82 protein-coding genes and 1 tRNA gene are annotated in these 87,680 nt (G+C 62.7%); 42 read left to right on the top strand and 41 right to left on the bottom strand.

Going from position 1 to position 87,680, the window contains the following annotated elements; translation table 11 throughout:
- Nucleotides 1-852: A/G-specific adenine glycosylase (locus DRF71_RS16105; RefSeq protein ID WP_157971169.1), on the bottom strand; the 852-nt coding region annotated here is incomplete at its 3' end.
- A gap of 272 nt (nt 853-1,124) precedes the next feature.
- On the opposite strand from DRF71_RS16105, the gene DRF71_RS16100 reads away from it, so the two are divergent.
- The 3 genes from DRF71_RS16100 to DRF71_RS16090 are packed head-to-tail and all read left to right on the top strand — an operon-like array spanning nt 1,125 to nt 3,479.
- Nucleotides 1,125-1,679: a DUF721 domain-containing protein gene (locus tag DRF71_RS16100; RefSeq protein ID WP_112312114.1), complete on the top strand. Its 555-nt coding sequence runs from the start codon at nt 1,125-1,127 to the stop codon at nt 1,677-1,679.
- Between the two features lie 10 nt (nt 1,680-1,689).
- Entirely contained in the window at nt 1,690-2,346 is a 657-nt protein-coding gene (locus tag DRF71_RS16095; RefSeq protein WP_112311574.1) for a DsbA family protein, read from the top strand.
- 5 nt (nt 2,347-2,351) lie between these two features.
- The gene (locus DRF71_RS16090; protein WP_112311573.1) at nt 2,352-3,479 is read left to right on the top strand and encodes a CaiB/BaiF CoA transferase family protein; all 1,128 of its coding nucleotides are present in this window, start codon (nt 2,352-2,354) and stop codon (nt 3,477-3,479) included.
- A gap of 95 nt (nt 3,480-3,574) precedes the next feature.
- Here the strand turns inward: DRF71_RS16090 and DRF71_RS16085 are convergent, their stop codons facing one another.
- On the bottom strand, nt 3,575-3,979 hold the full coding sequence (locus DRF71_RS16085) for a hypothetical protein (protein ID WP_112311572.1): 405 nt from the start codon (nt 3,977-3,979) through the stop codon (nt 3,575-3,577).
- A 123-nt stretch (nt 3,980-4,102) separates the two neighbouring features.
- Between DRF71_RS16085 and hemF the strand changes: the two genes are divergently transcribed.
- The 3 genes from hemF (at nt 4,103) to DRF71_RS16065 (ending at nt 6,268) form a co-directional block, all read left to right on the top strand.
- Nucleotides 4,103-4,969, top strand: a complete 867-nt coding sequence (hemF, locus tag DRF71_RS16080; protein ID WP_112311571.1) for an oxygen-dependent coproporphyrinogen oxidase — start codon at nt 4,103-4,105, stop codon at nt 4,967-4,969.
- A gap of 3 nt (nt 4,970-4,972) precedes the next feature.
- On the top strand, nt 4,973-5,326 hold the full coding sequence (locus DRF71_RS16075; protein WP_112311570.1) for a hypothetical protein: 354 nt from the start codon (nt 4,973-4,975) through the stop codon (nt 5,324-5,326).
- 865 nt (nt 5,327-6,191) lie between these two features.
- Nucleotides 6,192-6,268, top strand: a tRNA-Arg gene (locus DRF71_RS16065).
- A gap of 185 nt (nt 6,269-6,453) precedes the next feature.
- On the opposite strand, the gene DRF71_RS16060 is transcribed toward DRF71_RS16065, so the two are convergent.
- Nucleotides 6,454-8,442 (bottom strand): TniQ family protein, encoded by a 1,989-nt coding sequence (locus DRF71_RS16060; protein ID WP_157971121.1) that lies wholly within the window; start codon nt 8,440-8,442, stop codon nt 6,454-6,456.
- Nucleotides 8,443-8,786: 344 nt separating this feature from the next.
- On the opposite strand from DRF71_RS16060, the gene DRF71_RS16055 reads away from it, so the two are divergent.
- From DRF71_RS16055 to DRF71_RS16035, 4 genes are all read left to right on the top strand, one after another.
- Nucleotides 8,787-9,845 (top strand): AAA family ATPase, encoded by a 1,059-nt coding sequence (locus DRF71_RS16055; protein ID WP_157971120.1) that lies wholly within the window; start codon nt 8,787-8,789, stop codon nt 9,843-9,845.
- A gap of 276 nt (nt 9,846-10,121) precedes the next feature.
- Entirely contained in the window at nt 10,122-10,553 is a 432-nt protein-coding gene (locus tag DRF71_RS16050; RefSeq protein WP_112311566.1) for a DUF6634 family protein, read from the top strand.
- 600 nt (nt 10,554-11,153) lie between these two features.
- Nucleotides 11,154-11,504 carry an McrC family protein gene (locus DRF71_RS16040; protein ID WP_157971119.1) on the top strand — a complete coding sequence of 117 codons (351 nt, stop codon included), beginning with the start codon at nt 11,154-11,156 and terminating at the stop codon, nt 11,502-11,504.
- Between the two features lie 195 nt (nt 11,505-11,699).
- Nucleotides 11,700-13,994 (top strand): AAA family ATPase, encoded by a 2,295-nt coding sequence (locus tag DRF71_RS16035; RefSeq protein WP_112312113.1) that lies wholly within the window; start codon nt 11,700-11,702, stop codon nt 13,992-13,994.
- A gap of 429 nt (nt 13,995-14,423) precedes the next feature.
- On the opposite strand, the gene DRF71_RS16025 is transcribed toward DRF71_RS16035, so the two are convergent.
- From DRF71_RS16025 to DRF71_RS16000, 7 genes are all read right to left on the bottom strand, one after another.
- On the bottom strand, nt 14,424-14,585 hold the full coding sequence (locus DRF71_RS16025) for a hypothetical protein (RefSeq protein WP_157971118.1): 162 nt from the start codon (nt 14,583-14,585) through the stop codon (nt 14,424-14,426).
- Between the two features lie 14 nt (nt 14,586-14,599).
- Nucleotides 14,600-15,433: a DUF429 domain-containing protein gene (locus DRF71_RS16020; protein WP_112311561.1), complete on the bottom strand. Its 834-nt coding sequence runs from the start codon at nt 15,431-15,433 to the stop codon at nt 14,600-14,602.
- Nucleotides 15,434-15,472: 39 nt separating this feature from the next.
- The gene (locus DRF71_RS16015; protein WP_112311560.1) at nt 15,473-17,434 is read right to left on the bottom strand and encodes a DUF7017 domain-containing protein; all 1,962 of its coding nucleotides are present in this window, start codon (nt 17,432-17,434) and stop codon (nt 15,473-15,475) included.
- Nucleotides 17,431-20,154: an ATP-dependent DNA helicase gene (locus DRF71_RS16010; protein ID WP_112311559.1), complete on the bottom strand. Its 2,724-nt coding sequence runs from the start codon at nt 20,152-20,154 to the stop codon at nt 17,431-17,433. Before DRF71_RS16010 ends, DRF71_RS16015 begins: the two co-directional genes overlap by 4 nt.
- A 140-nt stretch (nt 20,155-20,294) precedes the next feature.
- The gene (locus DRF71_RS16005; protein ID WP_232831551.1) at nt 20,295-21,296 is read right to left on the bottom strand and encodes a 3'-5' exonuclease; all 1,002 of its coding nucleotides are present in this window, start codon (nt 21,294-21,296) and stop codon (nt 20,295-20,297) included.
- Entirely contained in the window at nt 21,275-21,805 is a 531-nt protein-coding gene (locus DRF71_RS28690; protein WP_232831550.1) for a hypothetical protein, read from the bottom strand. Before DRF71_RS28690 ends, DRF71_RS16005 begins: the two co-directional genes overlap by 22 nt.
- A complete protein-coding gene (locus tag DRF71_RS16000; RefSeq protein ID WP_112311557.1) occupies nt 21,802-24,861 on the bottom strand; it encodes a BPTD_3080 family restriction endonuclease in 3,060 nt (1,019 codons plus the stop codon). Before DRF71_RS16000 ends, DRF71_RS28690 begins: the two co-directional genes overlap by 4 nt.
- Nucleotides 24,862-25,117: 256 nt before the next feature.
- Here DRF71_RS16000 and DRF71_RS15995 point away from each other — a divergent pair, with 256 nt between their 5' ends.
- The 4 genes from DRF71_RS15995 (at nt 25,118) to DRF71_RS15980 (ending at nt 30,219) form a co-directional block, all read left to right on the top strand.
- Entirely contained in the window at nt 25,118-25,672 is a 555-nt protein-coding gene (locus tag DRF71_RS15995; RefSeq protein ID WP_157971117.1) for a transposase, read from the top strand.
- 487 nt (nt 25,673-26,159) lie between these two features.
- Nucleotides 26,160-26,909, top strand: a complete 750-nt coding sequence (locus DRF71_RS15990) for a hypothetical protein (protein WP_112311555.1) — start codon at nt 26,160-26,162, stop codon at nt 26,907-26,909.
- Nucleotides 26,906-29,245, top strand: a complete 2,340-nt coding sequence (locus tag DRF71_RS15985) for a DDE-type integrase/transposase/recombinase (RefSeq protein ID WP_112311554.1) — start codon at nt 26,906-26,908, stop codon at nt 29,243-29,245. Before DRF71_RS15990 ends, DRF71_RS15985 begins: the two co-directional genes overlap by 4 nt.
- Nucleotides 29,242-30,219 (top strand): ATP-binding protein, encoded by a 978-nt coding sequence (locus DRF71_RS15980; RefSeq protein WP_112311553.1) that lies wholly within the window; start codon nt 29,242-29,244, stop codon nt 30,217-30,219. Before DRF71_RS15985 ends, DRF71_RS15980 begins: the two co-directional genes overlap by 4 nt.
- A 592-nt stretch (nt 30,220-30,811) precedes the next feature.
- On the opposite strand, the gene DRF71_RS15975 is transcribed toward DRF71_RS15980, so the two are convergent.
- From DRF71_RS15975 to DRF71_RS15890, 18 genes are all read right to left on the bottom strand, one after another.
- A complete protein-coding gene (locus tag DRF71_RS15975; protein WP_112311552.1) occupies nt 30,812-31,759 on the bottom strand; it encodes a 5'-nucleotidase in 948 nt (315 codons plus the stop codon).
- A gap of 251 nt (nt 31,760-32,010) precedes the next feature.
- Nucleotides 32,011-32,748 carry a hypothetical protein gene (locus DRF71_RS15970; RefSeq protein WP_198672241.1) on the bottom strand — a complete coding sequence of 246 codons (738 nt, stop codon included), beginning with the start codon at nt 32,746-32,748 and terminating at the stop codon, nt 32,011-32,013.
- A gap of 342 nt (nt 32,749-33,090) precedes the next feature.
- Nucleotides 33,091-34,101: a phosphotransferase enzyme family protein gene (locus DRF71_RS15965; protein ID WP_198672240.1), complete on the bottom strand. Its 1,011-nt coding sequence runs from the start codon at nt 34,099-34,101 to the stop codon at nt 33,091-33,093.
- Nucleotides 34,102-34,210: 109 nt separating this feature from the next.
- A complete protein-coding gene (locus tag DRF71_RS15960; protein WP_112312112.1) occupies nt 34,211-35,944 on the bottom strand; it encodes a SulP family inorganic anion transporter in 1,734 nt (577 codons plus the stop codon).
- A gap of 17 nt (nt 35,945-35,961) precedes the next feature.
- A complete protein-coding gene (locus DRF71_RS15955) occupies nt 35,962-36,375 on the bottom strand; it encodes a DUF6691 family protein (RefSeq protein WP_112311550.1) in 414 nt (137 codons plus the stop codon).
- Between the two features lies 1 nt (nt 36,376).
- Nucleotides 36,377-36,796, bottom strand: a complete 420-nt coding sequence (locus tag DRF71_RS15950; RefSeq protein WP_112311549.1) for a YeeE/YedE family protein — start codon at nt 36,794-36,796, stop codon at nt 36,377-36,379.
- Nucleotides 36,793-36,999, bottom strand: coding sequence for a YgaP family membrane protein (locus DRF71_RS15945; RefSeq protein WP_112311548.1), 207 nt, complete (start codon nt 36,997-36,999; stop codon nt 36,793-36,795). Before DRF71_RS15945 ends, DRF71_RS15950 begins: the two co-directional genes overlap by 4 nt.
- Before the next feature lie 5 nt (nt 37,000-37,004).
- Nucleotides 37,005-37,880, bottom strand: coding sequence for an MBL fold metallo-hydrolase (locus DRF71_RS15940; protein ID WP_112311547.1), 876 nt, complete (start codon nt 37,878-37,880; stop codon nt 37,005-37,007).
- Nucleotides 37,881-38,033: 153 nt separating this feature from the next.
- Complete coding sequence (locus tag DRF71_RS29060; protein WP_112311546.1) at nt 38,034-39,980, bottom strand: SDR family oxidoreductase; 1,947 nt, start codon at nt 39,978-39,980, stop codon at nt 38,034-38,036.
- Between the two features lie 105 nt (nt 39,981-40,085).
- A complete protein-coding gene (lsrF, locus tag DRF71_RS15930) occupies nt 40,086-40,973 on the bottom strand; it encodes a 3-hydroxy-5-phosphonooxypentane-2,4-dione thiolase (RefSeq protein ID WP_112311545.1) in 888 nt (295 codons plus the stop codon).
- Nucleotides 40,974-40,994: 21 nt separating this feature from the next.
- Complete coding sequence (dhaL, locus tag DRF71_RS15925) at nt 40,995-41,612, bottom strand: dihydroxyacetone kinase subunit DhaL (RefSeq protein ID WP_112311544.1); 618 nt, start codon at nt 41,610-41,612, stop codon at nt 40,995-40,997.
- Nucleotides 41,612-42,625 (bottom strand): dihydroxyacetone kinase subunit DhaK, encoded by a 1,014-nt coding sequence (locus DRF71_RS15920; protein WP_112311543.1) that lies wholly within the window; start codon nt 42,623-42,625, stop codon nt 41,612-41,614. The genes dhaL and DRF71_RS15920 overlap by 1 nt, the downstream gene beginning before the upstream one ends.
- The gene (locus DRF71_RS15915; RefSeq protein ID WP_112311542.1) at nt 42,618-42,800 is read right to left on the bottom strand and encodes a hypothetical protein; all 183 of its coding nucleotides are present in this window, start codon (nt 42,798-42,800) and stop codon (nt 42,618-42,620) included. Before DRF71_RS15915 ends, DRF71_RS15920 begins: the two co-directional genes overlap by 8 nt.
- The gene (locus tag DRF71_RS15910; protein WP_112311541.1) at nt 42,797-43,879 is read right to left on the bottom strand and encodes an ABC transporter ATP-binding protein; all 1,083 of its coding nucleotides are present in this window, start codon (nt 43,877-43,879) and stop codon (nt 42,797-42,799) included. Before DRF71_RS15910 ends, DRF71_RS15915 begins: the two co-directional genes overlap by 4 nt.
- Nucleotides 43,876-44,940, bottom strand: coding sequence for an ABC transporter ATP-binding protein (locus tag DRF71_RS15905; protein ID WP_112311540.1), 1,065 nt, complete (start codon nt 44,938-44,940; stop codon nt 43,876-43,878). The genes DRF71_RS15910 and DRF71_RS15905 overlap by 4 nt, the downstream gene beginning before the upstream one ends.
- Complete coding sequence (locus DRF71_RS15900) at nt 44,940-45,833, bottom strand: carbohydrate ABC transporter permease (protein ID WP_157971116.1); 894 nt, start codon at nt 45,831-45,833, stop codon at nt 44,940-44,942. The genes DRF71_RS15905 and DRF71_RS15900 overlap by 1 nt, the downstream gene beginning before the upstream one ends.
- Complete coding sequence (locus DRF71_RS15895) at nt 45,833-46,702, bottom strand: carbohydrate ABC transporter permease (protein WP_112311538.1); 870 nt, start codon at nt 46,700-46,702, stop codon at nt 45,833-45,835. Before DRF71_RS15895 ends, DRF71_RS15900 begins: the two co-directional genes overlap by 1 nt.
- A 54-nt stretch (nt 46,703-46,756) precedes the next feature.
- Nucleotides 46,757-48,163, bottom strand: a complete 1,407-nt coding sequence (locus DRF71_RS15890; RefSeq protein ID WP_112311537.1) for an ABC transporter substrate-binding protein — start codon at nt 48,161-48,163, stop codon at nt 46,757-46,759.
- A 328-nt stretch (nt 48,164-48,491) separates the two neighbouring features.
- Here DRF71_RS15890 and DRF71_RS15885 point away from each other — a divergent pair, with 328 nt between their 5' ends.
- Together DRF71_RS15885 and DRF71_RS15880 are read left to right on the top strand one after the other, a co-directional pair.
- Nucleotides 48,492-49,286 (top strand): DeoR/GlpR family DNA-binding transcription regulator, encoded by a 795-nt coding sequence (locus DRF71_RS15885; RefSeq protein ID WP_198672239.1) that lies wholly within the window; start codon nt 48,492-48,494, stop codon nt 49,284-49,286.
- A gap of 78 nt (nt 49,287-49,364) precedes the next feature.
- Nucleotides 49,365-50,828 (top strand): hypothetical protein, encoded by a 1,464-nt coding sequence (locus DRF71_RS15880; RefSeq protein WP_112311535.1) that lies wholly within the window; start codon nt 49,365-49,367, stop codon nt 50,826-50,828.
- Between the two features lie 66 nt (nt 50,829-50,894).
- On the opposite strand, the gene DRF71_RS15875 is transcribed toward DRF71_RS15880, so the two are convergent.
- Nucleotides 50,895-51,410, bottom strand: coding sequence for a hypothetical protein (locus tag DRF71_RS15875; protein ID WP_112311534.1), 516 nt, complete (start codon nt 51,408-51,410; stop codon nt 50,895-50,897).
- Nucleotides 51,411-51,574: 164 nt separating this feature from the next.
- Between DRF71_RS15875 and mtgA the strand changes: the two genes are divergently transcribed.
- The 7 genes from mtgA to DRF71_RS15840 all read left to right on the top strand — a co-directional run bounded on the left by mtgA (nt 51,575) and on the right by DRF71_RS15840 (nt 56,127).
- Nucleotides 51,575-52,381, top strand: coding sequence for a monofunctional biosynthetic peptidoglycan transglycosylase (gene mtgA / locus DRF71_RS15870; protein ID WP_112311533.1), 807 nt, complete (start codon nt 51,575-51,577; stop codon nt 52,379-52,381).
- A gap of 99 nt (nt 52,382-52,480) precedes the next feature.
- Entirely contained in the window at nt 52,481-53,146 is a 666-nt protein-coding gene (gene fzlA / locus DRF71_RS15865; RefSeq protein WP_112311532.1) for an FtsZ-binding protein FzlA, read from the top strand.
- A 56-nt stretch (nt 53,147-53,202) separates the two neighbouring features.
- Nucleotides 53,203-54,258, top strand: coding sequence for a tRNA epoxyqueuosine(34) reductase QueG (queG, locus tag DRF71_RS15860; RefSeq protein ID WP_112312111.1), 1,056 nt, complete (start codon nt 53,203-53,205; stop codon nt 54,256-54,258).
- A 122-nt stretch (nt 54,259-54,380) separates the two neighbouring features.
- Nucleotides 54,381-54,560: a hypothetical protein gene (locus DRF71_RS15855; RefSeq protein WP_112311531.1), complete on the top strand. Its 180-nt coding sequence runs from the start codon at nt 54,381-54,383 to the stop codon at nt 54,558-54,560.
- A 69-nt stretch (nt 54,561-54,629) separates the two neighbouring features.
- A complete protein-coding gene (locus DRF71_RS15850; RefSeq protein WP_112311530.1) occupies nt 54,630-55,058 on the top strand; it encodes an organic hydroperoxide resistance protein in 429 nt (142 codons plus the stop codon).
- Between the two features lie 201 nt (nt 55,059-55,259).
- Nucleotides 55,260-55,700, top strand: coding sequence for a glyoxalase superfamily protein (locus tag DRF71_RS15845; protein WP_112312110.1), 441 nt, complete (start codon nt 55,260-55,262; stop codon nt 55,698-55,700).
- Nucleotides 55,701-55,857: 157 nt separating this feature from the next.
- Nucleotides 55,858-56,127 (top strand): hypothetical protein, encoded by a 270-nt coding sequence (locus DRF71_RS15840; protein WP_157971115.1) that lies wholly within the window; start codon nt 55,858-55,860, stop codon nt 56,125-56,127.
- An 83-nt stretch (nt 56,128-56,210) separates the two neighbouring features.
- On the opposite strand, the gene DRF71_RS15835 is transcribed toward DRF71_RS15840, so the two are convergent.
- Nucleotides 56,211-57,077: a branched-chain amino acid aminotransferase gene (locus DRF71_RS15835; protein ID WP_112312109.1), complete on the bottom strand. Its 867-nt coding sequence runs from the start codon at nt 57,075-57,077 to the stop codon at nt 56,211-56,213.
- A 144-nt stretch (nt 57,078-57,221) separates the two neighbouring features.
- On the opposite strand from DRF71_RS15835, the gene DRF71_RS15830 reads away from it, so the two are divergent.
- The 6 genes from DRF71_RS15830 to dxs all read left to right on the top strand — a co-directional run bounded on the left by DRF71_RS15830 (nt 57,222) and on the right by dxs (nt 62,518).
- Nucleotides 57,222-57,734: a MarR family winged helix-turn-helix transcriptional regulator gene (locus DRF71_RS15830; protein WP_112311528.1), complete on the top strand. Its 513-nt coding sequence runs from the start codon at nt 57,222-57,224 to the stop codon at nt 57,732-57,734.
- A 24-nt stretch (nt 57,735-57,758) separates the two neighbouring features.
- Nucleotides 57,759-58,472: a response regulator gene (locus DRF71_RS15825; RefSeq protein ID WP_112311527.1), complete on the top strand. Its 714-nt coding sequence runs from the start codon at nt 57,759-57,761 to the stop codon at nt 58,470-58,472.
- 69 nt (nt 58,473-58,541) lie between these two features.
- Nucleotides 58,542-59,456 (top strand): histone deacetylase family protein, encoded by a 915-nt coding sequence (locus DRF71_RS15820; protein WP_112311526.1) that lies wholly within the window; start codon nt 58,542-58,544, stop codon nt 59,454-59,456.
- Nucleotides 59,453-59,692: an exodeoxyribonuclease VII small subunit gene (locus DRF71_RS15815; protein WP_112311525.1), complete on the top strand. Its 240-nt coding sequence runs from the start codon at nt 59,453-59,455 to the stop codon at nt 59,690-59,692. Before DRF71_RS15820 ends, DRF71_RS15815 begins: the two co-directional genes overlap by 4 nt.
- The gene (locus DRF71_RS15810; protein ID WP_408634542.1) at nt 59,689-60,558 is read left to right on the top strand and encodes a polyprenyl synthetase family protein; all 870 of its coding nucleotides are present in this window, start codon (nt 59,689-59,691) and stop codon (nt 60,556-60,558) included. The genes DRF71_RS15815 and DRF71_RS15810 overlap by 4 nt, the downstream gene beginning before the upstream one ends.
- Nucleotides 60,559-60,610: 52 nt before the next feature.
- Nucleotides 60,611-62,518, top strand: a complete 1,908-nt coding sequence (dxs, locus tag DRF71_RS15805; RefSeq protein ID WP_112311524.1) for a 1-deoxy-D-xylulose-5-phosphate synthase — start codon at nt 60,611-60,613, stop codon at nt 62,516-62,518.
- A gap of 84 nt (nt 62,519-62,602) precedes the next feature.
- On the opposite strand, the gene lpxK is transcribed toward dxs, so the two are convergent.
- The 3 genes from lpxK to DRF71_RS15790 are packed head-to-tail and all read right to left on the bottom strand — an operon-like array spanning nt 62,603 to nt 65,049.
- Nucleotides 62,603-63,598, bottom strand: coding sequence for a tetraacyldisaccharide 4'-kinase (lpxK, locus tag DRF71_RS15800; RefSeq protein WP_112311523.1), 996 nt, complete (start codon nt 63,596-63,598; stop codon nt 62,603-62,605).
- Nucleotides 63,598-64,803, bottom strand: coding sequence for a 3-deoxy-D-manno-octulosonic acid transferase (locus tag DRF71_RS15795; RefSeq protein WP_112311522.1), 1,206 nt, complete (start codon nt 64,801-64,803; stop codon nt 63,598-63,600). The genes lpxK and DRF71_RS15795 overlap by 1 nt, the downstream gene beginning before the upstream one ends.
- A gap of 3 nt (nt 64,804-64,806) precedes the next feature.
- Nucleotides 64,807-65,049 carry a DUF4170 domain-containing protein gene (locus DRF71_RS15790; RefSeq protein WP_112311521.1) on the bottom strand — a complete coding sequence of 81 codons (243 nt, stop codon included), beginning with the start codon at nt 65,047-65,049 and terminating at the stop codon, nt 64,807-64,809.
- 189 nt (nt 65,050-65,238) lie between these two features.
- Here DRF71_RS15790 and DRF71_RS15785 point away from each other — a divergent pair, with 189 nt between their 5' ends.
- Genes DRF71_RS15785 through DRF71_RS15775 form a run of 3 tightly spaced genes read left to right on the top strand, consistent with a single transcriptional unit; the run spans nt 65,239 to nt 66,866 of the window.
- Nucleotides 65,239-66,117 (top strand): SPFH domain-containing protein, encoded by an 879-nt coding sequence (locus tag DRF71_RS15785; RefSeq protein ID WP_112311520.1) that lies wholly within the window; start codon nt 65,239-65,241, stop codon nt 66,115-66,117.
- Complete coding sequence (locus DRF71_RS15780; protein ID WP_112311519.1) at nt 66,117-66,395, top strand: NfeD family protein; 279 nt, start codon at nt 66,117-66,119, stop codon at nt 66,393-66,395. The genes DRF71_RS15785 and DRF71_RS15780 overlap by 1 nt, the downstream gene beginning before the upstream one ends.
- 18 nt (nt 66,396-66,413) lie before the next feature.
- The gene (locus DRF71_RS15775; protein ID WP_112311518.1) at nt 66,414-66,866 is read left to right on the top strand and encodes an NUDIX hydrolase; all 453 of its coding nucleotides are present in this window, start codon (nt 66,414-66,416) and stop codon (nt 66,864-66,866) included.
- Nucleotides 66,867-67,278: 412 nt separating this feature from the next.
- Here DRF71_RS15775 and DRF71_RS15770 read toward each other — a convergent pair whose 3' ends face one another.
- The 4 genes from DRF71_RS15770 to DRF71_RS15755 form a co-directional block, all read right to left on the bottom strand.
- Complete coding sequence (locus tag DRF71_RS15770) at nt 67,279-68,085, bottom strand: 3'(2'),5'-bisphosphate nucleotidase CysQ (RefSeq protein ID WP_232831549.1); 807 nt, start codon at nt 68,083-68,085, stop codon at nt 67,279-67,281.
- On the bottom strand, nt 68,072-69,418 hold the full coding sequence (locus DRF71_RS15765) for a TldD/PmbA family protein (RefSeq protein WP_112311516.1): 1,347 nt from the start codon (nt 69,416-69,418) through the stop codon (nt 68,072-68,074). Before DRF71_RS15765 ends, DRF71_RS15770 begins: the two co-directional genes overlap by 14 nt.
- 137 nt (nt 69,419-69,555) lie before the next feature.
- Nucleotides 69,556-71,157 (bottom strand): DUF2125 domain-containing protein, encoded by a 1,602-nt coding sequence (locus DRF71_RS15760; protein WP_112311515.1) that lies wholly within the window; start codon nt 71,155-71,157, stop codon nt 69,556-69,558.
- Nucleotides 71,158-71,216: 59 nt separating this feature from the next.
- A complete protein-coding gene (locus tag DRF71_RS15755; protein WP_112311514.1) occupies nt 71,217-72,737 on the bottom strand; it encodes a DUF2125 domain-containing protein in 1,521 nt (506 codons plus the stop codon).
- A 140-nt stretch (nt 72,738-72,877) separates the two neighbouring features.
- On the opposite strand from DRF71_RS15755, the gene DRF71_RS15750 reads away from it, so the two are divergent.
- Nucleotides 72,878-73,492: an enoyl-CoA hydratase/isomerase family protein gene (locus tag DRF71_RS15750; RefSeq protein ID WP_112311513.1), complete on the top strand. Its 615-nt coding sequence runs from the start codon at nt 72,878-72,880 to the stop codon at nt 73,490-73,492.
- A gap of 21 nt (nt 73,493-73,513) precedes the next feature.
- Here the strand turns inward: DRF71_RS15750 and DRF71_RS15745 are convergent, their stop codons facing one another.
- A complete protein-coding gene (locus DRF71_RS15745) occupies nt 73,514-74,140 on the bottom strand; it encodes a TetR/AcrR family transcriptional regulator (protein ID WP_112311512.1) in 627 nt (208 codons plus the stop codon).
- A gap of 201 nt (nt 74,141-74,341) precedes the next feature.
- Here DRF71_RS15745 and DRF71_RS15740 point away from each other — a divergent pair, with 201 nt between their 5' ends.
- The 8 genes from DRF71_RS15740 to DRF71_RS15705 all read left to right on the top strand — a co-directional run bounded on the left by DRF71_RS15740 (nt 74,342) and on the right by DRF71_RS15705 (nt 83,175).
- The gene (locus DRF71_RS15740) at nt 74,342-76,582 is read left to right on the top strand and encodes a TonB-dependent receptor (protein ID WP_232831548.1); all 2,241 of its coding nucleotides are present in this window, start codon (nt 74,342-74,344) and stop codon (nt 76,580-76,582) included.
- 88 nt (nt 76,583-76,670) lie between these two features.
- Complete coding sequence (locus DRF71_RS15735) at nt 76,671-77,615, top strand: ABC transporter permease (protein WP_112311511.1); 945 nt, start codon at nt 76,671-76,673, stop codon at nt 77,613-77,615.
- Complete coding sequence (locus DRF71_RS15730) at nt 77,612-78,598, top strand: iron chelate uptake ABC transporter family permease subunit (RefSeq protein WP_112311510.1); 987 nt, start codon at nt 77,612-77,614, stop codon at nt 78,596-78,598. The genes DRF71_RS15735 and DRF71_RS15730 overlap by 4 nt, the downstream gene beginning before the upstream one ends.
- Nucleotides 78,599-78,611: 13 nt before the next feature.
- Complete coding sequence (locus DRF71_RS15725) at nt 78,612-79,388, top strand: iron ABC transporter ATP-binding protein (RefSeq protein WP_112311509.1); 777 nt, start codon at nt 78,612-78,614, stop codon at nt 79,386-79,388.
- On the top strand, nt 79,385-80,320 hold the full coding sequence (locus tag DRF71_RS15720; protein ID WP_112311508.1) for a siderophore ABC transporter substrate-binding protein: 936 nt from the start codon (nt 79,385-79,387) through the stop codon (nt 80,318-80,320). The genes DRF71_RS15725 and DRF71_RS15720 overlap by 4 nt, the downstream gene beginning before the upstream one ends.
- 83 nt (nt 80,321-80,403) lie before the next feature.
- Complete coding sequence (locus tag DRF71_RS15715; RefSeq protein ID WP_112311507.1) at nt 80,404-81,447, top strand: YncE family protein; 1,044 nt, start codon at nt 80,404-80,406, stop codon at nt 81,445-81,447.
- Between the two features lie 97 nt (nt 81,448-81,544).
- Nucleotides 81,545-82,702 (top strand): TIGR03862 family flavoprotein, encoded by a 1,158-nt coding sequence (locus tag DRF71_RS15710; protein ID WP_112311506.1) that lies wholly within the window; start codon nt 81,545-81,547, stop codon nt 82,700-82,702.
- A 77-nt stretch (nt 82,703-82,779) separates the two neighbouring features.
- The gene (locus DRF71_RS15705; RefSeq protein WP_157971114.1) at nt 82,780-83,175 is read left to right on the top strand and encodes a hypothetical protein; all 396 of its coding nucleotides are present in this window, start codon (nt 82,780-82,782) and stop codon (nt 83,173-83,175) included.
- Here DRF71_RS15705 and DRF71_RS15700 read toward each other — a convergent pair whose 3' ends face one another.
- Nucleotides 83,176-83,535: a cupin domain-containing protein gene (locus tag DRF71_RS15700; RefSeq protein WP_232831547.1), complete on the bottom strand. Its 360-nt coding sequence runs from the start codon at nt 83,533-83,535 to the stop codon at nt 83,176-83,178.
- Nucleotides 83,532-84,611, bottom strand: coding sequence for a phenylalanine--tRNA ligase subunit alpha (gene pheS, locus DRF71_RS15695; RefSeq protein ID WP_408634541.1), 1,080 nt, complete (start codon nt 84,609-84,611; stop codon nt 83,532-83,534). The genes DRF71_RS15700 and pheS overlap by 4 nt, the downstream gene beginning before the upstream one ends.
- A gap of 199 nt (nt 84,612-84,810) precedes the next feature.
- On the opposite strand from pheS, the gene DRF71_RS15690 reads away from it, so the two are divergent.
- Complete coding sequence (locus tag DRF71_RS15690; protein ID WP_198672238.1) at nt 84,811-85,353, top strand: AAA family ATPase; 543 nt, start codon at nt 84,811-84,813, stop codon at nt 85,351-85,353.
- Between the two features lie 1,949 nt (nt 85,354-87,302).
- On the opposite strand, the gene rplT is transcribed toward DRF71_RS15690, so the two are convergent.
- Entirely contained in the window at nt 87,303-87,668 is a 366-nt protein-coding gene (rplT, locus tag DRF71_RS15680; RefSeq protein WP_112311503.1) for a 50S ribosomal protein L20, read from the bottom strand.
- Nucleotides 87,669-87,680 lie beyond the last annotated feature (12 nt).

Raw genomic sequence — 87,680 nt, 5'->3', positions numbered from 1 at the left:
GCCCCCCCTGCCCCCCCCGGGACCGGGCGCGCCGGACTTTGTCCGGCGCGCCCGGCCTTCGACCGGATTGTCGTCTTGTGAGAGGGTCCCGCTGCGCTGATCCCAGCCATCCCCTATCAAGCCAATCATGCCTCCGAGGAGGCCGGTTGCCGGGCGACGCTCAAGCAGCCAGCCCTGGGGGCTGCGCAGGAGCCAGACAGTTCCCTCCCGGGTGGGCTTTCTCGCCTTCGCAATCTTGCGGGGGAGTTCTGCCTGAACGCCGGCCGCGCGGGCCATGCAAGCGGATGTCAGCGGACAAATCGCGCAGGCCGGGGCCCGCGGCGTGCAGATCGTGGCACCAAGATCCATCACCGCCTGGGCATAATCCCCCGGCCTCCGCCCGGGTGTGAGCGCAGCCGCCAGGGTGGTCAGTTCGGGTTTTGCCGCCGGCAACGGTGTCTCCACCCGAAAGAATCGCGCCATTACCCTTTCGACATTGCCATCGACCACCACGGCAGGCTCGTCCCAGGCGATGGCCGCCACCGCCGCCGCCGTATAGCGACCGATGCCCGGCAGGGTCAGGAGCCCCTCGCAGCTGTCGGGAAATCCACCGCGCGCCGCAACCTCGCGCGCGCATTTCAACAGGTTCCGCGCCCTTGCGTAATAGCCAAGCCCTGCCCATTCCGCCATCACTGCCTCATCCGGTGCCGCCGCCAGCGCAGCCACATCCGGCCAGCGCGCCACGAAGCGCTGGAAATAACCCCGCACCGCCGCCACGGTCGTCTGCTGCAGCATCACCTCTGACAGCCAGACGCGATAGGGATCCGGACGCTCTCCGCGCGCCCGCGCCGCCGGCCCGACCCGCCAGGGCATTTCACGCGCGTGGCGGTCATACCAGGCGAGCAGTGCATCGCTGATCCCGGTGGTCTCAACGGCACCGCCCTGCCCCCGGCTTCTTTCAGCGCTGTCACTCAAGATTTATGGCCTCCGCTGCCGGATGGGCTTTCCGCTGCGCCCGCTTTCATTAAGATAGGCGGTGAGCCCGGCCGGGGAAACTCTAATCCCGGTCTGAGGGCTGCGTTTTCAGGGCCGGTTCTCCGGCCGGTTTTCAGGCCCCCGCGCGGGTCGGCCAGTTCAGGATGCCCATGGCGCGCAAGCCCGCCCCTGCCCCCTCGACAGAACACCGCCGCCGCGGGTTCGAGCCGGCATTCTCGCTGGTCTCGACCCAGGTGCGCGGCGCGGGCGAGGCGCGGGGGTTCGCAGTGGCCCGGCTTGTCACCCATTGGGCCGAGACGGTCGGCGAGGATCTGGCAAAGATCACGAGGCCGGTGAAGATCGGCTATGCCGGCACGGCAGCGGGGGGCGGCGGCGCCATGGGCGCGACGCTGACCCTGCTGGTCCAGGGCGCCCAGGCGCCGGCGGTGGGGATGCAGCTTGATCGCATCCGCGAGCGCGTCAACGCGGTCTATGGCTATAACGCCATCTCGCGTATCCATCTGACCCAAACCGCCGGCACTGGCTTTGCCGAAGGCCAGGCGCAGTTCACCCATGCCCCCAAAGCCCCGCCGCAAGACCCCGGGACCGAGGCCAGGCTGACCGCCGCCGCCGCGAGACAAACCGAAGGCGTTGGGGATCCCGGCCTTCGCGCCGCGCTTGAACGGCTGGCGCAAAACATATTATCCCGCCCAGACAGAAAATGAGGACGAGAGAATGACCATGATCAACCGCCGGCTGCTGCTTTCCATGGCCGCCACGCTCGCCGCCGCACCGGCCTGGGCTCAGGAAACCACGACCGAAGCGCCGGAAGGCGAAGCCGCTGCCACCACGCCGGACGCCGCTCTCGCACCGCGCGATTTCACCCTGGGTGACCCCGAGGCCAAAGTGAAGATCGTCGAATATGCCAGCTTTACCTGCCCGCATTGCGCGAATTTCCACGAGACAGTCTTCAAGAAGCTGAAGGCCGAATATATCGACACCGGCAAGGTGCATTTCACCCTGCGCGAGGTCTATTTCGACCGCTACGGCTTCTGGGCCGGGATGATCGCGCGCTGCGATGACAACAAGCGCTATGAGGGGATCTCGGATATCGTCCTCTCGACCCAGCAAACCTGGCTGAACTCGTCCGATCCGACCGTGATCATGGACAACTTGCGCACCATCGGTCTGACCGCCGGGCTGACCGGCGAGCAGCTGGATTCCTGCACCTCGAACGAAGCCTTTGGCGAAGAGATGCTGAAACAGTTCGAGGCCAATATGGCCGCCGATAATGTCACCGGCACGCCGACCGTCATTCTTGACGGTGAAAAGGTCGAAAACTGGGCCTGGGAGAATATCAAGTCTCTGATCGACGCGAAACTGGCGGGCTGACCCTGATGTCCGCGCCGCTGCAAGGCATCCGCGTCATCGAGCTGGCGCGGATTCTCGCGGGCCCCTGGGCGGGCCAGATCCTCGCCGATCTCGGCGCGGAGGTGATCAAGGTCGAGGCTCCGGAGGGCGATGACACCCGCCGCTGGGGCCCCCCCTTCATCACCCATGAGGGCGAGACCTCGGCCGCCTATTTCCATTGCTGCAATCGCGGCAAGAAAAGCGTGACCGCCGATTTCCGCGATCCGGCCGATCAGGCGCGGGTGCGCGAGCTGATCAGAACCGCCGATGTGGTGATCGAGAATTTCAAACTTGGCGGTCTGAAGAAATACGGGCTGGATTTCGACAGTCTGAAAGAGATCAATCCGGGGCTGATCTACTGCTCGATCACCGGGTTTGGCCAGACCGGACCCTATGCGCATCGGGCGGGCTATGATTTCATCATCCAGGGCATGGCCGGGCTGATGTCGGTGACCGGCCCCGCCGATGGCCAGCCGCAAAAGGTGGGCGTGGCGGTGACCGATGTGTTCACCGGCATTTATGCCTCGAACGCGATCATGGCGGCGCTGATCCAGCGCGGGCGTACGGGAAAAGGCCAGCATATCGATATGGCCTTGATGGATGTGGCGGCGGCGATCATGGCCAATCAGGCGATGAATTACCTCGCGACCGGTGTGGCGCCGGTCAAGATGGGCAATGCGCATCCGAACCTCGCGCCCTATGCGGTGTTTGATTGCTCAGACGGCTGGCTGATTCTGGCGATCGGCAATGACGGCCAGTTCCGCAAACTCTGCGGCCTCCTGGGGATGGCGAGCATGGCGGATGATGCGGCCTTCCTGACCAATGCCGACCGGGTGACCAACCGCGCCGTGATGACCGAAAAACTGTCCGAGGCGACGCGGGGCATGACCAAAGCCGAACTGCTGGCGGCCTGCGAGGCCAATGGCGTTCCTGCCGGCCCGATCAACGATATGGCAGAGGTCTTTGCCGATCCGCAGATCATCGCGCGAGCCATGCAGATCGCTCCGGGCGGTGTGCCGGGGGTGCGCAGCCCGATGACCTTCTCGGGGGCCGCGCTGTCACTGGACACGCCCTCGCCGCGTCTCGGTCAGCACCAGGCCGAGATTTTCGGCTGAACAAAGCAGGCTGAGCAAAGGAGCCGGGGGCCAGCCCCCCGGCGCCCTTTCAGGGCGCTCCCCCCGGGTATTTTCGGACAGATGAAGGGGGCAGCCTATTCGGGATAGGCTGCCTTGCATTGCGCGATCACCGATTGCGCCTGGCGCGACAGCTCGCGTTGTTTGACCTGCAGCTGCGACAGTTTCCTCGCCTCGGCCGCCAGATCAATCGAGCGCGGGCGGGTGCGGGTCTCGGTATCCCAGCTGCGGCAGGTCGTGGTTACCGGGCGCGGCGTCGGGTCTTCTTTGGTGCCCGGGATATAACGGATGCAGGGCTGCCAGTCGGGGACCGTGACCTCATAACGCTCGATGGCATAACCGCGGTCAAGATTGCCCTGCGTCTCCTGGATCAGCTTTTCGACCGTGCGCAGATCACGGGTGTTGCGGCTGATACATTGCTCCTGCGGCGTGCCGCAGGCGGCGAGGGTGGAGAGGATAAGGAAGGCGGCGGTTTTCTTCATGATGGGGGGACTCGCAGGGTCTTGCTGACGGACAGCATGGCACAGGTATTGCCAGGGGCCAAACGGGTTGGAGACTTTGGCTTGCGGTGATAGGCAAAGGCTGGCCGAAGGATGGGTAAGACAATGGGCAGCGATCTGACAGAATACAAGACAAGAGCCTCGGACTGGTTCCGCATTTTGCGCGACCGGATCGTGGCCGCTTTCGAGGATCTGGAGGCCCGGAGCCCCGGGGAGGTTGCGCCCGGGCGGTTCGAGGTCACCCCCACCAGCCGCGAGAATAACGGTGGCGGCGGGCTGATGAGCGTGATGCGCGGCGGAAGGGCGTTCGAGAAGGTCGGCGTCAACTGGTCGGCGGTGCATGGCTCTCTGGGGGCAAAGGCGCAAAAGGCGATGGCGGCGCGCGGCGTGCCGGGGATGGCGGCGGATCCGCGTTTCTGGGCAAGCGGCGTCAGCCTGGTGGCGCATATGCAGAACCCGCATTGCCCGGCGGTGCATATGAATACCCGGATGTTCTGGACGCCACATGCCTGGTGGTTTGGCGGTGGCGCCGATCTGAACCCCTGCCTCGAAGATCCTGAAGATACCGCGCATTTTCACAGTGTGTTGCAGGCCGCCTGCGACGCCCATGATCCAGGCTATTACGCAAAGTTCAAACCCTGGGCGGATGAGTATTTCTACATCCCCCATCGTGGCCGCGCCCGCGGCGTCGGCGGCATCTTTTACGACGATCTGAACACGGGTGACTGGGAGGCCGATTTCGCTTTTACCCGCGCAGTGGGCGAGGCCTTCCTGCCCGCTTTCCTGCCCGTGACCGGACGCCATATCGGCGAGGCTTATGGCGAGGCGGAGCGCGAGGCCCAGCTTATCCATCGCGGCCTCTACGCCGAATATAACCTCGTCTATGACCGGGGCACCAAATTCGGGCTTGAGACCGGCCATGACGCCAATGCTGTGCTTATGTCCCTGCCCCCTCTGGCAAAATGGATCTGAACCATGTCTGACATCACCGTCAAAGCACTTTATGCCTCGATCGTTGAGGATGAGGGCCAGCTGTTCATCGGCTTTGTCGAAGGCGAGGACGAGGATGAGCCCTATGTCATGTTTCGCCGCGATGCTTTCGGCGGCCCGGTCTGGTTCGAGGTCTCGGATGAAAGCCTCGGCGCCGAAGAGGCGGTGGAAAGCGTCACCCGCACCGAGCGCGGGCTGTCGATCCTGATCGAGCCGTCAAAAGCCGCCCGCTTCGGCATGGCCCGCGAAATCGCGGTGAGGATCACCCCGGCCACCGAGAATGGCGAAGAGGCAATCGAAGCGCTCAGAGATTTGATGGGGGCGCGGTTTCGGGGGTAACAGCCAGAACATCCGCGTGATGCGCTCGCTCACGCCAGTTGTCACCCGGTATATAACGCATGCCCGGCAGGTGCGGGATTGCAATGAAACCGTCTGGTTCCTCGACGGCTGGACTGGTCGGACCATCGGGATCCACCAGAGGCTGACCGGCAAAGAAAGCGACGAGAATACCCAATGCCCGCCGGGCATCGGGAAGGATGGCGACACAGATAGTCGTGACCGCAGAAAGCAGCGTCGGAAATCTTTCATCAGCCGGGACCACGGTTGAAACAAGGTCCGATACGGCCGGGCGACCGCTTCGGCGCTGACCTCGGGTCTCAGCGGACACGCGGCGCGAGCGTCAGAAATCAGACCCGAGAACTGTTGCCCCAATCGTGGCGGAGACCATTCCGCCCGACCTGGGCAGGATCATATTTTTAATATTAAAATCAATATATTAAAATTAAACCCAGACAATACCACCACCTTCGGAGCGGCAGTTCTGCGCCGAACCAGGGGAGTGGAAACAACAGCCCAGGGAGGCGGCAAGCCGTTGCGAACCGTTTTCCGAACCGCTATCAGAAGAAACACGGTCCCGTAGCTCAACTGGATAGAGCACAAGTAACCCCCTGCGACCTACTGCTTCGTCCCAAGTAGCTGTTTAAGAACAGATAAGGATGTGGTAGGCTACCTACATCGCCATCAGATTGACGCCGCTCAAGAAGTGTGCGGTTGTTGTCAGGCAGATGTGCTCCCATGGCCCAATGGATAAGGCAACGGTCTTCTAAGTCCCCGCTCTGGGCCAGAAAACGGGTTGGGGAACAACACACTAGGCGGAGCGGGCGGCGTTGCGAACCGTTTTCCGAACCGCTATCAGAAGAAGCACGGCCCCGTAGCTCAACTGGATAGAGCACGGACCTTCTAAGTCTGGGGCTGGGGGTTCAAGTCCTCCCGGGGTCGCCACTTCTTCTTCACAAGCTGCCAACGAGGCATAAGAATGCACGTTTTGGCGTTTCTATGCACACCCCCTGTCAAGAGAAATCGTCAAGGCCTATCACGGAGTCCACTTAGCATTTTGTTTTTAGAGAAAACTTTTCAACCTGTGCGGCGACGGTCATAGGGTTGACGCGGTTTGGGCCAACATATCGCTACCGGGTTTTGAAGTGATGCTGCACCTCATCCCGGAACCAGACCGACCCGATTGACATACCATCCAGGGTGAAGGGCCGGGCACCGGCGGCGTTCAGAAGCGCAAGAATCCTGTTCCGATGTAGCCCGAACTCGGCCTCGATCGTCGAAGTTGTCAGGAACTTTCGGTGGAAGGCTGCGACATCGGCAGGCGTCATCCGCCATTGCAACGTGTGGGTCTTTGGGTGCTTCACCTTTTGGGCCAGCACATAACCCGCCTCGATCAGTCTTTGGAAATGGCCGCCATCGCGCAGTCCCACACTCCGTCCGAAGGCCGCAGCAGAGATGGTTTGGGTGAGACCTTCTGGTCCGGTGGCCGTGTCGGCCATCTCCTCAGCCAGAGCATCAATATCGCCTGTGCAGACACGAAACCCGTTGTATCCGTCGATCCCGACAACCCGGCCAAGCGCGATCTTGCCTGAAAGGGCCAGTGAGATAAGCTGCCCAACCGGAACGCCCTTCCGCTTTTTCGCGTGCTGGATGCTCTCCCAGCCGCTCTCATCTACCGAGAACTCGTGCGAGACCGCTCTCATCTGGTCGAGCAGCGCCTGACCATCCGACTGGCGCCAGCGCCCGATGACCTTGGGGGCTTTGGTGCGTGGAGTGAGCACGCCGTCCTCCTCCAGACTGGCAAATGCCCGCTTTGTGATCCCCATCGACGCCATCATTACGCCCGGGCCCACCCATGTCGGGATCTCTTCAAGCAACTCCGCATAACTATTCGCGGAGAAGATCTTCCGGTTGGGCGCACGCGCATCGTCCGAGGCGAAAGCACCCGCCGCGGTCAAAATCGCGTCGACAGCCGGCGTCATCATTCCAAGGGTTTGAGCGGCAGAGACAACCGAATGCAGCCTTCGGGCCGCAACCGGCTCTCCAAGCAGAACTTCGCCAGATGCATAGGGCCAATTGGACAGAATTGTCTCCCGGACCTCTGCTCTGAAGGGCGCGATGTCCGCATCATCGACAAGGTCACGCGCCAGTTTGGCGTAAAGTTGGCCAAACGCCTTCTGCGGTAGCGCAAGTGGCCCATCAGCACGGGCAACAAGAGCATCAAGCGTTTCACGGAACGCTGTGACGCCTGGGCTCAGCGCGGAAAATCCCGTCGCGAGCGTCATGGCGCGCAAGTCCGGATCCGCCTTCAGGGATGCAGGCTGTAGCTCCTTCATGGCGGCTCCGAGCAGGCCGCATGTTGTCGTGACAGCCTGGAGCGCATGTCCCGCCAACCAGGTCGGATCCGTGCCGGATGTCAGTCGCTCTGCAAGCCACAAGTCGTAATCGGACGGTTCATGTTCGCGGTGGCACTGCAAGTCGCCTTGCAGGCCAGACGCGATCTCTGAAAGTCTTTCCCCGATATCAAAGCGCCTGGCGGGTGTCGGTTCTGTCCACAGGTCCGTCAAAAGCAATCGATGTTCCAGGCAGATGGTCACGTCGCGAAACAGCCAATCGCCGCGGATCGCCATTTCCTTGAGAGGCGTGCCCGGATTGCGTTGCGCATCCTCCGCAAGGCACTTCCGACAGCCACGCATCACCGGGTTCCGCAGCGACCGCGACCCGAAGGTTTCACCCCTGAATCTCATTCGGATCTCGCCCGCCGGCACACCTGTCCAGGAAAGCAGTTCCTCCATTTCCACCGGGCTGAGGTTGCCCCATTTGGTGACGGCGGCGACGGCCTCCTGGTCCATAATTGCCATGCGTCTCAGAGACACGCCCATATCGAGGCAGAAGTCATAGCCGGAAACGCGCCTGGAGGCCGCCAGGCGAGATACGAACGAGTGGAATGTCTCGCGCGGCACAGGTCGAGGAGTTGAAAGGAATGCCAAGGCGTTGGATCTGCTATTTTGAGAGCGGTTTGTCTGGAACGGTAGCGCGGAGCGGCGAAGGGGACAATCCAAGGGGGCCGAGGACTGGGCATAGAAGATTCGCGCATAGGAACAGACCGCGATTTCCAATATTTATATATGATTTCAGAATATTACGCTGTTACCAAAAGAGCCCCCTTGACGCAGCACGGACCCAGCCACTAACACTCTCCCACCATGAAACAGATTATTCGGCATATTCAGCGCGCAATACGCGCCATCTGAACCCCGCTCCCGGGGGCCGATCTCTTCTGCCATTTCCATGCAGCATTGATACCATGACGGTCGGGCATTCTGCCTGCGGCTCTTCGGCTTGTTCCCTCCAAGGAGACCCGAAATGTCCCGCATCCAATCCAACATCGCCCTGTTCATCAAACCGTCGACAGCACGCCCGGCATGCCCCGCCGCGTGGCATTATCGGGGGCGGCATCGACATGACTAAGCTCCCCAACACACGTTTCGCGGTGCTGCCGCCGCGGCTGGCTGTTCCCAGTCAGGCTGAACTTGAGGCCCGCTTTCGCGCGTTCTTTATCAAGATGCGGTCCAACCGCTATTCCGGTCATCGTTTGATCAAGCTGGGATATGATCAGGAACGAAAGATCAAGTTCCTCGCGGAGCAGGCCTGGGTCCGGCGGATGCGCGAGGCCGGGATCAGCACAATCAAGAAGGCAGAACTCCCCGCCTTGGATGCTCTCGCCCGTGAAGGTGCCCGCTTGGTCGGCCCGAGCACCGAGGACGAGGTCTACCGCTTTGCGGCTGCGCTCCATGCCGAAAGCGGCTGGATGCGCGAGGTCTCAACATGGATCATGAACGAGATGCTGCGCCATCTCGCGGCTGGCGGCCGTGGTTTTGCGATGCCGCCCGTCATCCTCGCCGGACCGCCCGGGATCGGTAAGTCGCATTTTGCCCGCACCATCGCGCGGATCCTGGGTAGCCCCGTGCGCATGATTGATGTTGGCGGCGGTAGCGCGGGGTTCCGGATCTCGGGCACCGAAAAGGGTTGGGGAAGCGAGCAGCCGGGCATTCCCGTCGAGACGATCCTCGCCACCCATGTCGCCAACCCGATCATGGTCGTGGATGAGGTCGACAAGGCGGGGACGCTCTACGGCATCAAAGGCGGCTCGACCAGCATCACGACCTCGCTTTTGCAGATGCTGGAGCCGGGGACGGCGCGGTCATTTGAATGTCCGTTCTACCGGGTGCCCTTCGATATGTCGCGGGTGGTCTGGATCATGACGGCGAACGACGCCAACACCATCCCCGCGCCACTGCGCGATCGCTCGCGCCTCTTCGTCCTGCCAAAACTGACGGCGGCCGATGCGGCAGCGCATTTTGACCGATTGATCGATGGGGATCAGACGCAGGTGTCGGATCTCGCTCGGTGTCGCGATTTCATCATGAAGCTGGCGGATCGACCGGAGGGCATCAGCCTGCGACGGATCACCCAGTTGGCCAATGCTGCCAGGGCGCCGATGCCGAGGATGCTGCACTGATTGCGCTCACCGGGTTTTCGCAGGTGACCATGCCATGGCCTGCGGACAGCGGTTCTATTCCACAGCTCCGGGCTGCGAGTCCTTCCGTGGAACAGCTGGTTGCCGCAGGCTTGTAGAACGGCGGCATTAGCGTGCAGGTTCAGGGCGCCACAGCTCGGTGCGGGGCTCTGATCGTGCATGGCCATCTCGAACTCGACAGCCCGGGTCCACCGGCTTCGAGCCGAGATTCATTCATCGGGCTATTTCGCAGAGCCAGATCACCAAAGGGACGAAGCCATGAGCGCAAACGACAAATACGGCGAACATAGTAAAGCGGCCCAGGCTGTGCTTGACGGCACAGCTATCGATCCAACCGAGGGAGAGCTTTCAGAAGCGCCGTTCCTCAATCGGTGGGAGGTGGTGCGGGATGCCTTCGGCTACACGATCCTTTACGGCCATGTCGCAGGACATCCGACCCTAGAAGGACCGGCGATCAGGACATCGCCATTGCTCAGGCTGAACGTCTCGGCAGGCTGGGCGCGGACCTGTTCAAGGTTCTATCGCCTCGGCGCTCCATTGGGTCAAGCAGGATCCGTTGCCCGAAATGCCTTCCTGGTCGCCGCGCCAGCCAAGCGCTATCACGGGATGACTTCGGATGAGGTGGGGTCTGGAATCCAGCGCAACCGCGAATTGATCCTGAAATCGCCACAGCATTTCAGGTGGCGATGACCACGTTGATCTCGTGAGCACAGTGCCGGCTACTGTCGTTCCGACTCCGCTGGCCAGGTCACGGCGCCATGGCTTCCGATCGATCCGATGGAGTCCCGGTAGCATTCTGTCTCTGGCGCAACTACAACTTAAAGCATCGAGGTCATCATGACACAGTATCTACCCGGCGACAAATCAACGGCGATATGCTGGAACTGCGAGATGCTTGTCGCCACGACATTCGTGCGGTGCGACATACCTTTGAGCGACATGTCCTGCACCGTGCGTGGCGTGGTGGCTGCGGTTTGCGATACGTGCGGTAAGGTCGTCGCAGTGCCGGCGCAGAGCGGCGGTCAGATAACTCAGGCCATTTCCGGCCCGAACCCTGTGAAGTCGGCAGAGGAAGTCCTCACGGCTGGTAAGCAATAGAGCACCGCGACTAGGCAGAGCAATATTAGAAGGGTGGTCCAAGGCCACGCACATGTCATGGCCACCGCGACGCCGTTGGCCGACCGTGTTGCCCATGGCCTTCAATCTGAATGCTGCCATTCTCGTCCCGGCTGAAAAACGAGAGCAGGCATCATGGGGCTATCCTGGCCGTTTCAAGAAGCCTCCAAAGGCATGGCTGCGATCTTGCCGGGCATGCAGACCGATATCGAACTCAACCAGCCAGCAACCGGGCGGCGGGTGGTGATCGACACCAAGTTCACGGAAATCTTCACGGCCTCAACCTACCGTGACCAGATCCTGAAAAGCGGATATCTGTATCAGCTATACGCCTATCTGCAGAGCCAAGAGAGGCTCGACGATCCGGGTAGCATGACAGCTGAGGGCATGCTTTTGCATCCACAGACAGGCGGGACGGTTGATGAAAGCATGACTATTCAGGGACACAGGCTGCGCTTCAAGACGATCGATCTGATGGATGTCCCATCGAGGTTCGAGATGAACCTGAGGGAACTGGTTTTGTAATAATCAGCTAAAGGGTGGAATGCGAAGGGGCCGGAAATGGCGAGCAGACCGTGGCGCCGGCTAAGTTAGGCTTGAAACGCTGGGGAGCATAAGTGACAGTCCGATGCTACGGCGTTCAGCCCGCGGTTGAGGACCGGTTCGGACCACTTGGGAATGTGACATTCCTGTATAATGCCGAAGGACATAATCGAGAATATGACGATCGAACGTATTTCGTTGCTTCGGAATGTCGGACAATTTGACAATGTATCGTCTGGCGCACTGGTCCCACTTACCCCTTTCTCGGTGATCTACGCTGAGAACGGTCGCGGTAAGACGACGCTATCCGCCATCCTGCGATCTCTCGCATCGGGAGATCCATCCCTGATCCAGAGCCGAAAGCGCCTGAGGGCCCAGCACGAACCCCACGTGGTAATTCAGTTGTCGGGCGCACCAGCGATCTTTAAGGGCGGCACATGGTCAGCGACGGAGTCTGAGATTCATGTTTTCGATGATGCATTTGTTGCCGAAAACGTATGTTCCGGGATCGAAATCGAAACCAGCCATCGTCAGAACCTGCACGAGTTGATCCTCGGCGCGAAGGGTGTGGCTCTGAGCAAAGCACTTCAGGGCCACGTCGAACGGATCGAGCTGCACAATAAGGATCTGCGCGCAAAACAGGATGCGATCCCGGTGGCGGCCCGCGGCCCGTTTAGCGTCGACGCCTTCTGCGGCCTCAGCCCAAACAAGGACATCGATAAGGAGATCGAGGACGCCGAGCGCCGGCTGGCGGCGGCCAAGGCCGCAGGCGCAATCCACCAGCGCGCGGCGTTTCAGACCCTGACCCTGCCTGACTTCGACCTCGATCGAATTCGCGGCGTGCTGGCCCGGAGCCTTCCGGACTTGGAGGCCGCAGCGGCTGCTCTCGTAAGGGACCACCTGCGGAAGCTCGGTCGAGGCGGTGAGAGTTGGGTCGCTGAGGGCATGCCTCGGATAGGGGCGGCATCAGCGGGGCTTGATCACCAAGCGTGCCCATTCTGCGCCCAGGACCTCGCAGGTTCCACTCTGATCCCGCACTACCAGGCCTATTTCAGCGATGCTTACAGTCAGCTGAAGGCCGACATTCGAACCATCGGCCAAGAGATCGCCGCCGATCATGGCGGCGAGGTGATGGCCGGGTTTGAGCGATCAGTTCGGGATGCCTCGGAGACCCGGGATTTCTGGAAGTCCTTCACCCCGATCCCTGATATCCACGTCGACACCGCCGCGGTCGTCCGAGCATGGACAGCCGCCCGGGAGAGTGTTCTCGAGATCCTGCGGGCCAAGGCAGCGTCGCCGCTGGAGTCCCTGCAGCTGTCCGACCAGGCTGTTGAGGCGGTCGGCGCATTCGATGAACAGCGGAGGTCAGTCGCCGAGGCGTTCGATAAGTTTCTAGCCTCCAATGAGGCGATCAAAACGGTGAAGGAGCAAGCCGCCTCGGCGGACGTGTCGGCTCTGGAAAGCGACCTCGTGCGCCTCAGGTCGATCAAGGCTCGCTTTGAGCCGGACGTAGCGACGAAGTGCGACGAATACGTGAAAGAGAAGGCCGAGAAGGCAAAGACGGAAACGGCCAGGACGAAGGCCAGGGAAGCCCTCGACAAATACCGCGAGACGATTTTTCCGGCTTATGAGGTCGCCATCAATGCCTACCTCGCGAAATTTAATGCGGGGTTCCGGCTAGGATCGGTGACCTCAGTCAACAACCGGGGCGGCTCAGCCGCCAACTACCACGTCGTGGTCAACAACGAGAATGTGCCGCTGACGGCTGACGCTGGCCCATCGTTCAGAACGACGCTGAGCGCGGGCGACCGAAACACGCTCGCCCTCGCCTTTTTCTTCTCATCGCTGGTGCAGTCAGGCAACCTAGCCGACAAGATCCTCGTGATCGATGACCCGATGACCAGCCTGGATGAACACCGATCGCTCACGACCATGGAGGTCATGCGGGAACTGTATGACCAGGTCCGGCAGATCATTGTGCTGTCGCACTCGAAAGCCTTCCTTTGCGACCTGTGGGCGTCGGCTGACAAGAATGGCCGGTCCTCGGCCCGGATCGCTCGGTCGAACCCGGGCTCTACGATCATGCCATGGGACGTCTCAGCCGACGCGGTGACCGAGCATGACCGGCGGCACAAGCTCGTCCGGAACTATCTGCAGGCCGCCGATCACACTAAGGAGCGCGAGGTTGCCGCCGCCATACGGCACATCCTCGAAAGCTACATGCGGGTCGCTTGTCCCGCGCACTGCCCGCCCGAGCGCCTCCTCGGGAACTTCCTGATTGAGTGCGAACAGAAGGTCGGCGGACAGGACGAGATACTGTCGGACGCGAACGTGAAGGAACTGAAACAGGTCCTAGCCTATGCGAATCGTTTCCATCACGACACGAACCCGGCCTGGCAGACCGTTTTGATCAACGACGCCGAGCTCGTGGGATATGCCGAGCGCACGCTGAGATTCTGTTCGAGAACTTGATCATCCCAATACTCGATTGGGGTTTCTTAAGCGTCATCACGTCGCGTGGCCGTCGCATCGACAGTCGTCCCACTGACTTATCGGCCTCTCACCTAATTGGCCGACGTGGCCAAAGCACAGATGCAGAGATTGGTGTATTGAGGTCTTGCGGACCCGAACTTTCGGATGGCAACGTTCACAAGCTGATCGATTGATTGCCTGTGGCATTATGCGGGACTCACCGGCTCATCCGGCGCATGTGGCCCCGGGACAAGACCGGACGGAACCATCGACGATGCCTTGTCAATATGGTCTATCTGGTCGTCGAAGAAGATATGAGCGGGTTGATTTTCACCCACAATAGAGCCCGATAGGCGCATAACTTTCACTGAGAACTGAGCCATGTGAACCTTCCACCAAAGCGGTGAGCGCCGGGGGCAACGGCGTGATCTACATTGCACTTTTGAACATCATCCGACGCATGCACTTGCGGCAGAAGCTGTCGATCTGTGAGATTGCCCGGCTCATGGCCGTGTAGCGCAACACCGTGAGCGAGCATCTGGCGGCGAACACGATCAAGTCAAAGTTCGCGATGCCGGTGCGGTCGAGCAAGATTTCTGCTCGGATCACAGAGCCGCTTTGCACGAGTTGCGCACCACCGGATCTGCGATCCAACCCTCCAGCGGGTCCAGATCGGGCGGAGCGCCATAACCCGATGCGCGGTGCGTCCATGCCCATGCGGCCTGCACCGCACACAGGAAAGCGTCCAGCCGGTCGCCTGTCGGGTCATCGGCCAGTGTTTCAATCCCTGATGCCACCAGGCCGTAGGGATTTGATGAAACGCTCAACCGCTCAATAATCTGTTGGCGCGTGGCCATATGCGTGGTGCTCTGTTTTGCGCGCGTGTCGTTTTTGTAGCTGGCGCCTTTTCGCTCCAGCAGATTGCGGGTGAGAATTCCCGGATAGGCCTCAACGATCACCCGTTCGGGATCGCCATCTTTCAGATGGGGGATCATGGCGGGGCTGTCGAGCAGCCGTGGCGCCCCTTCGAAATACATCAGACCGACCGGAACACCGTAGAGCTTCTGAGGGCTGATGGCGCCAGTTACCACATCCACGGCGCGACGATGTTCTTTGTCGCCCACAGGACGCGGCGCCCGATAGGCATCCAGTGCGGCCCGATACCCCGGTCGCCCCAGGCCAGCGGCGTAGCGGGTGTAACCTGCCCAGTCGTCTGGCCAGCCAATGGTTTCGATGAAGCGGCGAGACTGGCCGAATGGAAAGTCGATGCCCGCGATCCAGCACCCCTCTCTATGCAGAAATGCCTCGAACGGGGCAAATGAGGTCCAGCGCTCTTCGGCCAGTAGATGCAGGACCGTCCCGTCAAGGCGACAACGCGCCAGGGTCAGTGGTTTTGACCGACCGGGGCTGCTGGTGAAATCAATACCGTAAATATCCATTACGAATCCGGTCTTACGCCTGCGTTCAGGTCAATGCGGTCACAACGCCCTTGCGATAGGCGGTGCAGTGAAATCACGCTTCAAGCGAAGCACGTCTATCGCCTTCATACCCCATTTGCCTTGCTTGTTCTGGTTTAGGATCGCCTTACCTTGGACGTAATCTCCGGTCTCCAGGTTTTGGCCGGATATCAGCCCGGGCGGGATAAAAATGTCGCCCCCTGTAAAGCCAAAGCCTCTGTCGGTCACTTCGATGTAATCAAGGAAGTCTTCGCACAATCCGGGGGGGAGCGGCTGGTTGCTCGGTTGGATCGAGAGAATGCGTTTTCGGGTTCCCTTGGGTCCATGATGCACGGCAAGGCGGAGTGCAACTGGCATGCCAACCTCCGGGCGTCCCGGGAATTCGGCAAGTGGCGCCGTGCCATCGACCTCGCGCGAGGCAATCGCGTGGAGGACGGATTTCGCGAGGTTCACGTTGTCGATCACACCGATCACCTCGGGCGCGGCGTCCATTGGCGCTCCTTCCGGGCGTGGCCTGATGCGATGGATTGTCAGTCGATCCTGTCCGGGCTGAGCATGCTCATGCTGCACGGAAACCGGAGCACCGTCTTTTAGACTGCGTAAATCGGGATGAGCGGCAGAAAGGCTGGTTTCCAGCGCGACCTTCCCTTGGCGAATATAGATGCGTCGGCGTTTGCGCGGTTTTTGTCCATCCTTTGCCGGGATCTCGAATATATCACCGACAGAAGCAATCACCCACGGCAGATGCGAAAATAGCAGCGCTTCGGCAGGTTCGGTGAAACGCTGATAAAAGGCGCGATCCGCAGCCTTGGCCGTGGCGCCACAATACCAGTTGGTATTTTGCAGGGCCTCGGCTTCGGGCAGGGATTTGTATCCCTTGGTGGTGCGATGGGCCTGAACGCGATCCACCTCGGCGCGGGCCTCACTGGGGTGATGCGCGCCAATGATGCTTGCAAATTTGATCCGCAGCTTGCCGACAAAGTCATCATCTTGCGAGCAGCAAAGCGCCCTAGCGTAGCACGCCGTCTGCAGATCCGGGTTTTCGGTTTCCAGATCCCCGAGCAAATCCCATGCCCAATATTCGCTGGCCTTGGCGCGGGTGGTTTTTATTGCATGTTCGCGCGCCTCGGCCAGTCTTCCCAGGCCACGCAGCAGTTTCACATAGCTGTGTTCAAGCCAGATGTTTTCGGTGAAACGCCTGCGTGCGTCTTCAAGCAATGGCAGGACGAATTGCATATCCGCCTTCTGACCGGCTTTAGTCGCTTCGGAAGCGGCCGCGAGAACTGTGGTTTCAAACAGGGCTGGCCAAGGTTTGCCTGTTTGGTCAGGCCGCACCTCGAAATCCTCCGGCGCGAACTGGTCAAGGCCCCAGAGCCGCAGGAAAGGCAGTATTTTCAGGCTATCCGCTTTCGCCAAGCGCAACGCCTGTTGAAGTATCGCGCTATGCAGACGGTTCGGGCCTTTCAAACCAAGATCGAGGTAGTTTTTCAATCGGCGCTTTGTGCGCTGCACGGCGGAGGGGGAGGGTTTTTCCTCGCCCTCAATGCGCAGATCCGCAAGGATCAGGCGGAAGATGTCCCAGCCCCAGGATTGACGGTCGGCCAAGGCTAGGTTCTGATGCCGTGCAAGCCCTTCGTAGACGGCAACGGCATCGGCGTGCCGGCCCTGTTTGCTGAGGTCTTTCGCCCGACGCAAATCCTGAGCCCCGGGTTGCGACAGAGCCAGCGCCTTCTCGCGGTGCTCGGCCAGAAGGGCGTTTTCCTGCGGCACTTCAAAGGCGCGCAGTTCGGCCAGACAGTTGGTCAATTCCTGCGTGTCACCTGTCCCGGCCGCCCGCTTCGCCAGCGCGATGACGCACCAAGCCCACGCCGCGCGGTCCCAGTCATCTGCTTCTGGGGCCGAGATGAGTTCCGCAGCCATCCGGTAGGCAAGATCCAGATTGCCCGCCTTACGGATGGCATTGACCTCTTTCGCGGTGGTCATAGCTGAACCTCGCTGGCCAAAATCTCCTCGACATCCTGTTGCAATGCAATCAGGCTGGTCGAGGGATTGCGGTCCGGCCGCACCGGCGTGAAGCGCTTAATACGGTCTCTGCCGTCAAACCAGATATCGATGGTGACCGGGTCCTCTCCACGCGCCAACTCGTAACGCAGGTTCCAATCATATTCGGTCAAGCCGCTCACACAGATGCCCCGCTTTGCGAGGGCGTCAGTGAAACTGTCGTGGAGGCTTCGCAGGAAAGGCCGGCCCGGGGGCTGAATCCGGCTCGGCTCGGACACAACAGCAGGCTTCTTGCCGGTGATGGGGGCAAGCAAAGGTTGGAGCATTTCCCAAAGGCGCCCGGGGTGCGTGGGCGTGAAGGCCGAGACCGTGAAATTTCCCTTCCAGGAAATATCGACGCGCTCTTCGACTGCACCGTGCTTGAAATAAAACGCCGCCCGATAGGGATAATAGGCGATGTCTTCGATTGTGATGTCGCTTTCCTGAAGGCAGGTCGTTACGCGATCGTGCAGCGCCTCCTTGAAGAGGCTTTCGGGTGAGCGCTGGGGTGCGCTGACATCACGGGTCGGACTTGCGGCGCTTCCATCCGGGATAACGGTTTCTGTGGGCGGGGCATCGGGGCGCTCTTTGGTCCAGCCGGGGCCAAGGACGCCCACTATCGGTTCCGGCGGGTCGACCATGTAAAGTTTGCCACTGGCCCGCGTCATGGCAGTATAGAGCCAACGAAAATTGTCACGGTTGCGCGGATCGCCTCTCCACGGGGCTTTTACAAAGACATGGGACCACTCGCCGCCCTGGGCCTTGTGGCAAGTCACGGCGTAGCCGAATTTCAGCCGCAGGGCATTGAAGTAGGGGTCCGACTTCAGAACCTGGAGGAACTCATCCGGATATCGCCGCCGGTCCAGATCCTTGTGGCGCGTGGCAAAATCGACGTAGAGTGCGCGCAATAGGTCCGGGTCTGGCGAACCATCCGGCCCGTGCAGAAAGCCATCCAAGATCTTGACGCCGAAAGCCATGTCATCCTCAGCGGGATTTACCGGCGAAAGGCTGACATCGCGGAAGCTGAGCGCGACATCGATAGTCTCGACCTCACCACTCTCGATGTTCCTGCGCTTCAGGGGAACCGATCTCCGTTCGATCACCGGCTCTGCTGATTTGATGCGGAAAAATTCGCCATTCGCCAACATCCGACCGTTGCTGAACGTGTTCGATGCGGCGATGACCTGATCGCCAGCGCAGACGGTTTCCCTTCCGGGGAAAAGGCGTGCGCGGATGGTCCGGTTGAACAGGGCCGCCTCCGCGTTCGTCCAGGTGACGATCATTGGCGCGTCAACCCCACGATGCTCGCGGATCTTTAGATAAAGTCCCGCCACCTGATCGGTTCCAAGAAGCAGAACATCATCATCATAATCGAACGACAGCCGGCTGAACTGGTCGCTCTCAAGGCTCTCACGCAGCGGCAGTATGTTCTTCAGGATGCTGCTGTCAGCCTTTTGTCGAACAACCTCGGTAAGGGTGTAGCCGGTAACCTCGGCCTGGAAATGCTCACGTAGATAGGACATATCCAGGGCGGGCGAGGTATCCATACCGACAGGCGGCAACTGTGCTGGATCGCCAAGGAAGATCAGCTTTCGACCTGTTCCCGCGGCGTTCAACCCCATAAACCGCACCAGATCGCGCAACAGAAAACCGCTACCGGAGCGGAAAAATTCGCTTTCGGTATAGACGTCCGCGATCAGCGAGGCTTCATCAACCAGAGTCACTGAATTGATGGCCGTCGCGTTCACGGCCACTTTGGCGATGATCTTGTAGGTTTGGTCTGCTTCACCGTCTTCATATGCGATGTCCTTGTAGTCATAGATAAGGCGGTGAAGCGTGCCTGCCGCCTGTCCGGTCTTGCCCGCAATGATCTGCGCGGCACGCCCGGTCGGGGCCGCAAGGCTGAATTGCCGTCCCTGCGCCAGAAAATACTGGGTCAGCCCAGATGCCAGGAAAGTCTTCCCGGTTCCCGCATAGCCGCAAAGCAAAAAGACATTGGCGTTGTCGTCTCGCAGGAACGCGTCAAGTGCGGCAATTGCACGGGTCTGATCTTCGTTCAGCGGCCGATCGAAAGCATCTGCCAGCGCAAGCTTGCTGCGCATTGGGGGAATATGGGGATCGATTTCTTCGGAAAGCCTTGCCGCCTGATCCGAGACGCGCAGCACTCGCTCTGCCGGGAACGCAACGATATTCTCGCCATGGGGGCCGGAGCGAAGCCCTGCCGTGGCGCGCACAAGCATATTCAGGGGTTTTGACCAGTCGAGATCGGGGAGCAGGAGGCGGCACAGCCAAGGGCAGATCGTTGCTGCATCTTCCAGCAGATCCAAGGCCTGCTGCACGGACACCGCCCCGTTATGTGCGGCCTTGTTGCCTAACAGCCTGATCGCGTGGAATCGCGTCAGGATGGCAGGTGGAGCATAACCGTCCTCTTTCAGCACCTGCAGCCGTTCGAATTGTGTTGCGGTTTCGGTCAGGGACAGGCCGATATAGGCATATAGTTCTTCAACTATCCCCTCGCACAGGCCGCGCAGGCGCATGGATGCGAGATCTGGCTCGGATGTCGCAAGTCGCTCGGCATCAATGGCCGACTTGAAAAGGCGTTCATTGATCAACAACAGGCCAGCGAAGCGGCTGTCGAGAGCCTCGTCCGTCAGATCGCGCATATGAGTTTCCCTCGGACGCCCAGCACGCGCGCCGTTATTCCAAAAGTGATGTCAGGAAGAGCCAAGCTTGGGTCAAAATTTAGACTTCATTGCGGTATTCTGGCCAAAGCGGGTGTATCGGCGCGCAAACTTGGGTCGCGCTAATCGGCACGCAGATCGTCAACAAACTCGGACATCGGTGCGATACCGGTGAGCAGTAAGCAATCCCGTGCTCTAGTGCAGGCGACATAAAGCAAGTGACGTTCGGTCTCATAAATCGCTTCAAGATCAGCCTCATCTGCGACAGCCGCGATGCGTTCAGCTTGGGGGATTACGTCATCATCGCATGCGATGACTGCCACGGCGCGAAACTCCAACCCCTTGGCAAGGTGCATCACACAGATCGACACCGTCCCGTCGGACACTTCTGCAGTATCGCCAAGCTCGAGATGTTTCAGCCCCGCCGCTTTCACTGCAGCCCGTGCGCGAGGGAGTTCAGCCTCTGACCGGACGAAAACCGCAATTTCCTCGGGCTGAAGTCCGTCACAGATACGGGCCTGCAGCCATGCCGCGACCTTCGTCGTCTCTTCACCTGCGTCTTTGCACTGCTGGATCAGCGGCGACGGGCCATCAAAAATCGAAACTGTGCCACGCCGCGTTTCGCTATTCCCATCCACATCCCAGATAGTGGCCGGCAGTAACTTGTCGGCTGCCGCTCGGATCTGATGCGACGTGCGATAGTTGATCCGCAATGTCGAAGACCGGCCGCGCACATCAATGCCCAGCATCTTCCATGAGAACGGCTGCTGGAAAATACGCTGGCCGATGTCGCCGGCAAAAAAAAGTCCATCCTGCCTGTCACCGGCAAGCGCCGACAGAAACCGCGCCTCGGCAACGCTGAGATCCTGTGCCTCATCGAGCACCGCGAAGTCGTAGGGGCGCGTTTGCCCTGAAGCAATCGCCTCCGTCACGCGGCCAAATACATCCGACCATGTGACCGCTTTTCGCTCCGCAAGACCGGCACGCACCTTCTCGAAGATCGCCCACAGAACTTCACGCTGCTTGCCGCCGATCCGGGTTCTGCGGCCAAGGCGCGCGACATCACGGTAGTCCTCCCAAGTGCGGACCTGCCAGGCATCAACTACATCCTCCCACTCGCCCAACAGAAACTGGGGGGTAAACCGGGCGCCTTCGGTGTCAGACGCGGCCTTTGAAAGAAGCGAACGCAGCAGCGAGGCATTGGCAATGTTCGGTTGCCCTTCTGTTCGGTGCCGGTTACCCGGCGAAATGTGTTGCCATCCTGGACCAGCCAGGGCGCGATATGTTCGTGTCCCTTCGGCGTCAGCACGAATGCCGTGCCATCTACCGCAATCACCTCGTCCGCATGCAGCGAACGCATGATGGCCCGGTCGGGATAGACCCAGCCCTCATGCACGCCGAGGCCCTTCATCGATAGCCGGGGGCCGAAGACCTCTAGGTAGGCAACTAGATAGGCGAGATTGCGGGTCGTCGCGCTGTCATGGGTGGTGTCTGCCTCATACCACCAGCCGATATGAGCGGCGTCATGATTGGGCAGCTTGTTGTGGGTCTTGTTTGTCGAGGGATCCTTGCCGTCGATGAGAAGGCACCATTCCTTGAGCGTTTTGCGGAAGCTGAAGAACCGAGGTCTCATTCGATCAACATTCCTTGACGTGCGGGGCCTGCACCCAGGGTTTCCAGCAGGCGGTCGAATTCTTCCTCCATCTGGTAGACGGCAGTGAATTCGGCGAAAGCCCAGCGGCCAAAGCGTCCGAGATTGTTCACGCCAGGCACCCAGTAGGTGCGCATGGTGTTGGCCTTGTCCTTTGCGTCCTCGCCCCGATAGCCCTTGACCTCTACGATCAGGTTCAGCGGTTCCGACTGGCCATCATCCACCTGCACGATGAAATCCGGGATGTAGCGGCGCGGGGTGGAGCCATAGAGATATGGCACTTCCAACCCGAGGTTCTGGTTCTTGACGTAGGAGATGACCTTGGGATGCGCCTCGACCACGCGGGCGAGCTCTGCCTCCCAGTCGCTGTCGCAGATCACCCAGTTGACGTGGGATCGCGCGGCGTCTGTCTGCCAGCGCAGCTTCTTCGAGGTGGTGAAGTTGACGTAGGAGGTTGATCCGGTCGGGTTGTAGGCGTCGAGGATCGCCTTGACCGGACGGTTTCCTTCCAGCGTTTCGGTGATTGCCGCCTTGATCCGCTCGCAGGCCATGTCGGCGATCTCGCGATAGAGCACCTGGGCCGGGAATGTGCCGGCCTGGCATTTAAGGCAGGTGTCGATCCATTGCCGCGTGACCCGCTTGAGATCACCGAAGAGGTGCATCTTGGGCTCATCACCCGGATCGCGGTATTTGGTGTAGAGCAGCCGCTCCGTCAGCCTGAACATGACGGTCGAGGCGCGCATCTCGCCCAGGTGTTCCAGCGTGAGATCGACACCCTCTCCGATGATGCCCTGATTCTTGGTGACCGACGGACCGACGAGATCCGGGGTCAGTTCCAGCACATGATCAGGGCCGAACTTGGCGTCGAGCCGTTCGTTCTCGAGTTCGACCCGATACCCTTCGACGCGGGGGAAAGTGATTTCCAGCGCATCGCGTTCAGGTTTGACGGCATGGACACGGATCGTGTCAGCAGGTGGTTGCGGCGGAGAGACAGTCGGCTTGGCTGCGAAGTCGAATGGGATTCCGAGGACGTCGGCGTATTCGACGTTGAACCGACCCTGCTCGTTCAATTCATAGGACTGGCGGCGCAGAGCCCGGCCCATGACCTGTTCGCACAGAAGCTGTGTTCCGAAAGCGCGCACGCCTAGAACATGGGTGACGGTATTCGCATCCCAGCCTTCGGTCAGCATCGAGACCGAGACGACGCAGCGGATCTGCTCGCCCAGTTTACCCTTGCGACCGACCGTGTTCATCACCTCGCGCAACAGGGTGGATTCGTCGATGTTGTCGCCGGCGGTCATGTCGCCTGTCCGTTCGACCAGTTCGCGTTTGAATCGTTCGATCTCGTCCGCGGCCATCGCGCGGAAATCCTTGTCGAGAGCATCGCCGGATTCCAGCTGCGCGCTGTCGATCAGGATCGAGTTCGGCCGGGCAAGCCGGTTGCCGAAGTCATCATAGTTGCGGAATAGCGCCAGGCGGCCGTTTTCCAGCGTGGTCGAGCCATCGTCATTCTCGCGGTCAAAGCCCGAGATGTATTTGTAGACCAACTCGGACGTGGCCGTATTGTTGCAGACCACGATGAAGACCGGCGGGACGCCGATCTTCGCGTCTTCCCAAAGCTCGAAGGTCTTCTCGTAATGGCCGTAAAGCGCATCGAGCGCCGAAAGGAGTTCCGGCGGCAAGCTGAGGGGGTCCAGCGCTTTGCCCCCCGACCGGCCCTTCTTCGGCAGCTTTTTCCCGATATGGTCCCAAAGATTGCGGAACTTTGGCGTATCGCCGCCGGGCACGTTATCCGCCACTGGCACGCGCGGCAGCTTTACAATGCCGCATTCAATCGCGTCCATCAGGGAGAAATCGCTCATCGTCCAGGGGAAGAGCGTCCCTTCTACATAGCCTGAACCGCGCAGGAAGAAGGGCGTGGCCGAGAGGTCGTAAACCAGCGACACGCCCAACTTGCGTTTCAGCGCCTCAAGCCCCGAAATCCACATGCGCGCAGCTTCGTTCTGCTCTTTGGCCTCGGCCTTCTCGTCGCCTTTCAGATCCGCCTCGGTCTCGCCATCGGCATCCTGGACCCGCTCGCGATAGCAGTGATGCGCTTCGTCGTTCAGCACGACGATGTTCTTCATGCCCATGAGCTCGGGCATCACGCGCTGCAGCATCTGGCCGTCGGATTCCAGGGTCTGGATTTCTTCACCCCGCCAGCCAGCCAGTGCCGTGCGCGTGCCCCTGTTCAGGTTCATCCGCTCACGCAGTTTGAAGGCGTGATAGTTGGTGATGACGATCTTCGCCTTGTCGATATCGCCCAGCATGTCGGCGGGGACGATCTCTCGGTTGCGATAATAGCTTTCGGGGTCATTGGGCAACAAAACACGCAGCCGGTCACGGATGGTGATGCCCGGCGCCACCAATAGAAACCCGCGTGAGAAGGTCTTGCTGTTCGGATGCCGCACTGCGTTGACCGTCTGCCAGGCAATGATCATCGCCATCACCGTAGTCTTCCCCGCGCCGGTCGCAAGCTTCAGCGCCAACCGCAAGAGCTCGGGGTTGGCTTGCGCGTTGGCACCTTTCAGATGTGTCCAGAACTTGGCCGCGCGCGGCCCGAGTTTCGGCGCGACCTCGGTCAGCCAGATCGCGGTCTCGACGGCTTCGACCTGGCAGAAGAACGGGCGCACCCCCTGGAACTGATGGTGACGCCAATGCTGGAGGAGCCGGGCCGTCTCAGGCGTGACCATCCACTGGTCGGGGTTCGGCAGATTGCGCCAATCCTCAACGAAACGCCGCACCTCGTTGATGATCGGCGTCGGATTATACTCCTGGATGTCCGACGAGATCCCGTCACCAGCGTGCAGGCCGAGGCTACCCTGCGTAGCCGGCGCCTTGCGCTTCTTGGGCTTCGGCACCGGGGTGATGAGGTCGGAGCGCCGACGGCTCTCGAGAACCTTGCTGGTCGGCTGGCCGTCGTCGTCCAGTTCCCAATGTCGCCCGGGATAGTCGTATGGGGAGTTCAGGATCGGCTGCTGAAAGAAAAGGTCGGTCATCTGAATCCCAATAGTATCTGAAGGACAGTGCCCCCTCCCAGAGAGAAACTATCTGGGAGGCATAGGCACCCCAGCACTTTTGCCCTTGTTTGCGAAGGGAAATCAACAACAGAGCGAACTGGGGGCAACGATGTCGTGCCCTTCTCCATCCACGCAACAGATGTCTCGCCGGTAAGGGAGTAGAGATTTTTCTGGTTTTCGTTGCGGGCGGCTCATGAAATTGTTTTTCCGGACATGCGCGGCGGGAACAGATCCATTGGCCGACCTCGGCGAGAACGACCTCGACTTCATCCATTGGGATGATCTGGCGCGACGGCTGCCGCCGGAAGGCGTGTTGCGCCGTTTTCCGACTGAGGAAGCAAGGCTCGAGCGTCTCGTTGCGGTCCGTTGGCCGGAGGAGATCAGTTGTCCGCGTTGCAGCGCGCCAAACCCTTCCAGAATACTGACACGCGGCACATACCAATGCCGGAAATGCCGCAACCAGTTCTCTGCGACGTCTGGCACCTACCTTCATGGAAGCCGGCTGAGCCTCGCAATGTGGTTTCAAACTGCAGAATCAATGATCAATTATCGCGCGCAGGTTCCACGCCACAACATTCCCGCACATGCTCTTTCGGACATTTTGGGGTGCGCATACGTCACCGCTCGTCGGGTCATAAAGCTGGTAGACGGTGATATCCGGCGAGCCGGAACAAAAATTTTGAGCACCGCAATATGCGAAAAAACAGCTGATGCACCCCGTCCAGCTGATGAACTCCGTGATTATCGCCCCTTGATGGAAGGTCAGGCTACCGCGCAGCACGACAGCTGAGCCAAGTATACAGCGTGTCCACCTGTATGTCAGGCGAGGCTATAGAGCCACAACCCATTGCGGTCTAATATGAACTGAAGCGGACGGTCAGAGAGAACTGTTCGAGCACATACCGGGAAAACGAGTTCAGGAGGGGAAGAGAAAAATTTTCTTGGGCTGTCAAAATTTCAAAACGCCAGTTGATGGCGGCTTCGAAAAAAAAGCCATTCGCGCGAGAGGAATTTCGGTAAGTCAATGAAAATAAACGGAATATTGACTCTTGGTGGTTGGCGTGACAATTCGCCGTCATCGCAGCACCGGAGATAAACGTCGACAGAGATACGCTGAAAAGAAAAGCGCGCACCAAGAGGCGCGCGCTGAAAGGTGGGGCTGAGATCGCCCTGTATCGCTTGTCATCATAGAGTTTCACAAGAAGCCAGACAAGCCAGATCTCCGCTCCTTAACAAAATTCAAGCCCGCCGGTCCTCCGGCTGGGGACGGAGAAGTCATGTCTGAATTCACTATCGAGCATGATCGCTGGAATACTTCGCTTGCAAAGCTGCCGAAAGCACCGCCGATCAAACTGGGTGACATCTACGGCGTCTTGCCATTTGACGGTGTTCGCAATCCCAGCTCCCGCAGCTCTGTTTCGCACAAAGTCTTCATGACTTACAAAACAGAGGCAAATGATTGGAAACCCAAGGTCGGAATGATGGAAAGTGCGGCTGAGGCCGCAGTTGGATTGCAGGCCCTTATCTCTCCGGAACTGTATGATCTTAGTTTTCAACCCGAGACAGTGCGCTATATCGATGAGGATGGCGCTAGAAGAAGTTATACGCACGATATTCTTTTGACATTCCGAAATGGTTTCAGGCGACTTGTCTTTGTGCGCAATGAAACAAGTCTTGCGAAGCCCAAAACCAAAAGGCAAATCGAAGCCGTCGCAAAGGTTACGCCTGGGCGCTCCGCCGACGATATGGTCGTGGTAAATGCGCGGGATTACAGCCGCCAGCGCCGTGAAAACCTGTTCCGTATGCATCTGACGGTGTTCAATCCGGATCCTGAGGCGGATGAGATCACGCTTGAGGTCGCGCGCCGGCTGAAGACGCTTTATCTGATGAAAGACCTGTTTCCGCGTGTGCCTATCAAACAGCATCGAGTCTTCAGCGCCTGCTACCGGCTTGTTGCCCGTGGGGAAATGCTCGCGAACCTTGATCACCTTCTCTGGGAGCACTCGAGGATTGAGGTCGCCAAATGACGGTTGTCCCGAAATTTGATCTGGCCGCGGGAAGCAAGCTCACGATCCTTCACCGTGATGTTGTTCTCGTCTCTGACAGTGAAGAGGGCTATGAATTCTGCGCTGTCGACACGGGCGAAAGCCTTTTCGTGCCTTTTCTTGATTTCGTGAACTACATCAAACTGCCAGGCGTAAGGATTGACGCACAACTCCCTGTAACCGGTAACAGGTTGCAAGTTCGTCTTGGTGGCGTTCGCACCTCACAGAACTTGCCCGAAAACCAGCGGGAACATGCTTCGTTTCATCTTGCCATTTGCCAAGCGATCAAATTGCTTCGCGACAAATTGAGGCGAGAAACTGGAGATCCCAAGCTCGAACTTTCGATCAGGACGCTCGATCAGTCTAAAAAACGAAAGTTTATCGGAGATGTCGCCCAACAAATTTTTGGAAAGAAGATCTATCTGCAATCTAAGCGCGGCGGTAAAGGCACCACATGGACCTTGTATAAGGGGAGAACACTCGCCCGTTACATGGCAATTTATGACGGCCTTCACCCTGATGAGGACCCGCTGGACGCGCTTATTCCGCTGGATCATCTCAAAGGCAACTGGCTTGCGCGCATCAACGACCGCGTGAAAGTGCTGATGACGCAGGCTTGGGATAAGTTTGGTCTCGACACAAAGTCTCCTGCAATTTCAGACGTAATGCGCTTCGCGAAGGTGCTAATCAGAGAAGATAATGCCTTGCGTGCCCGAAACGATCTTCCGCTGTTGCAGGAGCCGAGCGAATCCACGCTTCGGGCGCATCGTGACTACCTGCTCAGCCCTACCGAATACATGCTCGCGACCAAGGGCGAGCGATTTGCAAGGAACAAGCGCGGCCGTGGCAGCACTGATATTCGGGCATTGTTTGTCGGTGAATATGTTGAGGTTGACGAATGCCACGCCTCTCTCGTCCTTTCAGCTAAAATCTACGGGCATTGGGAGGGCCTCGCCCCCGACTTCAGGGGGAAGCTCGAGGAAATTGACAAGGTCATCCGGGAGAGGCTGACGATCCTTGTGATGATCGATGTCGCCACCCGTATGCCGCTGGCGTGGGTCATTTCCGATAGGCCGAAGGCGGAAGCCACGCTTGAGCTCTTCAGGATGGCGACGCGCGACAAAACTAGGGAGAAGCTCAAGTATGGCTGTTCCGGCGAGCCGGTCGCTGCAATCGGCCTTGGCCATGTCAAGAATGACAACGGCCCCGGCCTGAGGAACTCAACCTGTGTGTCCGCGCTGATGGGCGTCGGGGCCATGAACACCGTCGCGAGGGCCTACAACTCAACCGACAAACCCTATGTCGAGCGGATGTTTGGCATCGAGGAATCCGTTCTTCTCAGGATCTTGCATGGCTACACAGGCCGCAAGCCCAATGATTTGCCGGGATATGACGCTACCGCAGCCGGGGTGCTCGATATTGATGAGCTTTACGGGATTCTGACGCGGTTCATGATCGATGCATACCCGTCGATGCGGAACATGGGCGTTGGGATGGGAGGCCGTCGCCCCTATGAGGTTTACAAAGAGACTGCCGAAACGCGCGGTTGTGTTCGCCCTATCGACCCGAACATGCGCCGTATCCACTTAGGTTGGGAGGAGGAGGTCACGCCCACCGACGAGGGGGTGCGCGTTTTTTCCGGCATCTGGTTCAACTCGGATGAGTTGCAACTCGCTATCGACAACATGCGCCGCAAAGACAGGAAGGTCAGGGTTTTCATCGACCCTGATGACATGTCACGGGCCACGGTTCTGGTCCCGGGCGAACTCGAACCCATCGAGGTCCATCTCCAGATGACGGCCTTCGCCTCTTTGACCCTGGTCGAGATCCTCGACCTGATAGCGGCATGGCGTCGGGAAAACCCCAGGCTCACCGAAGTGCATGATGATCGGGTGACGCGGTTCTTCAGGGATACCTATCAGATGATGAAGACCATCGGCGTGGAGAGGAAGCTCCCCCGCAGTTACAGCACCATCGGTGAATGTAGGGCAAAGGCAAAGGCGGTGTTCGCCGGCGCGCGGGTCCTTCCCGGGCGCGTGCTCCAGGGCACCACCGCGCCGGAAGACATCACCCGGATCGATGCCACGGAGAATGTGTTCCAGATCGGCGATGCCGACAGCCTGATCGAAGGCGAGCTCGCTGATCCGGATGCCGCCGAAACCCAGCTCTCAGTCGATTCGGATCTGGTTGCCAACTCTCTGCCGGACCTCGCTTCCGAACCCAAACCCAAACCCAAACCCAAACGGCAACGTCAGTCCAAGTCCAAATCGGCAGCGCCGACTCTTGGCCGCCCCGTCAACATGAAGGAGCTCGAATGACTACGTTCGTCGACATGGAAGTGGTCTCGGTCCGCGCGCCGTTGCAATCCGGACATTACCCCTTTCCCAGGGCAAAATTCCTGCGGGAATCTCTGATCCGCTGTGTGACCGACTATTACACCAAGGCGGCCTCGTGCAGGGAGTTTGAAGCACGCGGGCTTCTCGTCACTGGAAAGTCTCGGGTCGGAAAGACCCGCGAGCTTCAGCGACTGGTGGAGCAACTGAACACCTCCAACACTCTCATGCCGGATGATCGCCCGGCCCGTTTCGTCAGCTGCACGCTCGTCGGCAAAGCCAACTGGCGAGAGGGAGGGAACACGGTGCTCGAGGCACTCGGGTATCCTGCCGATGGTCGGAGGGACGCTGGTTACATTTGGCGGATGGTCCGTCGTCAGGCAAAGGAGGCCGGCGTCGTTGGTCTCCATATCGATGAGGCCCAGCATATGTTCACCGATACAGGTGAGGCGGCGAACCGCGCGATGCTCGACAACTTCAAGTCCCTGATGAAGGATACGACTTGGCCGATGATGCTGGTCCTTTCCGGCGTCCCTGATCTCGCTCGTCACATAGAGAAGGACCGCCCGACCGAGGATCGCCGGCAACTCCGCTTCCTTATGACACCGGTTCATTTCGAGATGATCAACCCGGACGAAGATATCGAAGAGATCAACACCTTGGCATACAGTTATGCCGACAAGGCTGGGGTCAATTTCGATGGCCTTTCTGAGCCTGACTTTTTAGAAAGGTTGATCCACGGATGCGCGTATCGCTGGGGCCTCGTGATTGAGATGTTGATCGAGGCGTTCACGATCAGCGCTATGGCAGGCGGCAAGGTCGCCACGCGGGAGCATTTTGTGAAAGCGTTCGCTCAGATTTATGGCCTGCCAGAGGGCTACTCGCCTTTCACCTTGCCCGACTTCCGCGAGAGCGTAGATCCTGAAAAGCTCATGGAAATGCTCGACCGCGACCGCTGACCAAGATCAGATATCCGGACGAAAAGTGGCTCGCCCTGTGCGGGCCTTTTTCATGGCCGAGTGCTGGTTGAGGCGTGCATACTTATGCCGTGGGTGTGCATACTTATGCTGCAGAGTCGAATTGACAGGCAGATAACATACTGAAAACAATTAACAAAACAAGATTTAAAACTGAGCGAAATGATTCGCTGTGCATCCTTATGCTGGATTGGCACAAGCGTCAACGTAGCATAAGTATGCACGTTTGAGGCATAAGCACGCACACCCCCGTCAAGAAGAATCGACCTATTTCTCCGAAGACCCCGCTTAACATACAGTAATCACTTATAAATTATGTGATCTAATGAGGCTTGGAGCCGAACGTCGTATCCGCAGGGCGTGCCTCCGCATGCGATCTAAGGATCCCTTCCACATCACGGCGCAGCCAGATTGGGCCTACCGGTTGTCCGTCCAATGTGAACTGTTGTGCTCCGGCGGTCGAATGTCGGGGGCGTATTTCAAGAGATCAAAACTTTTCGGCTATCGCGGCAGATCGACCGATTTCGCGCGCGGGGCGCAAGCCCGTGACAGTGCGGGCGAAACATCGTTTACTTCAGGCAGGGATCACGGGGGCGTCTGGCGCATGAGGCCCTGGAACGAGGCCGGACGGAACCACTGAGGAGGCCTTGTCGACATGTGCCGCCTGGTCATCGAAGAAGATATGGGCACCCATAGCTTTCAGAATGGGAGCCTTGCTGTTCCGGCCCACGAAATGCGCCTCATCGGCGTCTGCGCCCCAAGACCGTAAAGTATGGATGGCCCGCGCATGGGCTGGAGCGTTACGGGCAGTGACAACGGCAATCCGCACTTTGCTCACGCGGCTCGGGTTCATATGTATCGCCCTGAGCATGCTGAGCTTTCTGAAGAACCCTGCGAGCGGACCAGGCTGCATCGGCACCTGGGCGTTGTCAGCTTCATGGGTAAGGAACTGTTCCAACCCGGACCTTGCATAAATCGCATCGGACTCCGGGCCGAAAATGACAGCATCTCCGTCGAAGGCGACCCGCAATTCGCCGTCGTCTAGGGCATCACCCAGGTCAGGCGGGCGTTTCCGCAGAAGTGCCGACGCGGCGCCACTTGCGGCCGCGGACCTCACATCTGTTTCATCGTTGGAAAGAAAGAGGTCGATCCCCCAAGCCGGCAGGTAAGGGGCGAGGGATCTGCCGCTGGTAAAGCTGCCATGCCGGATCGGGAGACCGTAAGCCTTCGCGGAAGTGAATGCCCGGAGCGACAGGTCTGGCGAGTTCTTCGACATCAAGACGACTTCGACATAGGGGCTGGCAGGATCTTCGTTCAGCGCCAGAATCCGCTTTATGGTCTGGAATGCGGCACCTTCTCCGAGGATATCCTCCTCGTGCTCGCGTTGATACTTCACATAGGCATCAACGCCCTCGTCGCTGAATATCCTGTCCTCCGCATCCAGTTCGAACAGAGAGCGGGTAGACACGCCAATCCGCAAGGGATGCGCTTGCAGGTAGGCTCGAGCTTCAACCGGATCCATCCGCCCTCCCAGGCTGCTTCTTTGCTATTCATGGGTATATCTGCCGCGTAGATCTGCGTTTGCAACCCTCGTGTGGCTTGCCGCCAGACCTTTGACGGTCGCGTTCATGATGACTGCGTGTTGATTTCCACCCAGAAGTGACCCGGGGGGATGCGGACAAAACCTTGGACTGGTTTCACGGCATGAGGCCGAGGCTTTTACGGTATTCGATTGGGCTTCGATCACCAAGGGACATCTTGATGCGTGTTTCGTTAGCCTGCGATATCACCGTCGTCTGTCTCGATCGGTGTGTCATCGATGTTTCTAGCGAGGAACCGAAGCCCTTCAGCATCTTCGGATTTGGTGACGACATGGACCTCGTGTCCGCAATCGCGGCAGAACCTGGTTGGATACAGGCGATTTCCTGGAGCATCCGGATCCTCGAGTTGCCCCTCGAACATGACAGTTCGAGGAGCCTCAGTCAGCGTGGTGTGAATCTCCCCCGCGCCAGAAATGAACCGATGAAGCTTGAATGCAAGGAACGCGCCTGATGCTGCCCCGCCACGGTCAGCCTCGGGGAGGCTCACCCGTGTCAGGAATGTCGAAAACACATCCCGACAAACCTCCGGCAAAACACCGCTGGCCTCTGACAATCTGGCCACCGCAGCGCCAAACGGTGTCGGTTTCTTTCGGGTAAGTTCCTGGCCATCTTCCAGTCCGATTTCGAGCTCGGCCCAAACGGCGAGGGGATTCGACCGTAGATCGTTATCTGTCATCACGTCTGGTAGCGGTGCGGTCAAAACTGATGCGAGGCGTGGCCGCACCAAATCGAGGGTCAGCCCATCATCTGTTGCCCTCTGCAATGTTTCATCTATGACGGCGTCCGGACCGATCGTCGCGCCGAACAGCCGTGTCGCAACTGCCGCTACGGCTTGAGCGCGGCTTTCGCCCGAGCCTTCGCTCGCCATTGTCGCCGAAGTGCCTATACAAATCGGTGCTTTAAGAGGCACGCAGCGGCTCCGTAGGCGTCGAACAAGAATCGCCACATCCGCCCCTTGCCTTCCTCGGTAGGTGTGAAGTTCGTCTAGGACGATAAGGACTCCATCCACTGCAGGATTGGCAAGCGCGCCCTTCTGCCGGCAGCTGAAATCCGCATCGGCAGACAAAAGCGTGATCTGGACCGGGAGGACAGTCAGATCGAATTGCCTCGCGGGCGGGCCGTCATCACGAGAGGCCGAAGGCAGGCCCGTGACCGCATCGCTGACGGTCGTTCGGGCTTCGAGGTCCAGCTTGCTCGAGGCGGCGAGAGACCGGAGGCGTTCCGGCTAACAAGGGCCGCGCCGATTGCGCGCTCACTCCGAGGCGAGACGGTCGAGCCAGGCCTGCCCGAGCCGCGCGGTGCCTGCGGCGAAATGCGGGGCCATGGCGCGGGGCTCGGGTGCCTCGATATGGCTGCCGATCCAGGCGAGCAGGGCCAGCCGCCGCAGCATCACGAACGTGTCGATCTCCTGCTCTTCTTCCGGCGACAGCGGCGCGACCGAGCGGTATCCCTCGACCCAGGCGGCACGCAATGCGGGCACCTGGGGGTGATCCTCCATAAAGCTCACCGCCGCCGCGAAATCGTAGAGATACCAGCCCATCCCGGAATCGTCGAAATCAATCAACACGGTCCGCGTGCCGTCGATCAGCAGGTTGGTCAGGCGCATATCGCCATGGATCAGCCCATAGCGTGCCTGCCCCTTGCCCCAGGCGGCGAGGCGGCGGTGGACCATCTGTTCGACCTCTTCCAGCACCGCGCGGATTCCGGGTGTCACATTGGGGCCGTCGCGCCAGTCGCCCCAGGTCGGCTCTGGCCCGAAAACCGCCGCCGCATCCCAGACGAGGCGCTCCAGCGGCTCCGTCGGGTGCCAGCCGCGCGCGTGGATATGCGTGCGCGCCGCAATCGCGCCGAGGCTGCGGAAGGGCGCCACCAGGTCGTCATCCGGCCCTGGCTGCCGGCCCGGCGCGAAATCGAACATCACCATGTAGCGACCGGACTCAAGGCTGCCGGGCAACCGCGCCTCCTGCACCAGCGCCCCATTCACCCCGGCGATCACCGCCGGCGTGTCGATGCCCGCATCACGCGCCAGCGCCTGGCTCCAGGCCAGTTCCTGGCCGATGCCGGTGCGCGTGTGATAGCCCGGACGATGCACCCGCAGGACCGAGCGGAAATCACCGGCCTCGACCAGCCAGGTCAGGTTCTCGGCGATGTTCAGCAGGCTGGTTTTCGCACCCGGTGGCAGTGGCCAGAGGGGCAGCGCGCCCTCGACCATCTGCCCGACCAGCCGCAACTCTTCTTCCAGTGCCATTTCCGCTGTCGTCAAACCCGGCCTCCTGAATGCGCGCGCCGTCTTATGCGGCATTGCGGCGCACAGGTTTCGCCGCCAGCGCGGCCGGCTTCAAGCGAAATCCGGCGGGGCCTTCGTTTTTCGTTCACCCAGCCGCCCTTCCCTCTGCCCCCCCGGTCTCGCGGCATTCGGGCATCTGCCCGAGCCGGCACATCGCCTCATGCTGGCTGAGGAAAACCTCGCCGCTGAGGCCGGCGAGGAAATCGCTGCGCCTGAGCCGGTCCATCACCGGCCCCTTGACCTCGGAGAGGTGGAACCGGATGCCGGCATCCACCAGGCGGCTGTTGATATCGGCAAGGCTCTCCAGCGCGCTGGCGTCGATATCATTCACCGCCGGGCACATCAGGACGATATGCTTCAGCCCGGGACTGCAGGCGGCCAACGCCTCGATCTTTTCCTCAAGAAACCGCGCATTGCCGAACCAGAGGCTTTCATCGACGCGCAGGGACAGCACCGCCGGATGGGTGATCACCTGATGGCGGCTGATATTGCGGTAATGTTCCGTTCCCGGCACCTGGCCTACCACGGCGGAATGCGGATGGCTTGCACGCCACAGGACCAGGAGGATCGACAGCGCGACACCGACCGAGATCCCGGCCTCGACGCCAAAGCCCAGCGTCACGATGATCGTTGCCAGCATCGCCGCGAAATCATGGCGCGACCAGGCCCAGACCCGCGCCAGTGCCGGCAGATCGACCAGCGACAGCACCGCCACGATGATCGTCGCGGCCAGTGTCGCCTGCGGCAGCGCGGCAAGCAATGGCGCGAGGAACAAGGCCGCCAGCGCGATGCCAATGGCGGTAAAGGCGCCCGCCGCCGGCGTCTGCGCGCCCGCGTCGAAATTCACCACCGACCGCGCGAAGCCCCCTGTCACCGGAAAGGCGCCGCTGATCCCCGCCGCAAGATTGGCGGCGCCAAGGCCCATAAGCTCCTGATCCGGGCCGATCCGCTCACGCCGTCTCGCGGCGAGGGTGCGGGCGACGGAAACCGATTCCACGAAGCCGACGATCGAGATCAGGAAAGCCGCCGGCGCCAGGGCAAGGATCAGCGCCATATCCACCTGCGGCAATCCAAGGACCGGCAGTCCGGCCGGCACCTGGCCAACCAGCGCCACGCCCCGGGCGCCAAGGTCAAACCCCTTTGACAGCGCTATGGTCGCGAAAACCGCCATAACCGGCGCGGCGCGGGTGATCACGCTGGCCGCACCCGCGCCCATGCCCAGCCCGGTCAGAAGCGGCTTCAGCCGGCTGCGGGCGAACCACAGGAACACCAGCGCCCCAAACCCGATGGCACAGGTGGCGGGGTTGATGCCCCCGGCATCGGTCAGACGCGAAATCACCGCCGGCAGGGTCGAGCCACCACCGCCAGCTCCAAACAGATAGCCCAGCTGCCCCGCCGCGATCAGCAGACCCGAGGCGGTGATAAAGCCGGAAATCACCGGATGGCTGAGGAAATTCGCCAGAAACCCCAGCCGGAGCAACCCCATCGCCACCAGCATCGCGCCCGACATCAGCGCCAGCACCATCGCGGCCGTCATCGCGTCGGTCAGCCCCGCCAGCACCACCGGCGCCACCGCCGAGGCGGTCATCAGCGAGACCACCGCCACCGGCCCCACCGCCAGCACGCGGCTGGTGCCGAACAGCGCATAGGCCACCAAGGGTAGGATCGAGGCGTAAAGCCCGGCCTCGGGCGGCATCCCCGCCAGCATCGCATAGGCAAGGCTTTGCGGGATCAGCATGATCGTCACGATCACTGCCGCCAGCAGATCGGCACTGAACGTGGCGCGATCATAGCGCCGCCCCCAGTCAAGGATCGGCATCCAGTGGCCGAGGCGCTTCACCGCGCGCCCCTTATCCGGCGGGCGATCAGGATGCCCGCGCTCATGGCGGCAAGGAAGAGCAGCGGCTCGGGGCGCAAGAGACCCAGCCCCGGAATCGCGCCGCCCGGGCAAAAGCCGGCAATACCCCAGCCGATCCCGAACAGGATCGAGCCCCCGATGAGGCTTGTATCGATGGTGCTTTTGGCCGGCAGGTGGAACCGCGTGTCAAAGACCGGGCGCGGGCGCCTCAGGACCAGACGGTAGCCGATAAAACCCACCGCCAGCGCGCCGCCCATGACAAAGAGCAAAGACGGATCCCAGTTGCCGGCGACATCAAAGAAATTCAGCACCTTGGCCGGGTTCGCCATACCCCCCAGCAGGATGCCGCTGCCAAAGATCATCCCGATCAGAGCCGCCGCGATCACTGGCATGTCACAGACCTCCGATCAGGTGGCGGATCCCATAGACCGTCACGCCCGCGCTCAGCATGAAGCAGATCGTCGCCAGGATCGAGCGTTTCGACAACCGCGCATTGCCGCAGATGCCGTGACCCGAGGTGCAGCCGCCACCAAAGGTGACCCCGATCCCCACCAAGAGCCCGCTGACAAGGATCCAGGGCCAGCCGGCCGGGCTGGCGAACGGCACTTCCGCGCCAAGGACCCGGGTGATCAGCAAAGGCGCCAGCACCGCGCCGGCCAGGAAAGCCAGCCGCCAGCCACGCTCTCCGGTCAATACCCCCGTCAGAACTCCGGTCATGCCGGCAATCCTCCCATGAAGCGCCATCAGCAGCACCACGGCCAGCCCGATCAGCGCGCCGCCGGCAAGGCTGGCCCAGGGGGTGAATTCCGTCACCGCTGCAGCCCGCAGGTATTGATCCCCAAAAGGGTGTAAAGCGGGCAGTAACGGAAAGCCGCGGTTGCCAGCGCCACCAGCCCCACCGCGCCGATCAGCCAGGGCCAGATGCCGCCGGGGCCGGCAAAGATCGCAACCGCCAGCAGGATGACGCCGGCAACCAGGCCGATAAGGCGGTCGGTCGCACCGATATTGAGAGGCATGACGGTCACTCCCAGGCGGTTTTGAACAGATCGAGCGGGATCTTCAGATAGCGGGTGCCATTCGATTCCGGCTCGGGCAGGCGCCCGGCATTGGTGTTCACCTGCAAAGCATGCAGGATCAGCTTTGGCATCGGCAAAGTCGCATCGCGCGCCTCGCGGACAGCCACGAATTCGGCCTCGGTCTTGTATTTCGAGAGGTGGATATTGCTGGCCTTCTGTTCGGCGACTGAGGATTCCCAGGCCTCCTTGCGCCCGCCCTGGCGGTAATCATGGCCGGTGAAAAGCCGTGTCGCATCGGGCAGCGCCAGGATCGCCTGGATCGAGTGCCACAGCAGTTTCGCGCTGCCGCCGGGGAAATCCGCCCGCGCCGTGCCGGTATCGGGCATGAAGATCGTATCATGGATAAAGGCCGCATCACCAATCACACAGGTGATCGAGGCCATGGTATGGCCGGGCGAGAACATCACCCTGGCCGGGATATCCCCGACCAGGAAAGTATCCCCCCCGGCGTAAAGCCGGTCCCATTGCGAGCCATCCGCCGCAAGGTCCCGGTTGTAAAAGCCGTTCCACAGCGCCTGAACCTTTGTGACATTCGCCCCGATCGCAGTGGGCGCGCCGGTCTTGCGGCTCAGGTAATCGGCGGCCGAGAAATGGTCGGCATGGGGATGGGTGTCGAGGATCTGGTCAAGCCGGTAGCCACGTTCCGCGATGAAGGCGAGGATGCGGTCTGCCTCGATGGTGGCGGTGGCGCCGGATTTCTCGTCATAATCCAGCACCGGGTCGATGATGACGCAGACCTTCCGGGCCGGATCCGCCACCACATATTGCACCGAACCGGTGCGCGCCTCGTAAAAACCGGTCACTTCGGGACGCGACGCCATATCTGCCTCATCTCTGCATATACCGCCGGCATGCCGGGCGGCTCAGGCTTGTATATTCATCTCTTCGCATATACGCAACAACAGAAGAGAACAATATTCTACCCGATCCGCAGAAGCCGGACCCTCTTCCTTTCAGATACAGGAAAACCGGGATCAGATCACGCGATCATTGCCGCCATCGACAGGAATCTGCGCACCGGTGGTGCGGGGGAAACTGCCATCGACCAGAGCCAGCACCGCGCGGGCCACGTCATTCGAGCGCACTTCGGCCCGCATCAGATTGCGTGATTTATACTCTGCCACCGTCAGCCCATAGCGGCGGGCCGAGGTCTCCAGCGCCTCCGGCGTCCAGAGTTTTGTGTCGAACACCGCATCCGGATGGATCGCATTCACGCGGATCCCCTCGGGCGCCAGCTCCAGCGCCGCGACCCGCATCAGCTGCGTCAACCCGGCTTTCGAGACCGAATAGGCCGCCGCCCCCGGCCCCGGCGCCGCCACATTGCGCGAGCCGATGAAGACCACCGACGGGTCAAACCCATGGCGCAGAAACGGGATCGCCTGTTTCAACAGCTTGCGATGCGAGGTCAGATTGACCGCCAGCGTATCGTCCCAGACCTGATCGCCCAGGGTCTCGACCGGCGCACCGGCGCGGAAGATGCCCACATTCGAGACGAGGATATCCAGCCCGCCCCAGGCCGAGACCACCTGTTCCAGCGCGGCGGCCACGGCGATCTCATCGGTCAGATCGGCGGTGATGCTGTCATACCCCTCGCGGTTCATATGGTCGCGCACGCCGGGATCGACATCCAGCCCCACCACCACAGCACCCGCCGCCGCCAGTGCCTCGGCGGTGGCGCGACCGATCCCCGCCGCGGCGCCGCTGACCACCGCGATGCGTCCGGCCAGTGCCGGCGCTGCGGGCAGACGTTTCAGTTTTGCCTGTTCCAGCTCCCAATATTCCAGATCGCGCAGCTGGGCTTCCGTCAGACCCTGCCAGGCGCCGATCTGCCCGGCGCGGCGCAGCGCTGCTATATTGGCGCGGGCGACATCCGCCACCACCCTGGCGCGTGCGGCGGTCGGGCCAAAGCTGCGCGCCGCGCCATCCGGGGTCAGCGCCCAATGCGGGTAATCGGGCAGCGGGATCAGATCCGGGTTCGAAGCCCGGGCAACATAGGCGCGATACTCTGCGGCAAACTGTGTGAGGCTTTCGGCCGCATCCGGCCCGACACGCATCGGGAAGGGCTTCAGATGGATCACATGTTCCGGGGTCAGCGTGCCATGCCGGGCGCGGTCCGCCAGCGCGGTGACCTCAGCCGGAGGCACCGTCCCTGCGGGCAGCGAGATCAGCGCCCGCCCCGCCGCATGGCAAACCAGGCCCCGCAGGCGCGCGACGGCCAGGGGCTCCGGCACCGCCGCCGCCTCGGGCAGAGGGGCAAGGTTCGCCGCGATCCAGGCCTCGGCCGCGCCGCAGATCGCGATCATCCGCTCATAGCTCTCGCGCGCGGTCGGCCCCCAGGTGAAGACTCCGTGATGTTCCAGAATGATCGCGTCACGCCCCGCGATACCGGGGGCTGACAGGGCCGCGCGGATCTGGCGGGCAAGGTCAAAACCCGGTTTCACATAGGGCAGGATCAGCACGCGCGCGCCGTAAACCCGCTCCAGCAGCGCCCGCCCACCGGCATTCGACAGCGTGAGCACCGCATCGGCATGCGAGTGATCGACGAATTCCGCCGGGATCAGCGCATGGACAATCGCCTCGATCGAGGCCGGCGCCGCATCGGGGTCAAGCCGCGCCCGTTTCACCGCCGCAACCATATCGCTGTCCGCGAGGTGCCCAAGCTCCGCCAGCGCAAGGAGCGGCGCAAGGTCCAGCGCGGTGAACCCTTCTGCACCCATCCTGCCCAGATCGAATCCCGAGGCCTTGACCCAGATCGCCGGCACCGCCCGGCCGAAAAGATCACGCGCCTCTCCCTTCCATGAGGTATTGCCGCCGCCATGCAGCACCAACGCCGGGTCCTGGCCGATCAGCCGCGAGGAATATGCCCGCAAGCCCAGCCCGTTCAGGTCGGAAGCGGCCTTCTCATCCCAGAGATTTCGCATGTGACGCCTCCCCCGGGCAAAGCCCGGCCGGCGGGCGAAAGGATCGCCCGTGATTGAATTGCATTTGATTGAACCGCAGGCAGCCCGGGTGTCAGAGGACCCGTTTCAGGCGGGTTTTCGCTTTGCCAGATCGCGGAACATCTCATAGCCCTCGGCGCCGGAGCGGCCCTCATGCACCACGCCCGCCAGCGCCTTCAGCATCGCCACCGGATCAGAGGACTGGAAGACATTGCGACCCATATCCACCCCCGCCGCGCCCTGGTCGATGGCGCGCCAGGCCATTTCCAGCGCCTCCGCCTCGGGGAGTTTCTTGCCGCCGGCAATCACGATGGGCACCGGGCAGCCAAGGGTGATCCGCTCGAACCCCTCATCGGTGTAATAGCTTTTGACGAATTGCGCCCCGATCTCGGCGGCGATCCGGGTCGCAAGGCCGAAATAGCGCGCGTCGCGCGCCATATTGGTGCCGACCCCGGTAACAGCCATGGTCGGGATACCGTATCTTGTGCCTGTGTCGATCAGCTTCACCACATTGGCGATGGATTTATGCTCATACTCGGCGCCGATATAGATCTGCGCCGCCATGGCGCTGGCGCCGAGCCGGATCGCATCGTCGATCTCGACGCCCACCAGCTCATTCGACAGCTCTGTCAGGATCGAGTTCCCGGCCGAGCAGCGCAGCACAATCGGGCGCCGCGCCTCGGGCGGAATCGAACTGCGCAAGCCCCCCCGCGTGCACATCAGCACATCGGCATAGGGTGCCAGCGGCGCAATGGTCAGGTCGATCCGTTCCAGCCCGGTGGTCGGCCCCTGGAAATAGCCGTGATCAAAGGCCAGCATCACCGTGCGCCCTGTCTCGGGGCGGAAGATCTGCGACAGCCGCGCCTTCATCCCCCAGTCGTAATGCGCCGCCCCTTTCAGGAAGAACCGGCTGGTGTCGGCGGGGCGATCAGCGCCCCAGTCCTTGCCGTCTTTGATATCGTCAAGATCCGCCATGTTACCCTCCCCTGCGGCCGCTCAGCCGGCGACGTAGTCGCGCATTGCACCAAGAATGATGCTCATCGAAATCGCCCCGGGATCGGGATGCCCGACCGAGCGTTCCCCCAGGGAGCGCGCCTTGCCGGTGGTGGCGATCATCGCTTTCGTCGCCTCGACGCCCTGCAAGGCGGCCTCTGCCGCTGCCGCCGTTGCCGTTTTCAGATCGCTGGCCCCCGCCGCCGCCCGCGCCGCCGGGGCCAGCGCGTCGAGCATCGTCTTCGCCCCTTCCGCCACCCCGCCCCGGCGCTGCACTGCCCCCTGGGCCGCAGTCAGGAATTCCACAAACCCCTCGGGCGTGATCTCCTCCTGGGCTGCGAAGGCCGCAGCGCCAGAGGTGAAGACCGAGCCGAACACCGCCCCCGCCGCACCGCCGGTATTCGACATGATCGCCATGCCGGCGGCCTTGAACACGCCATCAATGCCTGAGGGCGGGTTTTCCAGCACCAGTTCCACCGCCTCAAAGCCGCGCCGCATACCGATACCGTGATCGCCATCGCCAATCGCCAGATCGGCATCGGTCAGGTCATCGACGCGGTCGAGCACCGCCCGCGCCACCGCCAGCAGCATTTCCGCCGCGCGCTCGTCATCCACGCGCATCACTTCACCTCCAGGCTGGAATAGCCGACAGAGCGGCTGGGCATGTCGAGATAGCGTTTCAGTTCGCCATCCAGCCGCATCAGCGAGATCGACAGCCCCGCCATCTCCTGCGAGGTGACCCAGGTGCCGACATCCGAGCGATGCACCGTGATGCCGCGCTCTGCCAGAATCTGACGGACGCGGCGGTTCACAACCAGCATCTCCATCATCGTCGTCGCGCCGAGATTGTTGATCAGCAGCGCCACCTCGTCGCCGGCCTGGAAGGGCAGATCGGCAAGGATCTTTTCCATCATCTGATCGGTGATCTCATCGGCGGTGCCGAGCTTTTGCCGCGAAATCCCCGCCTCGCCATGCGCGCCCATGCCGATCTCGATCTCGTCATCGGCAAGATCGAAGGTCAGCTTGCCGGTCTCGGGGATGGAACCCGCAAGCACCGCGACCCCCATCGACCTGAGCCCCGCCATCGCCTTTTTCGCGACGCGCTCGACCTCGTCCAGCCTGTCCAGATGCGCCGCAGCCGCCCCGACCACCCGGATCATCAACAGATCGCCCGCAATGCCGCGCCGGTCATGCATCCGCTCGGGGGGGGCTGCTGCAACGTCATCGGTCACGCGAACGGTGCGGACCTCGACCCCTTCATCGGCCAGCATCTCGGCACCGATGTCGAAATTCATATTGTCGCCGGCATAGTTACCATACAGGAACAAGATGCCCTTGCCGCGATGCACCGCCTTTGCGGCTTCGTAAACGATATGTGGCGAGGGGGCGGCAAAGAACTGCCCGCAGGCGGCGCCATCCCCCATATTCTCGCCGATAAAGCCGTGGAACAAAGGCTCATGCCCCGAGCCGCCACCGATCAGCAGCGCGACCTTGCCGTCGGGAATTTCCGACTTCACGATAGCATCAACGGCCAGCCGCTTTGTCCGCCCATCCGAGGCCAGCACCAGCCCGTCCAGCATCTCATCCACTGCGCGACGCGGGTCGTTCAGGATTTTCTTGATCGGTTTAGCCATTTTTCTCCTCCTGGGCAGGCGGTCTTTCGGGAATATGGTCCAGGATCATAAACAGGATCACCCCGATCAGAAGCACCGGAAATCCGATGACGAAAAGATCATGGGTGAAGGGCTGGCAGAGCATCAGGAAGCCCAGGATGATCAGCCCGCTGGCGATGCGGTAAAGCGTGTTCATCTGCCCTCCTGGTGTGAGACCAAAGCGCCCGTGATCCGGTCGAACAGGAACCCTGCCCCTTGTTTCGGGCGGAAGCGGATGGTTTCGCCCTGCACAGGCACCGGCCCGCCCTCCAGCACTTTGCGAAACATGCCGGCCTGGGTTTCGATCTGCACCGCCGCCTCATAGCCGCGATTGTCGAGCGCATAGATGCGGCCCTCATGGCCCAGGTCGCCGAGTTCGATATCCTCGGGCCAGAGGCCCAGGGTGACCGGGCCTTGCGCCCTTGTCACTCCGAACCGCGCCAGATCCAGCGGGCTTTCCCAGCCGGGCACAGTCACGCCTCCTCCAGAGATTTCCGCCTCAAAAAACGCCATCGAGGGGCTGCCGATCAGCCTGCCCACAAAGGCATCGGCGGGGCGGGCATAGATGTCGTCGACGCGACCGGTCTGCAGCACGCGCCCGTCATTTATGATGGCAATGCGGTCGGCAATTGCGATGGCACCGTGATAGTCATGCGTGGCGTAAAGCATGGTGGTGCCATGCTCGCGGTGGATCTGTCTGAGTTCCGCCCTGAGCCCCTCGCGCAGTTTCAGATCCAGCGCCGAAAGCGGCTCGTCGAGCAGATAGAGCTTTGGCCGCCGGACCAGCGCCCGGGCGATGGAAACCCGCTGCTTCTCGCCACCCGAGAGCGTACCGGTGTCGCGGTCCAGCAGATGTCCGATCCTGAGCAGTTCCGCCGTGCGCGAAACGCGGGTGGCAATCTCGGCCTCCGCCTCGCGATATTTCGGAGAGCGCAGCGCGAAGGCGATATTGTCGCGCACGTTGAGGACCGGCAGCAGGTTGAACCCCTCGAACACCACCGCCACATCGCGCGAGGACGCCTCGGCTTCTGTCACATCGCGCCCCGCCAGATGGACCGTGCCGCGATCCGGCTCCACCAGCCCGGCACTGGTCAGCAGCGTCGAGCTTTTCCCCGCCCCGGTCGGCCCCAGCAGAGCGAGGATTTCCCCATCCTCGACCGACAGGTCAATGCCGCGCAAAGCTTGCTTGCCCTTGTAAGCCTTTGTAACGCCTTTCAGTTCCAGCATCGCGCTCATGCGGCGGCCTCCGTGATGCGCAGGCCGGTTTCGGCGTCGAAGAACATCATCCCCTCGGGGACGAGCGTTACGCTGCCTGCGCCCGGCTGCGTGCGGTGATCGGTGCCCTGGAGGATCTGGTCGCTGACCGTGAAGGTGAAGAACCGCTCGCGCCCGACCGAGAAAGTATCCTCGACCGCCAGCGCATGGCCTTCGCCCGACACGAGCCGCAGGTCGCGGGGCCGGATGCCGAGTTTCACCGCGCCTCGCGCAGTGATGCCGGGCGGCAGTTCGGATTGCGACAGAACAACCGGGCTGTCCCCAAGCCGCAATCCCCCCGCAACCGGGACAAGGTCGATCAGATTCATGGACGGCGACCCGATGAACTGGCCCGCAAACACCGAAGATGGCTGGAAGAAGATGCGATCCGGCTCTGCCACCTGGACGATTTTCGAATGGTTCATCAAGACGATACGATCCGCCAGCGACATGGCCTCGCGCTGGTCATGGGTGACGTAGATCGTGGTCACGCCGAGTTCGCGTTGCAGATGGCCCAGCTCCCACCGCATCTCCTCGCGGAATTGCTCATCAATCGCCGAGAGCGGTTCATCAAGCAGCAGGACCGCCGGGTCGCGGATCACCGCCCGCGCCAGCGCCACCTTTTGCCGCGCGCCGGGCGGCAGCGCAGCGGGGCGGCGTTTCAGCTCATCGCCCAGTTTGAACACACCGGTGACCCAGTCGAGTTTGCGTGCGATCTCAGCCTTTGCCATCCCGCGCGCCTTCAGCGGGAAGATGATGTTTTCCGCAATCGAGAGGTTCGGGTAAAGCGAGACGAACTGGAACACCATCGCGATGTTTCGCTCCGATGGTTTCAGGTCATTGACCCGTTTCCCGTCAAACAGGATATCTCCGGACGTCGCCTGTTCCAGCCCGGCAATCGCCCGCAGCGTGGTGGTCTTGCCGCAGCCGGACGGCCCCAGATAGACCGCAAATTCCCCGTCATTCACGGTCAGGTTGACGTTATCCACCGCAGTGAACCCACCAAAGCGAATGGTCAGATCCTTCAGGTCGATCCGCGCCATCAGCGTTCCCCCATCTTCGAGAGGTGGCGCACCAGGATCATTGCAAGCCCCATGATGATGCACAAAAGGATCACCGCCAGCGCCGAAGCCTCGCCGGTGTAAAAGTAGCTGAACGCGGTCTTGGCGACGGCGAAAGAGACGGTCTCGGTCGAAGACCCCGGGCCGCCGCCGGTGAAGGCGACAAACAGGTCATATTGTTTGAAACAGTCGATCAGCCGCAGGATCAGCGCGATGAACAGCACCGGCGCCGACATCGGCAGGGTGACGCGGAAGAAGACATAGGCCGGGCTGGCGCCATCGACTTCGGCGGCCTCATAGATCGTCTCGGGGATGCCGCGGAAGGCGGCGGTTGCGAGCAGCGCGATGAAGGGCGTCCACATCCAGGTATCGACCACGGCGGCAGCCCACAGGGCTGGCGTCGCCTGGCTGAGCCATTCGACCTTCGGCAGGCCGATCCCGGTCAGAAGGTAATTCACCACCCCCCATTCGGCGTTCAGCATATAGCGCCACAGGAACCCCGCCACGACCGGCGAAAGCATCATCGGCAGCATCAAAGCGGTGAAGAGGAAATCGCGCCCCTTGAAGGTCTTTTGCAGCTGATAGCCGACAAAGATCCCGAGGATCATCTGCATCGTCACACAGAGGAAGACGAATTTCCCGGTAAAAACAAATCTCTGCCAGATGCCGCGATCTGTCAGCAGATATTCGTAGTTGCCCAGACCTGCCCAGGTCATCCCATCCGCCGGCCGCATCGCCGAGAAATTGTGAAAGCTGTAATAGACGAGACTGATGATCGGATAGGCGACCATGAACAGGAGCAGCAGGATCGTCGGCGACAGGAAACCGATGATCATCAACCGCCCGGTCGAGCGTTTTTGCAGAGGCTGTTCCATCATTTCCTCCCCAGCACGCCGAAGGTCATGCCCATCAGAAGATGTTTGCGGATCAGCCAGAAGAAAATCAGCACCGGGACGATCAGCACCACGCCTGCGGCGCAGATCTGGGTCCACTCAATCCCGGTTGCGCCTGATGCGGTCGAGATCTTGACCGGCAAAGTCTGCGCCTTTGTCGTCGTCAGGATCGAGGCGAAGGCATATTCATTCCACGAGAAGATAAAGCAAAATCCGGCGGTTGCGGCGATCCCACCCTTGACCATCGGAAGCACCAGCTTGCGGAAGGCATACATCCGCGAATAGCCGTTCACGATGGCGATCTGTTCGACCTCTCGCGGCACGCCGTCGAAAAAGCCCTTCATAATCCAGGTCGCAAGACCCACATTGATGAAGACCGCGATCAGGATCAGCCCGATCCGCGTATCCGCCAGCCCCAGCTGCGCGAACATCATATGGTAGAAGACCAGCACCGCGACCGGCGGCAGCATCCGCGTCGACAAGACGAAGAACATGAAATCGCCCTTGCCGCGGAAATCAAAGCGCGAGCAGACATAGCCCGCCAGCGTCCCCAGCATCACCGCCACCGAGGTGCCGATGGTCGAGACCAGGACGCTGGTGATCAGCGAGCGGAAGACGCCGATCGAGGCGGCGCTGTCTTTCGCGGCGCCGATGCCGAAGACGCTCTGATAGCCCGAGAAATCCGGCGTGAAGACCAGTTTCGGCGGCATGGCGAAGAGATCCGCACGGCTTTTCAGCGAGGAGATCACCAGCCAGAGGATCGGACCGAGATTGTAGATCGTGTAAAGGACCAAAAGCCCGAACAGCACCCAGCGGGTGATCCTGGCTGATCCGGTGTTTGAAGCAGACATGCTTCCCCCGACAGGCTTGAGAAAGGGGCCACCCGGAGGCAGCCCCTCGCGGGATCACTGATTGACCGGTGTGACTTCAGCCTGACCGACCGGCGAGATCACGGTATCCGGCACTTCCGGCGCACCGCCCTTGCGGTCGATCTTATAGCCGGCGCGCTCCAGCGTGCGCTCATGGCGCGCGCTCGCGTCGGTCAGCGCCTGCTCGACGGTCTTGGACCCCGAAATCGCGTTCGAGACCTCTTCCTGCAGGATATCCAGCAGCACCGGATATTCCGGCAAGTGCCAGTAATCGTTCAGATATTGCAGTGCGGTCGAGAATTGCGCGTTATAGGAGTTAAGCCCCTGCCATTCCGGGCTTTCCAGTACGGCTTTCAGGCCGGTCTGGCAAACGGCGGCGTAACGGGTCTGCTGCTCGGGCTGGAAATACCACTCCATGAACTTCACCAGCTCGGGGAGTTTCTTCGAATATTTGTTGATCCCCATGCCCTGACCGCCGACAGAGAACTGGCGGCGGAAGAGGCCATCGCGCCCGACCGCGCCGGGCAGAATGCCGAAACCGGTCTGCCCGGCCACGGTCGAAACCTTGGGATCGGCGTTGGAGCCGTTGAAGTAGAACCACTGCATCGCCATGGCGAGCTGGCCCTGCTGGAACGAGGCATTCACCTCGTCAAAGCCCCAGTTGCCCGAGCCGGGAGGCCCGTATTTGAACATATCGACATAGGCCTGGACGCCGTCAATCGAGGCGGGCGAGTTCAGATAGCCCTCAACCTCCATGGTTGCGGGGTTGTAAAGCTCGCCGCCAAAGGACCAGAGGAACGAGTTCGACGCCGTGGTCGCGAAATCGTAATCGCGGCCGCCCATCTGACCCCAGCCGTAAAGGCCCTGATCGGGACGGGTAAAGAATTCGGCAACCTCTTTTGCCTCCTGATAGGTTTCCGGCACTTTCAGGTCGCGGTTGTATTTCGCCTTGAACGCGGCCTGTTCCTCGGGGTTCTCGAAGAGATCCTTGCGATACATCAGCCCGTAAGCGTCCTGGTTTACCGGCAGCCCGTAGAACTGGCCCGACCCATCCGGGTATTCGCCATATTGCGACAGCGATGAGGCCGGGAAAATATCGGCTTTCAGATAGCTGGACTGGTCAAAAATATCATTGATCTTAACGGCATGGCCGCCACCGGCAAATTCGGCGGTCGACTGGCTGTCCCACATGGCGAAGTCGAAGGCATCGCCCTGGATCGCGAATTCCGACGCGATCTTATTGTGCCATTCCGGGCCGTAAGGCACCAGAGCCGGCACGATTTTCACAGACTTGTCGGGGTAGTCCTTGGCGATATCCATGATGGCATCGGCGCAGGTGCCGGCATGCCAGACAAACGTCAGCGTGGTTTCGGCGCGGGCGGCAGTGCCGCACAACATGCCAGCCACCGCGGCAGACGCCATAAGCGTGCTGCGATACTTCATCTCTCTCTCCTCCCTGACCGGGCCGGGCGGCTTCCTCCTCCGCCTGTTTCCCGTGGTGCTAACGCTAACCGTGGGTCGTATTTCCAATCAAGAAAAATGTGAAAATCATCACGATTCAAGAAATCTTCTTCGCATTGCTATCAAAATTCCTAATGCAGTTGCGGCAAGAAAGTCGCCCGAAATGCAATGTAATATCCTAATATACCGTTAAAATATTGCAATTTCTGCAAAGCGGCATCCGTTTTCTTCCAGGCCGTCGCCCTTCTGGACATATCATTCCGAATCCATCATCACTATGAAAATGTTAAATTCACAGCTGCCGGCCCCGATGGAATCCAACATTTCCGACCCCCAAAAGCCGCTCTCCAAGGCCGAACGCCGGCGCGAGCGGATTCTCCAGATCCTGATGTCAGGCTCGACCACGGTGATTCGCGACCTCGCCGAAGAGCTGCGGGTCAGCCTGATGACCGTGCATCGCGACCTTTACGAGCTGGAGCGCGAGGGCCTGGTGCGGCGCGTGCGGGGCGCGGTCTCGGCGGAAAAGTCGCTCCTGTTCGAAAGCAGCTATAATTACCGCACCCGCAATCAGGTTGACGAAAAGCGCCGTCTCGCCCGTGCCGCCGTGGCGCGGCTGGAGCCTGGGAATGCGATCATGGCCGATGACAGCTCGACCGTGTTCCATATCTGCGATTTCCTTCCCGAGGTGACACCGCTTACGGTGGTCACCAATGCGGTGCCGGTGCTGGAGCGATTGCGCGGAGTGCCCGATATCGACCTGATCTCGACCGGCGGGCGCTATCATCAGGGCTATAACGGTTATTTCGGCGCGGCCTGCGACGAAGCCATCGGGCGCTATCATGTCGATGTGGCGATCCTGTCGACCACGACGATCCAGGGCATGGCGATCTTTACCCCTGATGAGCTGGTGATGCGGGCCAAGCGCGCGATGATGAAAAGCGCGCGGCGGCGGTTCCTGTTGGCGGATGCGTCGAAATTCGGCTTTACCGCGCTGAATTATGTCGCCGATCTCACCGATTTCGACCTGATCCTGCTGGCGGGGGATGTGCCGGCGGACAGCCTCGCCCGGCTGCGCGACACAGGGGCAAAGGTCGAGCTGGTCTGATCACCGGCAAAGCCGCCAAATCGCTTGATCCGGGGCGGCTTGCCTGGTGTTATGGCGCCGACCCGAACGGAGAGAGCAATGCCCGACCAACCGACCCTGATCCGGAAGAATGCGGCCCTGCTCTGCACTCTGATCCTGACCCTGGCACTGCCTGCGCAGGCGGCCGAGGTCACGATCACAGATCCGTCGCAGCGCGATGCGGCGGGGCTGCTATCCGGCACCTGCAGCCTTAAGCTGAAAGGCGATATCGCCGCCGGCGATGCCGCCCGGCTTGAGGTCGTGCTGGAGGATGAGAGCCTTGGCGGCGGGCGTTCGGCCGGGCTCCTGTCCGGCATCATGGCCGAGGGCAAGGTTCTCTGCCTCAACAGTCGCGGCGGCGATGATCGCGAGGCGCTGGCGCTGGCAAGGGTGATCCGCGACCGGGGGCTGATCACGGCGGTGCCCGATGGCGCGCAGTGTATCGGCGCCTGTGCGGTCGCCTTCATGGCGGGCTCAGCGCTGTCGTCCAATTCCGATGGCGGGGCGCGGATGCCGATGCGGGTGCTCCATACCGGCGGCATTCTGGGCTTTCACGCCCCCGCTTTGCCCGACAGCGATGCGGCGCTGGATTACCTCGCCGGGCTGACCGACACCTTTGCGGGCATTGACAGCTATACGCCCACAGCCCGGTTTCACCCGCAACTGCTGACAGAGATGCTGACGCATCGCGATCCGGCGCATCCCTGGCTGATCGACACCACCGGCAAGGCAGGCCTTTATGACATCCGCCTCGCCGGCGTTCCCCCGATCGAGACCGACGAGGCCGCCTGGATGCGTGCCTGCAACAATCTCTCGCTGCAATCAAAAGGCTGGCAGGATCCGACCGACCCCGACCTCAGCTCATGGGCCTGGCGGGTCAATCTGCCCGAAGACGGCTACGAGCCCGAAGCGCGGCAGCCGCCCGGGGATCTGCCCTTTTCCGGCAATGAAGATGGCACAGCCGCGCCGCCCTTCTTCCGCGAGGTGCTGTCGCGCCATCACCAATGCCTCTTTTACCATGACGGCGAGGCCGTACCGCCCTATGCCGCCTGGTTCGAACGGGTCAGCGAGGATTCCTCGCCGCAGATCCGTCCCTTTGATCTCTGGCAAACCCTGCCGCATTACACACCGCTGGCCGCCCTCCGGGGGATGGATAGGGTGGAGCCCGCCGATTTCCGCACCCTTTACGACCAACCGCCAACGGTGGCCCCGCATCCCGACCTGCCGGTGATCCGGTCGTTCAGCCCGGGCCAGTCGGTGATCCTCGAGAGTGAAAATGGCCGTGTCGCGCTCTGGCTGGGTGAGAAAGGCGAAGGTCGTGCCTATGCCGCGGGCGAGCCGGCCGAGCCATTCACCTACCGCATCGAGGCGGATCAGCTTTGCATCTCGCGCGTGAATGAGGAAGAGCGCTGCGGGCAGGTCGTCAGCGACGAGACTGACGGGGTGGTGTTCCGGACCCCCGATGAGGATCTCCGCATCCCCTGGATGCGCCCCGGCGATATCGGCCCGCTGCCGCCGGGTTGACCGGAATGCAGATGCCCGGGCCACAGATGGCCCGGGCATGTGCTGACGGGATGACCCTTGCCCGGTTTACTGAGCGGGCGCCCCGGGCGCAGGGGCATCAGCCGGCGGCGCCCCGGCCGGGGCATCCGGAGCGGCCCGGGGCTTGTCATGTTCACCGCCGGCGCCGGGTTTGCCCTCACCCTTCCGGTGGTCTTTCTCGTGATCCTCGCCCTTATCCTTGCCGTGCTCTTTGTCCTTGCCAGGCACCTTGTCATTCCCTTTGCCGTGATTGCAGCCCTCGGAATGGTCGCGATCCTTGCCTGGGCCGGACGCCGGAGTCGCAGCCAGCTTTTCGGCCAGCGGCGTGATCGCCTCGACACAGGCGACAATCGCCGTCTCGCCGCATTGCACGCTGATCGTGCGACCGGCGCCGAAATCCAGCCGGATCATCGGTGATTTTGCCCCGCGCGTGGCCGGACCATGCGGCGCGGCCGCTTCGGCCTCGGGCGCGTCTTGCGCGAGACCGGGCATGGGGGCGAGCGCCAGAGCGCCCGTCAGCAGCGCCGGAACCAGCAGTGCGGGAAGGAGGGAAAGTCTTGCCATGGGAAGGTCTCCTCAGAATTGTGTCTGGCTTTTGTACGACCCGGACCGGAATTTCCGTCGCTGCCGGTTTTCACCCTGCCCTGTGGCACCTGCCCCACCGGCACCTGCCACAGGGCATCTCGCACGACTTGACGCATGGGGCCTGAACAGGCCATTGCAGGACCATGGCCGATGAGATCGTTGAGCAGCCCGAGGAAAAGACGCCCGTGGTCCGAAAGCCACGCAAAAAGCCGTCTGCAGGCGGGGCGTCTGCGGGCAAGGTGTCTGCGGGCGGGGCGGCCGGCGCTGCACCCGCCCGGCGCGGGCTGTTCGCGCAGATCAGGCGCTGGACGCTGCGACTGGTGCTGGCGGTTGCCGGCTTCTTTGTGATCCTGATCCTGCTGTTCAGCTTTCTGCCGCCGCCGATCAATATCTATCAGTTGCAAGAGAAATGGCGGCTGGGCTCTGTCGCACGGGAATGGGTGTCCTGGGAGGAAATCGCGCCGGTGATGGGGCGGGCAGCCGTGGCGGCAGAGGATGCAAATTTCTGCAACCACTGGGGCTTTGACATGGCCGCGATCCGCGATGCGATCAATTCCGGGTCGAACCGGGGCGCCTCGACCATCACGCAGCAGGTGGCGAAGAATGTGTTCCTCTGGCATGGCCGCTCCTATGTGCGAAAGGCGGCCGAAGCGGCGCTGACCCCGGTGATCGAGCTTTTCTGGTCGAAAGAGCGCATCCTGGAGGTCTATCTGAATGTCGCCGAATTCGATGAGGGGGTTTTCGGCATTCAGGCAGCGGCGCGGCACTATTTCGGGGTGGATGCAAAGGATCTGACCTCGCTGCAGGCGGCGCGGCTGGCGGCGGTGCTGCCCGATCCCAAGGGGCGCTCGGCGTCGAAACCCTCGGATTTTGTGAGGAAGCGCACCCGCGCGATCATGTCGGGGGCCGAGACGATCCAGGCGGATGGCCGCGCCTCCTGCTTTGAATAGCGCGCCGTTTTGCCGTCTGTTGTGGCCACGGCCGGTTGCGGGATTGATCGCGGGACCGCCAGGGGCTAGGAGTTTAAGAAGTTTTCGGGCAGCTGTCACATGAACCGACTTTATCACGTTCCGCTTTCGCCATTTTGCCGCAAGGTCAGGCTGACACTGGCCGAAAAGAAGATCGAGGTCGAACTCGTCGAGGAACGCTATTGGGAGCAGGGCCAGGATTTCCTGCGCCGCAACCCGGCCGGCAAGGTGCCGATCCTGCGGCTGAATGGCCGGCTGCTGAGCGAGAGCCAGGCGATCTGCGAATATATCGACGAAACGGTCAGCCAGCCGCCGCTGGTGCCGAGGGATCCCGAGGCGCGCTATGAGATGCGCCGGCTCTGCACCTGGTTTGACGACAAGTTCCATCAGGAAGTGACCTCGAAGCTCTTGTATGAACGGGTGAACAAAAAGCTGACGAAAGAGGGCTATCCGGATTCGAAGAATGTGAAATCCGGGGCCAGCAAGATCAAATATCACCTCGATTACATGGCCTGGCTGCTGGACCGGCGGTCCTGGCTGGCCGGGGATGTGATGACGCTGGCCGATCTGGCGGCGGCGGCGCATCTGTCGAGCCTGGACTACATTTCGGATGTGGACTGGCACCGCCATGAGGTGGTCAAGGACTGGTATGCCAAGATCAAGTCGCGACCCTCGTTCCGGACGCTGCTCGCGGACCAGGTACCGGGTTTCCCGCCGCCCCGGCAATATACCGATCTGGATTTCTGATGTCAGCCCGCCGGGGGTTTTGCACCCCCGGTCCCCCGCAGGATATTTTCGGACAGATGAAAGGTGAGACCCACACCGATCTGAAAGCACGGCTGGAGGCGCGCGCGCTGGAGGAAGGGTTCTCGAAGATGGGGATCTGTGCGCCGGATGCCGTGCCGGGGACGGCTGCGCGGCTGCGCGCCTTTCTGGAGGCCGGGCGGCACGGGACCATGGGCTGGATGGCCGAGCGGGAGCATTGGCGGGGAGCGCCGGGGGCGCTCTGGCCCGAGGCGCGGTCGGTGATCATGCTGGCGGAAGTCTATACGCCCGGGGAGGACCCGCGTGCGGTGCTGGAGTTGCGCGACCGGGCGGCGGTTTCGGTCTATGCCCAGGGCAAGGATTACCACGATCTGGTCAAGCGGCGGCTGAAGCGGCTGGGGCGCTGGTTGCTGGATCAGACTGCGGGCGAGGAGATCAAGGTCTTTGTCGATACCGCGCCGGTGATGGAGAAGCCTCTGGCCGAGGCGGCGGGTCTGGGCTGGCAGGGGAAGCACACCAATCTTCTGAGCCGTGAGCTGGGGAACTGGTTCTTTCTGGGTTCCATCTTCACCACGCTGGATTTGCCGAAGGACGGGGCCGAGGTCTCGCATTGCGGCTCTTGCCGGGCCTGTCTCACCGCCTGCCCGACCGATGCCTTTCCCGCGCCCTATCAGCTGGATGCGCGACGTTGCATCTCTTACCTGACCATCGAGCACAGGGGGCCGGTCGCGCCCGAGCTGCGCGCGAGGATGGGGAACCGGATCTATGGCTGCGATGATTGCCTGGCGGCCTGCCCCTGGAACAAATTCGCCGTCGCCGCAAAAGAGATCGGCTATCAGCCGAAGGTGGGCGCACCGGAGCTGGCCGAGCTGGCGCGTCTCGATGATGCCGCGTTCCGGGCCCGTTTTGCCGGCAGCCCGATCAAGCGGATCGGGCGCGACCGCTTTGTCAGAAACGTGCTTTATGCCATCGGGAATTCCGGCGAGGCGCGGCTGCGGGCGGCAGCCGGGGCGCTTTGTGCCGATCCCGATCCGGTGGTGGCGGATGCCGCGCAATGGGCGATCTCGCGCCTGTCCGGGCGGGACCCTGCCTGACCCGGGTCCGACAGCCGGGCCGGTTTGCGCGCGTGTTTCGCAGATGCAGGATTACGGGCTTGGGAAGATGCGCCGGTTGTGCCAGGCTGCCATGACATCACCGCTGACGTGAGGAGGACGTTATGAGCAAGCATCTCGCTGACAAACGCACAGCCACCACCGGCGCACGGGTCAAGGCCTTCCTGAGCATCGCCCGAAGGCGCGACGAAACCGGGCGCGATACGTTCCACAAGCCGCGTGACGGCGCCGGCCCAACCCGGATCCGGCAATTCCTGCGCATCGCCCGCGGGCGCATGGTCTGAGACAATACCCGGCCCGGTCGCGCAGGACGTGCGGCATCGGGGCCGGGCCTTTTTTCGCAAGGAGCGATCATGTCCGTCGATGTGAAATACAAGACCTCGGCCAAGGCGACCGGGGGTGGCAGGAACGGTGTTGCGGGCCTCGATAACGGCCAGCTGACCGTGACCATGGCCAGTCCGAAAGAGCTTGGCGGCTCGGGGCTCGGGCATAACCCGGAAGAGCTGTTCGCGACTGGCTATGCCGCCTGCTATCTGGGTGCGATGCGCTTCGCGGCCTCGTCGGAAAAGCTGGGAACGGTGCCGGATGAGGCGACGGTGAAGGCAGAGGTGGGCATCGGGCCGCGCCAGGATGGCGGGTTCGGGCTGAAAGTCAAACTGACGGTCAGCCTGCCCGGCGTCGAGCGCGGCGCGGCGGAGAAGATCGTTGAACGCGGACATTTCATCTGCCCTTACTCGAATGCAACCAAAGGCAATATCGAGGTCGAGACGGTCCTGGCCTGACTCCTGCTTGACCAGAGATCTGCTTGACCAGAGACGCATCTGCGCCTACTGCGGCGGCAGGGGTCCGGTCCCTGCCGCCTGCAGGCTTTCGCCATGGTGAAACCGGAACAACCGATCCGCCGCCCCTGATTCAGGCCGGGCTCGATGGCAATGCAGGCTCCATCCGAAAGCACCCGGCGCTCTGAAAAGGACGCAAAGGCGATGGGACAGGTCCCGACACATATTCCGACGATTGATCAGGCCAGGGCTCAGGCGAAAGCGCGGCGTGCCGGGCTGGCACAGCAGGGCCAGGAGGTCAGCCATTCCGCCGCGCTGGAGCTGGTGGCAAAGGCGCATGGCTTTCGTGACTGGAACACGCTGCATGCCCGGGCCGGCAACCGGCCGCAGCCGCCGGTGCGGGTCGGCGACATCACGGCGGGCCGCTATCTGGGCCAGGAGTTTCTGGCCGAGGTGATCGGCATCACCGCGCTCTCCGAGACCCGCTATGAGGTGGAGTTGCAGCTCGACCAGGCAGTGGATGTGGTGACATTCGACAGCTTTTCGAATTACCGCAGCCGCATCCGAAAGGTGGTGGATGCTTCGGGGCGGTCCTTCGACCGCACTTCGGACGGGATGCCACATTTGACGCTGAGCGCGCCATAAATCTGACAACCTGAGATTGCAATCGAGGCGCAGGAAACACCTTCCTGCGCCTCTTTTTTTTGTGTTTCACAGTCGGCATTACCCCCGGCGAAACACAAACATGAAGCGGAATATGCAATACCGTCCGGATGCATTTCATCCGGCGAAGGAGACGAGTATGAAACTGAAAGCCGGACTTATTATGCTTGCCCTTTCGGGCTGTGTTGCCCCGGTCGTGGTGACCGATTTCAATGGCGACAGCGTCACTGTACAGGGCCCGGGGACCACTCCCGATGGCGAGGCGGCACGCATTGCCAGCCAGACCTGCGCCACCCGCAACCGTGTCGCGCATTACGCGTCCAGCCGCCAGATCCACGCGCCGCAATATCCTTCGGTGACCTATGCACATCTTTATCTCTGCAATCCGGTCGCCCGCTTCCTGGGCTGAGCCGCCCGGGTGAAACAAACTGGTGAAACGAAAACGGCGGAGCATTTGCCCCGCCGTTTTTATTTGTCTTCGATGTCGCCGCATTACGCGCGAACGTGACGCTCATAGGTTTCCGCGATGTCGCGGGCGATGGCGCCAACCTCAAAAGTGAAGCCGCCGATTTGTCCGACCGGGGTAACCTCGGCGGCAGTGCCGGTCAGCCAGCATTGTTCGAAATCGGCCAGCTCGGTCGGCATGATATGGCGTTCATGCACGGTGAGACCTTTTTCTTTCAGAAGGCCGATCACCGTCTGGCGGGTGATGCCGTTCAGAAAGCAATCGGGCAGCGGCGTATGCACCTCGCCATCCTTGACGAAGAAGATATTCGCGCCGGTCGCCTCGGCGACATAGCCGCGGTAATCCATCATCAGCGCGTCCGAGCAGCCATTGGCCTGGGCCGCGTGTTTCGACATGGTGCAGATCATGTAAAGACCTGCCGCCTTGGCTGCCGACGGGATGGTCGCAGGGTCCGGGCGGCGCCATTTCGAGATGTCGAGCTTTGCACCCTTCATCTTGGCGTCGCCGTAATAGGCGCCCCATTCCCAGCCTGCGATCACCAGACGCACCGGGTTGCCCACCGCCGAGACACCCATCTCATCGCCTGCGCCCCGGAAGGCGATGGCGCGCACATAGGCATCGGTCCAGCCATTGGCCTTCAGCATCTCGTATTTGGCGGCCTCGATTTCCTGGACGCTGTAGGGGATCTCCATATCCAGGAGTTCCGCCGATTTGCGCAGGCGCATCGAATGCTCGACGCCCTTGAAAATCTTGCCATTATAGCAACGCTCGCCCTCGAAAACCGAGGAGGCGTAATGGAGCGCATGGGTCAGGACGTGGACATTCGCCTCACGCCAGGGGACAAGCTTGCCGTCCATCCAGATCCAGCCATCACGATCGTCATATGCCGCCATATCCCGGCCCTCCATTTTTACGAAAGTTGCGCGATCATCATGCTGCACTTGCATTATCTTGCGCTCAACTGCCGACTCGCTACGCTTTATGACTTGGAAAGTCAACAAGGCTGACGTAAATTCCGCTGAAAAAGGAGGCTTACCATGTCTCAGCTATCAGGCACCGCAACGGGTGGCGGCGGCGAGAACCTGCTCTTTCTGACCGATGAGCAGTTGCGCAAGGGAATCGAGGCGATGTTCTTCGCCTATCGCGGCTTTACCGCCGATCCGGACCGGATTCTGGAGACGATGGATTATGGCCGCGCCCATCACCGGGCCGTCCATTTCATCCATCGCAGCCCGGGAACGACGGTGTCGAACCTGCTGGGGATCCTGGGCGTCACGAAGCAGAGCCTGAACAGGGTTCTGCGCACCCTGATCGACGATGGCCATGTCCGCAGCGAAAAGGGCCGCCGCGACGGGCGCGAGCGGCATCTCTTCCTGACCGAAAAGGGCGAGGCGATGGAGAAAAGTCTTTCGGACGCGCAACGGGCCAGGATGCGGGCGGCTTACCGCGCCGCCGGGCCGGTCGCGGTGCAGGGTTTCCGGCAGGTGCTTGAGGCGATGATGGACCCGGGGCTTCGCGACTATTACAACCGTCTGAGAGATGGCGCCTGAGGCAGTGCAAAGGGAGAGCGGGGCATGACCGGTGCGGGGCAACAGGCGGCAGATATTCATCTTCTCGTCGTCGATGATGACGAGCGGATCCGGGTTCTGTTGCAGAAATTCCTCGTGCGCAGCGGCTATATGGTGACGGTGGCGAAAGATGCCGCCCAGGCCAGGCGACTGCTGGCGGGGCTGGAATTCGACATGCTGATCCTCGATGTGATGATGCCCGATGAGGATGGCATCGCGCTTACCCGCGATCTGCGGAAGAAGACCTCGGTGCCGATCCTCTTGCTGACCGCGCGGGGCGAGACGGCGAACCGGATCGAGGGGCTGGAGGCCGGGGCGGATGATTACCTCGCGAAACCCTTTGAACCGAAAGAGCTTTTGCTGCGCGTCGCCGCGATCCTGCGCCGGGTGCCGCAGGTAAGCGAGACGGATCAGCCGCCGAAGACGCTGCATATGGGCGCGGTGCGCTATGATATGGACCGGGGCGAGTTGTGGCGCGGGCCGGAACTGGTGCGACTGACCGCGACGGAAGCCGCACTGATGCGGCTTTTCGCTGCCAGTGCCAATGAGCCGATCTCGCGCGAGCGGCTGGTCCTCGACATGGGCCGCGTGGAGGAAGCCCAGGAACGCGCGGTCGATGTGCAGATCACGCGGCTCAGGCGCAAGATCGAGGATGACCCCAAGGCGCCGCGCTATCTGCAGACGGTGCGCGGCGAGGGCTATATGCTGGCGCCGGACTGAGGCCGCGCAACGCGGGGGGCCCGCCCCCCGCACCCCCCGGAGTATTTGTGTCAAGAGGAAGAGGCGTTGATGCTGGTTTTCTCGGAAGAGGCTTTTGCGCAGCATCTGGTGCCCGAGGGGCATCCGGAAAGACCGGAGCGGATGGCGGCTGTTGCGCATGGGCTGGCGGGGCTTCTGGCAGAACGGCGCGAGGCTCCGGTGGCCGCGGAGTCGGAGCTTTTGCGCTGTCATCCTGCGGCCTATGTGGCGCGGCTGAAGGCGGCGGTGCCTGCGGAGAGGCTGCGGGCGGTCGATGGGGATACCTGGCTGTCTCCGGGTTCGTGGGAGGCGGCGATGCGCGCGGTCGGGGGCGCCTGTGCGGCGGTGGATGCCGTGCTGGGCGGAGAGGCGCGGGCGGCGTTTCTGGCGGCGCGGCCTCCGGGGCATCATGCGGAAGCGGACAGGGCGATGGGGTTTTGCCTCTTCGGCACCGTAGCGATTGCGGCGAAGCGGGCGCTGGATCATCACGGGCTTTCCCGCGTGGCGGTGCTGGATTTCGACGTTCATCATGGCAATGGCACCCAGGATCTGCTCTGGGACGAGGCGCGGGTGCGGCTGGTCTCTTCGCATCAGATGCCGCTTTTTCCCGGCACCGGCTCCGAAGAGGAGCGCGGCGCCCATCGCCAGGTCACCAATCTGCCGCTGCGCCCCGGCTCGGACGGGCGGGCGATGTGGGCAGCCTGGGCGCCCGGGCTGGAGCGGCTGAAAGACTGGAGACCGGAGCTGATCCTGATCAGCGCCGGTTTTGATGCGCATATCGACGATCCGTTGGGTGGCCTTGGCTGGACCACGGCGGATTTCGCCCGGCTGACGCGGGCGATCATGGATCTGGCGGCGGGTTCCGGCGCGGGGGTCGTATCCTGCCTTGAAGGGGGCTATGATCTGAGCGCGCTGGCCGATACGGTCCGCGCGCATGTGAGCGAGCTGAGCAGGACGATGAGATGAGCCAGAAACCCGTTGCGGAGATGAGTTTCGAAGACGCCATGGCGGAGCTGGAATCGGTGGTGGGCCAGCTGGAACGCGGCGATGTCGCGCTGGAACAGTCGATCAGCCTATACGAATATGGCGACAGTCTGAAAAAGCACTGCGCGGCCAGGCTGGCCGAGGCCGAGGCGCGCGTCGAATTGATCCGCGTCCAGGAGGGCAAGGCTGTTGGTACCGCTCCGGCGGAGGGGCTGTGAGCTTTCAGGATCTGCTGAAATCCGACGCCTTGCAGGTGCAGCGCTGGCTGGCCGGTATTCTGGCAGCGCGCGGCGATCTGCCGGTGGTGGAGGCGATGCGTTACGCTTTGCGCGGCGGCAAGGGGCTGCGCGGCTTTCTGGTGCTGGAAAGCGCGCGGCTGCATGGGGTGGCGAATGCAGCCTCTCTGCCGGTTGCGGCTGCGGTCGAGGCGCTGCATGCCTATAGCCTCGTGCATGATGATCTGCCGGCGATGGATGATGATGATCTGCGCCGCGGCCAGCCGACCCTGCATGTGAAATGGGACGAGGCGACCGCGATCCTTGCCGGCGACGCCTTGCAGACGCTGGCATTTGAATTGCTGACCGACCCCGTGATCGGGTCGGCAGAGCGGCGGATCGCGCTGGTCGCGGCGCTGGCCAAAGCCTCGGGTGTCGAGGGCATGGTGCGGGGCCAGGCACTGGATATCGCGGCGGAAACCGCAGACCGGGCGCTGACGCTTACGGAAATCACCACGCTGCAGGCCGGCAAGACCGGCGCGCTGATCCGCTTTTCCGCCAGTGCCGGCGCGCTGATCGCAGGCGCCGATCCAGCCCCTTTGCAGGCCTATGCGGCGGCTCTGGGCCTTGCCTTCCAGATCCATGACGATGTGCTGGATGTGACCGGCGATGCCAATACCACCGGCAAGCGCACCGGCAAGGATGAGGGGCGCGGCAAGGCCACATTCGTCTCGCTATTGGGGCTGGAACCGGCCCGCGCCCGCGCCGAAGCGCTGATCTCGGAGGCCGAGGCGGCCCTTGCCCCTTACGGCGAAAGGGCGGCAAACCTTGTCGCCGCAGCCCGTTTCAGCATATCAAGACTGGCCTGAACACAACTGGCCTGTCTCATCAGGCAAAGCCGCTTCCCGAGGAACATGACCCATGGCAGCATCCCCTTCCATCCTCGACCGGGTGAGCTTCCCGTCGGACATGAAGGCGCTTTCCGATGCCGAATTGCGCCAGCTGGCCGATGAGGTCCGGGCCGAGACGGTTTCGGCGGTCTCGGTCACCGGCGGCCATCTGGGCGCGGGGCTCGGGGTGGTGGAGCTGACCGTCGCGCTCCATGCGGTATTCGACACGCCGAAGGACAAGCTGATCTGGGATGTCGGGCATCAGTGTTACCCGCATAAGATCCTGACCGGGCGGCGCGACCGGATCCGGACGCTCCGGATGGAGGGCGGGCTGTCCGGGTTCACCAAACGATCGGAGAGCCCCTATGATCCTTTTGGCGCGGCGCATAGCTCGACCTCGATCTCGGCAGCGCTTGGTTTTGCCTGTGCCGCGGATCTTGGCGGCGATGCCGGCGACGCGATTGCGGTGATCGGCGATGGCTCGATGTCGGCGGGCATGGCGTTCGAGGCGATGAACAATGCCGGTGCGCTGAAGAAGCGGCTTTTCGTGGTGCTGAACGACAATGAGATGTCGATTGCGCCGCCGGTGGGGGCGTTGTCGGCCTATCTCAGCAAGCTTTATTCCGAGGCCCCGATGCAGGACCTGAAAGAGGCCGCGAAAGGGTTTGTGTCTTTGTTGCCCGGCCCGTTGCAGGAAGGCGCGCGGCGGGCGAAGGAGATGCTCAAGGGTATGGCGGTGGGCGGCACGCTGTTTGAATCGCTGGGCTTTACCTATGTCGGGCCGATTGACGGCCATGATCTCGACCAGCTGCTGCCGGTCTTGCGCATGCTGAAGGCGCGGGCGACCGGGCCGGTGCTGCTGCATGTGCTGACGAAAAAGGGCAAGGGCTATGGGCCGGCCGAGAATTCACCTGATCGCGGCCATGCACGGGCGAAATTCGACCTGGTGACAGGGGAGCAGAAAAAGGCTCCGTCGAACGCGCCATCCTATACGAAGGTCTTCGCCGAAAGCCTGATCCAGGAGGCCGAGCGCGACGAGAAGATCATCGGCGTGACGGCGGCGATGCCGGATGGGACCGGTCTTGACCTGTTTGGCGCCCGGTTTCCGCGCCGGCTGTTTGACGTGGGGATCGCCGAGCAACATGCGGTGACCTTTTCGGCTGGGCTGGCGGCGGGAGGGATGAAACCCTTCTGCGCGATTTATTCCACCTTTTTGCAGCGCGGTTATGACCAGGTGGTGCATGATGTGGCGATCCAGCGGCTGCCGGTGCGTTTCGCCATCGACCGCGCCGGGCTGGTGGGCGCCGATGGGGCGACCCATGCCGGATCGTTCGACGTAGCGTTTCTGGCGAACCTGCCGGGCATGGTGGTAATGGCGGCGGCCGATGAGGCCGAGCTGCGCCATATGGTGGCAACCGCAGCCGCCTGGGATGAGGGCCCGATCGCCTTTCGATACCCCAGGGGCGAGGGGATGGGCGTCGAGATGCCGGCGCGCGGCGCGGTGCTGGAGATCGGCCGTGGCCGCATGCTGCATGAGGGCAATCGTGTGGCGCTTCTCTCCTTTGGGACGCGGCTGGCCGAGGTGCTGAAAGCCGCCGAGGCGCTGGCGGCCCGGGGCCTCGCGCCAACCGTGGTGGATGCGCGCTTTGCCAAACCGCTGGACCAGGCGCTGATCCTGCGACTGGCGCGCGAGCATGAGGCGCTGATCACGGTGGAAGAGGGCGCGGTGGGCGGCTTTGGCAGCCATGTGGCACAGCTTCTGGCGGATGAGGGCCTGTTTGACCGCGGGCTGAAATTCCGCACGATGGTGCTGCCGGATATTTTCATCGACCAGGCCAGCCCGGAGGCGATGTACCGGATCGCCGGCATGGATGCGGCGCAGATCGAGGCAAAGGTCTTGGACGTGCTGGGCGTCGTCACGGCCAGAAACCGGGCCTGACGCCACCCCACGCGCCCGTTTCCTGATCAGGAAACGGCAAAATTCCTGTTCAGGAATTTGTCCGAAATCTGTACAGATTTCGGGTCACAGGCGCAGCGGAGTCAGCAGGGCATCAAACGGCGCCCAGTCCTCGATTTCCAGCCGCACCACCAGCGTCAGGACTTTCGGCCGGAACGACGCCGGCAGCCGCGCTGCGTCTTTTTCAGTCGTTACCAGCTGCGCGCCCAGGAGCATCGCTTCCGCCTCAAGCCGCGCCATCAGCGCGGGCGAAAGCGTCTGGTGATCATCCAGCGCCTCGGCCCGCAGGACCTGCGCGCCCTCGGCCCTGAGCGTCGCAAAGAACTTCTCCGGATTGCCGATCCCGGCAAAGGCCAGAACCCGCTCTCCCTGCCAGTCCATCCCCATCTGCAAAGGCACCAGCCGGCCGCCAAGCCGGGGCAGCTCCGCCATGGCTGGCCCCCATTCACGCCCGAAACGCGCCCGCGCCTCTGCCGTGCCGATCACCAGCAGGGCATCGGCCCGGGCCAGCCCCGCCGCCACCGGCTCGCGCAATGGCCCTGCCGGGATGCAGAGCCCGTTGCCAAAGCCCTGCCCCGCATCCACCACCACCAGCGACAGATCCTTCTCAACGCCCGGATTTTGATGCCCGTCATCCAGCAGGATCACCCCTGCCCCATCCGCGACCGCCGCCTTCACCCCTTCGGCACGGTCCTTCGCCACCCAGACCGGCGCGAAGGGTGCCAGCAACAGCGGCTCATCCCCGACCAGACCGGCGCCGTGGCGGGCCTCATCCACACGCAGCGGCCCCCCGGCCGAACCGCCATAACCCCGCGTCACCACCTGGACGCGATGCCCGCGCGCGCTCAGATGCGCGATCAGCGCCATCACGGTCGGGGTCTTCCCCACCCCTCCGGCATTCAGATTGCCCACGCAAATCACCGGCACCGGCGCGCGGTAACCGGCGCCGCGCCTGAGCCGCCGCGCCGTTGCCGCCGCGTATAATGCCCCCAGCGGCTGCAAAAGCCGTGCCGCGAGCCCGGGCCTCTCCGGCGGGTTACCCCAGAAGCCGGGCGCACGCATCAGGCCCGGCTCCGCGCCGTCGTGCCGGCCAGCGCCTTGCGCAGATCGGCCAGCACCGCCTCGGTCACCTCGGCCCCGTCCGAGACCACGCCCCAGGCCGCCTGGGCCAGCCTTGCCGTCCGGTCGGGCGCCAGCAGATCGCCAAGCGCCTCGCTCAGATCGCGGATCGAGGCCACCGCCCGCGCCGCCCGCGCCGCACCAAGCCGGCCGATCTGCGGACCAAACCCCCCCGGCCGTGGCCCATGCAGGATCGCCGAACCAAGCGCCGCCGGCTCCAGCGGGCTGGTGAGCAGCCCCGTCCCGGACAGGCCACCGCCCAGATAGCTGACCGGGGCCAGCCGATACCAGAGACCCATCTCGGCCAGATCATTCACGATATAGATCGCGGTCTCTGTCTCGGGCTCTTCCTCATCGCTGCGCGAGGCGGTGATCCATCCCTGCCCGGCCAGCTCCCGCGCCAGCGGGCTGGCACGGGCCGGGTCTTCCGGCATCAGGATCAGCAAAAGCCGATGCGCCAGCTGCATCGCATATTGCTGCGCCGCCAGCACCGCGCCTTCCTCGGAACGCGGCACCCGGGCGCCGAACCAGACCGGCCGCGTCACCATCGCATTTGCCAGATATTCACGCTCGGCCTCCAGGCAGGGCAGCGCCAGCGAGCTTTCCTCCATCCGGCCCGAGCCAACCACCCGCGAGGGCGCCAGACCGGCGCGCTTCCAGGCCCGCATCGCCGCCTGATCAATCGCATAAACCCTGGTCAGCGCCGAAATCGCCCGCCGCATCGCGCCCGGAATCCAGCTCTCATGCCCGCGCAGGAACCAGGGATCGCCCGCATCCGCCATGATCAGCAACAGCTTCCGCTCGGCGCATTCATGCAGCAAGGCCGGCCGGATCTCGCCTTCCGAGAACACAACCGCATCGGGGCGCCAGTGGTCGAGAAACTCGCGCACCATCTGCGCGCCTTCTTCCGGAGCCTCGTCAAAAACCACACCCCGGATCCGGGTGCCCGCCGCCTCGCCGGTCATCAGCACAGCGGCGCCGTCTTCTTCGATCAGCCGCCGCGCCAGTTCCCGCATCGCCGAAAGCGACGCCTGGCCCGGCACATGCAGCCAGACCAGCCCACCTTTGGGACGGACCTGCCGTTCGGCACGGCTTCGGGTCCGGCGGCCCGTTGCCGGCCACCAGCCTCTGGACGGGGTGGACGCCATATATCAGCCGGCCTGTGCTGCCGGCGGCGCGGTCAGCTCTTCATCCCTGAGCCGGTGCAGATGCGCGATGAAATAGCGCGTATGCGCATCATCGACGGTGCGCTGCGCTTCTGCCTTCCAGGCGCGACAGGCGCTTTCGTAATCGGGAAACATACCCACGATATGGATCTTGTCCGCATCGCGGAACTGGGTCGAATCCGGCGAGACCAGCTCGCCGCCAAACACCAGATGTAGTCTCTGAGCCATGATATTCCTTCCCGACGGCTGGGCGGGGCCGTCTGTGCCGGCCTGGCGCCACCCCCTGTTCTACAGCGCCATCGCTGCGGGGAAAAGCCAGCCGCCCGATCTGAGGAAACTCTTACCTTGATATGAACGCAATCCCCGATCACAATGCGCGCAAATGCCCGTAATCGGGCCATTCCAGGAGAACTTTATATGGATCTGAACAATATTTCCGGAACCAACATCATCCTGGTGGCGATTGCCGTCTTTGTCATTCTAAGCATTTTCCTTGGCGTTCGCATCGTGCCGCAATCGGAAAAACATGTGGTGGAACGCTTTGGCCGGCTGAAATCGGTGCTGGGGCCGGGGATCAACTTCGTGGTGCCCTTCCTGGACCGCGTCGCCCATCGCGTTTCGGTGCTGGAGCGCCAGCTGCCCTCGGCAAGCCAGGATGCCATCACCGCCGATAACGTGCTGGTCAAGGTGGAAACCTCGGTCTTTTACCGCGTGACCGAACCGGAAAAGACCGTCTACCGGATCCGCGATATCGACGGCGCCATCGCCACCACCGTCGCCGGCATCGTGCGCTCGGAAATCGGTAAACTCGAACTCGACCAGGTGCAATCCAACCGCTCGCAACTGATCGAGCGGGTGAAAGAACAGGTCGCGGCCATGGTCGATGACTGGGGCGTCGAAGTGACCCGGGCCGAGATCCTTGACGTGAACCTCGATGATGCGACACGTTCGGCGATGCTGCAACAGCTGAATGCCGAACGCGCCCGCCGCGCCCAGGTCACCGAGGCCGAAGGCAAGAAACGCGCCGTGGAGCTCCAGGCCGATGCCGAGCTTTACCAGGCCGAGCAACAGGCAAAAGCCAAGCGCGTCACCGCCGAGGCCGAAGCTTTCGCCACCGCCGTGATCGCCGCCGCCATCGCCGAGAACGGCATCGCCGCCGCGCAATATCAGGTGGCGCTGAAACAGGTCGAGGCGCTGGAATCGGTCGCCAAAGGTCAGGGCAAGCAGACGATCCTGATCCCGGCCCAGGCGCTTGAGGCCTTCGGCAATGCATTCAACATGTTGAAAGGCAAGTGATGGATCAGATCTGGAGCACCTGGTGGGCCTGGATCGTGCTGGGCCTCGCGCTTGGCATCATCGAGGTGATCGTGCCGGGCTATATCTTTGTCGGCTTTGCGGTCGGTGCGGCGTTGACCGGACTGCTGGTTCTGGTCGGTATCCCAGCCGGGCTGCCCCTTTTGCTGGCGATTTTCGCGGTTCTGTCGCTTATCTCATGGCTGGTGATCCGTCGGCTGCTGGGCACACGCGAGGGCCAGGTGAAGGTCTGGGATCGCGATATCAACGAAAATCCGTAAGAATGGGATAACCGGCTTATGACCGGCTTCAGCGGCGCCAAAGCCGCGCTTTTCCACCGGGAAGAGGGAGAGGCGCGACTTTTGACCTATCTGCGCGACGATTTCCCGCATTTGCCCTGGCCCGGATACTGGGATCTGCCCGGCGGCGGGCGAGAGGGGGATGAAAGCGCTGAAACCTGCCTTCTGCGCGAGCTATACGAGGAATTCGGCCTCACCCTGCCGGCCGCACGTCTGGCGCACCGGACAGAATTCCCACCCATGGCCGGCGGCACATTGCCCGGGATTTTCTTTGCCGCCGAGATCACCGGGGACGAGATCGCCGGCATCCGTTTCGGCACCGAGGGCCAGCGGTGGGAAATGATGCACCTCGCCGATTACCTCAGCCATCCCCGCGCCATCCCGGCATTATGCGAACGCCTGCGCCTCGTCGCGCCGCTTTATGGTTTTGACGCCACCGGGCAGCCAGTCTGACTATCCGGCAGCGCGTACAGAACCCTGGATCCAGGACCGAAGGATCGTCATTGGAAACGCTGCAACTATGGCTGACAGTCTGCACTCCTGAAGACAGGAGGTCTGAGCGGCCCTGAAACCATGCCGCGACAGGCTGCCTGACAGCCCGAAAGGCACCAGCACTCCATCAGGCGCCGCGAAGTCGCAGGGTTTCACACGCGGCTGCACAGAGCAGGCAATGCGGCGGCAACGAGGCCCGCCAGATGGCCGCGTGAGCCGATATTGCCTGGAAATTGCGGGCGCATTCTGCCCTGGCCCTGCCGGCGCTCCTGAAAGGCGGATCCAGCCATCTGTCGGGCAAGTGCGCCGGAATAGTGGCTTGCCAAAGCGTCACCAACAGCCCGAAAACAGCGAAGATCCAGGCCTTGCCCTCTCAGACGACCCCAAGGCCGGCCAGCAACTTCTGGTGCAAGGCGGGGGGCGCGGCCAGGACACCGTCGCTTTGCGCCCCGGCGCGGTTGAAGACCAGCGCATCACCCCGGCGGTCGGTGACCACGCACCCCGCAGCCGAAGCGATCATGCTGCCGGCTGCGGCATCCCATTCCCAGGTCGGGCGCAGGGTCAGCATCGCATCTGCCCGCCCCTCGGCAGCAAGGCAAAGCCGATACGCGAGAGATGAGCGGAACACCCGTTTCACCTCGGGCACCCCGCCCGGCCATTGCGCCGGGTCGAGATTGATGCGGTTGGTCATCACGCTGGCGCCGGTCAGATCCGCGCGCGAGGAGGCCCGGATCTCGCGGCCATTGCACAAAGCCGGCCCGCCACGGCAGGCGGTATAGGTCAGATCACGCGCCGGCAGATGCACCACGCCCGCCACCACGCGGCCCGCCCTGACCAGTGCAAGCGACAGCGCGAATTCCTTCTCACCCGCAAGAAAGGCGCGGGTGCCGTCAATCGGGTCGACGATAAACACATCTTCATGCGCCAGCCGCGCGAGATCATCCGGGGTTTCCTCGGACAGCCAGCCATAAGAGGGGCGCGCCGCCAGCAGCGTCTCGCGCAGGCTGCGATCAACGGCCAGATCGGCCTCGGAAACCGGACCGGCATCGCCCGGCTTTTCCCAGGCCTCCGGCGCGCGGCGCCAGTAGATCAGCGCAATCGGTCCGGCGGCCCGCGCCGCGCGTTCCAGCAGATCGAGGTCTTCGGCATCGCGACCAGGCCCCAAATCACGCTCCGGCAATGGTCATTCCGTCGATCAGGATCGAGGGCACCCGGATCGCCAGATGTGGCCTTGCATCATTGGCTGGTATGATCCGCCCCAGCATATCGCGCAGATTGCCCGCGATGGTGCATTCATGCACCGGATGCGACAGAAGGCCATTCTCGACCCACCAGCCCGAGGCCCCGCGCGAATAATCCCCGGTCGTCGGATTGATGGTCGACCCGATCAGCGAGGTGACCAGGAGCCCCGTCCCCATCTGCGCAATGAGATCATCGCGGCTGGCGGCGCCGGGCGTCAGCTCCAGATTGGTGGTTCCGGGCGAAGGCGGCGCCGAGGGGCCGCGCATCGCATTGGCGGTGGGGGCGCGGCTCAGCCGGCGCGCGGTCGCCAGATCCAGCACCCAATGGGTCAGCACCCCATCCGCCACAAAATCCTTGGCAAAGGTGGCAAGCCCTTCGGCATCGAAAAACCGCGAGGAAGAGCCGCGTTTGCGCAAGGGGTCCTCACGCAGCGAAACGCCCGCGGGCAGCACCGGCCTGTCCATCAGATCGCGCGCCCAGGAGGCGCCGCGCGCCACCGCCTCGCCATTGATTGCGCCCAGCAGATGCCCGATCAGCGAAGAGGCGACCCGCTCGTCATAAAGCACCGGGAAAGTGCCGGTCGGCGGCTTGACCGCGCCAAGGCGTTGCAGCGCCCGCCCGGCCGCAAGGCTGCCGATCCCGGCAAGGTCGGGCAGATCGCCGACCCAGGGACGGGATTCGCCGGCATAGTCGCGCTCCATTCCGGTGCCCTGGCCGCAGAAGGCAACCACCGTGCGGCTGTGTCCGCTGCGGCCATAGCCGCCGGCGAAACCGTTTGTCTGCGCGACATGCAGGGCGCGGCGCGAAAAGGTGGCCGAAACCTCGGCCTGGGTGATGCCATCGACCGCCAGCGCTGCCGCCTCAAGCCCGCGCGCGGCGGCCTCAAGCCCGGCAGCATCGGGATCGGCGCTGTCATCTTCCAGCTCAAGCCCTGCCGCATCGCGCAGCGCCGACAGCTGCTCCGCCCCGGCCAGGCTGATCGCGCTGTCCTCGGGCGCCTCGCGCGCCATGGCGACCGCGCGTTCCGCCAGCGCGGCAATCGTCGCCGCCGAGATATCCGAGGCCGAAACACAGGCCTGGCGCTGGCCGATCAGCACGCGCAGCCCGATATCGGTTCCCTCGGCGCGTTCGGCCTGTTCCAGCTGGCCCTGGCGGATATCGACCGACAGCGCCGTGCCGCGCACCGCCAGCGCATCGGCCTGATCAGCCCCCGCCTTGCGCGCAGCGGTCAAAAGGGCCTGGGTCAGTTCGGCAAGCTCGGGCGCGGACATGCATCATCCTCCGTGGAACAGGGCAGAGGTAGTCTGCCCCGGCGTCTGGCGCAAGACATGCCAGCCTCCGGGCGGGCTCCGGGCGGCTCTGGGCTGGCCCTTTGGCCCGCTTCGGTCAGGGGCGGGAACCGGCGCCGTCAGCGGATTTTGATCCCGTTCAGGAACAGCCCCTTTTCGCGGAAATCAATCTCGGTATGCAGGGTGTCGGGCGCCTCTCCGGCCCGGCCAATCATCAAAAGCGCGGCGCGGGCGCCCTGGATTTCCTGCTCACCAATCTGCCCCGCCTTCGCCATCAGGTCGATCAGCCCATAGGCACCGGTGGTCAGGACCGAGATCCGCCCCGAAGGCAGCGGCAGCCCGTCAAAGGTGGTCAGATCACTGAAATCAAAGCCCAGGCCCCCCTGGCCCGCCGAAAGAACCCCAAGACCCGCAAGTTTCATCTCGTTGATCTTAAAGCTGAACTCGGTGAAGGGCAGGCCGGTCGCGCCCGGCACCCAGCCGGGTTTCAGCGCCTCGGGCGGCAGCGCATAGCGACCGCTCAGATCCAGCGCGAGCGTCAGCGGGTCCTGCGGCAGCCCGACCCCGTTGCCGACCAGTTTCCACATCTCGTCAGACATGGTGATATCGCGCATCACATAGGCGGCCGACCAGTTCTGGGGCCGGGTCAACCCGTTCAGCCCGACCTCAAAGCCGATGCGGTATTCACCGATCCCGTAGCTCATGCTGTCAGCCGGGAAATCGGGAATATCGCCCCTGATCAGGAAATCCGACCCTTTCAGCACCGAGGAATAGCTGATCTTCGTCGCGTCGATGCCAAGCATGAATTCCAGCGTGGCAAAGCCGATATCCCAGCTTTTGGGCGTCGTGGCCGTGGTGTTCACTTCGCCGGTGAATTCGGTATCGCCCAGCGACAGGCTGACATTGCCGCGCATCCCTGCATCCAGCAAGGCAAGCCAGGCCGCGACCGGGAAATCGCCGCCCGACATACCCGCATCGACCGCCTGCATCGCCGGTGAATTGACCGGCATGGCGCCCGAAAACGCCGCCGAGGATTTCCCCATTTTCGCGGCCATCATCGCTTTGCCATCGGCGCCTTTGCCGGCGGACATATCGGCACTGAGGCCGTCAAAGGAAAGGGCCGCATCAATCATCGGCACATCGGTCGCAAGATCCTGGAGATAGCGCAGGCCGAAACCGTCCAGCACCGCGCTGGCCTTAACCTCGCCCTCGTATTCCGGCAGCGGGGGCAGGAAACGATCAAGGGTCAGCGTGACCTTCGGCGCCGCTGCCTGGAATTCGGCACGCTCGCCCAGCCCCTGCACGACGAGGTTCAGATCGGGCGCATCGACAGTGACAAAGACCTTTTGCGGCCGATCCGCAGCGCCAGGGGCATCGGGGGAGGCGTTGGCAGGCGGCTCGGGCAGTTCGAACATCAAGGGGAAGCGGTCGGGCAGGATCACCGCCACCGAACCATCGGCCTGGTTGACCAGCTTCATCTCTTCCAGTTGCAGGGTCCCGGCCTCGTCGCCCATATCAAGGCGCAGATTGGCAAGGATCATCCGGTTGCCCTCGCGGCTTTCTTCGGCGCTGAGCGTGCCGCCGGCCAGCGCGACCCCATCCTGCCAGGCCGCCCACAGCTCCTGGGCGGTGACCCCCTGGGCCATGGCCATGGGCGCAAGCGCTGTCATCAGGACGAAAGACCCGGCAAGGGCGGTGGAGGTGCGAAGCGATGAGGTCATGTCAGGATATTCCAGGGAAAAGGACGCGCAAGCGGGGCCCCTGCCCCGCCACTGACGGGTTACATAAGCTGCTGGCCGTTAACAAAAAGGCCCTTGTTGCGGAATTCGATCCCGGTCGTCAGCTGATCGGGGCCGGCGCCGGGGCGGGTGAACATCGCCATCCCCATCCGAATGCCGGTCAGATCATTGGCGCTGACCACCCCAAGCGCCACCAGCTTGTCCAGCAGCGCCGAAACGCCTGAGAGATTGACGGTGATCTTGCCCTCGGGCGCCGGGAAACCCTGAAAGGTTTCGCGATCAGTGTTGTCAAAGGTCAGCGCGCCACTGGCATCGACACCGGCCCCGGCGAATTTCACCAGCACCTGGCGCAAAGCCAGCGAGTCGAGCCGCAGCGGCATCTCACCACCCGCCATCGGTTCATCTGTCGCAGTGTTGAAGACATCGTAGAGCCAGGCGCCCTTGCCGGTCAGATCGACGATCATACTCGCCGGCTCGCGCGTCAGTACCGCACCGGGATCGAAGATGGTCCACAATGCCTCGGACAGGGTCACGTCGGTCAGCCGCATCAGATAGCTGAAATCAGCGGCTTCGACAGACGGGCCGGCCGGCATCAGGATCCGCTGGGTCACCTCGGCAAAGGCGACACGGCCATCCTGCATATCCTTGCCAGGGGCCTCGAACAGCACATTGCCGCCCATCATCGTCATCCCATAGCCAAGATTGGCCCGGTTCATCAGGAAGCCCATATCCGAACTGTCGAGCCTGGCCGAAAGCTTGACGGGGCTGCCCGCCTCGACAGCATCGACATCCAGAACCAGCGCGCCGGTGGTCAGCGACATATCGAATTCCGCCCCCGCGGCGATGGCTGCGCTCAGATTCGCCATCGCTTCGGGGGGCAGGAAAGTGCCCGCCATCGCGCTTTTGGCGCCATCAATCGTCATGGTCACCGAGTAAGTCGATTTATCTTCGGGCCTGGTGCCGGAGATGGTCAGCGCCACCGGACCGATTTCCGACTTCATGTCGATCTTGTAATCGGCGCCCGGAACCTGGGTCAGCAGGTAATGGCCCGATATGCGCGCAAGGCTCGCGCTCAGCTGAATATCCTGGACGGTGCCCTGATTGTCATGCGCCTCAACCAGTTTCACAGAGACTTCCGGCTGGCTGAAATCGTAGCGGACCGCCTCTGCCGTGCCCGAGGCGATGACTTCGCCGCCGGGCGACTGGCTCATCTCGATGACGGCATTCGGCTTGCCCGGCTGCGCCCTGGCCTCGTTATATTCGTAGCGGAGAACCTTTGGGAACTGCACCAGCACAGAGCCATCGCCGCGATCCGTCAGGATCACGCTTTCGAACTGGCCTTTCAGCGTAGCGCCGGCCTCGCCTCCGGTGCTGGTGATCTCGATGCCGCGGATTTCCAGCGCCGCGCCATTGCGCGTTTCGGACCGGGTGGTCAGGGTCGCGTCCGAGCCGATGCTGAGCTTCCAGTTGTTCCAGACCTCTTCGGGGGTCACGGCCTGGGCCGCCTGCAGCGGGATCACGATGGCAAGCACAGTTGCCGCAGAAATGGTCCAGCGTTTCATCCCTATCCCCGATCAGAAAAATCACCCCGTTATGGTCTGCCCTGGACACAGGCGCGTCAAGGGGCGGTTGACATGACCCGCCTGCGATTCAATTGACAATTTCGACAGGCCAGAGGTGGCGGCAGCAAGGGACGACCAGCATGATTGCAACCGAAGACCAGGGCGCTTTGCGGATCATCCGCCTGAACCGCGCCGACAAGGCCAATGCGCTGACCCATGCGATGCTGGACGCGGTGGCGCAGGCGGCGGCAACCGCCTGGGAGGCCGGGATCAGGGTGCTGATCCTGACCGGCGAGGGCCGCGTCTTCTCGGCCGGCGCCGATCTTGAGGCGGTTGGCCAGGGGCTGGGGCGCGATCCGGTCTGGGAACGGGCCTCGGGCGCGATTGCCGGCTTTCCCGGCCTTTCCATCGCCGCGCTGAACGGCACTCTGGCGGGCGGCGCCTTTGGCATCGCGCTGGCCTGCGATCTGCGCATCGCGGTTCCGGGCGCGAATTTCTTTTACCCGGTGATGCGGCTTGGCCATTTGCCGCAACCCTCGGACCCCGGACGGCTGATCCGGCTGATCGGCCCGGCCAGGGCGCGGATGATCCTGATGGCCGGAGCGAAGATCGGCGCGGAAGAAGCGCTGGCCTGGGGTCTGATCGAGCGCATCGTCCCGGCAGAGGCGCTGATGGAAACCGCCGCCCTGCTGGCAAAAGACGCGCTGGAAGCGGCGCCCGACCACCTGGCCGCGATTGCCGGCATGACGCTCTGAACGCGGGCGAGAGGGGCGGGTTCAGCGCCCCCCGACCCGGTCGGTGACCTCGGACGGATAGGGAAAGCTGGTGATCTCGTCCAGAATCGCCAGCGCACCGGCGATCAGCGCCCGGATGCCGTCACGATGTTCCGGGTCGATCGCCGGGCCCGGGGCGGGCTGGTCGCGCGCGGGCAAGACAGTATCGGCCACCGCGACACAGTGAAAGGCGATGGTCAGCATCAGCCAGCGCGCCTGGGCAAAGCTGAGGCCGCGCATCCGGGCCAGATCTTCCTGATGCCCCACGATTTTCTCCGTCATCGCGCGTGTGATCCTGTCGCCGCGCAAAAGCCAGGGCGCGATGCCCGGATGCGCCGCAACGAGGCGCCAGATCGAGTCCGCGAAATCCCACAGCCAGGTGGCCAGCGGCGTTTCTGGCCCCGGCGGCGGGAAGTCCCAGCGCAGAAAGGCCGCCTCGGCCACCAGGGTCCGCAACTCGCCAAGGCCGCGCACATGTTTGTAAAGCCCCATATGGCTGACCCCCAGCCGCGCCGCGACCCCCACCACCGTCAGATCGTTCAGCCCGATGGCAATGCCCGCATCGGCAATCCTGTCGCGGGTGATGGTTGCGGGCCGGCCCTTCCCCGGCGGGGGATTGCTGAGACTCATGGCTTCCCTTTCTGATCCAAAGCATCTTCCGCCCCTGCGGCCTGATCGGGAAGGTAGCGCATGTTATTAATTTTATCCAATAAATTCGGCATCTTGTCGCAAGATGTCGCAAGAAGTTGACGGTTTCTGTCAATTGGTTTATAGGCCTGAAACCATATTTAGTTTAGCATAATGCAACTAAATACCGCAGGGACAATGACCATGAACCAACCCGACCAGCATTGCGGGCCTTTCAGGCTCACCCTTACGCCTTCGCCCCGGTTCCGGCCCGGCATCAGAACGCTGCTGCTGAGCTCGATGCTGACCGGGTTCGCCCTTGTGCCCCTGCTGGGTCTGCCCGCCGGTGCCCAGACCACCGAAGAGGATGAGGCGGCGAAGAAAGAGGGGCCGGTCTCACTTGGCACCATCGTGCTGCAGGCCGGCAGCATGCCCGCGCCCTATGCCGGCGGCCAGGTGGCATCGGGCAGCGCGGTCGGGATGCTGGGCAATAAGGATGTGCTGGATACGCCTTACAGCACCGTCGCCTATACCGAAGATTATGTGCAGAACCGCGAGGCCCAGGATGTTGGCGCGGTGATCGGTGCGACCGATCCTTCGGTCTATGTGCCGAACAAGCGCAATATCTTTGAAACCTATACGATCCGCGGCTTTTCCAGCTCGGCCGATGATCTGACCTTTGGCGGGCTGATCGGGATGGCGCCCAATATGCGTGGCACCACCGAAATGGCCGAGCGGGTCGAGGTGCTGAAAGGCCCCTCCACCTTCCTTTACGGCATGCCGCCCGGCGGCAGTGTCGGCGGTGCCGTGGCGCTGCAACCCAAGCGCGCAGGCGATGAGGCCCTGACCCGCCTCACCTCGACCTACAGTTCAGACAGCCTTTACGGCCTTCATGCCGATATCGGCCGCCGCTTTGGCGCGAATAAGGAATGGGGGGTCCGGGTCAACGCGGTCTCGCGCGATGGCGATACGGCGGTCGATGGCGAGAAACACGGAATGACTATGGGTTCGCTGGCGCTGGACTGGCGCGGCGAGCGGGCCCGGGTCTCGCTGGATTATTACAATATCCGCGAGAAGATGAAGGGTATCAACTATTTCGGCGTCTCGGCCGGGGCGGCGGTCACCGTGCTGCCCGATCCGCGCGACGGAACGAATACCCTTGCCGCGCCCTGGGCCTTCAACACCAATTCGACCGAGACCGTCATCCTGCGCAGCGAAATCGACCTGTCGGATTCGGTGACCGCCTGGGCCAGCTATGGCCATAAATCGGGCGGCTATGACGCGCTGATCACCTCCAGCCAGATCACCAGCAATGCGGGTGCGCTTTCGGTCAGCGGTGTGCGGTCAAAACGCGATGGCACCCAGAAATCCGGCGAAGCGGGGATCCGGGGCAGTTTCATCACCGGCCAGGTCGGCCATGACTGGGTGGTGACCGCAACCAGCTACGATTCCTCGAACACCTTCAAGGACAGGCGGTTCGGGGTCAGCTCGGTCACCAGTATCGCCAATCCCGACTGGGGCCTCGCCCCGGACCTGAGCGCCTATGACGCCAGCGGCCCGACCTCGATTTTGAACCTGAAGCTGACCAGCCTCGGCCTGTCGGATACGCTGAAATTCATGGATGACCGGCTGCAGGTGACCATCGGTCTGCGCTATCAGACGGTGAAAAGCTCGACCATCGCGATCAGCACGGCGGGCGTCTACAGCCAGACCGCCAGTTACGATTCCAGCAAGACCTCGCCCGCCATCGCCTTTGTGTATAAGGCCAGCGAGCAGCTCTCCTTCTACGGCAATTATATCGAGGGGCTGAGCGCCGGTCAGACTGCCCCCGCTACCGCGCTGAACGCGGGCGAGGTGCTGCCGCCCTATCAGACCAGGCAGGTCGAGATCGGGGCGAAATGGGATCTGGGCAACCTGACCACCACGGTCGCGCTGTTCCAGATCGAAAAGCCAAGCGCCTATCTCGATCCGGTGACGCTGATCTATGGTGTCTATGGCGAGCAGCGCAATCGCGGCATCGAGCTGAACGCGTTCGGCGAAGTCCAGGACGGGCTGCGGCTGCTGGGCGGGATCTCTTATACCGATGCCAAAGTGACCCAGGCCAGCACGGCGGCCACCACCGGCAAGACAGCGGCGGGAACACCCGCTTTCATGGCCAAGCTGGGGGTGGAATATGACCTGCCCTCGCTGCCGGGTCTGACGCTCAGCGCCAATGTGAACCATACCGGCAAGCGCTATGCGAACAACACCAACACGCTCTCGCTGCCCTCGTTCACCGTGCTGGATATCGGCGCGCGCTATGAGACCGAGATGCGGGGTAACCCGCTGGCGCTCCGCGCCACGGTGCAAAACATCACCGATGAGGCCTATTGGGCCGGCGGCAACCTGGCGGGCGGCTACGGCGCGCCGCGCACGGTGCTCCTTTCGGCCTCGGTCGATTTCTGAGCGGGCCAGCCCCGAAGAAACCGCCTCCGCAGCGGCCCCCGGGCTCTGCGGGGGCCTCGTTCATCCGCCCCGCCACCGACCTGATCTGATGACGCGTCTTGCGCTGCCTTTGACCTTCCTCGCACTCTGCCTTGCCTCGGTCCTGACCGGGGTAAGCGGGATGAGCCTTGCCAGCCTTTGGGCGCTGAATCCGGAGGCCTGGCTTACGCTGACCGCCAGCCGGTTGCCGCGTCTGGCGGCGGTGGTGCTTTGCGGGGCCGGGCTGGCGGTTTGCGGCATCATCTTGCAGCAGATCCTCAGGAACCGCTTTGTCGAACCCGCCACCACCGGCGGGCTGGAGGCTGCAAAGCTGGGGATCCTTATGGCGATCACGCTGGCGCCGGGGCTGGGCCAGGTCAGCCGCATGGCACTGGCGATGGTGTTTTGCCTGGTGGCGGGTCTTGTGTTTGTCGTGATCATCAGCCGTATCCGCTTTCGCGACACGGTTTTCGTGCCGGTGGCGGGACTGATCTATGGCGCCGTGCTGGGGGCGCTGGCCGAATTCTACGCCTGGTCGCATAACATCCTGCAAGACATGCAGGGCTGGATGCTGGGCGATTTCTCACGGATCGTGCAGGGCAATTACGAGATCATCTGGCTGATCCTGCCCGTCGTCGCACTCACCTATGCCTTTGCCCATCGCTTTACCATTCTCGGGATGGGAGAGGAGGCCGCGACCAGCCTTGGTCTGCGCTATGGTGCCATGGTGGCGCTTGGGCTGGTGCTGGTCTCTGCCACGGTGGCGGCAACGGTGATCGCCGCAGGAACCATCCCCTTTATCGGCCTTGTGGTGCCCAATCTGATCCGGCTGCGCCATGGCGACAACCTGGCGCGCACCCTGCCGCTGGTGGCGGTCGGGGGGGCCACGCTGCTCCTGGCCTGCGACCTGATCGGGCGGGTGGTGATCTGGCCCTATGAGGTGCCGGTCGGGCTGACGGCGGGCGGCATCGGCGGGCTGATCTTTCTGATCCTGATCCTGCGGAGAGGAAGATGAGCCCCCTTCCCCCCGAAACCGCCGCTGGCAGGCGGCACCCGCTGGCCGTTCTGATCCTGGTGCCGGCGGGCCTTGTGCTGCTGGCGGCGCTTTATGTCCTGGCCGGGTCGGGGTTTGATTTCGGCTATGTGATCCCGCGCCGGCTGATGAAACTGGCCGCGATGGGGATCGGCGGCGTCGCGGTGGCGCTGTCCTCGATCACCTTCCAGACCCTCGCCGGCAACCGCATCCTGACCCCCGCCGTCATGGGATATGAGGCCGTGTGCCTGATGACCCAGGCCCTGCTGGTGCTGGCGCTTGGCACCGGGAGCCTCGCCCTTCTCGGCGGCCAGGGCACGATCCTGATCACGCTGGTGGCCATGCTGGCCTGGTCTTTGCTGCTGGATCAGACCCTGTTTCGCCGGGCGGCGGGGGATGTCTGGTTCCTGATGCTGGTGGGCATCGTGCTGACCATGGTGATCACCACCTTCACCCAGTTCATCCAGTTGCGCATCAGCCCCGGCGAGTTCGCGATCTTCCAGGGCTTTGCCCAGGTCTCCTTTGACCGGGCCGAGCCGCTGCGCCTGATATCCTCGGGGCTGATGCTGGCGCTGGTCACCGGGCTTTTGTGGCGCCGCGTGCCGGTGCTGGATGTGCTGGCGCTCGGGCGGGAGCAGGCGATCTCGCTGGGCATCGACCACCCGCGCGAGCTGCGCCTGCTGCTGGCGCTGGTGGCGGTGCTGGTGGCGATTTCGGCCAGCCTGATCGGCCCCACCGCCTTTATGGGCATCTTTGTCGCCAATATCGCCCGCGCCATCGCGCCGGGTCCAGGACATCGCCTGACCCTGCCGCTGGGCGCGGCGGTGGCGGTGGGGCTGCTCCTGCTGGCCGAGCTGATCGCGGGCCAGATCTTTGACCACCGCACCACCGCCGGCATCCTCGTCAACCTGATCTGCGGCGCCTGGTTCCTGGCGCTGATATTGCGCCGCCGCAGTTTTGCATGAACCGGACCCCGCCATGATCACCGTCACCGACCTTTCCCGCCACCATGGCCCCCGCAGCGTCCTGTCCGGGCTGAGCACCGCCTTCCCCGCCGGCACGCTGAGCGCGATCATCGGCCCGAACGGGGCGGGAAAATCCACGCTGCTGATGCTGATGGCGCGGCTTGCCGCCCCCTCGGGCGGGCGGATCACCCTTGGCGGCCAGGACATCACCGCGATCCCGCCAGGCGATTTTGCCCGCCAGGTCGCCACCCTGCGCCAGTCCCCTGCCATCGATCTGCGGCTGACGGTCGAGGACCTGGTCGCCTTTGGCCGCTTTCCCTATAGCCGCAGCCGGCCCGACGCCGCCGATCGCCGCGCGATTGACGAGGCGATCGGCTTCCTCTCGCTTGGCCCCTTGCGGCGCGCGCTGATCGACGAGCTGAGCGGCGGCCAGCGCCAGATGGCCTTTCTCGCCATGACAATCGCCCAGACCACGCCCTGTCTTTTGCTGGACGAGCCGCTGAACAATCTCGACATCCACCATGCGGCCGGGATCATGCGCGCGCTCCGCGCCCTGTGCGAGGATCAGGGCCGGACCGTGATCACCGTGATCCATGACATCAATTTCGCCGCCAACAGCGCCGATCACATCCTCGCGCTGAAACACGGTCGCCTGCATTCCTCGGGCAGCGTGGATCAGGTCGTTACCGAGGCCAATCTGCAAGACCTCTACGGTCTGGATTTCCGGATTCTGCCCCGCCCGAACGGGCGGATCTGCGACTATTTCACCCCGAAAGGAGAAGCGGGATGACCCGTTCCACCCCCCTTGGCCGCTGGCTCATCCTGCTGGCAGCCACCTGTTTCATTACCCCTCCGGCCATCGCCGAAACGCCGGTCACGGTGGAGCATGCGCTTGGCACCACCGTGATCGAAAAGCGGCCCGAACGGGTGGTGGCGCTGGATATGAACGAGCTCGACTTCCTTGACCGGCTGGGCGTGCCGGTCATCGGCACCGCCAGGGATTTCGTGCCGCATTTCCTGGCTAAATACCGCGATGATCCAGCGGTGGCGGATGTGGGCATGATCGTGAAGCCCAATGTCGAAAAGGTTTATGCGCTGCAGCCCGACCTGATCCTGATGACCTCGCTTCAGGCCGAATATTACGCCGAGATGAGCAGCTTTGCCCCGGTGATCCATTACGATGTCGACTACCGCGACAGCAGCTCCGGCCATATCAGGGTGGTGAAAGAGCATTTCCTGACCCTCGCCCGGATCTTCGGCAAGGAAGACGTGGCCCAGGCGGAAATTGCAGGGCTGGAGGCAAAGATCACCGGACTGCGCGCGCTGACCGAAGCGCGACCCGAACGGGCCTTGTTGGTTTTGCACAATAATGGCGGCTTTTCTGCCTTTGGGCTGCATTCACGCTATGGCTTTGTCTTTGATGCCTTTGGCGTCAAAGCCGCGAATGAGGCCTCAGAGACCGGGCTGCATGGCCAGCCTGTCACCAGCGAGTTCATCCAGGCCGTCAATCCCGACATCATCTATGTGATCGACCGCACCGCCGTGATGGAACGCCGCCCGGTGCTGGATGCGGCCACGATTGAAAACCCGCTCTTGCGCGAGACCGCCGCCTGGAAGGCAGGCAAGGTGATCTTCGTCGATCCCGAGGCCTGGTACACCACCGCCGCCAGCATCACACCGCTTGAGATCATCATCAGCGATATCCGCAAGGGCTATGAGTGAGCGCAAGCCCGGGCGGTCTCTTGCCATGGCCGCCCGGGGCTGCGAAACCCCGGCTGTCGCTTCCCGACGAAGGAACTGGTCCAATGCTGCAAAAACCTGTCGCGCAAGGCATTTACGAGATCGTTTATTCGCCCCGTCAGCGGGCGGTGTTTGTGGCCTCGGCCGGCGGGCGGGGAGAGGCGGCGGATCCGGCGCGGATCCTGAAGCTCGACCCCGAAACGCTTGACATGCTGGATGAGATCGCGCTGCCCGGGCGGGGCTTCGGCCTTGTGCTGGATGATGCGGCGGACCGGCTTTACATCAGCGACGCCACCGAAGCGACGATCACCGTCGCCGATACCAGCCGCTGCCGGGTGCTGGGCCAGGTGCGGCTTACTGAGAAGCGCGTCGATGCCAATGGGCGCGAGGGCTTCCCCTTCCATTGCCGCGAACTGGCCGTCGATCCGGCGGCAGGGCTGCTTTACGCGCCCTGCCATTCGATGGAAGACAGCGTGCTTTGCGTGATCGACACCACAAGCCTTGAGGTGCAGACCCGCCTCTCCGGTTTCGGCTTTGTCGCCACCGGCATCGCGACCGATCCGGCGCGGGGGCGGCTTTTTATCTCGAATGCCGAGGGGCAGCTGTTCACGGTCGCAACGCAGGGCCCACAGACTGGTGGCCCGCAGATCACCGCGACCCGGGCCACGGCGGGGGATCAGCTGATGAACCTCGCGCTGGATCATCAGGGCGGCCGGCTTTTCGCGACCGATCAGGGGCATGACTTCTTTGAAACGCTCTGGGCGCGGCACCGGCCGGGCTATCAGCGCAAAGGGCCGGGCAATCAGCTTCTGGTCCTGGAGGCCGCAACGGGGGAGGAAATCACCCGGCTCCCGACCGGCACCGGCCCGCTGGCGGTGCTTTACGATGCGGGGCGGCAGCTGATCTGCGTCACCGATCGCAGCAGTGGCTCGGTCAGCCTGTTCGAGGGCGAGAGCTATGCGCTGAAAGACCGGATCGCATTGCAGGGCCACCCGAACAGCCTCGCACTGGATGGTCAGGGTGGGGTCCTTTATGTCACGGTGAAACAGGGCGAGACCGGCACCCCGGATGCGCCCGATCAGGTGGCGCGGATTCCGCTGGCGGGCTGAGAGACCCTTCTTCCCCGCTCCTTCTTCCCCGGCCCTTCTTGCTCCCCGGCGTTTTCGCGGGCAAGAGTGACAGCGGCACAGCGCAGGGACAGGCCCGATGCAGGATCAACCCGATGCCCTGGTGATCGGGGCAGGCCCCGCCGGGCTGATGGCGGCGGAGGAGCTGGCGCTGGCCGGGCGGCGCGTGGTGATCTGCGAGGCGAAACCCAGCCCCGCGCGCAAATTCCTGATGGCGGGAAAATCCGGGCTGAACCTGACAAAGGACGAGCCCGCAGCCACTTTTGCCGCCCATTACACGCCCCCCGACTGGCTGGCGCAGATGCTGGTGGAATTCGGACCGGAAACGGTGAAGGATTTCGCCCGCGGCCTTGGCCAGGAGGTGTTTACCGGCTCTTCCGGGAGGGTGTTTCCGGTGGTGATGAAGGGCTCGCCGCTCTTGCGCGCATGGCTGGCGCGGCTGGCGGGGCACGGGGTCACCTTGCGCACCCGCTGGCGCTGGACGGGGTTTTCCGGGTCCGGGCTGTCTTTTGAAACACCCGAAGGGGCACGGGTGCTGACGCCCCGGGTGACGGTGCTGGCGGCTGGCGGTGCCAGCTGGGCACGGCTGGGATCGGATGGCGGCTGGACGCCCTGGCTTTCCGCGCGCGGTGTCGGGATCGCGCCCTGGCAGCCGGCCAATATGGGGCTTTCGCTCAGCTGGTCGCCCCATATGGCGCGCCATTTCGGCCAGCCGGTCAAAGGCGTGCGGCTGTCGGCCGGCGGGCTGGAGAGCCGGGGGGAATTTGTTATCTCGGGACGCGGGCTGGAGGGCGGCGGGATCTACCCGCTGTCGCGCCCGCTGCGTGAGGGGGCGGCGCTGCTGCTGGACCTGCTGCCCGGGCTGAGCGAGGCGGAAATCGCCGCGAGGCTGGCGCGGATGCGACCCGGCGAGAGCCTTGCGAACCGGTTGCGCAAGCTGGGGCTTTCCCCGGTCCAGGCAGCGCTGGCGATGGAATTCGGCCGCCCGGAGCCGCTGGCGCGGCTCAGGCGGCTGGTGATCCGCCATGACGGCCCGCGCCCGCTGGACGAGGCGATCTCGGTCGCGGGCGGTATCCGGCGCGAGGCTTTGACGCCGGATCTGGAACTGAGACCCTTGCCCGGCATCTTTGCCTGTGGCGAAATGCTGGACTGGGAGGCGCCGACCGGCGGCTATCTGCTGACGGGTTGTTTTGCGACCGGGCGATGGGCCGGGCGGGCGGCGGCGCGGATCGGCTGAGGGCGGCAGCGGGGGTTTTGCACCCCCGCACCCCCGCAGAGTATTTGCATCAAGAGGAAGAGGAGAGGACAGGCGCGATGGTCAGGTCGATGCTGCGGGGGGTGGTTTGCTTGCTGGTCCTGGTGCCGGTGGCGGTGGCGGCACAGGCGAAAACGGCGCGCTATTCCTGCAGCAATGCCGGACTTGAAGTGCAATGCAGCGATGGGGAGTGTTCGGCCTCTGACGCCTTCACGCCAATGGCGGTAAGTTTCACCGATGGCGAGCTGCGTGTCTGCGCCTATAGCGGCTGCTGGGAGGGGCCTTCAGAATGGCAGCGCGATGAGAGCGGGCTAATGGTGGTGGGCCATGACATGACCTGGAGCGATCAGGCCTCGGCTGAGACCTTCCGCCTGGCGCTTTCCTTCGAGGATATGCGGGCGGTGCTGCTGGGGGGCAGTTTTGCACAGCCTCTTAATTGTGCAGCGGTGCAGTAGTCAGATCCGGTCTTTGCGGGCTGCCGTCGCCGCGTCACCGGTATTCGGAGTGCCTGCGGGTTCGATCAGCAGGATCGAGGCCTCTTCCGCTGCCATCGGGCAATGCCCGACACCTTTCGGGACGATATAAAGCTCGCCCGGGTTCAGGGTGACGTTGCCATCCCTGAGCTGAATCGTCACCTGACCATCAAGCACGAGGAAGAAATCATCGGTATCGGGATGGGAATGCCAGGTGAACGCGCCTTTGATCTTCACCAGCATCACGTCATGGCCGTTGAAATCGCCGATGATTTTCGGCGACCAGCGGTCCTCGAACAGCGCGAGCTTGTCGCGCAGGCTGATCGCCTGCGGAGGGCTCACCGGCTGAGCCCGCCCGGCAGTGTCGGCAGATCCAGTGCGCCGAAGCCATAATGTTTCAGCCAGCGCAGGTCGGATTCAAAGAAGGCGCGCAGGTCGGGGATGCCGTATTTCAGCATGGCGATGCGGTCGATCCCCATGCCGAAGGCGAAGCCCTGCCATTTATCGGGATCAATGCCGCCGGCTTTCAGCACTTTCGGGTGCATCATGCCGGAGCCGAGGATCTCCATCCATTTGTCGCCCTCGCCGATGCGGAGCTGGCCGCCGACATTGGAATAGCGGATATCGACCTCGGCCGAAGGTTCGGTGAAGGGGAAATGCGAGGCGCGGAACCGCAGTTCCACCTTGTCGACCTCGAAAAAGGCGCGGCAGAATTCCTCCAGCACCCATTTCAGATTGGCCATCGAGATGTCGCGGTCAATCGCCATGCCCTCGACCTGGTGGAACATCGGCGTATGGGTCTGGTCCATATCCATGCGGTAGACGCGGCCCGGGGCGATGACGCGGATCGGCGCGCCCTGGTCCAGCGCGGCCCGGATCTGCACGGGGCTGGTATGGGTGCGCAGCACATGCGGCGGGCGGTTGTCGCCTGTCGCCCTGTGCATGAAGAAGGTGTCATGCTCCTGGCGCGCGGGGTGTTCCGGTGGGATGTTCAGCGCGTCGAAATTATACCAGTCGCTTTCGACCTGCGGGCCTTCGGCCACCGAGAACCCCATATCGGCGAAGATCGCGGTCAGCTCATCCATCACCTGGGAAACCGGATGGATCGTGCCCTGACGGCGCGGGCGCCCCGGCAGCGTCACGTCAAGCCATTCGGATTTCAGCCGCTCATCCAGTGCCGCATCGGAAAGCGCGGTCTTGCGGGCGCGAAGGGCGGTGTCGATCTCGGTCTTCAGCTCGTTCAGATGGACACCGGCGGCTTTGCGCGCCTCCGGATCCATCTTGCCCAGACCCGCCATCAGCGCGGAAATCTCACCCTTCTTGCCAAGGGCCGCCAGCCGCACCTCTTCCAGCGCGGTCTCATCAGCGGCACCGGCCACGGCTCCGATATATTTGCCACGGATTTCGGTCAGATCCATCGGGGCCCCCGGCTGAGAATACGGCTGAATTTCCGTTCAGGGGTTACCGGGAAGGTCCGGGGGATGCAAGCTTGTCGCTTTTGCGCCATTACCTGCCCATCGCGGACAGCGCTGGCCTGCGGTGGTCGCAATATGACCAGCCTTTCAGGGGAAGCTGGTCATTGACGCGTTCCCCCCTACGCAATCGCAAGGACGGCACATGTGTGAGCATATGTTCGTCGTGACCGGTGGCCCCGGTTCCGGCAAAAGCACCCTGACAGACACCTTGCGCCGCAGGGGATTTGTTTCCATGCCCGAGGCTGGCCGGGCCATAATTCGCGATCAGGTTCGGATCGGAGGAACGGCTTTGCCCTGGGCAGACCGGGCGATGTTTGCGGAACTCATGCTGGGGTGGGAACTGCGGTCATGGCATGAGGCTTCGATCTCGGATGGCCCCGTTTTCATGGACAGAGGGGTCGCCGATATTGTTGGCTATCTGGCCCTGTGCGGCCTCCCTGTGCCCGCGCATGTCGAAACTGCGGCGAAGACATTTCGTTACAACAAGACCGTTTTTATTGCCCCGTATTGGGAGGCCATCTTCGGGCAGGATGCCGAACGTAAGCAGGACCGGGATGAAGCCAAAGCGACCGGAAGGGTCATGGCCGAAACCTATTCGCGGTTCGGCTATCAGCTCGTCGAATTGCCAAAGGTCACGGTCGAAGCGCGTGCGGACTTCATCATGGGCTGCCTGAGGGCTGCATGACAGCGTATCCCGCAAAGCGGCCAGAGCTGGCCCGGTCGAGGCCGCGAGCGGGAATCGGTTGCAAGATCGCACGAAGAACCCATCGCGGACGGTCATCGGTTTCACCTGACCTGTCAGCAGGATCGGGCTGATTGAGGGCAGAAGCTTACCTCTCTCATCTCACGACGTGATCCGCCCGATGCGCGTACTCCGGGTTGGCAGTGCGTGCCTGGCCAGCCTTGATCCATCGGGGCGATGGTTTCCGGGGCCGGTGGGCGATAGCCCGGGGCGCTGTGTGGTCGTTTCGTGTTTTAATGGGTCCTTGCATTGCGCGCTCAGGATCTGTGTCTCGTGGACTGACCGGCGCCGGGTTTCTCCGCCCCGCCGCGTTTTATCCTGTGCTGGCGTTTAAGCCCTGGCGCCCGTTCCTCGCATGCTTGCCTGCGCCTGGGGGTGCAGAACATCTTGATGTCAGCAAATACGTCTTGCCTTGCTTTTTCGCGGGTCCGGCAGGGTCCGCGCCTGATCTGTTCGCACCTGATCCGTTCTCGGTTGAGCAGGGGCATGATCGGGCAGGGGAACGCCATAGGGCCGGGAGAGCCTGCGAGCTTTGTCAGGACAGGTGCCGCGGCAGCTCATCGCGTGCTCAGGATTCTGGGTGCGCGGCAATGGCGCCCGATCCATGCGGGTCGATCCGGCTGCCCTGATCCGGGTGAATCAGCCCCTTTCCCCCGATTTGCGCCGCCAGACGGCCATGAGCAGGGCGTGCAAAGCGACATCCGTGACCTGCAGGCTTTGCACAGACCAGCCGGTCCCGCGCCGGGACCGGAGGGCGATGCCCGGGCCATGATTGCGCCACGGGTTCGGGCACCCATGGCGAGGCGCAAGGCAGGCAAAGCCTTGCCTCCCGGGCGCGTCCGGGGGATGTCCAGAGCCCGACCCTGCCTGGCGCATCGCCGTCGCACTGCCGGTCGCGGCCTCTCTGGCTCTCCTGAACCCGTGGCGTTTTCCGGCCCGATATCGACACCGGCCGGGGCCTGCCGCCACAGCTCCCGGGCCGGCGCCTGTCGCCGGTCTGGGCCCCGATCCCCGCAAACTGTGCCAGCCGGGCACTCCGGTTGGGGCAAGGCTCTCGCCCTGGTCAGTCAGGCCACCAGGACGCTTGCGATAGCCGCAGACCTTTCCGCTCCCGGCCCGGGCCTTGTGCAGCAGCGCAGGCTGGCGCCTGTCTCCCCGGGCGCGCGCAGGCATCGGAGCCTGTCGCCGGGCACAGAACCCGCCCGACCGGAGGCGCAGGCACCGACATATCGCAGGGATGGAAAACTGCCCCCGCCCGACCCCGAACGCCGTCGCCATTGCGGTTGAGCCAATGGCGCCACAATGGCGCCAGGCAGAGCGTCAGCATGGCCCCTGAACCCCTCATGTCGCCGCCCGGGCGAATTATGCGGTGGCCCAACAGGCGGTGGCCCTTCGTCGAAAAAACACAATCGCAGGGCGTTTTCCCCCGGGATCACATGCTGATCCTTCGCATAGCCCGGACTGTTTTCTCATCCTCCCCGATTCAGGATGCCACACTCCTCCGACAGCCGGACCAGCGCGGGCTTCAGCCGAGGGATCCCGGGATCCTTCTCCCTGTCTCCCACTGCCACTTTCGCGAATCTGCGCGTCGAGGCATAAAGCGAGCACCCGCTCACCCCGAGCCGGTCAGAAGCCGCGCCGACAGGATAGCTCCGCCCGGTGATCTGTACGCCCGCATCGCGCCTGAAGGCGTCAGTGAAAGCGCCTGTCCCAATCATCGCCGCCTTGCCCAAAAGGGAGCGAAAACGGCCTCTCCGAAACAGGGGGATGTTCAATCCGGAAAAACACCGCTGAATGTCCATCCCATCCCGCATAACAACCGCCCGCCACACAGGTGCAAATGAAAAAGCCCCGCCGGGGGCGGGGCTTTTCAAAGCTGTATCGTCTGGGCCTCAGGCGGCCAGAGCGGCGCGGGCCTTGTCGGCGATGGCGTTGAACGCCTCGGGCTCATGCACGGCGAGATCGGCGAGGACTTTGCGGTCCACTTCGATCCCGGCTTTCGCCAGGCCGTCGATCAGGCGCGAATAGGTGAAGGCCGGATCGAACAGGCGAACCGCAGCGTTGATACGCTGGATCCACAGAGCACGGAACTGCCGCTTGCGGACCTTGCGGTCGCGGGTCGCGTATTGCTGCGCCTTGTCGACGGCTTGCGTCGCGGTGCGGAAATTCGTGGAACGGGCGGCATAGTAGCCCGAAGCCGCCTTGATCACCTTGCGGTGGCGGGCGTGGGTCACCTTACCGGATTTAACGCGGGACATCTGTGTCTCTCC

Origin of the sequence: Pseudogemmobacter bohemicus (genome assembly GCF_003290025.1) — a bacterium.
Lineage (GTDB): Bacteria > Pseudomonadota > Alphaproteobacteria > Rhodobacterales > Rhodobacteraceae > Pseudogemmobacter > Pseudogemmobacter bohemicus.
This window is presented reverse-complemented; position numbering and strand designations above follow the sequence as displayed.

Bases quoted from the DNA above. Each gene is read 5' to 3' on its own strand.
- DRF71_RS16100 (WP_112312114.1), top strand. From the start codon at position 1,125: ATGGCGCGCAAGCCCGCCCCTGCCCCCTCGACAGAACACCGCCGCCGC.
- DRF71_RS16095 (WP_112311574.1), top strand. From the start codon at position 1,690: ATGACCATGATCAACCGCCGGCTGCTGCTTTCCATGGCCGCCACGCTC.
- DRF71_RS16090 (WP_112311573.1), top strand. From the start codon at position 2,352: ATGTCCGCGCCGCTGCAAGGCATCCGCGTCATCGAGCTGGCGCGGATT.
- DRF71_RS16085 (WP_112311572.1), bottom strand. From the start codon at position 3,979: ATGAAGAAAACCGCCGCCTTCCTTATCCTCTCCACCCTCGCCGCCTGC.
- hemF (WP_112311571.1), top strand. From the start codon at position 4,103: ATGGGCAGCGATCTGACAGAATACAAGACAAGAGCCTCGGACTGGTTC.
- DRF71_RS16075 (WP_112311570.1), top strand. From the start codon at position 4,973: ATGTCTGACATCACCGTCAAAGCACTTTATGCCTCGATCGTTGAGGAT.
- DRF71_RS16055 (WP_157971120.1), top strand. From the start codon at position 8,787: ATGACTAAGCTCCCCAACACACGTTTCGCGGTGCTGCCGCCGCGGCTG.
- DRF71_RS16050 (WP_112311566.1), top strand. From the start codon at position 10,122: ATGAGCGCAAACGACAAATACGGCGAACATAGTAAAGCGGCCCAGGCT.
- DRF71_RS16040 (WP_157971119.1), top strand. From the start codon at position 11,154: ATGGCTGCGATCTTGCCGGGCATGCAGACCGATATCGAACTCAACCAG.
- DRF71_RS16035 (WP_112312113.1), top strand. From the start codon at position 11,700: ATGACGATCGAACGTATTTCGTTGCTTCGGAATGTCGGACAATTTGAC.
- DRF71_RS16020 (WP_112311561.1), bottom strand. From the start codon at position 15,433: ATGGATATTTACGGTATTGATTTCACCAGCAGCCCCGGTCGGTCAAAA.
- DRF71_RS16015 (WP_112311560.1), bottom strand. From the start codon at position 17,434: ATGACCACCGCGAAAGAGGTCAATGCCATCCGTAAGGCGGGCAATCTG.
- DRF71_RS16010 (WP_112311559.1), bottom strand. From the start codon at position 20,154: ATGCGCGATCTGACGGACGAGGCTCTCGACAGCCGCTTCGCTGGCCTG.
- DRF71_RS28690 (WP_232831550.1), bottom strand. From the start codon at position 21,805: ATGAGACCTCGGTTCTTCAGCTTCCGCAAAACGCTCAAGGAATGGTGC.
- DRF71_RS16000 (WP_112311557.1), bottom strand. From the start codon at position 24,861: ATGACCGACCTTTTCTTTCAGCAGCCGATCCTGAACTCCCCATACGAC.
- DRF71_RS15990 (WP_112311555.1), top strand. From the start codon at position 26,160: ATGTCTGAATTCACTATCGAGCATGATCGCTGGAATACTTCGCTTGCA.
- DRF71_RS15985 (WP_112311554.1), top strand. From the start codon at position 26,906: ATGACGGTTGTCCCGAAATTTGATCTGGCCGCGGGAAGCAAGCTCACG.
- DRF71_RS15980 (WP_112311553.1), top strand. From the start codon at position 29,242: ATGACTACGTTCGTCGACATGGAAGTGGTCTCGGTCCGCGCGCCGTTG.
- DRF71_RS15975 (WP_112311552.1), bottom strand. From the start codon at position 31,759: ATGGATCCGGTTGAAGCTCGAGCCTACCTGCAAGCGCATCCCTTGCGG.
- DRF71_RS15960 (WP_112312112.1), bottom strand. From the start codon at position 35,944: ATGCCGATCCTTGACTGGGGGCGGCGCTATGATCGCGCCACGTTCAGT.
- DRF71_RS15955 (WP_112311550.1), bottom strand. From the start codon at position 36,375: ATGCCAGTGATCGCGGCGGCTCTGATCGGGATGATCTTTGGCAGCGGC.
- DRF71_RS15945 (WP_112311548.1), bottom strand. From the start codon at position 36,999: ATGCCTCTCAATATCGGTGCGACCGACCGCCTTATCGGCCTGGTTGCC.
- DRF71_RS15940 (WP_112311547.1), bottom strand. From the start codon at position 37,880: ATGGCGTCGCGTCCCGAAGTGACCGGTTTTTACGAGGCGCGCACCGGT.
- DRF71_RS29060 (WP_112311546.1), bottom strand. From the start codon at position 39,980: ATGCGAAATCTCTGGGATGAGAAGGCCGCTTCCGACCTGAACGGGCTG.
- lsrF (WP_112311545.1), bottom strand. From the start codon at position 40,973: ATGGCGGATCTTGACGATATCAAAGACGGCAAGGACTGGGGCGCTGAT.
- dhaL (WP_112311544.1), bottom strand. From the start codon at position 41,612: ATGCGCGTGGATGACGAGCGCGCGGCGGAAATGCTGCTGGCGGTGGCG.
- DRF71_RS15920 (WP_112311543.1), bottom strand. From the start codon at position 42,625: ATGGCTAAACCGATCAAGAAAATCCTGAACGACCCGCGTCGCGCAGTG.
- DRF71_RS15915 (WP_112311542.1), bottom strand. From the start codon at position 42,800: ATGAACACGCTTTACCGCATCGCCAGCGGGCTGATCATCCTGGGCTTC.
- DRF71_RS15910 (WP_112311541.1), bottom strand. From the start codon at position 43,879: ATGAGCGCGATGCTGGAACTGAAAGGCGTTACAAAGGCTTACAAGGGC.
- DRF71_RS15905 (WP_112311540.1), bottom strand. From the start codon at position 44,940: ATGGCGCGGATCGACCTGAAGGATCTGACCATTCGCTTTGGTGGGTTC.
- DRF71_RS15900 (WP_157971116.1), bottom strand. From the start codon at position 45,833: ATGGAACAGCCTCTGCAAAAACGCTCGACCGGGCGGTTGATGATCATC.
- DRF71_RS15895 (WP_112311538.1), bottom strand. From the start codon at position 46,702: ATGTCTGCTTCAAACACCGGATCAGCCAGGATCACCCGCTGGGTGCTG.
- DRF71_RS15890 (WP_112311537.1), bottom strand. From the start codon at position 48,163: ATGAAGTATCGCAGCACGCTTATGGCGTCTGCCGCGGTGGCTGGCATG.
- DRF71_RS15885 (WP_198672239.1), top strand. From the start codon at position 48,492: ATGGAATCCAACATTTCCGACCCCCAAAAGCCGCTCTCCAAGGCCGAA.
- DRF71_RS15880 (WP_112311535.1), top strand. From the start codon at position 49,365: ATGCCCGACCAACCGACCCTGATCCGGAAGAATGCGGCCCTGCTCTGC.
- DRF71_RS15875 (WP_112311534.1), bottom strand. From the start codon at position 51,410: ATGGCAAGACTTTCCCTCCTTCCCGCACTGCTGGTTCCGGCGCTGCTG.
- mtgA (WP_112311533.1), top strand. From the start codon at position 51,575: ATGGCCGATGAGATCGTTGAGCAGCCCGAGGAAAAGACGCCCGTGGTC.
- fzlA (WP_112311532.1), top strand. From the start codon at position 52,481: ATGAACCGACTTTATCACGTTCCGCTTTCGCCATTTTGCCGCAAGGTC.
- queG (WP_112312111.1), top strand. From the start codon at position 53,203: ATGAAAGGTGAGACCCACACCGATCTGAAAGCACGGCTGGAGGCGCGC.
- DRF71_RS15855 (WP_112311531.1), top strand. From the start codon at position 54,381: ATGAGCAAGCATCTCGCTGACAAACGCACAGCCACCACCGGCGCACGG.
- DRF71_RS15850 (WP_112311530.1), top strand. From the start codon at position 54,630: ATGTCCGTCGATGTGAAATACAAGACCTCGGCCAAGGCGACCGGGGGT.
- DRF71_RS15845 (WP_112312110.1), top strand. From the start codon at position 55,260: ATGGGACAGGTCCCGACACATATTCCGACGATTGATCAGGCCAGGGCT.
- DRF71_RS15840 (WP_157971115.1), top strand. From the start codon at position 55,858: ATGAAACTGAAAGCCGGACTTATTATGCTTGCCCTTTCGGGCTGTGTT.
- DRF71_RS15835 (WP_112312109.1), bottom strand. From the start codon at position 57,077: ATGGCGGCATATGACGATCGTGATGGCTGGATCTGGATGGACGGCAAG.
- DRF71_RS15830 (WP_112311528.1), top strand. From the start codon at position 57,222: ATGTCTCAGCTATCAGGCACCGCAACGGGTGGCGGCGGCGAGAACCTG.
- DRF71_RS15825 (WP_112311527.1), top strand. From the start codon at position 57,759: ATGACCGGTGCGGGGCAACAGGCGGCAGATATTCATCTTCTCGTCGTC.
- DRF71_RS15820 (WP_112311526.1), top strand. From the start codon at position 58,542: ATGCTGGTTTTCTCGGAAGAGGCTTTTGCGCAGCATCTGGTGCCCGAG.
- DRF71_RS15815 (WP_112311525.1), top strand. From the start codon at position 59,453: ATGAGCCAGAAACCCGTTGCGGAGATGAGTTTCGAAGACGCCATGGCG.
- dxs (WP_112311524.1), top strand. From the start codon at position 60,611: ATGGCAGCATCCCCTTCCATCCTCGACCGGGTGAGCTTCCCGTCGGAC.
- lpxK (WP_112311523.1), bottom strand. From the start codon at position 63,598: ATGCGTGCGCCCGGCTTCTGGGGTAACCCGCCGGAGAGGCCCGGGCTC.
- DRF71_RS15795 (WP_112311522.1), bottom strand. From the start codon at position 64,803: ATGGCGTCCACCCCGTCCAGAGGCTGGTGGCCGGCAACGGGCCGCCGG.
- DRF71_RS15790 (WP_112311521.1), bottom strand. From the start codon at position 65,049: ATGGCTCAGAGACTACATCTGGTGTTTGGCGGCGAGCTGGTCTCGCCG.
- DRF71_RS15785 (WP_112311520.1), top strand. From the start codon at position 65,239: ATGGATCTGAACAATATTTCCGGAACCAACATCATCCTGGTGGCGATT.
- DRF71_RS15780 (WP_112311519.1), top strand. From the start codon at position 66,117: ATGGATCAGATCTGGAGCACCTGGTGGGCCTGGATCGTGCTGGGCCTC.
- DRF71_RS15775 (WP_112311518.1), top strand. From the start codon at position 66,414: ATGACCGGCTTCAGCGGCGCCAAAGCCGCGCTTTTCCACCGGGAAGAG.
- DRF71_RS15765 (WP_112311516.1), bottom strand. From the start codon at position 69,418: ATGTCCGCGCCCGAGCTTGCCGAACTGACCCAGGCCCTTTTGACCGCT.
- DRF71_RS15760 (WP_112311515.1), bottom strand. From the start codon at position 71,157: ATGACCTCATCGCTTCGCACCTCCACCGCCCTTGCCGGGTCTTTCGTC.
- DRF71_RS15755 (WP_112311514.1), bottom strand. From the start codon at position 72,737: ATGAAACGCTGGACCATTTCTGCGGCAACTGTGCTTGCCATCGTGATC.
- DRF71_RS15750 (WP_112311513.1), top strand. From the start codon at position 72,878: ATGATTGCAACCGAAGACCAGGGCGCTTTGCGGATCATCCGCCTGAAC.
- DRF71_RS15745 (WP_112311512.1), bottom strand. From the start codon at position 74,140: ATGAGTCTCAGCAATCCCCCGCCGGGGAAGGGCCGGCCCGCAACCATC.
- DRF71_RS15740 (WP_232831548.1), top strand. From the start codon at position 74,342: ATGAACCAACCCGACCAGCATTGCGGGCCTTTCAGGCTCACCCTTACG.
- DRF71_RS15735 (WP_112311511.1), top strand. From the start codon at position 76,671: ATGACGCGTCTTGCGCTGCCTTTGACCTTCCTCGCACTCTGCCTTGCC.
- DRF71_RS15730 (WP_112311510.1), top strand. From the start codon at position 77,612: ATGAGCCCCCTTCCCCCCGAAACCGCCGCTGGCAGGCGGCACCCGCTG.
- DRF71_RS15725 (WP_112311509.1), top strand. From the start codon at position 78,612: ATGATCACCGTCACCGACCTTTCCCGCCACCATGGCCCCCGCAGCGTC.
- DRF71_RS15720 (WP_112311508.1), top strand. From the start codon at position 79,385: ATGACCCGTTCCACCCCCCTTGGCCGCTGGCTCATCCTGCTGGCAGCC.
- DRF71_RS15715 (WP_112311507.1), top strand. From the start codon at position 80,404: ATGCTGCAAAAACCTGTCGCGCAAGGCATTTACGAGATCGTTTATTCG.
- DRF71_RS15710 (WP_112311506.1), top strand. From the start codon at position 81,545: ATGCAGGATCAACCCGATGCCCTGGTGATCGGGGCAGGCCCCGCCGGG.
- DRF71_RS15705 (WP_157971114.1), top strand. From the start codon at position 82,780: ATGGTCAGGTCGATGCTGCGGGGGGTGGTTTGCTTGCTGGTCCTGGTG.
- pheS (WP_408634541.1), bottom strand. From the start codon at position 84,611: ATGGATCTGACCGAAATCCGTGGCAAATATATCGGAGCCGTGGCCGGT.
- DRF71_RS15690 (WP_198672238.1), top strand. From the start codon at position 84,811: ATGTGTGAGCATATGTTCGTCGTGACCGGTGGCCCCGGTTCCGGCAAA.
- rplT (WP_112311503.1), bottom strand. From the start codon at position 87,668: ATGTCCCGCGTTAAATCCGGTAAGGTGACCCACGCCCGCCACCGCAAG.